The organism is Pseudanabaena sp. FACHB-2040, from assembly GCF_014696715.1.
Lineage (GTDB): Bacteria > Cyanobacteriota > Cyanobacteriia > Phormidesmidales > Phormidesmidaceae > JACVSF01.
In genome coordinates this window covers 56,392-171,734 of record NZ_JACJQO010000008.1, presented here as the reverse complement: position 1 = coordinate 171,734, position 115,343 = coordinate 56,392, and the positions used below count along the sequence as shown (strand labels likewise).

Below are 115,343 nucleotides of genomic sequence, written 5' to 3'. Positions count from 1 at the left end.
GCCATCCCAGAGCACTGGGCCGCCTGCCACTTCCCAGTGGGGCTTTCGGCTTGAGGGGGAACAGCCAGCAAAAGCCCTGCTTTAGAATCACGCCATCCCTTCTTAAACCCCATTTGCTATGCTCGGGACGCTGCTGGTTCTGCTTTCTACCTGCTGTCTGGCGATTCAAAATGTCGCATTGAAGATTATTGTCAGCCCCCAAATCATCTTGGGACAGTTTCCTTGGGGCGGTTGGGTAGAGCCGAGCTTCCAGCATTCGGTGCTGCTGCTCCAGCTGCGGACGCTATTTGTCGTGCCGATGATGTTTGCTATTAGCTGCAACCTTTATCCACCGACTTTCCAAGAACTGCGACAAACCTTCACTTTGAGCCCAACAGATTCCAACCCTCGAAAAATTCGGTATGGGTTGACGGTTATAGGAGCCTCAGTAGCTGTCTTTGCGGCCTTGGTGCTGCTGTTCACCGCAATCAGCTTTTTGTCAACGGGTATTGCCGTCACCCTGTTCTTCATTCACCCAGCGTTAACGACGCTGCTGGCCTGGGCGCTTTTGGGGGAGCGGCCCAAACCTTTTCACCTGAGGCTGATGGGGCTGATTCTACTGGGCCTAGTGCTAACGACCCCTCACCCCGATACTCTCCCTCTGGCGAGTTGGATTAAGGGCAGCCTGTCAGCACTGAGTGCCGGGTTTTGCTTTGCTGGGTACAGTCTACTGACCCAGCTTTCTCTGCGGGCAAAGACTCTGCCGCCGGGGCAGCGTCCACTCCATCCCCTGCCGTTTTCCCTGGTGCTGTTTGCTACCAATCTAGTGCTAGCGACGGTCAGCTTGCTGTGGGTCAACATTCAGGTGCTGCCTGAGTTTTGGCCTGCTATTTGGCTGGTAAGCGGCCTTAGTGGCATTACCGCCATGATTGCCTACATTCTCAATAACTACGGTATCCAGATGATCGGCGCGGCGCGCACCTCTCTCATTAGCTCCACAACCCCTATCCTGACGGCTCTTCTGGCCTGGTTTACCCTGCAAGAGGGAATTACGCTGATGCAGCTTTTAGGTATTCTGCTGGTGACGTTAGGCATTGCCTGCCTCAGCCTAAAATTTCACGGCGAAGCGTCGGCTTAAATGATGCGATCGCAACCCCCTATCTTCAAGCAACACTAGTGCTCCTATGTCGAATACACTGCCCCAGCTGAGTATCAATGGTCATAATGTGGCTAACTAGCCAATCGGCCAACTGAGTGTGGACCTGGCGGGCAATCTCTTCACTAGCTCCACTTTCGCGGTATCGGGTTTTTAGCTCTCCGAAAATTTCCAAGAACTTAGCGTGAGCCTGCTGATTGGTACCAGCAATAGGGCATTTGTGCTTGGCTGCACAGCTTTCTTCCTGCCCAAAATGCCACTCGGTGAAATACTGCAAAAAGACCAGTAGCTTTTTGATAGAAGTTGATCCCGTTCCCTGTTCAATCGCATCCGAGAGATCGTTAAAAGCGGCAATCAGTTCCTTATGCTGCGTATCAATCATAGGAACACCAACGCTTAAACTGTCAGTCCACTCAAATTTCTGCATACTACAGTCCTGTGAAACACTAAACCTTGAACCGTTCCACGTTTTAGAGTTCCCCTCTAGACAAATCGCAGCACTGAGCCAGGCCATAGGACAGAAAAGTTAATGTTCCTCAAAGCCGATTATAGGTACTTAAAATGGGGTTGTTTTAGAAGCAAGCTAGCTTCTTCAGGCTTTAGGGGTTTGGCAAATAGATAACCCTGGCCAAACTGGCAATCTAGCTGTTTTAAGTTAGCTAGCTGGTCACGGCTCTCAATCCCTTCTGCAATCACGTCTAGCTTCAAGTGTTGGCTAAGCGCAATAATGGTTTCGATAATCTTTTGATGGTGGCTATCATCATGCATATTTTCAACAAAAGATTTATCTATTTTCAGCGCATCAACAGGCATTTGATGAAGATAGCGTAGCGACGAATAGCCAGTACCAAAGTCATCAATGCTGATGCGAATGCCTCTTTCCCGCAGCTGTCTGAGTAGCCCAATGGTGTCTAAATTATCTTGAACCATGATGCTTTCAGTCAGCTCTAGACTGAGACGATTGGGCGGCATACCAGTCAACCTGAGCGTATCATCTACCTGCTGTAGAAACGCGGTATTTTGTAGCTGCCGGGCGGAGAGGTTGACACTGAGTTTCAAAGAATGGGCAAGCGGAAGCTGGCTCTGCCAAGCAACGATCTGGCGACAGGCTGTTTCAAGAGTCCACAGACCGATGGGCACAATCAAGCCTGTCTCCTCAGCCACCGGAATAAAATCAGTCGGTAAAATCAGTCCTCGGGAGGCATGTTTCCAGCGGATTAGGGCCTCAAAGCCGACGATTTCTTGGCTGTCTAAAGAAACAATAGGCTGGTACAGTAAAAACAGTTCCTGGTGGTCTAAGGCTTTACGCAGATCAGTCTCTAAATTAAGCCGCTTGAGTACCTGAAGGTGCATTGATGGGCTGAACACTTGATAGCCGTTTCTGCCCTTTGCTTTTGCCTGATACATAGAGATATCGGCATCGCGCAGCAGCACCGAGGCATTTTGATAAATTGGGTCGCCTGTCAAAATTCCAATGCTCACAGTAACAAATAGCTCATGCCCTTCCACTGTGAGAGGCTGCCTAAAAGCCTGACTGATGCGGCTTGCTAGGTTGAGAATTTCACTAGCGTTTCTAATGTTCTCGGTGAGAATAACAAATTCATCTCCTCCTAACCGGGCAACAACATCATTTGTACGGACAAGAGCCTGTAGTTTCTTGGCAATGGCGCAGAGCAGCTGATCACCTAACAAATGACCAAGACTATCGTTAATCACCTTGAAGTGGTCGAGATCTAGAAACAGCACCCCAAACTGTTTTGTAGCATCTACTTTAAGGTCTTTAAGGGCCTGATCTAGTCGGGTCATTAACAAGCTCCGGTTAGGCAGACCAGTTAGACCATCATGAAGCGCATCTGCGATCAATTGCTCCTGAAACTTCATGCGTTCAGTGACATCGCGTGATGTCATTTGAAACCGCGTGACTTGACCGAATTCGTCAAAGATTGGCTTCGCTAAAATTTCTAACCAGATGTAGTCTCCCGTTCTTTTCCGCATCTGACAGGTAATCGAATCTGATTCTTGACCTGCTGCTGCTAGATCAATTGCCTGCTGCACCTCATCTCGATGGCCGGGATAGCAAAATGCGACGGGAAGCTGCCCCAGCAACTCACTACTGCTGTAGCCCAGAAGAGACTTACAGGATGGACTGACATACAGAAAATGACCCTTTGGATCGTGGAGCGAAACCAGATCACGCATATTTTCAGCGACCAGCCTGTATCGAGCTTCGCTCTCTCTGAGGGCGGCTTCTGCCTGCTTGCGCTCGGCCAGTTCTGACTGAGACTGCTGGTAAAGGGCTGCTTGGTGGACTGCGATCGCAACTTGAGTCGAGAGCTGCCGCAGCAGGTCTGTCTCCCACCCTTCCCACTGCCGAGTCCGACTACACTGGTGGACTACCAAAATGCCCCAAAGCGTACTTTCATGAATAATGGGCACTACCAACTTAGATTTCACCCCGATCTGGCGCAGCGTGTCGCGCAAACATTCAGACATGGGGTCTTGCTCAACATTAGTGACCTGTCGAACTCGACCCTGCTGATAGAGCTGATAGCACTGTAGGGGGAAAATGTCTGCAGGCAAAAGATAGTTAAAGATAGACGATACGCCGGGGGCAACTGCTTCTGTTAGCACCTGCCCCGAACCATCGGGGTTGGTGCGATAGGTAATTACCCGATCTGCCTGCAGCGTTTGCTGCACTTCTGCCACCGTGGTATTCAAAATTTCGTGCAGATCCAAAGATTGGCGAATTCGATGGGCGATAGCGGTCACCAGCCCTTCGCGCTCCCGCTGTTGTCTCAAGACAGCTTCGCTATGCTTACGCTCAGTAACATCAACCCCAATGCCCACAATTTCTAAAAGTTCGCCCTGGGCATTCCAGCGGTTAACCGAGTTCCAGGCAATAACTCGTTTGCTGCCGCTTCGAGTTGTTAGCGTCATTTCATAGTTAACAACTTGCCCCTGGTTGAAATCTCGAAAGAGTTTTTCAACCTGCCAATATTCGCCTTGAGGATAGAGGAGATGCCACCAGTTTTGGCCCACCAACTCTTTAGCTGGATATTCCGTAATCTGGCTAACTGCCTGATTGACAAACGAGGTCGTTCCATTGGGAGCAATTCCACAAATGAGGGTTGGGGAAGCCGTCACAATGTGGTTGCTAAATTCCTTAGCACGCAGCACTGCGACTTCTGCCTGCTTACGAGCAGTAATGTCGTTGCGGATAGCGACGTATTGAGAGGGTTTGCCCTGGGAGTCTAGAAACGGCACAATAGTAGTGCCTACCCAGTAAAGTGAGCCGTCTCTGGCTCGATTCCTAACTTCTCCTTGCCATACCTTGCCGCTTGAGATAGTTCTCCACATATTTTGGAAGAAGGCTCTCGAATGGTAGCTAGAGTTGATTAACTGATGATTTTGGCCGATTAACTCTTCTCTGCTGTACTGGGAAATCTCACAAAATTTGTCATTGACGTAGGTAATGATTCCTCGAGAATCTGTAATTGCGACGATCGAGGACTGATCTAGTGCAAACTTAATATCAGCAAGTTCTTTGAGTGAATTCCTAAGAGCGGCCGATGCCTGCCGATGACCAATAGCCAGATGGGCAGCCGCAGAGTATAGGATTTCCTTAATAGAAGCGTCCCAGTTCAAGGTAATGCCAGCCCAACTGGTTGGAATAACGGCCGCTTCTAAAGAGTCTACTTTCGCTGATAGCTGAAGAGCGGCTGTGTCTGACTGCTTGCAGTCCCAAATATCACTTGTACTTGTTAGAGCCCCTTGCTGCTTAGCAGCAAGCTCTATTAGAGTGCTATAGCTTTTGTGCAGCTCCAGTTGGCTAACGACCTGTCGACTCAAAGCCTGTAAAGCGGAAAGCTGCTTGCTAGTCAACTGCCGAGGAACCACATCAATCACGCAGAGGGTTCCGATTCGATAGGAATTAGGGGTGATTAAGGAAGACCCTGCATAGAAGCGGATTTTGGGTTCTCCCAAGACTAAAGGGTTTGCCGCAAAGCGTGGATCGGTATGCGTATCCTCGACCACTAGCGGCACATCAGCCCTAATGGTGTAGTTGCAGAACGCAATGTCTCTGGGAGTTTCTGAAAGGGGTATCCCGATCCTGGACTTGAACCACTGTCGAGATGCATCTATCAGGCTGATCAAAGCAATTGGGGTTTGGCAAATCTCGGCTGCTAGCAAAGTAAGATCGTCGAACTCAGCGGTAGCAGACGTATCGAGAATGTTGTAAGCATGCAAAGCCTGAAGCCGCCCTATCTCACCTTGATCAATGGACGATGTCATCTCGACGCCTCCGCAAATATCTAAAGAAATCCCTTTTTTACCTCCGCAAACACCCGGAGACGCCCTACCGATCATTAAACCCGTACCTACAGAGTCTATTCACACTAGTTTAATTAATCCCTTTTTCACCTTTAGTAGATACTCTGGTCAAAAAACTACAAAACTTCTTTACGCTTTCCATTCGGTGAGTGCTGTTGAGCTTTTTCAGCAGCGGTTAGACAGGAGTAATTCACCCGAAACAAAAGGTAGGTGATATGATCTTTCAGCTCGTTTTTTGGAAGACGGCATTTGAGTTGATTTAAAGCCACAAGCTGTACTTCTACAGGAACACAACTGCTCTAAATGAAGTCGTGAAAATTTGCGCCTTCATGCCGGGTAATAACAACCTGAAAAAGTTTGGCGCTAGGGTTTTGATTTATGTGACAAAGCCCCAGCGCCGGTGAAGTAAAAGCCCAGAGGGTTTAGCTTCACGGCGCTAGGGCACCATAAGACGTTGGCTTATGGGCTGAAATCTCGCCCTTAGTCCTTCTGTTTAAGCGTCTGAGCGCACGCTCTCTGATTCGTCTGCAGCATCGGGGGTAGCTACATCTTGAGGACTTTGGTCAGACGGTTGGCCGGAGTAGGGCCATTTCCAGTCTTGGATCTCGGGCATGTCGTCGCCATAGGTTGAGATGTAGTGGACGTGCTCGACCAGCTTTTCGTGCAGCTTTTGCTGAACATGGGCACCCACGTTCTGGAGTTTGGGCACGCGATCGATGACATCCATCGCTAGATGAAAACGATCCACATCGTTTCGCACCACCATGTCGAAGGGGGTTGTGGTCGTACCTTCCTCTTTGTAGCCCCGGACATGGAGGTTTTTGTGGTTGGTGCGCCGGTAAGTAAGCCGGTGGATCAGCCAGGGATAGCCGTGAAAGGCGAAGATGATGGGCTTGTCGGTCGTAAACAGGGAGTCAAATTTGCGATCGCTCAGTCCATGCGGGTGTTCGCTCTCTGGCTGCAGCTTCATCAGATCAACGACGTTGACAAATCGCACCTTGAGATCGGGAAAGTTCTGCCGCAGGATATCCACTGCCGCCAAGGCTTCCAGGGTAGGAACGTCGCCGCAGGAGGCCATCACCACATCCGGTTCTCCTCCCTGGTCATTACTAGCCCATTCCCAAATGCCAATGCCTAGGGTGCAGTGCTTCACGGCAGCATCCATATCGAGGTACTGGAGAGCCGCTTGTTTACCCGCCACAATGACATTGATATAGTTGTGGCTGCGCAAGCAGTGATCAGTTACCGAGAGCAGGGTGTTGGCGTCGGGCGGTAGGTAGATTCGAGTGACACTGGCCTTCTTGTTGGCTACTACGTCTAGAAAGCCGGGGTCTTGGTGGCTAAAGCCATTGTGGTCCTGCCGCCAAACATGGGAGGTGAGCAGGTAGTTGAGCGAGGCCACGGGCCGCCGCCACTCAATGTGGTTGCAGCTTTCCAGCCACTTAGCGTGCTGGTTAAACATCGAATCGACAATATGGATAAACGCCTCGTAGCAGGAGAAGAGGCCGTGTCGCCCAGTGAGCAGGTAGCCCTCCAGCCAGCCTTGACAGGTATGCTCGCTCAAAATCTCCATGACGCGTCCCTCGGGCGAGAGGTGATCGTCGTAGGGGTAGATGTCTTCTAGCCAAGTGCGATCGCTCACCTCAAATACCGAGCTCAGTCGATTAGAGGCCGTCTCGTCGGGGCCAAAAAGGCGGAAGTTGGCCCTATCTAAGTTGAGCTTCATCACATCGCGCAGGAAGGTACCCATAATGCGGGTGGCTTCGGCGTATTCAGTGCCGGGAGCGCTCATCTCAAAGGCGTAATCTCGAAAGTCCGGCATCCGCAGGTCGTGCAGTATGGCCCCACCGTTGGCATGGGGGTTGTCGCCCATGCGCCGTTGGCCTTGCGGTGCCAATTCGGCCAGTTCTTCGATCAGCCTGCCGTTTTCGTCAAACAGCTCCTCCGGTCGATAGCTCTTCATCCAGTCTTCCAGCAGCTTTAGGTGCTCTGGATTGCTCTTCATCTCAGCAAAAGGCACCTGGTGCGATCGCCAAAAACCCTCCGTTTTTTTACCATCTACTTCCTTGGGGCCAGTCCAGCCTTTGGGCGATCGCAAGATGATCATGGGATATTGGGGCCGCTCTTTCAAACCGCTGGTGCGAGCCTCGTGCTGAATCGCCTTAGTCTCCCCAATGATGGTATCTAGAGTTTCGGCCATGAGCTGGTGCATGGCTTCGGGTTCAGAGCCTTCGACAAAGTAGGGCTTGTAACCATAGCCCACAAATAGGCTCTCTAGCTCCCGCTCGCTCATGCGGGCCAAAATCGTTGGGTTGGCAATTTTGTAGCCATTTAGGTGCAGAATGGGCAGCACGGCTCCATCGCGGGCCGGGTTGAGAAACTTGTTGGAGTGCCAGGCCGTTGCCAGAGGCCCTGTCTCCGCTTCGCCATCGCCTACGACACAGCAGACCAGCAAATCCGGGTTATCAAAAGCGGCTCCATACGCATGGGCAATGGAGTAGCCCAGTTCTCCTCCTTCGTGAATCGAGCCGGGTGTCTCTGGCGCGACATGGCTGGGAATGCCGTAGGGAAACGAAAACTGCTTAAACAGCTTTTTCATGCCCTCGGCATCTTGAGAAATGTTGGAATAGTAGTCGCTGTAACTGCCTTCTAGATAGGTATTGGCAACCAGGCCAGGTCCACCATGCCCCGGCCCCGCAATGTAGATTGCATTCAGGTCGTACTGTTTAATAGCGCGGTTGAGGTGAACATAGATAAAATTTAGCCCCGGTGTGGTGCCCCAATGGCCTAGCAATCGAGGCTTCACGTGATCCAAGGTCAGCGGCTCTTTAAGCAGGGGATTATCGAGCAAATATATTTGGCCCACTGAAAGATAGTTGGCTGCCCGCCAGTAGGCGTCCATTTTACGCAGCAGGTCGGGGGCAAGGGTGCCCGATTGAGCTTCACGTGCGATCGCTTGGGTCATGAGAGTATCTGCCTTTGCGCGAGGTCACAGGTCTTCGAGGAAACCGATCAACTCGATGCTAGGTAGGCCAAGACAGAGGATCATCCTGCTAAAGGAGAATGATTTATAAATTGTTAGCCCCTGCCACAGTAGTGGGTTAGTGATCGCCATCGGTGTCTAGCGATGAGCAAATGATGGCAAACGAATGATGAGCAGCCTATAATTCTGCAGTTGATTTAACACTGCTGGCATCGAGCTAATTGTTGGCTAGGCCAGGCTTTAAAGCTTTGTATGACTCTCAAAACCCTTAAATCTGTATCTGAATTTGCAGTTAACTGAAATATCTAAATGCATCTCAAGATAGAAGCTTTCTCTTTAGAGAGAATGGTTATCTAAGTAGGATTTTGCTTGCAGGAGCCGCTATTAATTAGGTTAGTTGTGCCATTCAAGCAGTTCTGTACCTGTGAATAGGAACCGGAGTAGCAAAAATTTTGTTCCTGAATTTTACTCCTGAGCATTGATCACATTTCGATCACTTTTCTTTGACAAGAATTGCCTTAGCTGAGAATTACAATAAGAGGTTATTTATGAATTGGCAGTATTTTTGGCAGTGGCTCTACATTGCTGGCATGGCAATTGGAGCCCTATATTTTGCCTTGCTTGGCAGAAATCCCAAGGGCCTTCCCAAGCTGGAATATTTCGTTGCGATGTTTATTCCAATCTGGTCAGGGCTGGCTTATTTATCCTTAGTAATGCCGGGTGAAGGCCTAGAGTTTGGCAGAATCAATCCCTTCGATGACCATATTGTCTTTCTAGGTCGTTACTTAGATTGGATTGTCACCACGCCCCTACTGCTATTGGCCTTGGGCTGGTCGGCCATGCACTACATGAAACACAAAGACTGGACCCTGATATTCTCTGCCATGGCCACGCAGGTGATTGTCATTGGGTCGGGCTTGTTAGCCGATATTGCTGCCGTACCCAGTGTGCGGTATTTCTGGTACATCAATGGAACGGTCGCGTTTCTAGTAGTGCTCTGGCTGATCTGGGGCCCCTACCGTGACCGGGCTAAATCGCAGAATGAGCCTGCACTAGTTCGATTTTATGACCGCTTAACCACCTTTTTCACCGTAACCTGGATTTGCTACCCAATTATTTGGATTTTGGGGCCTGCTGCCTTAAATGTTTTTGATCGCACGGTCGAAACCTTTCTCTTCTGTCTAGTTCCATTTTTCTCTAAAGTCGTTTTTAGCTTCATTGACCTCAATGGGCTGCGCAGCTTAAAGGAGAAACCAACAGAAACTACTGAGGAGCACTTTGTCAGCGGTACTTTCCACTTCAGCGACATTAGACTGCCCTGGCAACCGCGGCGGCAGCGGCGGCGGCGCTATTTTCCGGGTGGCAGCCGTTAGGGGCGTAAAGAGGATTGAGGGAGGTTGCGATCGCAGCCTCCCATCCCCCACTCAGCAGCCCAGACAAGCTATAAAAACTACATCTACATAAATTTCTGTGCAGCACCTCTATCTTTAGAGAGATTTTGAGGAGAAGGGGGCATTATATCTGAGCGCTCGCTTAGAAGGAATGCCTGTGCTGCGTTTCAAGTTTTTCGGACTGTTTTTATTGACCCTACTGCTTAGCTTAGCAGGCGGACCTATCCAAGGGCATCTGCTGAAAACGCCTGAACTGCAAAGTTTTGGTTTTGGTAGCGCAAACCTTGCCTTGAAAGCAGAAGCTGCTTCCTTTGAAACAGAGAGCCTAAACGAACCCAAAAAACAGCTTCAGAGCAGGCTGCAAAGTCAGCAGGCTCAGCCATTAGTAGCGCCAACCATCAACGTCAACCATCGTTACTACCCAATTACCGGCACCAGCGCCACCCAGTTGCGAACACAAATGCTCCAGCAAGGCCCCTTTGAGCCTGCGGAAGGGCGGCGCTACGACGCTAGAACCGAATGGTTCGTGCACTGGTCATATCGCTATAACAGAGCCAGCAGCCAATGTAGCGTCAGTTCGCCAGCGACCAAAATCGACGTCACCATTACCTATCCACAGTGGGTACCTCCCGCAGGAGCACCGCGATCGCTGGTTGCGGAATGGCAGCGGTACATTACGGCACTACAAAACCATGAGGACGGACATAAAAACAACGGCATTTCTGCAGGCAGAGAGATTCTGTCGGCCTTAAACCAGCTCCCTGCCTACTCATCCTGCCAGGCGCTCGACAGTGCTGCCAATGTCGCCAGTCAGAGCATTATTAGACGTTATAACCAGAGAGACTTAGACTACGACCACACAACTAATCACGGATCTAGTCAGGGCGCTGTTTTTCCTGGCGGCTCTAGGGCTTCACAATGACCTGTCTGCCTAAGTTCACCTCGTTATACAGTTCCGCAATGTCCTCGTCATACATGCGAATGCAGCCGTGGGAGATTGCCTGGCCCACCGTCTGTCGATCAGAAGGAGGTGTGCCGTGAAATCCAATCCAGTCTTCGCCATTGCGCCAGAAGCCTATCCAGTAAGACCCTAAAGGATTTTCAGGATGCCCCGGCGGGAACGATTCATTGGTAAAGGGGTGAATCCAAACTGGGTTGCGCCGCATCTGCATCACTCTGAACTGCCCTTCCGGCGTTTCCCAACCCTGCCGACCGACACCAATGGGGTAGCTTCTTACCTTGGCGTTGTTTCGGTATAGGGTCACCGTGCGGCGACTCAGTTCAATTTCTAGCCGGTTGGACTCTAACGTTGGGTCAACAGCAGCATTAGAAGAGGCGGCCTTTGCTGCTGCCATTTGGGGAGGCGTGACCGGCTGCGAAGCGACTGGGGTTCGAGGAGTGAGATACAGCCACAGGGACCAGGCTAGAGTGGCAAACGGAAGAAGCTTGAGTATCTGATACGCCATACCTCTAATAAGCCCAATACGCCATAGTGTAATTCTGATTCAAATGCAGTCGGTGCGGACGGGATTCTACGTCCGCACCACTACTATTTACCAGAAAGCTCGAACGCCGTCTGTGCCGCCTGCACCAGCACCTGCGCCTGTGCCAGTCGTGCCATCATCGAAGCCTTCTGCACCACCGGCCCCTACACCAGCGCCCGTACCTGTTGTGCCAGTGCCATCAACTCCTGCATCTACACCAGGAGTTGTCGTACCTGCACCACCAACTCCAGTGCCTACACCGGGGGTCGTCGTACCCGCGCCACCTACGCCCGTACCCACACCGGGAGCCGTGGTGCCAGGAGTTGTGACCGTACCGCCTGCGCCAGCCCCTGTACCAGTGCCAGTCGTGCCGGGAGTTGTGATGCTGGTGCCAGTTCCAGTAGTGCCAGGAGTCGTAATAGTGCCACCTACGCCGGTGCCAGTCGTGCCGGGAGTTGCTACACCAGGAGTTGTCGTACCAGTGCCACCTGCGCCAGTTCCTACACCGGTACCCGTCGTTCTACTAGTACCAGGAGTTGCACCGGTACCCGTTGTTCTACTAGTACCAGGAGTTGCACCAGTGCCAGTTCCAGCGGTACCAGGAGTTGCTGCACCGTCGGTTCCAATAGTGCCAGGAGTTGCTGCACCAGGGGTCGTCGTATCAATGCCAGTGCCAGTGCCAGTCGTGCCAGGAGTTGCTGCACCAGGAGCCGTTGTACCCGTCGCACCTGTCGTTCCTGTCCCCGTGGTACCGCCCGTTTGTCCAAGTAGCTGCCCTGATTCAGTATTGACCGAATCGGTATTGGAGGATTGGGAATTGAGCAGCGCTAGAGCTGGGAGGCTCAGGAATGCACTGACACTTACCAGGCCGACAATGCTCGCTAATTTCTTAGCTGACTTTTCGTTGTTTTTCACACTCATTGTTTTTCCTCAATGATGACTGGTCAATGACGACTGGAAGGGGTCAACCTATCTGCTGGCACTACATCTAGAGAAGAAATCCTAAGCAGTATAGAAAGGAATTTCCAAACATCAGAAAAACAGATCCAGCTGTAGTGGATCTGAACTTCGCACGTTTAAGCCAAGAACTAAGCAGCGCAAAAAGACGCCAATTCGCTTAACTGACAACAGATAGGCAATTAGCCTGCTTCCTGAGCAGAACGTTGAACAGAGATTTAAGCTTTTTAGGAATACTCCAAAAAACTTCTAGAACTACAGTTAAAACTTAGACTGGCAAAAACCTATGCTTATCTACTCAAAGAGGTATTTCTTCCGCTGAGCAGTGGATGGATTCTAGTTTCAGAGGACTGTGAGAGTGATTACTCAACCCTGATACTCAAAGCTACTTTCACGGCAAGTCTAAGCTGAGAATAACGTCTACTACTTGATCTGCCGTTGGTTCTAACTGTGGAGTGATGACTTCAGGTTTCTCGGTAATCAAGGCTTGGGGAACTGAAGAAATCGGACTTGCGACAGAGATCTCCTGCTCAAGGGCAATTGTTTTTGCGATCGCACCCAACCGCCGCTCCTGATCCTGGGAAATACTAGCGACAGCATTCCCTAGCCCAGGAGCATTCCACCGACCAGTGTCGGGGTCTAAAAAGGCGCGGGTGCGGGCATAGAGAATAGCCTCATCGCCAGCCATGCCTAGCTCATGGGCCTGGTGCAGCCAGTCTAGATAGCCCCGGTCTAAGGCGGCCAGCGAAGCCTGATTGGCTAGGTCAATGCCGTTGAGGGTTTCTGCCAGTGTCAGAGTTAAGCCCTTATCCTGGGCCTGTCGATTTAGCTCAGTAGCCTGCCGCTGTAGCCGCTGCAGCTGTCTGGCATCGGCCACTTCAGGAGAGGGCGCTCCGTGCTGGTAAGAGAAGCTGCCTAAGTTCCAGGCTCCATTGCCGGGATCAACATGGCCGTAATAGGCCGAAGTGCGGTGACCTTGAGGGGTGCGGGTGCCCTCAGCACTGCCCACCGCTCGGGCTACCAAGGAATCAGAGCCTCCAGCAAACAAATCGGATTCGCCGGTTGGAGCGACAAGGGCCGCTTGACCTTCTGAGTCGGGCGGTGGCGGCAGCGCTATGGTCGAAGTCTCAATTACTGGAGGAGGCGCTGCTGGCACCGGCAGTCGCTCTAGCCGCAGCGGGCCTTCTAACACCTCAGAAGGTACTGGCACCTCAGAGGCCGCCCCAGAAGATAGCGGTAGATCAGAAGTGAGGGTCACCTCTGGTGACAGATCTGCTTGGACAGGCATGGGAGCCCCAGTAGGCGGCAAGTCAAAGGCCAAGGTAATGTCATTGGCCTGAACTGCAGGGGCAACTCCCAAGAGGGCAGCTGTCGTCAAGCCGGCGGTCCAACCGTCCAGGGGCATCCTGCGGTTTCGATACCTTCCCATGAGGCTTTACTCCTACAAACATAGATAAGCAAACACGGACAGGCAGGCTTGGCACCCTTAGCGGATGCAGACGACCTTGGAATCATTTCTAGAAATGAAAGTTAATCCCGATGAGTTTCAGGCGGCTAGGGAAGAGATGCTTAAGACAGCGTTAAAATCACTTACTGTAGAGTACATATGAACTAATCACAGCTTTGCTGTAGTTTATCGTGGGAAGCCTGCTTTTTGGCAAGAGCATCTTTACTCAGTGATAGAAACGGATCCCAAAGTGCTTGCTTTTGCTGAGTTTTAAGCAAGCATACAGAGCAATAAAGACGGCCACACTTATTTTTTTTAGGGCTTCACAATTTTTTTGGATTTTATTTTTGTTTTCCCCAGCTTTGTTCAAAGTTCTCCCCAAGGGATCGGCCCATTTTCCACAGGGTAAAACAGCACTGCTAGGGGTTGGGCAATTTCTGTGGATTACGCCTCTCCACAAATTAAAAGTTGCAAAATCATCATTTGCCCCCAAACCCAGCGAATCGGGAACTACCAGAACCCTCATTCTTTCGTTCCGGCTTTGGTTCACTAGCGCATCTGCCTGTCTTTGGCAACGTTGACAGGGGTGGGCGGGTTAGTGACAATGATGCGACAGCTATTGCAGCGCCCTGACTCAAGAGTCTTCACCCTCTAGATTTCCTTTAAAGCTGGAAGTTTAGAGCTAAACTCTAAGTCCGTCGAGCGCAGCTTTTGGGTGTCTAGTTTTGTAATTTCCGTCGATTTTTTGGTTCCTATTGTGAAGGAGAGTTGGCTTATGGCGACGACAATGGTGCCCCGGATCAGTCTGAACGTTGAGATCCCTGAGGAACTGCACGAATCGCTGCAGACCTATCTCGAAACCCATCCGACCTGGAGCCAGCACCGAGTTTTCTGTGCTGCGCTGTCACTGTTTCTTATGCAAAATGGGATGTGCGATCGCAGAGTTAACCGGATCTACCTGGATGCTCTGTTTGACTACGCAGCTTAAAACTGAGTCAAGAGAAATGGCTAAACCTGCTCCATCCAGTCAAAAATCTGATTGAGCTGCTCTAGGTCAACAAAACCGTACTGCCAGAGGATCATTGGCAGCAGATTGGGGGCTTGCTCAGCTCGGCGCAGCCCTAAAGCCAGTGCATCGGCAGGCACCGCTAACGTATCTCGCAAGAATTCGATCAGCCGGGTTTGCTTTGAAGGGGTCATCACTAAGAGCTACTGAACTAAGAGGTACTGAGCGACAAGGAAGCGGCCAATAAAGTTTGTTGAATGCCAGTGTACCGACCCCACTTGGGACGGGCCTGAGCCTTTAGCCATAAACAAGCACCCCAACAGCTCTGCCGGGGTGCTTATTTGTCAGCCTCTACAGGCCCGTTTATACAGGCATAAGAAAGTCATCCTATGCCTGCCGATGAACAGTGCTACTGCCCTAGCAGGCTCCTGAGCATCCATGCTGTTTTTTCGTGAACCTGCATCCGCTGGGTTAGGAGGTCAGCGGTCGGCTCATCACTGACCCGCTCAACTACCGGAAACACTGAGCGGGCGGTGCGAACCACTGCTTCCTGGCCTTCTACCAGCTTACGGATCATGTCTTCAGCACTAGGCACGCCCTCTTCTTCCCCAATTGAGGAGAGGCTGGCAAACGACTGATAGGTGCCTGGGGCTGGAAACCCCAAGGCACGAATGCGCTCGGCAATCAGATCGACGGCCAGGGCTAGCTCGTTGTATTGCGTTTCAAACATCAGGTGCAGGGTCTGAAACATCGGCCCCGTAACATTCCAGTGGAAGTTGTGGGTTTTTAGATAAAGGGTGTAAGTATCAGCCAGCAGTTTAGAAAGACCTTGAGCAATTTCTTGGCGGTCCTGTTCCCCAATACCAATATTGATTGGCATGGCATTCATTCCAGCGGTCATCTCTTTTGACATCATTTGCAGCATCCCTCTAAAAGATTTAAGGGGGTCTCCAGCCGACGCCCCACATCAGGATTGTACTGACCTTAAAGAGATTCTTGCGGATGAACGGCAGAATTGTTGTCTGGAAGCCTGTTTACCCAAACACTACTGATGTCGTAAAAGTCTCCACGCTGCTCTATCGGGTAGCCACCTAACAGTAGCGCCAGCCACAGCTGAATCAACGGCATTCCGGTCAGCTGCTGAAGCTGGATCAGGGTAATTTCGGTGCAGGCATTTTGGCTCATCCATCGGGTAATTTCTGCTACCCAGGTAGAGACATCTTCTTCGTGGGCAAGGGACAGGGTGCGATTAAAGATGTCGGCTTCGGTGAGAGCGGGTTCTTGGCTCATCTGCGTCTCTAGCACCTGCAGCAGAGCAGCTCTATCAAGTTCTCCGGCCACTGAAGTTGTTAGAGCCCCGTCATCTCGGCCATGGCTAGAAGCTTTGGGCAAATCTTCTGGAGCGGCAATGAAAGGCTCAAAATCAAGCTCCATCGTCTGCCGCACATATTGATCAAAGGCGTTGGCAGGCATTGGCGGCCCCTCATCGCTGGCAGTAGCTTCTAGGTCTTCAAATGCGATTTGCGATCGCATCTCAAACACCTGCACAATTTGGGCAATTCCTTCCGAAACGACCTGCAGCCGCCCCAAAGCATCTAAGGCAGACAGCGTTTCTTCCAGCAGATCAAGCAGGGCAATCATGTCTGCCTCGGCAGGGGCTTGGGCAGCGGTTTCTAGCACCTGCCACAGGGGTAGCTCCAGCTGGACTAGCCTCATGCGCCCTCTTCGGGGTGCAGTGGGCAGGGGCGCAGGCGGCACAGGTCTGGGTCTAGTCGTACCTGGCTGGCAAACTTCTTGAGGGTGTAGCGGCTTTCTAGAAGCTGCAGCATTTTTCCCACATAGGCATGGACTTGGCTGGGCACCAAGCCAGCACAGTGAATGGGGGGCACCACCGCTACTTTTTCCTGGCCTTGCCAGATCTCAGCACCGATCGCGTGGACAGGTGTATCAGCCCCAGCTTTGCGATATACCACCAGCACCGCAAAGACGACCTGCGCCAGCAGCCCCAAATCCACAGAAATCTGCTCCAGTTCTACCTGCCTGCGTCTGCGGTTACGGGTCTGGTTAATGCGATCGCGGTGTCTGGCATAGGAGCGGCGACTGTAGCACACCGCTGGATTCCAGCAGCCATTGCCTTCAGGCCCATGCAGGACCTGAGCCTGCTCCGCTGAGAGCATGGCGCACTTGCGGCACTTTTCGGGAATGCCCGAGTGTTTTTTGCCCCCTTTAGGAGCAGCATTGGAAACAGCACCTGACTTTGGCCGTTTGGGCATAGTTTTGCTGAGTCGAATGAGCCGTTATCAGTCCCTGTTAGGCCGCTGCGACTGGACTTGAGTGTATTGTGCCATATTGTCTTAGACTTGTCTTATCCCAAATAATTTTATCTAAATCGTATCTTTATCGGGACTGCAAACAATGCCTCGAAAGCCGACACCAGAGCCTGTCATTATTTCGCTTCAGCTTCAACGGGCTGCCTCTAAGCCGAGCCAGAGAGGGTCAGGGTTGCCGACCGACCGACGCCAGGCAAGTGTGGATGAGTTTTTGCAGGTGCGATCGCTCTCTGAAAACAGCCAAAAAGCCTACCGACAAGATCTGAAGCGATTCTTGGAGTGGACCGAGACAGATTGGCCGCAGGTCAGCTATGGGCAGATAGTGCAGTATCAAAAATTTTTAATAGAGCAGTCGCTGGCTCCTGCCACTGTTAAACGAGCAATGGCAACACTTCAGAAATTTTTTCGCTGGATGGTTGATAGCGGATACATACCCAAAGATCCCACATCAGCCGTGGCTACACCCCATGACTCACACAGCGAAAATACCCACACCACAGCACTCAGCCCAACAGAACTAGCCCAGATTTATGAGATGGCTCTCGCAGGTTCTTTTCCTAAACGGGACACTGCACTCATCTCGGTTCTGCTTCATGGGGTTAGAGCGGAGGAAATTTCTGCTCTAGATATAGGCGGTTACCGGAGCGATCGGCTCCAGGTTAGAACAACTCAAGTGATTAGTCAGGTGCCGCTCAACGACCAGGCCCGAAAAGATTTGGAGACCTACCTCGCCTCACGGACTCGGCTGGGGGAAAGCCTAAGCGACAGTTGCCCTTTGTTTCTCTCCTATTCGCGCCGCAGCTACGGGCAGCGCCTCAGCGCGTGGGGCGTGCGCGATGTTTTGAATAAACTGCAGGCAGCCACCGGCTTCAGCCTGCATCCCCATCGGTTCCGCCATACTTTTGTCGCTCGTCTGATGCATCAGGACCTAGACCTGCATCAGGTCATTGCGTTAACCCGGCACAAGTCTGCGCAGAGTCTCAGCCGCTACGCCCAGGAATCGCCTCACCCAGCCTAGGAATTCACGGCTTCTCCGTAAGATTTTAGAATTCTAGTTGGGCTTAGGTATTATGATAGGGCGTTCTGATGAACTCCCCATGCCCCAAAAAAGAATTGCCATCCAATCTAACAGCGGCGGAGTTGGAAAAACTACCCTAGCAGTCAACTTGGCCTACCAGTTGGCTAGAAAGAAGCAGACCGTTGCCCTCTTTGGCTGTGACCCCAACGGCTCTTTAACCCTATTTTGTGGCTTAGATGATCCCGCAGCCGACCAGACGATTGACTACATTTTGCGACCTGAGTTTGCTGGAGACTACCCTTTGTTTTCGGCCTGGGCAGATCGGATCTCAGGAATTGATGCTTGTCTGGGCGGCCTAGTTTTATCTGAAACTGCTCAGCGCCTGACGATGACTAAGCGAGGCGAGTATCTTTTGGCCGATAAGCTAGAAGACTACCCACTGCCTCACGACATCATTATTTTTGACTGTCCTGGCACTATTGAGCAGCTTCATACGGTTACCCTGGCAGCCTCAACCCACATCCTAGTCACGCTCAAGCCCGAGGATAAAGACATTGATGCGGTCGCTAAGCTGATTGACTGGATTTACCGCACCCGCCAAGAGCTGAGGCTAAAGCCAGCGCCTGAGATCCTGGGCCTTGTGCCCAACGGGTTTAAAGACCGCGCCATGCACCGAGACAACCTAGGTCTGAGCCCTATCGCAGACATTGAGACCCTGCCTAGCATCATGCGAACAATGGGCATCCCCATGTTTTCCAAGATTAACGACAGTGCCCATATCGCCAATGCGGCGGCTGCCGGTCTACCTTTAGGGCTGTTTCGGCCCGGTGAAGCAGCCAATCGAATTTATGCAGACATTGCAGATGCAGTTATTGGAGCCTGATCATGGCACGTCTAAGCAAGCGCCCCATGTCTACCATGTTTCAGGGAGCGATGTCTTCCCAACGAGATGATGAAATCGCTCAGCTCAAGGCTGAACTGGAGATGCTGCGATCGCAATCCACTAGCGCCAGCACTCAGCTCCCTACTCAACAGATCGTTCCCCTGCGCCTACCTGAAAACTTAAAGCAGCCTAGGCGCTACTTTGCCCTAGACAAAATGGCAAAGCTCAAAGCCTCCATTGATAAACATGAAGGCGTGTTAGAACCCATTTTGGTGCGAACTGCTGAGGATGGGCTCTACGAGATTATCAGCGGCGAGCGGCGCTGGCGCTGCTGCTGCGAGTTGGGCATCGAGACTATTCCAGCGATGACCGTGGAAATGTCCGATGAAATGGCCCTAGAGGTGGCGCTAATTGCTCACCTCTTAAGCGAAGAAATCTCCCCAATCGAGGAAACCGACTCGATTATGGGCTTACTGATGCTGCGGCTAAAGAAGTCCTTTGAAGAGGTGAAGAGACTTGTAGGCCAAATCAAAAACTATCATTCTGGAATGATAGGCAGCGTTGATGAGGAAGAGATGCAGGTGGCAGAGGCCATCTTAGAAGAATTTGATCTGAAGGTTGGCAGCTTTGTCTCAAATCGACTGCCCCTGCTTAATTTGGCCCCAGTCATTCTAGAAGCAGTCCGAGCAGGAAAACTTTCACCCACCAACGCCACGCTGATCAACCGCCAGCCAGAGAACCTACATGAGCAGCTTGTGCAGCAGAGTGAAGGGCTGACCAAAGAAGAGCTGATGAAGCTACTGTCTCAAATTCACAGATCCTCATCAGCCAGATCAGCCTTAAGTGAAAGTAGCGAAAGGGGGCGTCTGGGAACATCTGGGGACAGCCAACCAGAAAGTCTCAATCAGAACTTGTCAGAAGAACCTGTCTACGAGCGAGTTTATACTCAGATCAAGATGTTGCGCCGTAAGAAGCAGCTATTTAAAAACAAGCAGGTGCAGAGCCGAATCAGTAAAATCGACAAGCTGTTAGATGAGATTGCCTCTATTGCCGAGGATTTAGGAATTGAGGTTTAATTACCCTAGCCAAAGCTATCATTCTAGAATTCTAAGTCTCCTCACTACCCTCAATCCAAGGTTTAGAGACGTTTCAGTCGCGTATAGTACAAGTTAACCAGCCGACAGAGAAAAAGAGGATAGCAGTCCTCTGTACCGACTTAAGCACAGTCCTTTAAAGGAGCATGAATTGCGCCCAGTGTAAGAATCAGCACATCTTCAAGGGGTACGGTCAGGCTTTGTTTCAGCTTCTAATTTGTTTGCCGTGGTAGCGTTTGCGAACCCGGCTGCCCTCCCGCCAATATTCATACCAATAGGGGCCATGGAGCTTACCGCTGGCACAGCGACAGTTTTCCTTGCCGCATTTGACCCCTTCTAAGAGCAGACAGGACTTACCCAATCGCCGGGTTGCCACCACTTGATTAGCCGTTGGAGGCAGCCATTCCTCAGCCTGTCGCTCTAGGGTTGCCAGGTGATCTGCTAGCCAGATCTGTAGGTCTTCTACTTGATCTAAGGTGAGGTCGTGAGTGATGTGGTGGCGGATATCAGCGGCAGAGAGTTTGGAGGAGGACATGGCTTTCTTAGGTAACGAGATTAGAGAGAGGCTACGAGTATGTTACCTAAGAATTTTGTTTACACCAATTCCTAAAATCGGGCTATGAATAGTCTCTGGCAAGGGCGCTGGGTCTACACCCAGTGCAGCTGTTAGTGCTAATAAGAAAGAACTGTATTAGGCGTTGCTGATTCCGGGGATGAGACCACGCTTGGAAGGCTTAAGCCGTTGCTTGAGGATGAGTAAAATTATCTCACCACTCAGCAACGCCCTGTACAAAAATCGAATCAAGGCGAGCTATTCAGTCCTATTCCATGCAGGGGCGGTATTCTTAAGAATCAGGATTTATCCTTTAAGCAAACTGGCTCATGGCTACATCGCGCAAGTCCCCCCGATCTCAAAAGCCCACCTCTAAGGCGAGGAAAAAAGCCTCAGCAACAGACGAGGCCCAGACTCCTCCGACTTTGGCAGGTGATCGGCCAGTGACCAACCCAGACCTGTTTGCCAACAGCTCCACAACACCGGTCGCTTCCCCACTGCCCATTTTTGAGGCCAGCAAGATTTTGACCCAGCGGGATCACCTGCCTTGGAAGCCTGACCCCGACGGTAAACTGTGCTACGCTCCCGACATTGGTAACGGCCAGGGGGCAATCTACTTTTGGGTGACTGAGAACTTAGAAGACGAGCACCCGGCTACACTAGCGGGGGCAGCAGCCCTGGCAGTGATTGAGACTTTCGACATTCGGGCTGCCTGTATGCACCTGATTTTTGCTGCTCATGCTACTCAGGTTGAGCGGCCTTGGGAGCAGGAACTGGTCATCAGCGATCGCCAGATTCAGGCTTACCTGGGCCTGCAACAGCGCACAGATAAAAACCGAAAAGAAAAGCTGGCGCTGATTGAAGAGATCGCCAAGCAGCCCTGCAAAATTACCACCTACATTTCTTGGCCCCGGCAGGGCAAGTCGAAGGGCTTTACCATTGAGGAAGGCCGACTCTGGCACCTGCTAGGAACCCGCTATCACTATCAATACGACCTCTTCGGCAATCAGGAGCTGGTTGGCATGACCTTTGTGGTTAAGGCTGGGCTCTGGGCCAAGTACTTTTTAGATGACGAAGACGGTCAAGCGGTACGACCGCAGCAGGGCATTTTATCGAAATCGCTGCTCAAAAGCGTGATGGGGCTCTGGCAGCACCGCGAAGGAGCCGCCCGGCTCATGGTCTGGCTGCTTTTCAAAACTCAGCTCAGCCGCCAGAACGCGCTCAATGTTAAGACTCTGATGGAGGTAGCCTACGGCCCCCAGCGTATTCAGGCAGCCTACGAAGACTATCAGCTCCGCAAAAAGCTGGCTAGCACCTGGGACGACGATCTGCTCGCCCTCCACGACAAGGGCTGGAAGATCCAGTTTGATGGCGACACTTACCCAGTTGAGATTCGGCCTATCAGCTTTGGCCGAGAGGAAATCTCAAGGCGGCCTAGAGGGTTCTTTGAGACGCTGATGGATGCCTACCTGTGGATTAGCCCGCCCGAAGCTTGGATTAACCACGGACTGCTGCCCGGAGAGGGAGCCGCCACCGATACCTTGCTGGAGCCTACACCCGAAGCCGAAAAAGACGGGCTTACCGGAACAGAGGTCCATCATTTGCGGACAGAAAAGGGGTGGAGTCAGCGCAAGCTGGCGGCCCTAACGGGTCTGAGCCAAGGGTTAATCTCAATGATTGAAAATGGCACCCGCTCAATCAGCCCTGAGAATGAGGAAACGCTGCGGCAGGTATTTGATTACATGTGATCTCAACTACACGCGATCACAAAGCAGTTTGCTCGAAGGATTGATTACAAAGAATCTCTAGAACCCCTCCCCTAACACAGGCTGATCTGTGAATCGGGTCATCTTGTGCTGCAAATACTGCAATTATTCAGAATCCGGTTGGATAAACCCCTTTTGTAACTCAGATATTCGAGCAGAAGGCCAGCCCATACCTTAAAAGATAGAGCTTTGCTAGTGCAGACCTAGCAAAACAGGGGATATTTATAGCCAGCAGAACCCTTACTAGGAGGCAATCTCAGGCTTTAATCATTACATGATTACAAAAAGTCTCTAGAACCCCTATCCCAAATAGGAGTAGTTGCGATCGCATGATTACAGCACTGCTCTAGAACCTACCCCCCAAATGACCAAGAAGGTGCAGAACTCTCTAAAGCAGCCTATACCAACAGGCCTACTCCTTTGGATTACATGATTACTTAGAGATTCTAGAACCCCTCACCCGAACTTCGGGCAGGTTTGATTACAGATACCTCTAGAACCCCACCCCTTAAAAGCCAGATTATTACACCATTACAACTGAGCTCTAGAACCCCCACCCCAAACTTCGGGCGGGTTTGATTACAGATATCTCTAGAACCTCCCCCCTAAGTATGATTACAAGCGACTCTAGAACCACTGACCCAAACTCTCTAGAGCCCCCACCCCAAAGTCTCTAGAACCCCACCCCCAAAGTCGTTGAGCGGGAACGGATCTTCAAGGGTTTTGCATTTCGGTTGAGATTTTATGCTGCTCAAGTGATTACAAACAGTCTGTTTTGAGCAGCCGAGCTGTAATCAGGCATCTGCTATAAGAGATCGATTAGTACACGCTTTTTGAACCCTGAAAGGCGTGTACTAAATAACAACCTCTTTTTCGCGTGAGCAGTCTGCCGATGATTACATAAACAAATAGCTAAAAGGCTTCCACTGAACCACCAGCAGAAGCCTCTTAATTGATCCCTTGCGGGAATGAGTACTCACCAAATCGAGCTGCCACAGCTATTTGAGTACTTGCGGAGTTGTTTTGTCTATTTTAAGACCAATTCTTTCATACAGCAATAACCACAGCTCAATCAAAGGCTGTGCTGTTTGGGTTTGTTTGCAGGCAAAACACTTTCTTCCCCATTGATTACAACTTCGAGAGTTTTGGCTTAGGCTCTCGCCCTTTCATTGGAGATAGTGCTTTGTTAAACCAACCAAACCCTAAAAAGAGCAGACCTAAAAGCGACTTCCTTACCTCAGATCCTTTACCTGGGCATCCTGATGGCAAGGGGCTGTGCGAAATCTTTGGTCATTACCCGTGGCAGGCTATTACAGCTGATTTGCCAGAGAATGCCGCCGCTGCACCCCTCTGGAGAACCCTTACTGGCTACCCGCTGCGGCCGAGAGTCTTATGGAGCCTCTGGCAAGACGCTAACACGCTGATCGGCGTGCGCTTTGGCCAGACTACACGCTACGCCCTGATCGACCTAGATGCCGGTAGCCCCTATCGCTCCAACAACGGGGGCAAAGACCAGTCGGCAGAGTCTATTGCAACCCTACGGGCCGCGCTGGAAACAATAGGCATTGCCCGCACCCTACTGATTCGCTCTAGCTGGAATGGCGGGCTGCACCTCTATGTACCGCTACCAGAAGCTGTTAATACCTTTAATCTAGCGGTGGCTCTAGAGGGCTGCCTCAAGGCCCAAGGCTTTGAGATTAAGCCGGGGCAGCTCGAAATCTTTCCCAACCCCAAAACCTATGGGGTCACTATCTTTGTTGAATACAATGCCCACCGGCTGCCCCTTCAGCCCGGCAGCGGCTCCTGCGTTCTAGATGACGCCCTGCAGCCCGTGACCGACAGCTTGTCGCACTTCCTCTGGATTTGGGAGCAGGCAGCAGAGGCCCAAGATATGGAGATGCTGCACCGAGCACTGAGCGTTGGTCGCAACAATCGACGCAGACGAGCTCGGCGCACCCTAAGCCTGACACAAACCTGGCGAGCTGACCTAGAAATAGAGATTGCCGAAGGTTGGACCGACTACGGCCAGACTAATCGGCTGCTTAAAACCATTGCCTGCTACGGGGTTGTCTTTGAGCGACACCAAGGAACGGCCCTGATTGATTACATTTGCCGCATTGCCCCACACCTGCCCGGCTACCGCCAATATTGCCGCCACCAAGGCGAGATCCGGCGACGAGCAATTGCCTGGGCGAGAGCTGCCGAGAAGTATTACTGGCCCATGGGCAGCCCGACATCGACCGAGTCTACTCCTAACCAGAATGAGGTGCGATCGCAAGACGCCCGCTGTCGCATTCAGCGGGCTGCCCAGCAGCTTCTAACGCTGGGGCAAATGCCAACTACCGTCAGGGCCCGAGTGCAGGTACTGATCACAATGGCCCAGACCTCAGCCCAGACCCTCTACAAGCATCTAGGCCTGTGGCATCCAGACCACCTCTCAGCGTCTATTGCAGAAGACTCAAAGCCCTTTTTGGCGCAGCAGCCTGAGCAATCGCCTGTAACAGCAGACCCAGAGCGCGATCAGAAGGACGCAGCGAGTTTTAAGGCAGGTTTTAACGATCGCTCAAACCTAGAGAAAACAGGGGCGTTACAGACCTTAGAGAGATTAATGAAGGGTGAAAGCTCTGCAGGCCATGACGCAGGTTCGAATTTAAACCTCATTTCTCCGGAGAGGGGGGTGCGGGGGGAGACGCTAAGTTTTCCACAGCCCGACCAGGCCATTGAAATGGAGGGATTGGGCCCAACCTCAGGTAGCCAAATTCCGCTGTCTGAGTTATTTGATAAACTCGCGGACCAAGTCAAGCGTCTGGGTTGGACGGCAGAGCAGATAATGCACTTCATTGCAGCCCGATTTGAGGGCAGACGGCGGAGCCAACTGCAGGATGAGGAGCTGATTACACTGCTTTACTATCTGCGGCAAGCGTATTGGCAAGGTGCATATTCTTAGGTAACATTCTTGACCTAAAACTCGCAATTCTGTTACCTAAGAAAGTCGTAGTGGCTGAGAGTGTCTTGGAGGCCGTTGATTCGAGGTGTCCATATCTCAGCAAGGTATTTTCTAGGCAGGCCGTTTTACGATGCGGGTAGAAGGTGAAGGGTGAAAGTTTCTGCTTAAGAGGGATCAATTGGAATGACTACCGTGAAGGTGGAGCCATGGCCTGGATAGCTGATCAGCTCAACGTGCCCGCCGTGGGCTTCAGCGATTGTCTTGACGATGGCTAGACCTAAGCCGGCTCCTTCAGAGCGACGGTAGCGGTGGAAGATGCGGGCGAAGCGTTCAATAAATGTGTTCTTGGTGCTCTAGGGCAATGCCCTCATCCGTATCGTGTGCCCAGAATCGAGCACATCCCCAAACCAGACTAGAGCCAAGTGTGATCGGGCTGGTCGCATCGCTGTGTTGCTTTGACAATGACGCGGGTGACCTCATCGATCTCTGTTTGCCCCCGCGAAATCAGGTAGGTGACGACAAAGTCACCCCGGTTCTGACCCTGAACAACGGACTCTGCCTGATACACAATAATTTCGCCACTGGAGGAGGTCACCTGACCCCACTGAGGACGAGTCAGTATAGCTAAGACTGCATTCCCTTCGTACCCACCACCTTCGACCTAGACGCCCTCCAACCCCCCCTTCGGCAGCTCCTACCCGAGGTGCGAGCAAGTGACCTCAGTGCAGCTAGTGTGCCACAGACTGGGACGGCGAGCTTTGATGGAGTGGGGTGTGATGCGATCGCAACCTATCTCCCCGCCATGCCCCTAGCACCATCCACCACAACTTCTATTTCTATAATGATCAGGTGCTAGTAGACAGCGATCGCCTCTGGCTGGTGAACATAGACCTGTGCTGCCAAGGGCATCCAGCGTTAGATATTGGCAATTTCATAGCCCACATCACCGAGTACAGTCTGCGACCGGACAAATTCTCAGCCGAGAGCAGCTGCTAGAGCCGGTTTGGGGCTACGACTACGATCCAAAATCCAACATTGTGGATGTCTATATCGGGTATTTACGAAAGAAACTAGGGAACGAGCTGATCGAGACCGTGCGGGGAATGGGCTACCGCATGACCCCCTAAAGTCGAGAAACCCCTACACTAGGGAAGTTGGGCTAGAGAATACCTGGATGGCACCCCCTAAAGTCGCTACCTCTAAAACGGCTGCTAAGCCGGAAGAGACAACCCCCCCTGCACCGGAAGCAGCCTCCCCTGAACTGGAGATTGCTGCTCCGGAATCACCCCCCCAAGAATCACCCTCCCAAGACGCAAATCCCGCCAATATTGAAGACATCTTTGCCGCCCTCAAATCCTTGCTAGGTACCGTCGAGAAGCTGCAAAAAGCCCGCCAGGAAGTTGGAGACATCAAACCCTTGCTAGTGCGAATGCTCGATGGCGAACTCCTCTCAGGTGACGAGCTAGACCAGCTTAAATCAGGCGTGAATGGCCTGTCTCGCTTGGTGCGCTCCTACGACGACTATCAGTCGGCCCTGGCTAAGGCTCAGCCTGCCAGAGAGCTGCTTGATTTGGTGCTCAAGTCTTAGAGAGTAGAAGGGGGAGACGCAGTGACACGTCCCCCTGTCTTCCCCGCCCCCTTAACTCTCCTGCTTCTCCACATCCACACGTCCCCCTGTTACCGCTTCTTCACATCCCTGCGTCCTCTCTGCCTGGGCTGTCGGCACCAGGGTCATAACCGACATCAGCGTTAGCTGCACTAGCTCAATGTAGGCTTTGATATCAACTTGGCCTGCTAACAACATTTCTCGGTACTGGTGCTTGATCTGGCTCAGTTTTTGTAGAGCGACAGTGGGGTTGCTCTGCAGCGTGGCTTGCCATTCGTCTAGCAGCAGTAGGGTGTCGCGCACAAATTGGGTGCGTTGCTCGTCGAGTTGGGATCGGCATTGATCGGTAAAGGTCTGGGTTTTGTGGCGCAGCTGTTCGTAGATTTCGGGGGTGACAGCTCCGTCAATGAACCGCAGCCGGTTTTCCTGGCTCAGGTCTTCAATGCCGCTGAGGGCTTGCTGGGGGTAGTCTGGCAGCAGCTGCCGCAGTTCATTAATGCGATCACTTGTGGCAATTACAGTTTTATGGGATTGCCGTTTGCGCCAGTAGCGCAGCAGTAGACCAATGGCTGTTGTACCTCCGAGCAAAAAGACCCCCGCCTGGAGATCGTCGTTATTGTTCCAATAGCGGGCCAGAACAGCGCGAGGATCGCCGTTTTCGTATACCTCCTCAGCAGCCGGATGGAGGTAGAGCAGCCCCCGCCGCAGCGCTGCCGCTGCCTCACCCTCTAGCAAGGCCGGATAAAACTGGGCATAAGCCCGAGCATCGGCCAAAACTGACCAGGTGACCAGGCCAACGGCTCTGCGGTTGACGTTGGGTCGGGTGACCAAAACGGTAGCGGTGGCAAGGGTTGAGACATCTCGCTCGGGTGTGGCGGGCAACACTGCATAAGCACCGGGCGGCAGAGTTGTAGGCTGATACGAGCCAGGGTAGCGGATCGTCAAATGGTTGGTAACTGAGGGTGAAATAGCAGCCAGCGTGTATTGGGGATGATCGAGAAACTGCTGCTGGAGCTTCTGGCTGGCACCGACGCTGCCAACATAGATCACAGCGTCAACCTGCCTAGCCTGTAGCTGCTCAAAGGCTTCATCAAAGGCTGAGTCATCGTTTTGAAATGTCAGCTGGCTGGCCTGAGCCAGTTGGTCAGTGGTGTGACGAATGCCGCTGCCCGGTGCCCCTACCGCTACCCGTCGCCCCTGCAGATCGCTTAGAGTTTGCACTCCAGAATCACGCCAAACCACGATATGCACGTCTTCCTGGGCCAAAGCCGCCACGGCCAGCACCTGCCTAGTCTGCAGAGCTTCCCTGGCCACGTCTAGCTGCACTAGGGCAAAATCAACCTCACCCTGAATCAGCCGCTCCAAGTTTTCTCGTGATCCTTGGGAAGGCCGATTTTGGACCGAAATACCTGCTGTTTTCTGAGTAGATAGGCTGACTTGTTCACCCAGCCGGCTGTAGAAACCACCTTCTGTGCCGCTGGCAAGGGAAATGGTGTGTGGTTCCCCGCAACTGCTAATAAGAACCACCAACATCGCCCCGGCTGCCCCACAGGGCCTCAAAACTGAAGCGGATGGCAGGGAGATGCGATCGCACTCAATCCACTCTTGACTCTTTAGCTTGATCCACTGATTCAACAGGTTAGGCATCGAAGACGCTTCCAAATATGCCTAGTTTTTTGATGTAATGTAGCCTGAAACGTTATTCTTCGCTGCATTGTCCCAATCAACCTCCCAGAAGTTTACATTCTCCCATCCTCGTCTCTGTTTTCCCCCGTTTCCCCCTCTTTAGGTATTTCTTTTCCATGCCTTCTCTTTTCTTAGGTAACAAAATTGTCTTGGCAATGCCTTAAATGTTACCTAAGAAAATCGTGTCTCCTTTCTCCGCCCACTTTTACCCTCCCGGCACCCCTATTCCCCGCGCAATCAAAGCCAGCAGCGCCAGATGCCCTGGGTAAAAAGCATAAAACCATCGGGCTTTGGGACCGCGCTGGCCATTTGCCCAGAAGAAGAATAGGGGAATGACTGCCGCTGGTAGCTGAAATGGCCCCATGAACCTTGCCCAAACTAGATGAAATCCCACCCAGACCAGGCACCAAGCAAAATTAGGTCGAAAGTAGCGGGTCAGCAGCACCAGAACAATGCCGTAGCTACCATAGTTCATGTTCAAAACTTCGGTGACGGCTGCGCCTGCCAGCCAAACCAGGATTTGCAGATCGGGCCACTGCCGCGCCAAGCGAAGGCAGACTAGCCCCACCGACAGCTGAAATAGGATATTGAGATCGGTTACGCCAAAGGTCAGCTGGTAAATTGGCTGTGAGATCAGCCCCAGCAGCACTAGCCGTAGCCCGTAGCGCCAGATGTCGCGAGTATGGGCTTCGCCTTGAACCAGCAGCCAAACAAACAGGGGGAAGCTGATGCGCCCTATGGCCCGCAGCCAGTCCACTTCTGGATATAAGACCGCGCCAATATGATCGATCAGCATGGTAATGGCGGCTAGAAGCTTGATGTGGAAGCTGGAGAGTCCTCTTTGCTCAAGCATAGTATTGCTCTAGCCCGCGTCAATGCCGAGGAGGTGTGCGATCGCACGCACCAACTCTCCAGGGTCAACCGGCTTGGCCAGGTGCTGCTGAAATCCGGCGGCTAGGGCTTGGTGCCGATTAACCTCGCCTGCATAGGCTGTCAGTGCGATCGCAGGTACAGTGCTGCCGTGTTCGGGCAGGCCTTTTCGGATCTGCTGCATCAGAGCATAGCCATTGATGTCCGGCATGCCAATGTCGCACAGCAGCAAGTCTGGAACCGACTGACTCAAGCGAGTCAGTGCCTCAGCGGCCGAAGTGGCTGTAGCCACCGTTGCCCCTGCCTGCACCAGAATAAAGGTAGCCAGCTCGCGCATATCAGAATCGTCATCTACAATCAGCACGCGTGCGCCCGCCAGATCGATTGCCTCTTCCAACGGGCTATTGTCGGCAGGCCCTTCCTGATGGGCTGCTCTTAGCGGCAGCCGGACGCCAAAAGTGGCCCCTAGATTGAGGCCGGGGCTTTCTGCCCAAACTGTACCGCCATGCAGTTCTGTCAGGTGCCGAACAATTGCTAGCCCTAGGCCCAGTCCGCCAAATCTTCGAGTAGTGGTGCTGTCTTCTTGGCGGAAGTAGTCAAACACGTAAGGCAAAAAATCAGGGCGAATGCCTTGGCCGGTATCGCTAACCGTGATTTGGACGAATGGAGCAGGGGTAATTTGGCCTTTGTCTTGGGAGCTGGAGGGGTGTGGCTCATGGCCACTGGCTATTAACCCTTGACCCCCAACCCAAGTCAACCGCACCTCAACACGCCCCCCGGCAGGGGTAAATTTGACCGCATTAGACAAGAGGTTCCAGACAACCTGCTGGAGCCGATTGGAATCGCCTGTTGTGGTAAGAGGCTGGCCGTTGGAGGTTTCTTGGCGGCTGTCCTGCAAATCGATGATGACAGCGATCTGCTTAGCTTCGGCTGCCAGCCGCACCGTTTCTAGCGCAGCCTCAACCGTGTCCACCAGGTTGACCGGGCCGACATTGAGCGTCATCTTGCCCTGCAAAATGCGCGAAACATCCAACAGGTCTTCAATCAGCTGGGCCTGTAGTTTGGCATTGCGTTCAATGGTTTCTAGCGCGTACTGGATTTTGACGGCATCTAGCTGCTTTTGGCGCAGCATTTTAACCCAGCCCAAGATCGGGTTGAGCGGTGACCTAAGCTCATGAGACAGCACCGCCAAAAACTCATCTTTGATCCGGTTGGCGGCTTCTGCCTGGGAGCGGGCACTGCGTTCGCGCTCTAGCAGCTGTTCTCGTTCTTGTTCGGCCTGCTTGCGCTCTGTCACATCAATTAAAATGCCAATCATGCGGGTTGGCCGTCCGTCAGCACTGTAGGTAAACTGGCCCCGCGCTTCGATCCAGTAAGTAGAGCCATCGGGCCAAAGGACGCGATGCTCGTGGGCATACTCTGTTCTTTCCAGCATGGCCATGCGCAGCGTTGCCTCGGTTGCAGCCAAATCATCGGGATGAACGCTTTGGCTCCAGAGTTCGTAGCTGGGCTCGCATTCGTGGGGCTGTAGGCCTAAAATGGTGTAGTGCCCCTCTGACCAGGTGATCTGGTCTGTCTCTAGGTTCCAGTCCCAGGTGCCCATGCGCCCTACAATCAGGGCCAGCTGTAGGCGGTCTTGGCTCGCGCACAATGCCCTTTCAGCTCGCGCTCGCTCGATAGCCAGCCAGGCTTTTTCAGCAATGCGTTCCACCAAGGCCGCTTCTTCTGCTGTCCAGAGGCGAGGGACCACATGGTGCAGCACCAGCACCGCTACAAAGCGCCCCGCTTTTACCAGCGGCACGCATAGAAGCGATTTGGTTTGGATAGCGTTAAAAGCAGGGGCAGCGTTGGCGGTACGAGGGTCGCGGTCAACATCCTCGATCACCAGGGTTTTGCCCTGCTTCAGTTCAGCGATACTCTCCGGCCCAAAGGCGTTGAGCAGGTGTTTGCCCACCACGCTAATGACGCCGCTGCAAAAGTCGCGTTCGACAATGACGTATTCCTGCTGAGGGTCGATGTCGCCGTAGGTGCAGCGAGTAACGTTGAAGTACTGCCCGGTGGCACAGACGATATGCCAGATGATGTCTTGGGAGTCTTGCAGGGCCCGGATGGCATCGTTTAAGTCGATCAAAAACTGCTGCTGCCGCTCCTTTTGCTGCAGCTCTGTCAGCAGCTGCTCGATTTGCTGTCGGGCCTGCGCTTGAGCCGCTTCAGCCTGCTTGTAGTCGGTGACATCGCGGGCGATATTCAGTACGGTTTTGACTGAGCCATTGACAGCAAACTCGGGAAAAATCCGCGACTGATACCAGCGCTCGCCCTCAGGGGTTGGAAAGTTAAACTCAATGGTCTGCTCCTGGCCGGTCTCAAAAACTTGCTTTAGAGCAGTCACCCAGGCACTGCAGATCGCCTCTGGCATGCCTAAATCGGCATTGGTTTTGCCAATGAACTGCTCCGACGGAATTCCGGTTGCTTGCTCTATTGAAGGGCTGACATAGAGGTGGCGAAAGCCGCAATCCATCCGGCTGATAATATCGGGGGCATTTTCGACGACCAGCTTAAACTGTTGCTCTTGCTGCTGCAACTCAAGTTCTAGGTGTTTGCGATCGCTCAAGTCCACCAAAAAGCCAATGCCCAAATCACTGGGGCCACCGAGATACGCTGTGCCAACCAACACTGGAATGCGGCTGCCGTCTTTGCGGATATATTCCTTCTCGTAGGGCGTGTGGGAACCCGTGGCCTTCATCTCTGCCATGGCCTGCTGATCGAGGTGCAGGTGCTCCGGCGGGGTAATGTCTAAAAAATTGACCTGCCCCGACACCACCTCCTCTCGCGGGTAGCCCAAAATGTTGAGCCAAGCATCGTTGACCTCTAAAATATGGCCTTGAAAATCGCCAATGATAATGCCGATAGGACTGGCGTCAAACAGGCCTCGTAGCCGCGACTCGCTCTTCTGCAGGGCTTGTTCCATCAGCTTGCGCTGAGTGACATCTTGAAGGATTGCGGCGGCGGCCACTACCTGCCCCTGCTGATCACGTATCGGGGCTGAGCTGATGTTGATGAAAACACGGCTGCCATCTGAGCAGTGGATTTCCATCTCTTCGTTGGTAATGACTGTGCCGCTACGCAGCGATCGCACCAGCGGATACTCATCGGCAGTATAGGATTGCCCATCAGCCCGCAGCAATTCAAATGGGATCACTGAGCTATAGTCTTCTAGCTGCAGTGAGGGTCCATATTCATATCCGACTAGGGCTTTGGCCTGTTCATTGATCAGCACTAGCTTGCCAGCGGCATCGGCAATCATCACCCCCGCAGGAATCTGCTGCAGCACTGATTCAAACCAAGCGTGTTCAGTTTCGAGGGCCTGCCGAATGATATCAATGTCGTGGCTAACCCCGGCTTCATTGTGGTTTAACGTTACCGGCTCATCTGTCAGGCTGCGGGCAAACTGCTCAATCACTTCCGAGCGCGAAATGCCTCGCCTGCGAGCCTCCTGGTCAAGCGATTGCCAGGCTGTATGGGTCAGAGAAAGGCTGACTCGCTGCTTCGTTTCTGAACCCCAGTTGGTCACAAACTTGCCAGTGGCATCGCGCTTCATGAGGTACCCGTATGCATACACGGTCTTCCCCATTCAAGCGGAATTGCTCACCCAAGAGAATACTTCCTAAGAAGGATGTTAGCGAATTGCCGTTGCTGAACGGTTGTCAGACAACGGCAATTCGCCTGCCCAGGTAGCTACTTACCTGAGCGCGGTTCAGCGATCTGGCGGTGCAGAGCTGTCTTCACCGTGTCGGGCAAAACTTTAGCAACGTTGCCCTGAAGCTTGGTCATGAAAGACCCAGCAATGATGCTGTCTTTGCCCGACATCAGCGCTTCAAACCCCTGCTTAGCGACCTCAGTCGGATCGTCTTGTATGACGGAGTCAGCCAGGGTGTCGTTCATGTCGGCGCGGTCGAAGAAGTTGGTGTCGGTTGGCCCTGGCATCAGAGAGGTGACCGTCACTCCAGTGTCTTTTAGCTCGTTGCGCAATGCCTCGGCAAAAGAATGGGTGAAGGCTTTTGAAGCTGCATAGACTGCTTCAAAGGGGCCAGGCATGATGGAGGCTATGGAAGAGGTGAAGAGGATGCGGCCCTCACCGCGATTCACCATGTCTTTAACCACCCGCTTCGCCAAGTGGACGGTTGAGACAACGTTGAGATTGAGCAGATTCAGCTCGTCTCTGAGGTCGGTTTCGCGAGCAAACTCGCCGCCTACGCCCACACCCGCGTTGATTGCGATCGCATCGACAGGCCGACTGGCCGACACAATCTCCTGATATAGGATCTCGACCCCCTCATAGGTTGACAGGTCAGACTGTACGGTTTTAACGTTGGCTCCTAGCTCCTGTAAGGTTTGAGCGGCTTCGTTGATGCTGGGGCCAGTGGCCGTAATGAGCAGGTCAAAGCCATTTTCGGCAAATTGTTTGGCCAGTTCGTAGCCGATGCCGCTAGAGGCCCCGGTAACAACAGCTAAGGGGCGGGTGGATGAATTCATTATTTGTCAAATGTAGGCGGTCAACGCTTACATCGTAGGCAGCAGGCTGTCTGTGCGGCTCTTTCTAATGACGGATCACGTTTCTACAGATCACGCTATGCCAATTGTCCAAATAGCCACTACTCATCCACCCATCTACCCATCCACCCCCTATCCGCAGCACTCTTTTCCTAAAATTGGACTACTGAACCGGTAGCCCTACGGCAAAGCAGGTTTTCCCCGGTACAGACTCGACCGAGAGGGTGCCTTGGTGCCGATTCTCGATAATGCGACGGACGGTTTCGAGGCCCAAGCCCGTCCCTTTGCCGACCGGCTTGGTGGTAAAGAACGGCTCATAAATCCGTGTCTTAATTTCGGGGGGAATGCCGCTGCCCGAATCGATAATTTCGACGCGCACACAGTTTTTAAACCAGCAGGTTTTGAGGGTCAGCGTGCCCTTGCCGTCCATGGCGTCAATAGCGTTGTCGATCAGGTTAGTCCAGACCTGATTGAGTTCACTGCCGTGGGCCGAAACTTTGGGCAGGGTTGAGTCGTACTGGCGGCACACGGTCACCCCGTGCTTGAGCTTAAACGACATCAGCCGCAGCGTGTCTTCTAGCCCGTCGTGGATGTCGACGATTTGCTGCGCTCCCTGATCCATGTAGGAGTAAGACTTCATCGACTTGACCAAAACCGAGATCCGCTCGGCCCCATGTAGCCCGCTCTGAATCATAGACATCACTTCAAAGGAGAGGGCCAGCCAGCGAATCCCCTGGTCTCGCAGTTCGGAAGGGTCGTCTCGCCAGCGGGCTATCAAAGATTCCAGGGTGTCTGTGCTGATACCTGCCAGCGCCAGCGGCTCAGTTAGCTTCCAAGCCTGGTCAACTCCATAGTCTTCGAGCCATTCGAGCAGTTCCTCCTCGCGATCGCCCAAGGTGGCCGAGTCTATCCGATGATTCAAAATCGCTTCGTATCCGGCATCACGGGTGGCCTGCCACTGCTTGGTGTGCTCCGGATCGACCTGGCTCTGCCCGTAGAGCAGGTTCATGTGCTCCAATTCGCGGATAGCTGGCACTACATCACGTAAGGCCCGCACTAACGCCGCAGCGGGGTTATTTAGCTCGTGGGCTAGCCCCGCCGCCATCGTGCCCAGCGCCGCCATTTTCTCACGGCTGCGAATGAATGACTCTAGGCCTCGCAGCCGCTGCTGAAACAGGCGAAACACGGTCTGCTCAAAGCTGCGGCACTCGTGTAGCAGGGTGAGAAAATCGTCGCCAGAAATCTTGTGCAGCTGACACTCGGTGGCGGCATACATCGTTACTGGCGCAGGTTCCCCTGTCAGCACCGGGATTTCGCCAAAATAGCCCGGCGCATCGTGCTGCCCCAGCGGCATCTGTGTCCCTTCCGTGAACCGAGTAATGCTGATGCGGCCAGAAATCAGCACATATATTGTGTCGACCTGGTCGCCTTCGTGCACCAGCAAGTCGCCTTTAGCACACTGGAGGGAGGAGGTGCGATCGCACAGCCACTCCAGCCGCTCCCTAGGCAGCTGGTTAAACGGCTCTAGAATGAGCAAATCATCAATGCAGAGCATGTCTTGCCGCCTCATAGCAGGTCGCCTAAGTACCGATGCACAAACTGAACGCAGATTGACCCCTCGCCCACCCCAGAAGCCACCCGCTTAACCGATCCACGCCGCACATCTCCGACGGCAAACACGCCGGGTACATTGGTCTCTAGCAGGTAGGGCGGTCGCTCCAGCGGCCAAACCTGAGCAGGCGGCACCTCTGACTCAAGTTCGCCCCCGGTCAGCAGGTAGCCCCGCTCATCTCTTTGAACCAGCCCATCTAGCCATTCAGTGCGGGGCATTGCGCCGATAAAGATAAACAGAGAGTTGGTGGGCACCGTCTCTGTTGCGCCCGTCTGAGAATTTTGCAGCACCAGCGCCTCTAGGCTAGTCTCTCCCTTGGCCTCAATCACGCTGGTATGAGCCAGCACCTCAATATTAGGAGCCGCCTCAATCTGTTCAATTAGGTACTGAGACATGCTTTTAGTGAGCGAGTCGCCCCGCACAAGCAGGGTAGTTTTGCGCGCGTACTTAGAGAAGTACATGGCGGCTTGTCCGGCCGAGTTAGCGCCACCAATAATGTAGACATCCTCATCGGCGCAAGCTAGGGCCTCGGTCTGGGCGGCTCCGTAATACACCCCGGCTCCGGTTAACCGTTCCATGCCGGGTATGGTGTTCATCCGCTTCCAGGAAACGCCTAGGGCCAAAATCAGCGCGTGACAGCTAATCTCAATGCCGTCAGAGAGGGTGATGAAGCGATAATCGTTTTCTACCCGCAGGCCCTGCACCTCCTGGGGCGACAAAATCTCGACCCCAAAGCGGCGGGCCTGGCTGACGGCTCGTCGAGCCAGATCGCTGCCGCTGAGCCCTACCGGAAAGCCCAGGTAGTTTTCAATCCGAGAGCTGGTGCCCGCCTGTCCGCCAGGGGCCTCGCGCTCGATCAGCACCGTCCGCAGCCCCTCCGATGCACCATAGACTGCCGCTGCCAGTCCGGCAGGCCCGCCGCCGATGATGGCCAGGTCATAAAAGGGCTTGGCCGCGACCGTCTGCAGCCCCACCTTAGCGGCTAGCTGGGTGTTGCTGGGCTGCACCAGCCGATCGCCATTGGGAAAGAGCACCAGCGGCAGCACTGGCTTCTCCAAATCCGTCAACTCAAGCAGGGTGACAGCTTCCTTGTTTTGCTCAACGTCCATCCAGCGGTAGGGAATCTGGTTGCGCGATAGAAAGTCTTTTACCTGGTGGCTGCGCGGGTTCCAGCGATCGCCGATGACGCGAATGCCCTCAAAGGGAGGCTTAAAGTGGGCCTGCCAATCGGTTAGCAGGTCATCAATTACTGGGTACAGCTGCTCTTCGGGCGGGTCCCAAGGCTTCATTAAGTAATAGTCGAGGCTGACCTCGTTGATGGCACGAATGGCCGCATCGGTATCGCTATAGGCAGTCAGCAGCGCCCGCTTTGCCTCTGGAAAAAGCTCTAGTGCCTGTTCTAAAAACTCAACCCCGTTCATCTCGGGCATCCGCTGGTCTACCAGCATCAGCGCCACAGAGTCATTCTGGAGTTTGAGCTTTTTCAGGGTATCGAGGGCGGCGCTGCCAGAATCAGCTCGGAGCACCCGGTAACGATCGCCATACTGCTTGCGCAGGTCACGAGAAATTGCCTGCAGCACATCCGCATCGTCGTCCACGGTCAGAAGGACAGGTTTGCTCATGGTAGGGCGCTGGGTTATTGGAATGAATCGGTTGTCGTTTCTTGCACGTACTTGAGAAATGCGTAGGCTTTGCCTGCTGGCAGCCGAAATGTCTCGCCTTTGTACTCTAGGATGTATTCACCAAACACTTTTTCGCAGGCGGTGCAGGTCAAAAGTCCTACGCTCAGCATATCGACACTGAGCCGCAAAATTTGTTCGCGCAGCCACGGATCGAGGGGCTGTAGAAATAGAGGTTCGAGGTTTTGCTCGGGCATAGGGGTTGTAGGGGCTGCCTAGAAGCTGCTAGGGGGAAACGTATCGGGAGGCTATTGCGAAATAGGAAATGGAGCTGTCTCGGGAATTCCGCTCCACGGAAGTTTAGATGGATGGATGCCAGTCGGCAGCACATCAGCAGCCCAACACTAAATGGGCCAGGCGAATCTTGTCTTGTTGATTCTTGCTGTGTTAAAGCTGCTGGCGGCTTAGTTGGCTGCCGCTTGGCCTAGTCAGAGACGCTGTAATGATTCTCTCCCGCTTGATTTGGCCTGGGTTTGGTGCGATCGCAAATTTCCCCCTTGCCAGAAATCCTCAAAAATGGAAAACTATCGAGATGCGATTGCGCTCAGCACAAAACCGGCCAGTTCTATGCCTAGTGCGAGAGCCAGACCGGCTGAGCTATTGTGATAAGAGCAGCAATACTGCACACAATCGACCTGAAAAAAGACCCGAAAAATGCCTGCGAAAGGACGAGTTGACGTCAGAGTTAAATTTAGCGGTGTTCCTTTGGCGGGGCCTGGCTCAAAAGGCTTCACCAAAATCGAAGTGTTCTGCGATGGCTACGTCGTTATTGCCGAAATCAGAACCAAGACCTTTCAGCGCTTTCTAGAGACTGCCCGCGATCTCGGTGACTGGGAAGGCGCAGTCAGCGGTGAGTTTCACCACTTCCAGGGCCACCAGATCGTTCTTAGCAACGCAGGGCTGCAGTGCTATGAAAAGAAATCTAAGCCCTTCAACGAAAAACAAACCCGAGCTTTTGGCTACTAAGGCTAGCTGCTAGCCTACGAGTACACAAAAAATGGACACGCTTAGGAAGGGTGAGCGTGTCCATTTTTTTGATGTTTAACCGGGCTAACCTAACAAAGAACCCACGGCTTCAGCTCACGGGCACACCAAAAGCTGCAGATAAGGGGTAGGAGAGTGGATGGGTGGACGAGTAGCGGCTAGTTAAAGAATTAGGATAAGTCTAGCCCAGATGCACCCTCCCCTCAGAAAGCACAAAGCCCAGAACTCCAAACCTCTGCCTCCCCATCCATCCCATTTCATCCACCCATCCACCTATTCACTCCTCCACTCTCCCCGTCCTCCCCTCCTATCAGGGGAGGGCATTTCATTTGAATTTCCTATATTTAAGGAATAGTTAAGGGAAAGGAATAGGAAATACTTATTTTTGAGACAGAGTTAGTTCAGCTTTAGGGCCCAACTCTATCGATGGTTAGAGGTAAGACGGGGAAAGAAATGCAGGTTTTGACGTTAAACAACGATTCTTTATGGTTTAAGGACGCTATTATCTACGAGGTTTCTATTCGAGCTTTTGCCGACAGCAACGGTGACGGAGTTGGTGATTTTCCAGGGCTGACAAAAAAGCTGGATTATCTGCAGGATTTAGGAGTTACCGCTATCTGGCTATTACCCTTTTTTCCCTCGCCTCAAAAGGATGATGGCTATGATATTTCTGACTATTACAGCGTCAACCCGATCTATGGCACTCTAGGCGATTTCAAAACGTTTTTAGAGGCTGCTCACCAGCGGGGTATTCGGGTCATTATTGAGCTGGTGGTTAACCATACCTCTGACCAGCACCCCTGGTTTCAGGCGGCCCGCACCGCGCCTGAGGGAAGCCAAGAGCGAGATTTCTACGTTTGGAGCGACAGCCCGGAAAAATATCAGGAAACTCGCATTATTTTCCAAGACTTTGAGCCGTCTAACTGGTCTTGGGATGCGGTTGCTGGGGCTTATTACTGGCACCGTTTCTATCACCATCAGCCAGACTTAAATTTTGAAAGTGCTCAGGTACGACAGGCCATTTTTGATATTGCTGATTTCTGGCTGGAGATGGGCGTTGATGGTCTGCGCCTAGATGCTGTGCCCTATCTATATGAGCAGGAAGGGACGAACTGTGAGAACCTGCCCCAAACCCATGCTTTTTTAAAGCAGCTGCGGCGTCACATAGACGAAAACTATCCTAATCGGATGCTTTTAGCTGAAGCTAATCAACAGCCTGAAGATGCCGCTGCCTACTACGGCCAGGGCGATGAATGCCACATGACCTTTCACTTTCCCCTGATGCCTCGGCTGTTTATGGCGCTGCAGCTGGAAGATAGCTTTCCCATTGTAGATATCCTGCAGCAAACGCCTCAGATTCCTGAGAACTGCCAGTGGGCTTTGTTTTTGCGTAACCATGATGAGCTGACGCTAGAGATGGTCAGCGATCAGGATCGAGAGTATATGTATCGGGTCTATGCCCAAGATACCGAGGCGAGGATTAATCTAGGGATTTGTCGGCGGTTGGCCCCGCTGATGGCCAACAATCAGAACCAGATCAAGCTGATGAATTGTCTGTTGCTCTCAATGCCGGGCACGCCTGTGCTCTACTACGGTGATGAGATTGGCATGGGAGATAATCTCAATGCGTGCGATCGCAATGGCGTGCGCACCCCAATGCAGTGGAATACTGGCCCTAATGCAGGCTTTAGCAGCGCCGACCCGGAGCAGCTGCATTTGCCTGTAATTATTGATCCGGTGTACCACTTCGAGGCGATCAACGTTGAAACTCAGCAGCTCAACCCCAGCTCTCTCTGGTGGTGGACCAAACGCGCTATCGGTGTGCGCAAGCGCTTTCAGTCTTTGGGGCGGGGGAGCTTTGAGCTGTTAAATACGACGAATCGCAAGGTGCTGGCCTTTACCCGCAGCTACGGCAATGAACACATGCTGGTGGTAGCTAACCTATCGCGCTTTGCTCAAACGGTGGAGCTAGATTTGTCTGCTTTTGCAGGGACAGTTCCGATTGAGATCTTTGCGGGCACTCAGTTTCCGCTGATTCGAGAAGATCGCTACTTTCTGAGCCTAGGTAGCAACGGGTTTTACTGGTTTGCCCTACAGCCTCAGGCCACAGCTGCCCTACCAGAGCCACAGTCTAAACATCCTGCTTTAGTGGTTGAGGGAAAGTGGCACAACGTCTTTTCTCAACCCCAGGCAAAGGCGGCGTTGGAAGCCATCTTGTCAGACTATCTGCCGACTCGGCGCTGGTTTAGCGGCAAAGCTCGCACCATTCAATCAACTCAAATTACTGAAGCCATCCCACTGGTGCCCGACCCTGCGCCTGAAACAGCGGGCGCAACCGCCTACATAGTTCTACTGCGCGTGATCTACAGCGAAAGCAGCTCTGAAGTTTATATGCTGCCGCTTGCTTACGCCGAGGAATCTGTAGGCAGTGAGCGCATTGGTGAGCACTACCAGCATGGGCTAGCAAACCTCCAGATGCAGGGGCAAAACATTGGTGGAGTGCTCTACGATGCTCTAGCTGACAAAGACTTTTTGAGCCTATCGCTGGCCGCCATTGCCCATCAGCACCAGTACCAGGGCCTTGCTGGGAAACTGGTGGCAACTGCTACCGATAGGGTTAGCTGGCTCCAACTCAACCGAAATGAGCTTAAGCCTTCGCCAATTAAGGAGGAACAGAGCAATTCTTCTGTGGTGTATGGCAACCGGCTCATTCTCAAGTTTTTCCGCAAGCTTGAAAATGGCATTAACCCCGATCTGGAAATTGGCCGCTTCTTAATGCAGAAGCCGGAGCTAAAGCAGTTTGCTCCGGTAGTGGGGGCCTGGGAATATCACCACCCTAGCGGTGAGACGATGACGCTGGCCATTGCCCAGCAGTTTGTCGCCAACAGCATTGATGCCTGGTCTTTTACGCTAGACTGCCTGCGCAACTACTTTGAGCGGGTAATGGTGCTGCCCGAGGCTGATCTGCATCAGGTTAAGCTGCCCTCACGCTCCCTGGTGGAGCTGCTAAATCGAAAAGCGCCCTCATTTAGCTACAACATCATTGTTTCTTACCTAGATACGGTCAAACTGCTGGGGCAGCGCACCGCTCAGATGCACCTAGCTTTGGCAACTGATTCAGAAAACCCTGACTTTGCGCCAGAAGCCTTTTCACTTCAGCACCAGCGCTCGGTGTATCAAGATATGCGAGATCTGACAGAGCAGGTGCTGCTGCTGCTAGAGAAGCGGCTAGAGACCCTGTTGCCAGATACGCAGCTCTTGGCCCAGACCATCTTGAGCCGCCAGGGGGAGATTCGCGATCGCATCAAAGCCCTACTCACTCAGCCGATCTCGGCAACCCGAATTCGCTGTCACGGCGACTACCGGCTGTCGCAGGTGCTGTTTACCGGTAAAGATTTTGTCATCATTGACTTTGAGGGAGAAGCGGCGCGCCCCCTGGCAGAGCGGCGAACCAAGCGATCGCCCCTGCGGGACGTGGCGGGGATGCTGCAATCCTTTAACCATGCGCTGACCCTAGCTTTTCGCAACGAGGTCGCCAACGGCCTGATTCGGCCTGACAATCTGCCGGTCATGGAACAGTGGGCACAGTATTGGTACTCGTGGGTGAGTGCTACGTTTATCAATGCCTATCTGGCTACCGCTGAGGATGCCTCTTTTATCCCCAAAACTCAGCCGGAACTAAAAGCCCTGCTAGATGCCTACCTGTTTGAGAAGTCAATCTACGAGCTGGGCTACGAACTCAACAGCCGCCCAGACTGGGTAGACATACCGCTGCAGCGGATTCTTCAACTGCTAGAGTCCTCAGTTTTGAGTAACTGGGAGGTGCTGGAGCCCTATTCTCCTGCCTCTGCCACCGGGCCAATCACCCATCAAAGCGCTGGCTAGAAGTGACGAAATCCCTGGGTCTTTAAAGAGCCCAAGGATTTCGAGGGCTATGGGGTTTTTAGCTAGGCAATGCAGAGGGCGTTGAGGTTGCCGCTGTAGCCGGTAATCTCAATTACCGCATCGGTGTTGGCTGAGAACCCAGCGTCGCTGTCGTTCAGCGCCACAAAGGTGCGGGTGCTGCCTTCGCTGCCCAGGGTGAAAACAGCGGCTCCGTTGGCTACGAAGCTGCTGGCGGTGAGCACCGCGCCGATGTCTGCCGCCGACAGGGCCGCAATGGCTCCGGCTTTAGCGACATTGGCAGCGCTCACTGTATTGGGGCCATCGAGGGTGTCGGTGCCAATCTTGAAGTCGGTGATGACATCAAAGCTGCTCAACAGCGACTCATTCAAGCCGTTGAGGATAAAGCGGTCGGGGCCGTTGTTACCGGTCATGAGATCGCTTCCCAGTCCACCGATTAACTGATCGGCTCCGTTTCCGCCGATCAAGGTGTCGTTGCCAGCCTCGCCTCTCAAGATGTCATCGCCGTTGCCGCCATCGAGGTAGTCTGCCCCGGCAGTGCCGATCAGCGTGTCGCGGCCATTGCCGCCAAACTGCTGAGTGCCTGGAATCACAGTGGCTGTCAGGTTCAGGCCCACCACCAGCGGATCGTGGTCAGAGGATGCAAAGGGATCAGCATTGTAGAAGCTGGTCTGCTGGGCTGGAGATTTGAAATTCAGGTTGTAGTCCAGCGCCACAGGTTCATCGGCATTGATGTGCCACTTGGCGGCACCTGTCACTTGACTGGCTAGGCTGCCGCTGGCCAGGGCGTGATCGAGCGAGCCCCACTGTCCCTGGAACTGGTAGGAGTAAGATTCGGGGCCAAATAGGCTGGTGTAACCGGCATTGGTCAGCGTGGTGATGGGGTCTTCAAGGCGGTAGGCATTGAGATCTCCCATGATCAGGTAGTCTGGATCGGCGGTGCCGGTGGGGTTCGTTGCCAGCCAAGCCGCCAGTTCTTGAGAGGCAAGAGTCCGGGTGCCATTCGAGAGGCCCTGCCCATCTTGGAAATTGGCGTCTTCAGGTCTACCGGTGCTCGAACCTTTGGACTTGAAGTGGTTGATGATGGCGGTAAAGGTTTCAGTGGTCGGTGTGCCGCTATCCAGCCGTTCGAAGGTGACAGCTAGAGCCGGACGCTGAACTCGATTGGCATCATCCTGGGCGAAGGCTCCCGTAGTGAGGGCTGCTGGGTCAGTGCCGGGGGCGATGCGAACTGCGTTGGTCTTGTAAATGAAGCCGACGGTGATTTGATCGCCGCCAAACTTGCCGTCAGTTAGGGCATCGGCGGGGGGAATGACGAAGTCGTAAGTGCTGGGGCCTGCGATCGCATTTAGCGCGTCCACTAATTGCTGCACAGCACTGGTCGGCCCAAAGCCGTCATTCTCCATTTCGTTGTAGCCAATGACATCGGCATTCAATCCTAGAATTGCCTCAATCGTTTTGGCCTGCTGCCGCTGGAATTCGGTCGGGTTATCGGCTCCGCGGGGGGTGGGGAAGCCGCCGCCCAAGCCATCGCCATTGAAGTAGTTGAGCAGGTTAAAGCTAGCTGCTTTGAGCGTGCCGCCCACGTCAGGAGCGGTGTCTTGGCGGGGGTTAGAGGCTGTGAAGTCAACCGGATTTCTGGTCTGCACCCGGTAGCCTTCAAACCGCTGATCGAGCACCCCAGTGATGCTGGCAACCGTATCGCCGCCGCGCAGGGTATTGGTGGCGCTCAGGGGCTGTCCATTGCGGGCGTGAATGACGGTGTCAGGATTTTGGGTGTTGCTGCCGTCATCCAAAATGATGTAGTTGTCGAGCAGGTTTGCCAGGTAGTCTTGGTAGCCCTCCACGCTAGGCGCATTCACCTGAGTGTATTGGTAGAGGCGATCGCCTGCAGACAGCCCCACCTGCCCAAAGCGGCCCAGTGTGAAGTTATTGGTGACCGCTAAGTCCCCATTCTCAGCGCCAATGTTGACCAGCATGCCCTCGTAGCGCTCTAGCACAGAGGCATCGGCAACCGGAAGCGTGACGTAGGTAACGCTGGGTAGCTCACTGGCTCCCAGGTTAGCAACAGTGTTCGTGACCACGTTGTTAGCCAGAGAGAGCTGAGTCAGGCTGCTGTTAACGGTGACGCCGGTAATGCCCGTAGCCGAGGTAGTGAACTCACCCACGGTTCCTGTGACCCGCACCTTGTCGCCCACATTGCCCGAAAACAGGCCAGTGGGGTCAAAGACAAAGATGCCTTCTGAGGTGGCGTCGTCGCCATCCCAATCGGCATCTTCCTCCTGCACATAGAAGCCATTAAAGCCAGAGCTGCCCAGGAAGGCACCGACGACTACGCCTTCGATGGTCTTGGTCTGGTTGAGGAAGCCAGTCGTCAAGCCGCTTCCCTGAATCTCGTTAATCTTGCTGATATTGACTGCAATGTCATTATCTAAAATGCTGACATTGAGGTTGGGCACCGCAAGCCCGCTGTAGTTCGCATCGGTACTGGTGACGGTGTGGGTGATGACGCCGGGGTGGGGTGATCCTTCTACCGCCGCATCATTCACTGCCTTAACGGTAATGGTCTGGGGCGTGGTGTCGCTCAGAGTGACCGTAATCGACGAGGCAAAGCCGATGCCATCGAGACTAAGGCGGGTTTGGTTGTCGGGTGCTGCGATCGCAACCTGCACCGGAGCCGTCGGTGTCGTTCGCAGGGCTAGGGTGTAGGTATCGGTAGTCTCGCCTTCTTCATTGACAGCGGTGCTGCCGCCCGACTCTAGTAGCGTGATGCCGGGGGCAACAGCAGTGGTGAGCTGAAAATTATCAATTGCTAGCCCGTGATCAGAGCCCGGATTGTCAATGTCGGACCAGCGGAACCAAATTTCTTCACCGGGGGCCAGGGAAAAGCCGCTGAGTGTGCCCGATAGGCTAACTTGGTTGGCGTTGCCGTCTAGCGCGCCAGCGCTGCTGGTGGCGATGGGGCCAACAAAGTCTAGCGGGTCAAAATCAACCCAGGTGCCGCTCGTTAAGCCAGAAGCGCCAATCTGGTAAGCAAAGTCGAGCTGATGCTGGGCCGTGTTGCCACCGTTGCGCCACTGCTCACCCACATAGCTAATGAACAGAGAGGAGAGGGTGTCGCTCGTATCGTTGAAGAACCGCGCCCCGTAAAAAATGGTGCCGGTGGAGCCAGAGGCAACTGAGCCCAGCGCCCGCTCGCCATTGCCTGCTGCCCCAAAGCTGTAGAGTGCGCCAGCATTAGAAGAGCCTGTGCCGCTGTTGTAGGTCGGCCGGGTGGAGTACCAGCCTGCCAAGGTTTGGCTGTCGGTCCAGGCAATATTGGTGCTCGTGTTGGCTAAACTATCAAAGGTCTGGGAGTAGGGGTTGCTGAGTGCGATCGCGCCCTCAGGCACCAGAGAATTGAGCGTCGTAGGCATAGGGATTAGAACTGGGTGGGTGAAAAGCTGAAGGTTAAAAGCTGAATATGCGCAAGACAAAACCGCCTAATGAACCCACTAGAATTGACCGTAGGCCAAATACGCGCCCCACAAAAGGCTGTGTGCTGTTTGGGACCTACCCCAAAGCTCATAAGGTTTTCTAGGAAGCCTGGACTCTGCTCCCCTCTTGATCGGCATGGGTGAACTTGCCGTCGCCGAGCAATTAACCCTAAACGGGCAAATTGTGCAGTATTAGCCAAGAAGCGAGCTTAACAGGCCATATTTATACGGTTTTGTCTGTATCAGTAATTGCCCCTAGAAATTTAACACCCCTAGCAGGTTTAAGGCATGTCGGCTAGACGACAATGAAGGTGAAAATTGTGTAAAGGGATACGAGTGCGCCCCTAGTTTCCTGTTAGGGGTCGCTATTTTGCGGTCAGGCCTGGCCGCAGCGCTTAGCCTTGATAGAGGTCTAGGGCCTGCAGCACTTCGGCTAAGGAGTGCGCCTCGGCAGGTTTGAGCAGATAAAAGTTGATGCCCAGATCGTAGGCGCGGGGCAGGTCGCGGTTGCCAAAGGCGGTCAAAGCAACGGTAGGCAAATCAGTAAATTGGGGCTGTTGCCGGATCCACTTAAGCAGGTCTAGACCCGACATACCGGGCAGCCGCAGATCTAAGATGATCAGGATCGGCAGGGGATGTTGATTGCGATCGCAATAGGCCCCCTCACCCTGTAGATAACGCACTGCATCCTGCCCGGTCTCTACTACCTTCAGCTCAAATCCGGGGTCTAGCTGTCGGAAAGCGCGTTTTAAGGGGAACAAATCAGGTGCATCATCTTCCACCACTAAAACTGTTTTCTGCTGGGTCATCTTTCTTTCTACACACCAAACTCAACTAATGCCCAATTGCGGAGGACGGTTGAAAATTAGCCAAAACAAACCAACCGCTTTTACCATTTCTAGCAGCCCATCGGTGTCGGGCGGCTTAACCAGGTAGGAATTAGCCCCTAGGGCGTAGGCACGGTCAATATCTATCTGATATTCCGAGGACGTCAGAACCACAACTGGCAAGTGCTTTAGGGTGGATTCATCTCTCAACCAGGTTAAAACTTCAAAGCCGGAGTAACGTGGCAGCTTGAGATCGAGCAGCACCAAGATAGGCACCGGGTAGCGATCGCGGTCTTGATAAACGCCCTGCCCCTGAAGATAGTGAATCGCCTGCTCCCCATCGGTGACCACTTCCAGAGGGCTGACTACATTAGCCTTGCGAAACGCCCTTTGGATTCTAAAGACATCGCCCGGATCATCTTCCACCAGCAAAATGGTGTGATGCAAACTGCTCATTCCGCTCCCCGTAGCTCAATCCAAAAACGACTGCCCTGGCCTGGAGCAGTCTCTACACCAACTCGTCCACCTAAGCGCTCTGCGCCCTTTCGCACAATTGCCAGCCCAATGCCTGTGCCTGGATAAGCGTCTCTGCTGTGCAGCCGTTCAAAAACGCCAAATATCTGCTCTCGATACTCTGGCTCAATACCAATACCGTTGTCTTCGACCCAAAGACGCACTCGTGCTGAAGAAGGTGAATCGGAGGTAACTCCAGCGGCTGAGTCTGTTAGCCCCTCGGCCCAGATTCGCACTTGGGGCTGACTGCCTGCAGGCACAAACTTGACTGCATTGGACAGCAGATTGACCACCATCTGCACTAAAACGGGCCGCTGCCCAATCACGCTGGGCAGGGAATTGGCGACGACGACTTGGGCCTGCTGCTCCTGCAAATCTGCTGCAAGCTGGTCTTGGGCCTCCGCGACGACATGGGCCAAGGAAACTGTTGTCAGGCGCACCTGTTCGCGGCTGAGGCGGCTGTACGCTAGCAGGTCATCGACCAGCTGGTTCATTCGGTGGGTGCCTTCAAAAATGCTCTGAATGTACTCCTGGGCAGTTTCGTCTAGCTGGTCGCCGTAGTCTTCTAGCAGCGCCTGAGCAAATCCTTGAATGCCCCGCAGCGGAGCCCGCAGGTCATGGGCCACCGTGTAGGAAAAAGCTTCTAGATCTCGGTTAGACTCCTGTAGCTGGGCGGTGCGCTTTTCGACCCGCTGCTCTAGGGTGACATTGAGCTGCTGTAAGTTGGCTTCTGCTGCTTTGCGAGCAGTGATATCGGAGCGTACTGCAATGTATTGATACGGCCTGCCCTGGGGATCTAGAAAGGGCACAATGGTTGTGGCAACCCAGTAAAAGGTGCCGTCTTTAGCACGGTTTCTAATCTCTCCCTGCCACACCTGCCCGGCTGAGATCGTGGCCCACATCTGGTGGAAAAAAGCTCTGGAATGGTAGCCGGAATTAATGATGCGATGGTTCTGCCCGATTAGCTCTTCTGCGGAGTACTGCGACAGCTCGCAGAATTTGTCATTGACGTAGATAATGATGCCTTGGGCGTCGGTCATGGCAACAATGGAAGACTGATCGAGGGCAAACTTGAAGTCAGCCAGATCCTTGAGCGATTCCTGCAGATTTGTTTCTGCCTGGTTGCGCTCAGTGATATCAATTGCTGTGCTGATGACCAAACTTCTGCCGTCGGAAAGCTGGCCCAAGGGGGCGGAGTAAAAGTCCCAAACCCGAGTTTCACCTGAGCGGGTTTTGATCGTGTATGCGCCTTCTGAAACTCTGTGGTCAAGATGATGCAGATGCTCAATGTCTGACTGCACAACTTCCTGCCGGTTGCCGTAGGCTTTTTCTGTCCAGTCTGCGATGGTGGGAATTTCCTCATGAGAATATCCAGATAGGTCTGTCCAAGAGCGGTTGACTTCTACGACTTCGCCATCTTCAGCGTGCAGAATAATCGGCAGAGGTGCATGGAGAACGGCTGCGCGAAATCGCTTCTCGCCTTCACGCAGGTCGGCTTCTGCCTGCTTGCGTTCTCGAATATCGCGAATGACGGTGGCAATGCTCAACGGGTGGCCGGTTTTGCGATCGCGCATAACAAAAGCCGTCTGATACACCGGAATCAGCTCTCCTGATTGGAAGTGCCGCAGCAGGGTTTCTCCCTGCCAAACGCCCTGCTCCAGCAGCGTGGCCATCATCTGATTTTCCATAAAGGCGCTGCGCTCTGGCAGGTGAAAGTCCTTGCCATTGAGATGGCGGATCGGCTCGGTGGGATTTAGCCCGACCAGTGCCCGACCGGCCGGGTTGAGGTAGCGCAGCTGTCCGTCGAGATCTGCCGTGGCCACAAAGTCAGGGCTATTTTCAACAATGGTGGCGAGCTGCTGTTGAACCTGCTCAATCTGCTTGCGCTCAGTGATATCGCGATTGACTTCTAAAAATCCGGTGGGGCGGCCCGCTTCATCACGAATCAATACCTGACGGCTCTCAACGATGATTTGGTGACCGTCTTTGCAGGTGTGCTTGAGTTCTCCCTGCCAGCGCTCCTGCTCTAGGACCAAAGCATTGAGGCTGCTGATAGAATCTGGCATCTGGGTTTGCAGCAGAGTTTGAGGGCTGTGCCCCAGCACCTCCTGCTGTGACCAGCCGTACATGGCCTCTGCCCCCCGGTTCCAGTAGGTAATGGTGCCTTGCTGGCTGCGCACGAAAATTGCTTCGTAGGCCAAGTTCAGTAAGTCAGCCTGTCTTTGTAGGGTAGCGGCCTGCTCCGCTAGCTGCTGCTCAGTTTGTTTTTGAGCCGTAACATCCCGCGCGACTGCATAGATTAAACTACTCTCGGCATTTAAGACCGATGACCAAGAGAGCCACCTGTATGAACCGTCTTTGCAGCGGTAACGATTTTCAAAACGGAAAGACGCGCCTCCCTCAGATACGCCTCCTGCTTCTACAGCGGTTTCTCTTTGATCGTCGGGGTGAACTAGGGTGAGATAGGGTTGGGCCAGGAGTTCTGCCTGGCTGTAGCCTAGAGTATTTTCCCAAGCAGGGTTGATCTGCTTGAAATAGCCATCAGTACCGGCAATACAGAGCATGTCAAGCGACAGGGTGAAGAAGCGATCGCGTTCTTCCTGGGTCTGCTTACGTGCGGTATCGTCAAAGAGAACGGCCACAAAGCGGGTGGCTTGCCCAGTGGAGCTGTAGAGAAATCGCCCAAACATCCGCAGCCAGGCTATCTGCCCATTGTCTGCTCGAATAATGCGGTGCTCTGGGCAGCAGAGCTGATGATTCTGTCTGGCCGCTTCAATCCCTTGCGAAACCCAATCTAGATCATCAGCGTGAATGCGACTCTGCCACATCTCCCACGTAGCTTCGCCGCTGGGTGCAGACTCATACCCCATTAGCCGAAAGGCGTGGGCTGACCACAGGGTTGTGCCGCTCTGCAGATCCACATCCCAAGTTGCCATGCCAGCCCCATCAATGGCCAGGTTCAATCGCTCGTTGGCGGCCTGTAGCTGGGCTGTGCGCTCCTCAATCCGGTCTTCTAGCGCTTCATTGGCTTGAGCCAAGGCTCTGAGGGCTGCCTGCCGCTGCAGATCAATGCGGTGGAGCTGTTGGGCATTCCAGGCGACAATACCGGCAAAGATCAAGGTGTGTAGGACAGCCAGCAAAGACGTGCCAAAGTCAGGATCAAACAGGCCCATGCGAGCTGCGACAATGCGAAACCCGCCAAGGATTAGGGGCACTGCGATCGCAGCGGGCAGCAAGCGGCGGGCCACTGCTCCTCCAACGCTGTCTGCTGTCATAATGCCAACGAACCCCTGCTGTGGTTGGGTCAAAACCAGGCCTGCTGCCAGCACCATAAACGAGATCGCCCCGTGTAAAGGCATCTGTGGGTAGGCAGTAAACCGAATGATTGGCTCTACCTGATAGAGGTAGGCCACAAGCACCTGGGCCGAGATCAGGCTACTGGCCAGCGCCAGGATTTCTACCCAGCGCTCCTGATGATCACGCCACTGGTAGCGAGTGCTGCTGATGCCCAAGGCGCTGCCCAGTAAGACAAAGCAGATGCCGGTCAGCGGCGACATATGGCCTATTGGGGCCGAGGGAAAAAACTCTATGTAATGGGTAAAAAATAAGGGATTGATCGTCAGAGGCCAGTTAGAGACGTAGTTAATCAGGGTAGTTAGGCCAACGGCGATCACCCCTAGGCTGCCGAACTGACTCAGCCGATGCTGTTTGGGCGTGGTAGGTTCGCTCAGCAGCAGCAGTGTGGTGCCTGCCAACATCAGCCCTAGCGCCGTGGTGGGGCGCAAGGTCACCGAACCCGGTAGGGCTGTTTTAAGCAGGTCGATGTCTAAAAGCCAGCCGAGCAAAACTAAGCAGCCAACAGTGATGACAAAGACTGCTGCAGCTTTAGCTGCTCTATGAAACGAGAGGGCTGGCCAGAGGCGGTATGGATAATTCACGGTGTCTCCTGACCTTCTGCGCTAGCTAAGCAGGGGAACTGATCACCTCTGAGATTGCATTGATTAAATCAGCCGGATCGATAGGCTTGGTGATATGCCGCTGAAAGCCTGCCGCCAGCACCCGCTGCTGATCCACCTCTCCAGCGTAGGCCGTCAATGCGATCGCTGGCATCTGTCCTCCTGCTGCTGCTGGCAGCTGCCGGATTTGGCGAATCAGCATGTACCCATCGACCTCCGGCATACCAATGTCGCTGACCAAAATGTCGGGGTGAGACTGGGCCAACGCCACTAGGGCCTCTTGGGCTGATGTGGTTACGGTGGTGAGGGCCCCGCTCTGCTCCAAAATGTGCGCCGTTAAATTTCGGGTGTCTTCGTCATCATCTACGATCAGCACCCGCGTTCCGGCTAGAGAGGCCTGGGCTACTGAGAGAGACACCTGCGCCGGACTGGGGCGGCTGTCTCCCTGCAGCGGTAGCTTTACGGTAAAGGTTGTGCCCTTGCCCAGGCCCGGACTCTGTGCCGCCACTGTGCCGCCATGCAGCTCGACAATGTGACGTGCGATCGCAAGCCCCAACCCCAGCCCGCCAGAGTTTCGCGTTGTGGTTGCATCGGCCTGGCGAAAGTGGTCGAAAATGTGCGGTAAAAAATGCGGCTCAATGCCTTGACCGGTGTCGCTCACCTCAATTTGAGCATAGGCGTCGGTGTAGGCCAAACGCACCTCCACCCGGCCCCCAACCGGCGTGAACTTAATTGCGTTGGACAGCAAGTTCCAGATGACCTGCTGTAGCCGATGGGCATCTCCCAGCAGCAGCCCGGTGTGGGGTATCAGGTCTGTTTGCAGATCAATGGAGCGGGCTTCTGCTGCCAGCCTGACTGTTTCTAGGGCCGAGGCAATGATGACTACCAGATTAACAGGAATGCTTTGCAGCACCAGCTTGCCCTGCAAAATGCGCGACACATCCAGCAGATCCTCGATTAGTTGAGAGAGCGATCGAGCATTGCGATCAATCGTTTCTAAGGCATTTTGTCGCTTCACTTCGCTCAGGTTGCTAGTCAGCAGCATCCGGGTCCAGCCAACAATGGGGTTGAGCGGCGTCCTCAGTTCGTGGGAGAGCACCGCCAAAAACTCATCCTTGATGCGGTTAGCCGCTTCTGCCTGCTGGCGGGCGGCCTGCTCTCGCTGCAGCAGGTCGTTGCGCTCGGTCTCTGCCTGTTTCTCCTGGGTTACATCCTGGTAGTAAACCGACAGCCCCTCCGGTGACGGGTAAGCCCGAATCCGAAACCAGGCATCAAAGCCCGGATAAAACGCCTCCATATCAACCTGCACCTGCTCTGCCACCGCTCGGTGATACGCGTCGTAAAAAGCGGTGCCCACCGATTCTGGAAACACCTCCCAAACTACCTGGCCCAGCAGCTCTTCTTGAGTTTTGCAGACCATCTCGGCGGCCCGCTGGTTGATGTAGGTGTAGCGCCAGTCGCGGTCAAAGGCGGCAAAACCGTCTGTAATGCTCTCTAAAATTCGAACAATTCGTTGACTGGAGCGCTGCAGCTCCTGCTCGGCCTGCTTGGCCTGAGTGACATCTCGAAAGTAGATCGACAGCCCTGTGGAAGAGGGATATAGGCGAATGGCAAACCACTTTTCAAATTCTGAATAAAACTCCTCATATTCGATCGGCACCTGCTCGGCCATTGCCCGACAGCTGAGGCTATAGGCTTGAGTGCCAACCAGGCTAGGAAAAGTCTGCCAAACATTTTTGCCTAGCAGAGAGGAACGAGCTCTACTGAGTAGAACCTCGGCATGGCCGTTGACAACGGTATAGCGCCACTGGTTATCAACACAGATGAGCGCATCGGGAATGACCTCAAACAGAATGGATGCCTGCTGCTGGAGCGCCTGCAGCGAATAGTTGACTAAGCGAAGGTGGGTCTGCTCTTCTGCCAACTGCTGGTGAAGGGCTTGCTCCTGCTGGTGCGCTTGCTCTGCGAAGAGTTCTAGAACCTGTACTCGCTGACGTAGCAGAGCAATCTCACTGAGAAGCTGTTCCTTCGTTTTGTCGGCATTTTCCCGCATTAGGTTAGCAGCTGTAGCAAATGCTTTTAATTTTCCTCAACAAAGCATAGGTCATTGCTTTCTTCTAAATCTTTCTACTTTAGAAAGATGTTTAGTTTCGCGGTTCCGCTTTTTAACTGTACCCTGGGCTTCACTGCCGCTTCGGGCGAGATCCAGCCCTAGGCAGCGGCGTGGTGGGCAGATGCGAGCAGCTCCAAAATTTCAGAATCTTTCTAGCCGTTGTCACCAATCAGAATAAAGGGCAGATTGGGGTGCTCGGGGTAGATACCCTCATCTCGGAGCACCCGCCCCATAAAGCGAAGCTGGTCTGCACTGCTATAAACCGGCCTAGTTTTATGACGCTGTTTGCGACACTAAAGCAGGGGTTTGTAGTTTTTCGGCCAGCTGCTTTAGCCGCTCAATCCGGGCTTCGGTCGAGGGATGGGTGCGAAATAGGCTTTGCAGCCCTTCCTTAGACAGCGGGTTGATAATTAGCAGCGGCGATAAGGCGGGGTTGCCGTTCATTGGAATTTGGTGGCCCACCCGCTCTAACTTCTCCAGCGCCGTTGCCAGCGCTAGGGGATGCTCTGTAATCTCGGCAGCTCCCGCATCAGCTGCAAACTCACGGGTGCGAGAAATAGCCAGCTGAATCAGCGTGGCCGACAGCGGAGCCAAAATCACCAAAAACAGAATTGCCAGCGGGTTGCCGCCTCGACGGTCATTGCGAGAAACAGGAAAATACAGAGCGCCAAAGGTAAGAATACGGCCCAAAAAAGTCAAGGCTCCGGCAATCGTTCCAGCCACGGCCTGAGTCAAGGTATCTCGGTTGCGCACGTGCACTAGTTCGTGGGCCAAAACGCCCTCTAGCTCCTCAGGCGAGAGCAGATCGAGAATGCCCTGCGTCACGGCAACGGCAGCGTGGTTGGGGTCGCGCCCGGTGGCAAAGGCGTTGGGCGACTCATTGCGAACAATGTAAATGTTGGGCGTAGGAATACCTGCGCGATCGCTCAGCCGCGCTACCCGCTCATAGAGGTCAGGCGCTTCCTCCTGGGGCAAAGGCTGGGCCTGAAACGCCGCCAGCGCTGCTTTGTCGGAGTAAAACCAGGAGCTAAAGCTAGTAAATGCCGCAATGGCCAGCCCTGCATAGAGTCCTCGCTCATCGCCCACTAGATAGTATCCGGCCAACACCAAAAGACCACTCAACAGGCCCAGCAGCGCCGCCGTTTTCAGACTATTGCCAATCATGACTCAAGCTATCCAATCGTAGATACTCCCGCTAACATCGCAGATTCTGGGCTTATGCCATATCTATCGGGTGAACGAAATGGCGATCGCAGCAGGGCTGAAGTTAAGATTTGTTTAAAGCCTTTTACACATCTAGAAGGGCTCTAGCAGTCGGTTCATCGAGAATCAGTTCATTCATCAGTCCACCGATTAACGCCGATCTCAAACCGTTTACCTTGCCTAATCCTGAGACAACGCACAGCGCATGTCTGCTGTTTTGAAACAGAGACAGATCCGGGCCGGTAGCCCGAGTATTGAGTGGAATGTCTTGATAGCTGCCATTTTTGCGGAAAAAGACGGTCGCAATGTCGCCAACCACACCCTCTCACCGCAGTTCCTCAAAATCTTGTGCCGACAAATAGCCCTCGCTGTAGACGTAGTTGGGCACACGACCGTGGTCAGAGTCAACACCCAAAGGACACCTCCATGACTCAGTACATCCTCGCCTTTGACCAGGGAACCACCAGCTCCCGCGCTATTGTCTTCGACCATCAAGGCAACATTCTTTCCCTGGCCCAGAAGGAGTTTCAGCAGATCTTTCCCCAGTCTGGCTGGGTCGAGCACGACGCCGACGAGATCTGGTCTTCCCAAATTGGCGTTGCCAATGAAGCCCTAGCCAGAATCGGCATTGCCGCCAGCGATATTGCCGCTATCGGCATCACTAACCAACGCGAGACAACTCTAGTGTGGGACCGCAAAACTGGTCGCCCCATTCACAATGCGATCGTCTGGCAAGATCGCCGCACCGCCGAGTTTGCCGACCAGCTCAAAGCCGCTGGCCACGAAGCCCTGTTCCAAAGCAAAACCGGCCTGGTGATTGACGCCTACTTCAGTGGCACCAAGCTGAGGTGGCTGCTAGACAACGTCCCCGGTGCTCGCGACAGGGCTGAACGCGGCGAACTGGCCTTCGGCACTATCGACACCTGGCTAGTCTGGAAGCTGACCCAAGGAGCGCTGCACATTACCGACGCCACCAACGCCTGCCGCACCCTGTTCTACAACATCCATACTGGCGACTGGGATGACGAACTACTCACCCTGCTCGACATTCCCCGCAGCCTGCTGCCCGAAGTTCGCAGCTGCTCTGAAGTCTATGGCTACACGGCAGAGGGCTTGCTCGGTGCCCAAATTCCCATTGCTGGAATCGCCGGAGACCAGCAGGCAGCCACCTTTGGCCAAGCTTCTCTCCAGCCCGGTATGGCCAAAAACACCTACGGTACCGGCTGCTTTATGTTGCTCAACATCGGAGAAAAACCCATCACCTCCTATCACAAGCTGCTCACCACCGTCGCCTGGCGGGTCAATGGCCGCACCGACTATGCCTTAGAAGGCAGCGTCTTTATTGCTGGGGCCGTGGTGCAGTGGCTGCGCGATGGGCTCGGCATCATCAAGCGCAGCGAAGACGTAGAAGCCCTAGCCTGCAGCGTGCCCGACAACGGCGGCGTGTACTTTGTCCCTGCCTTTGTTGGTCTAGGTGCGCCCTACTGGGACAGCTATGCTCGCGGCACCATCACCGGCCTCTCTCGCGGCTCGACCGCAGCCCATATCGCCCGCGCCGCTCTAGAAAGCATCGCCTACCAAACCGCAGACGTGATTGACGCCATGCGCCAAGACTCAGAACTCTACCTCACTGAGCTGCGAGTCGATGGCGGAGCTTCCCGCAACGATCTGCTGATGCAGTTCCAGGCCGATGTGCTCGGTGTGCCCGTGGTGCGGCCCAAAGTCACCGAAACAACGGCTCTGGGCGCAGCTTACCTGGCCGGTCTAGCCGTTGGCTACTGGGAAAGCGAGCAAGAAATCGTTCAGCTCTGGCAAATGGAAAAGCGCTTTGAGCCAGCCATCAGCGCTGAACAGCGAGCCACCTTGCGTGAATCTTGGCGGCAAGCCGTCGCCCAAGCCCGCCACAGGTAGATCCAGTTGTTCCTAGTTACCCCTCTAAGGGTCTTAGTTTGGTGTTGAGTCTTGCGAAAACCCAATCCCTCCCTCTGCGAAACCTAACCTCTCCTTGATGTTATGTTTCGCTTTACTTAGCACCAACTTACAAGTTTTCTTTACAGCCGCTCTCACACAGATACAACACACGCACCAATTCTGTTAGCCCCCTAAAGCCCCCGCTTCCTTCACCCAGGAATCTCCATGAACGCTCCTCTAACACGCGAAACAATTTTGACCAGATTGCGCCACTCCGATGAATGGGATTTCATCATCATCGGTGGCGGCGCGACAGGCCTGGGTACAGCAGTAGATGCGGCCAGTCGGGGCTACAAGACCCTGCTGCTAGAGAAATATGACTTTGCTAAAGGCACCTCTAGCCGATCTACCAAGCTGGTGCATGGTGGGGTGCGATATTTGGCTCAGGGCAACCTGACGCTGGTGCGAGAAGCGCTCTATGAGCGGGGTTTGCTGCGTCGCAATGCGCCTCACTTGGTGCAAGATTTGGCCTTTGTGGTGCCCGGTTATGCCTGGTGGGTGCAGCTCTACTATGGGGCTGGGCTCAAGCTCTATGATCTGCTCTCGGGGCAGCTGAGCCTGGGGCATAGCCGCTTTTTGAGTGAGCAAGCGACTTTGGAGCGGGTGCCAACGCTGCAGCAAAAAGGGCTGCGAGGCGGCATTCTCTACCACGACGGCCAATTTGATGATGCCCGGTTGGCCATCACGCTAATGAGGACGTTGACCGATCAAGGTGGCGTGGCGCTCAACTATGCTCCGGTTGTGGGCCTAATTAAGTCTGGGGAAAGGGTCACTGGCGTTTGCGCTCAAGATACCGAAACGGGAGAAACCCTTGACCTCAGGGGCCAGGTGATTGTCAATGCCACAGGGGTTTTCGTCGATGCAGTGCGGCGTATGGATAATCCCGCTGCCCAGCCGATGCTGTCTCCCAGTCAGGGGGTGCATGTGGTGGTAGACCAGCGATTTTTGCCCGGTCACAGCGCCATGATGATTCCTAAAACAGAAGATGGGCGGGTGCTATTTGCCGTGCCCTGGCATGGGAAGACTCTGCTGGGCACTACCGACACGCCGGTAGATCACCCTGAGTATGAGCCGCGTCCACTGGAGGCGGAGATTGATTTCATTCTGCGAACGGCGGCCCAATATCTCAGCCCTGCCCCTACCCGTGCAGACGTGCTGAGCGTGTTTGTTGGGCAGCGTCCCTTGGTTAAAGTGGATGATACCGAGTCAACTGCTGCTCTATCTCGCGAACACACCATTCGCGTTTCGAGTTCTGGCCTGCTGACGATTACGGGGGGTAAGTGGACCACCTACCGCAAAATGGGCGAAGACCTGGTTGATCAGGCGATACCACTGGCGGATCTGCCGCCTCGACTCTCCGTGACCGAACCGCTCAAGCTGCACGGCTGGACCCAAACTCCAACGTCTGACCCGTTAGGCGTCTACGGCAGTGATGCGGCTAGCCTGCAGCAGCTACCGGGGGCTGAGGTGCGGCTTCACCCTCGCCTCCCTTATCTAGAAGCTGAGGTGCGCTGGGCGGTACGCTACGAAATGGCCCGCACGGTGGAAGATGTGCTGGCCCGCCGCACCCGCGCCCTGCTGCTTGATGCGGCGGCCAGTCAAGAGGCAGCCCCTCGGGTAGCCGCGATTATGGCGGAGGAACTGAAATTGGGTCAGGACTGGCAACAGGGGCAAGTTGACGACTACTGCTTACTGGCTGCCGGGTATTTGCTGGAGCAGCCAGTGAATGCTGCAGCTGCGAGTTCGGCCCCTTCGACAGCTCAGGGAACTGGCAAGCTGCAGAGCCGGGAACTGGTTCGGTAGAGACTTCCTAGTCTAATCAGCCTTTAAAGACCCGGTTTTTTCAAAAAACCGGGTTTCTGTGCTTTCTTAATCCTTATGCCCCAACCCGCTCCACAGCGCAGCTTCCCCATAGAGAGCTGCATTACTAGCAGAAGGACTGGCAATTTCTAGGCCAAAAAGAACTGAGGTGGAACCGACGAAAACGGCTGCTGCCGCAATGCCTAGCATCGTTGCCCAAGTGTCTACTAAGCGGATCGGGGATGAAGGCTGGGGGTTGTAGGATTTCATGGCGCTAACTTTAGAGGCTATGGCTCACTAATCCTATCAATTCTGTAGCTTTTAATACAGAAATTTTTACAGATGTTTGAAAATTGAAGTTAGTCTTGCAGTTAGTGCATTGAATGACGCAGAAATCGAATAATCATTTTTTTCAGCCGCTCCACAACTCTCTTCTCTAAACCGAGCGCAGAGATCTGCACTCAGCTAAAGATTTGGTGCTCATTAAAAGAATCGGTTTTTAAGTTGCAAGAATTGCATTGACTGAATGCACAAATTTTATTAACTGCAGAATTTTGTGATGACTTACACAAAGTGCCCCTGCTGTGATGAGTAGTCTTTCTTAGTAGAACGGACTACTTTTAGGATTTTGCGTCTTTATGGTTTTTATGGAAAATACCCCTCAGCCGGGTTGCTTGAAGGGGTTTTTCCCTGCTGTTTATCCGAGCTTTAAACTGGCTGGCTCGGCTTTAGTAAAAGTTTTTTAGTTTGTAGCTGCACGCTGCAGGCGGTTGTCTTTGTTGAGGTCGCTATTGCTGTAAACCTCACAAATGCCGACTCGTGTACCTAAGTTTAGGAGTTAATTTGCGATGGCTAACTTATTGTCATTTACAGGCAGACATAAAATCCTGCACCTGACTTGGTTTGCTTTCTTTATTTCTTTTGTGGTTTGGTTTAACTTTGCCCCGCTAGCCACAGCAGTAAAAGCTGATCTGGGTCTGACCGATCCACAGATGCGAACTATCGCGATTTGTAATGTTGCCCTGACCGTTCCGGCCCGAATTATCGTGGGCATGGTTTTGGATCGATTTGGTCCTCGAATTACCTATTCCTGTCTGCTGATCTACGCAGCATTTCCCTGTATCGCTTCTGCACTGGCGCAAAACTTTGAGCAGATGGTCTATGCTCGTCTAGCGTTGAGCATTGTGGGCTGCGGATTCGTCATCGGCATTCGGATGGTGGCAGAGTGGTTTGATGAGCGAGAAATTGGTCTAGCTGAAGGGATTTACGGGGGCTGGGGCAACTTTGGCTCAGCCGGGGCAGCCTTCACACTACCGTCGATTGCAACAGGTCTAGGGTTTCTGGCGGCTGGGCAGGCTAACTGGCGACTTGCGATCGCACTCACCGGTATTGTATCTGCTGTCTACGGCGTAATTTATTACCTAAATGTCACCGACACGCCCCCTGGCAAGGTGTACCAGCGGCCCCCCAGCAGTGCGGGTATGGAAGTGACCAGTAAACGCGATTTCTGGTTTTTGCTGCTGATGAATATTCCCTTGGTTGGGGCTTTGGGCGTAATTTCCTGGCGTTTAACCAAAGTCGGGTTCATCGGCGCGGGTACCCTGCCGGTCATCAGTCTTTTGCTGGTGGCTCTATTTCTGTTTCAGTCATACAACATCTGGCAGGCTAACAAACCCCTAATGACTGGGCGAAAGCAATATGCTGCCGCCGAGCGCTACAAGTTTTCCCAGGTTGCCAATTTAGAGCTGGCCTATATTGCTTGCTTCGGTTCAGAGCTGGCTGTCGTCTCCATGTTGCCCACCTATTTTGAGCGTGGGTTTGGGCTAGCTGCTGCTGCCGCTGGGGCTGTTGCTGGCATGTACGCCTTTATGAATATCGTGGCCCGCCCAGGGGGGGGCTGGATTTCTGACAAAATTGGCAGCCGTAAATGGACCCTAGCAGCCACTATCGGCGGCACAGGCGTGTCCTACCTGCTGTTCAGCATGTTTGGTCAGGGCATTCCCATCATTTTTGTAGTGCTGATGACCATGCTGGCCTCCTTTTTTGTAATGGCGGCAGAGGGCGCAACCTATGCCATCGTGCCGCTTATAAAACCCCGTATCACTGGGCAAATTGCCGGTAATGTTGGGGCTTATGGCAACGTGGGTGCAGTCGTTTACCTGACCGTTTACAGCCTGTTGCCCCAGGGCATTAATGGTGACCGGATGTTCTTTCAGATGCTGGGCTGCTGCGCTTTAATCGTGGCGTTCTTAAATGCGTTCACAATGAAGGAAGTCGCAGGATTTCATCATGCTGAAGACCCTGCTGCTGTTGCTGTAAAGCAGACGGAAAGGCTGATTGATAGATAAAAATTCAGTTGGGTCAGTTGGGCCGCTAGCTTTTGGGCGACATGTCTGGGCCTCAGATTGCACTAGGGTGTGGAGTTGCGATTCCGAGGCCCAACCCGCTACGACTGAGCCTTTTGGCGCTAGCATCCACTAAACGACCTGGACATCGGCCTAGCGGAGATAGACATACGCAGCGCAGATGCTTACGATCTGCAGTAGCGACTCTAAAATTCACGCCCAATGCCCCCAACACTGAATGAACCCCTTTCCCTCGAAATTTCTGAACAAATCAAAAGCAAAGCAGGCGCTCCCTTTGACAACACCCATCGAGCTGTGCTGACGCTGACTGGAGCGACCTACGTCCAAGGGTTTGTGGTTTTGAATAACGGGCAGTATGAGCCTATCGAGCACGCCTGGATTGAACTGGGTGAAGACATTATCGACCCGACGCTACCGCATATAAATAAAGCCCGGCAAGAAATCTATTACTTTCCTGCCCAAAGCCTCAGCATCAAGGCATTAAAAGCCTCTATTGAAGAGGCCCGGGAGGATTACCCAGACGATCCTCCGCTGCCGATTTACGGTGCTCCGCCCTACGAGTATTACGGTGACGTAATGCTAGGGGGAAAAGACTATGTGAATGCTTATCAAGCCGCCGAATTAAAGAGCAGAGAACTCAAGGTGGCGAAAGATGCACGCAAACAAAAGACCTGATGTTGTCAAGTATCAGGCCTGTTTGACTAAAGCTAAGAAGTCCTCTAGAACTGGAGAAACCTGCTGTTTGCGCCAAGCTGCTGCAATTTCCAAAAGGGGAGTCGGGGTTGACAAGGCGCGATAAGTAACACCAGCACTGTGGCGGGCCTCCGCACCAGAGGCAACAAGTGAGACACCCATGCCGGATGCAACGAAGCCTAGCACTACTTCCGGTGGGCTCGCTTCTTGCACAATTTGCGGGGAAAAGCCAGCTTCCTGACAAAGCCGCATAAATTGCCCATACAAATCGGGCTTGACTGACTCAGGACAGACAATAAACGGTTCGTTGGCAAGCGATCGCAAATCAATCTGTGCTTGATGGGTCAGGGGGTGGTTGGACGGTAGGGCAACGACCAACGGTTCACTGAGAAGCGTCACGGTCAGCAAAGCCGGATGGGAAATTGGAGCATGAACAAAGCCAATGTCGATTGTGCCGTTTAGAAGCGCTTGAATTTGCGCCTCGGTTGACATTTCTGTGAGCGTGACAACAACATCCGGCAACTGTTGACGATAGGACTGAATGATTTCTGGCAATACTCGATTAAAAGCGCAGATGGAAAACCCAACTGTCAATTTCTTGGGCTGAACTGCCTGTTGAGCAACTTTGGCGGCTCGCTCTGCTTGGGCTAGGGTCAGCCTCGCTTCGTCTAAAAACGCTTGCCCTGCCGGGGTAAGCGTAACACCCCGCCTGCTGCGATAAAACAGCTCGACACTCAGTTCATCCTCTAGCTGACGGATTTGACGGCTCAGGGGGGGCTGCTCCATAAACAGGCGCTCGGCTGCCCGCCGAAAGTTCAGCTCTTCCGCCACAGTGACAAAATATTTGAGCTGCCGCAGTTCCATCGCCGTTCTCCCAAAGCTCTGGGGTGATACCGATAGGGTATCACCTTAACTCAAAATAGGTGTTGGACGGATCTCTTGAAGCGACTGCATGATGAACCTAAGGCGTTTAGGTGGCTTCATGAGAGCGATCGCACTACACGATGATTTCGGTATCAATCAGCTACAGCTAATTGAGCAGCCTGACCATACTCCAGGCAAAAATGAGGTGCGGGTCAAGCTACAAGCAGTTTCCCTCAACTATGTAGATCTGCTGGTGATTAAAGGCTTGCTTAATCCCAAGCTATCTCTGCCCTATATTCCTGTCTGTGATGGGGCGGGGGTGGTGAAACAGGTCGGGGAAAGCGTCACTATGTTTAAACCTGGTGACACCGTTGCAACGACCTTTATTCCAGATTGGATTGATGGCAAACCGACTGCGGCTAAAACAGACTATTCCACCCGGCAGGGATTAGGCGCTGTTGTAGGACAACTTTCAGACTACAAGGTGTTTTCAGTAAATCAACTAATTCACAGCCCAGCAAATCTCTCAGCAATTGAAGCTTCCACCCTACCCATTGCTGGACTCACGGCCTGGAACGCACTGAAACATAGCAATTTGCAGGCAGGACAAACCGTTCTTCTGCACGGTACGGGAGGCGTTTCTATCTTTGCCCTACAGTTTGCCAAAGCCCAGGGTGCAACCGTCATTATCACCTCCAGCAGTGATGATAAACTCAAGCGCGCTCAGCAGTTAGGGGCAGACTTTCTGATCAACTACAAGAGCACCCCTGATTGGGAAGCGGTTGTTCATCAAGTCACGGCAGGAAATGGTGCAGACATCGTGATTGAAACGGTAGGCGGTCAGAATTTGCAGCGATCGCTCAATACCGTGCGAATGGGTGGGTATGTGCCTGTTGTTGGCCTGCTAGACGGATTTGATGCCAACATCAATGCCTTAACGCTACTCCATCAGCAAGCCACTATCAAAGGCCTGGAAGTAGGCAGTACCCAAGATTTTTCTGAGATGAATCAGGCGATTGAATCTCACAATATTCACCCGGTCATCGACAGAGTTTTTTCTTTTGAGCAAGCTCAATCTGCATTTGAGTACTTAGAACAAGGTCTTCACTTTGGCAAAGTCGTTGTCACAGTCTAGTCCCCTTTAACTTCAACCAAAAAAAGCCATGCAATACAAACTTTTAGGCGCGACTGGATTAAGGGTTTCTGAGCTTTGCTTAGGAGCAATGACCTTTGGTGAAGATTGGGACTGGGGCGCAAATCGGGAAACCAGCCAAGCGATATTTGAAGCCTTTGCGGAGGCAGGCGGCAACTTCATCGATACAGCCAATATCTACACCAATGGCACGAGCGAAAAGATGCTGGGCGAATTAGTAGGTTCGGAGCGCGATCGCTTCGTTATCGCCACAAAGTACACCATGATGATGAACCCCGATGACCCCAACTCCAGCGGCAATCAGCGCAAGAACCTGATGCGATCGCTAGAAGCTAGCCTTAAGCGGCTGAACACCGACTACATCGATCTCTACTGGGTGCATATGTGGGATACAGTGACCCCGATTGAGGAAACTATGCGAGCACTCGATGATGTCGTTCGGTCGGGCAAAGTTATGTATATCGGCATCTCAGATGCGCCGGCTTGGATTATCAGTCGGGCTCAAACCCTAGCTGAGCTGAAGAACATGACGACTTTGGCTGCAGTTCAGCTTGAATATAATCTGGTTGAGCGCACTGTTGAAAGAGACTTGCTGCCAATGGCAGAAGACTTAAATTTAAGTATCCTAGATTGGTCGCCACTTGGAGGTGGAGTCCTCACCGGAAAATACCTAAATAACGATTCTGACCAAGATAATCGTCTCAATAAAGCAGAGTATTTCCAGCATTACAAGGTCGATCGGGCTATGCAGATTGCTCAAGTTGTTGTTGATGTTGCTCGTGAAGTTGAATGCAGTGCGGCACAGGTTGCGCTCGCCTGGATTCGCCAGCAATCGCCTCGGCATATTCCCATTATTGGGGCGAGAAGCTTGGCTCATCTCAAGGACAACTTGGGCTGCTTAGATATTACATTGAGCGACGATCAGCTGATGCGTCTTCATGCTGCTAGTGAAGTTGATCCTGGATTTGCTTTGAAATTCCTGCGTAGGCTGCAAAACTTGTTTCTTGGAGCAGCAACCGAAACGCTAGATTTAAGCCTACACCCAACCTCAAAAATGGTACTTGACCGCAAGTAATCTGGCCCAAAGGTTAGGCCCTGTAAACGTTTACAGCGGTTTTTAGATTAGTAAGCTACAGGCTAGGGTAGATGGGTGGTGAATGTAAGCGAAAACGCCTGCATGTCCTAAAAAGAGCAGAATTAGAGAGGTGGGTGCGATCGCACCCACCTCTCTCACCGCCTAAGCTCTTGATCACCCGGCTGAGCTTAATCCACGCCTAGCCTTAGCCGATAACCCGACCGGCTTCAAACCGACCGAAGTTAGCATAGTGGTCAAATCCACTGGCAAAGTAGCCTTGGCCAACCGCATTTTTCACGTCAGCGTTGGCCGCTAAATAAAGACCCTCATTAAAGAGAGCATTGGGGCCGTGTCCACTGCTTTGACCGTAACGGGCGTAGTGCTCTAGGCCCGACATCGCCTTGACTGCATTAGGATGAACCTCACGGTAGTAGCTCTCATCAAAGATTAGGCCAGCAGCCCGTCCCTCTGCGGCACCAAACTCAACATAGTGCTCAAAAGCACTTCTGAAGCTGCCCTGGTTGACGGCATTTTTCACATCAGCATTGGCTGCTAGGTAGTCAGCTGCATCAAACGACTTGCTAGCAGCGCGATTTTCCTGATGTCCGTACAGCATGAAGTGCTGGAGCCCACTCTGGACCACCCTCTGGCTCACAGCAGCAGCCACATCAGAGTTTTCCGCTAAGTAAAACGCTTCGTCGTAGAACGCGCTCGGATTGCGCCCTTCTACCCAGCCGTAGTTGATGAAGTGGTCGTAGCCAGAGGGCAAAGCTCCGCCTCGCACAGCTACTGCCACATCTGCATTTTTACTGAGATAAAAGGCTTCATCGAACAGATGAGGGACAGAAAGGCCGCCAATTTCCACCGCAGCAAAGGCCGGAGCCGATCTGCCTTTTAGCTGGTTATACGCAGTCTGCTGAGCCAGCGTAAATGCTCCAACCTTGGGAAGCTGAATGTGGGCCTGGGGCGAAAAGTTGCTGGGCCTGTTCTCCAAGACGCCAACTGTTCGCCCACCATAGGACAGATTGCCCGTGCTTTGGTCGTAGACAAACTGGTTTAGGTCGAAGTAAGCTTTGAACGCAATGCGATCGCCCTCTTGAGCGTTAAAGTCAGTAATTCTATCAACCCCACCTTGGGCATCGAGCACAAAGGTATCGGCTCCTGCTCCACCCGTGGACACATCACTGCCAGCCCCGCCTTCGAGGTAGTCATTGCCGCCCTCACCATAGAGAGCGTCGTCTCCTTCTTCTCCAAGAAGCTTGTCATCGCCATCATTAGGGCTCCACAACCCTAACTGCATCAGTCGCCCAGAGAGCTCCCCAAAGCCGCCGTAGAGCACATCGTTACCAGCACCGCCTTGAATGATGTCATCCCCTAGCCAGCCACTGAGCTTTTCGTGACCCCGACCTCCCCTAACCACGTCGTGGGCGTTTGTGCCCAAACCAGTCCCGCTGTCTTGCAAAATTGGCGTCTTATTAAAGGTGCCAATCATGCCGTTGTAATGCAGACCCTGAATGGTTTCAAAGAACGAGGGACGATTGCCTACAAACGCCTCATTAAAATAATTATCTGCTCGGATCTCTAGGACTACGTCGTCAGAATCTTTCTGCCCACTGCCTGGCTTTGCATCCCCAACTAAATGGACAAACGCGCTCAGTCCTTGCTTGGTGTCTCCTTCTCGGATGACATACTCATACTTGTACAGCTTAGATTCGCGGTTGAGTTTGTCTAGAGATGGTAGAACAACATGGTCAACGCCAATTTCAAAGTCTTCAATAACGACCTTGTCCCGGTTTTTGATGTTAACCTCTAGTTCACCAAACTCCATTGAGCTTTTTACCAGGGAGCTGCTAAAAGCTGTTGCATTTCTATTGATGCGTTTAATTTCTTTGCTGCGCTCATCGGCATCTAGGTAGGTGTTTACCCCAATAGCTGCAGCGTCTACGCCGATACCGACTAACGATCCAACCACAGGGACAGATCCCGCTAACCCTGAAGCAACAGCGAAAGCCAGATCAACACCAATTTTTGTTCCATTAGGCCCTTCATTTTGGGGCTTCATAGCATCAATAATGCCGCTAGCAAATCGAGCAAACGCCTCCAAGTTAGTGTTAAAGGCATAGGTGGTTGTGGCTTCATCTAGAACGTCAATCACAAAGGTATCGGCTCCTGCGCCCCCAAATAGACTGGTATTGCCACCATCAACGGCTACAGCGCTAAAAATAACGTCGTTACCAGCACCACCGTGGATAGAGTCTCCGGTGTCCTCGGTCCTGATGATGTCGTCGCCATCACCACCGTAGATAATATCCCTACCGGTACCAGTATTTATCGTGTCATTACCACTGCCGGCATCAATGACGTCATCACCACTTGTGGTTTTAGCGATATCATTACCTGCCCCCAAACTAGCAAAGTAGGCTATCTTGCTAGACCCAACGATCTTGTTGTTGTAGAGATCGATGTTGAAGGTTGAATCCTTGCCAGTGGCATCAATAATGTCGTTACCCTGCCCAGTGACGGCATAAATCAGTTCAATGTTTCTAAACGTATCTCCTTGAGATGTTGTGCCAATATCAACAGCTTTTATTTCCGTTTGACGATCTTTAATTTCCTCTACAATCTCCTGCTGAGAAAGAATGATTACGCTTGTAAGGCTAGACTCATAATTAAGCAGCAACGCATCCTTGCCCTGCCCCCCGTCAAGAAAGTCTAAGCCTGAACCCGGAATGATATAGTCATTACCCAGGCCGCCCTTGATGACATCATTGCCTGATCCACCATGGAGCTGATCGTCGCCATTGCCTCCGTAAACTTCATCGTTTCCTGCGCCTGCAAAGAAGCGTGAGTGAAAGTTGTGGCTGGAACCGCCAACGGGAACATAGTCTTCGCCAAACTTATCGTTATACTGGCTGCCGACGCCGTGAAAAGCCTTTAGGTTGTTGAAGTCGTCATTGTCGCCTTCTGCCGTTTCGTTTCCAAGCAGAACCCTAATAGGATTATCAGAAAATGAGCGGCGGTTGATTCTGTTTAGATTAATTTCAACCCCTTGATTCGAAGCTGAGAAGGAGGCTGAAATTACGTCCTGCTTCCGAAATACCCTAGGGCTTCCTAAGGTTTTAGATGGGGAGTCGTTAGTGTCAAAGGCTGTAAAGATGTCCCGAGACTCTTTAGATACAGGATTGTATTCAGGTGTGAAGTCAAAGCTTTTGATGAAGTTCTCAGTGCTTGAGACGGACTGGGAGGAAATGTTATCAGACATTTGGGGGCTCTCTAGAAGTAAGAGTTTGAACTCCTTGATGTCTTGTACTTCAGGCCGCTTCCAGAGGATTTCTAACCAGATTTCCTATAAAATCTCATGCCAAGCTGTGATACACATCACGTTTCTTGAAACACTCTATATGTTAGAGCCATGCTTTCTAGAGCCATTCCTTAACCAGAAATGGACAGAATTTGAAAATCGATAGGAGGCGATGGAAAAAGTTGACCAGGTTAGAAACGACCTGGTACTAAATGAGGGCAAGAGCGCTTAGGTTGAGCGAGTTTAGGTTCAAGTCGGCGATCTGGGCAATGCTGTTCTTCCGCCAACGTTCCTTCTGCCATCATATAGAGACTGCAGTCGTTATTATCGATCAGCAATACGGGAAATAACTGCAACAGGCCCACCGCCAGGAGGCCCTTGGTGTTCACCGCCCCCTGAAACATAGACCATCGGGTCTTGCACTACGGCAGCCACCACCGCCCCAACCACCCGCTCGCGACATGCGGGTATGGCTGATATCTGAGTCGTCTAACATTGTGTGTCGTCTTGCTTAGCGTGTCGAGCTTGCGAAACCCAACAAATTCTTGAAGCTGTTGGGTTTCGCTTTGCTCAACTCAGCCTATGGAAGCTGGCAGATGCAGTAAACGCTAGGCAATGCTGACGAAGTCAGCTGCGGTGAGCGCTGCGGTATTGACGCCGATGAGTGTGGCTAAGTTCTCATTGCCGTAGGCAATGAAGTTGCCGCCTAGGCTCAGATCGGCGAAGGAGAGCCCATTGGCTAGGCCAATTCGGTCAATGCCTCCCTCAAAGTCGGTGATGGTGTCGGTGCCTTCGCCTGCCGCCAGCACGAAGGTGTCGCTGTCGCTCCCGCCGGTCAACCGATCGTTGCCCAGGCCGCCGCGGATCAGGTCGTCGCCGTCGTCGCCCCAGATCTGGTCATTGCCCTCATCGCCAAAGAGCCGATCGTTGCCTGACTTACCGCCAATGCGGTCATTACCGGCACCGCCATAGATGGTGTCGTCGCCGCCGGGTTCGCCGGTTTGAGGGCTGCGGGAGTTGCGATCGCCCCGCAGCACGTCATTGCCTGCTTCACCATAGATCACGTCATTGCCCAGGCCCCCGGCAACGGTGTCATTGCCATCGCTGGCAAAGAGGTAGTCATCTACGGTGTCGCTGCCTACCAGGGTTTCAGCGTTTTGAGTGCCCTGGGTGATGGAGCGGCTCAAGGCGGCTAACCCAACCCGAGGGTCGAGGTTAAGCGGCTGCTTGAGCCCGATTTGAACAATTTCGTTGTTGTCGATCTCAGGAGGACGCCCTACTGAGAAGGGATAGTTGTTGTCGTTGGCTACCAGAATCGTGTTTTCGTCGATTACCAGTAGGTTCTCAATGGTGACAAAGGGCATCTGATAAGTGGTGCTGCCGTCGCCATTGAGGTCGTTGGGGTCGGGGATGTTTAGCAGATCGACCAGTTCTTCTTTAGCGACATAACCGTCGGCATCGATCTGTGAGAAGTCTAGCTTGAAGACTTTCTTGAACTGAGCACTGGCGGCCTGACCGCCGTCTCGCTCGATTACCAGGTACTCGTTCTGGTTGACGACGGCAAGATCGCCAATGGCGTGGCCCGGGTTTTCCATCTTGTAGTAGCCCAGCACCCCTTCGTACTGCTTGCTGGCCACATCAAACTCATAAATCCGCAGGGCTCCAGCCGGGTCTCCGGCTACGGTGCCTTCTAGCAGGGGATAGAGGGTGGACTTGTCGGGGCTGATGGCCATGCCCTCAAAGCCTCTAGAGCCGCCCAGATTGGCGACTGCAGGTTCTTCAATGAAGGTGCTGCGGGCGGTGAACCCAGTGCCAGGGAAGTCGGTGAAGAAGCCGTCGACGCCTAGCTCGATGAACTGCTTGTATTCATTGACGGGGTTGCCTTCGTAGCTGTTGGGCAAAAAGAAGCTCTCGTTGCGCAGGGTGTAGAGGTGGACCAGCAGCCCGGCAGCGTGAGCGTCTTGAATTAGGGTAGTGGGTTCGCCCGTGATGCGATCGCCATCGCTGATGGCACCATCGCCATTGAGGTCGTCGGGTAGGCCGTTGCCGTCGGCATCCACCGTCGTTAGCGGCACAATGCGCTGCTTATTGGGGCCAATGCCAGCGGCATACTCGGCGATTTCGGCGAGTCCGGCTGGGGTAGACAGGTCGGTGTAGGTGCGAGCGTCGCCGTTGACTACGAAGTCGTAGGGTTGGCCTGAACCCCCAAAGAGCTGCACCAGAGGAATGTCGATGTCTGCTGCGGGCATGAAGGTGTCGTTCAGTGCCTTCAGGTTGCTCACCTCAAAGGACTGGATGAAGACGCGACTGGGGTCGGTGAAGCCTTCGGCCACTAGGGTCTCGACCAGGATTTGGCTGGTGTTGTAGCCCTGCTGCTCGAAGAAGGTGGGGTGCTTGGTTTCGGGGTAGATGCCGATCTTGCGGCCTGTCTCTGCCTCAACTTCCTGCACCAAGTCGATCACCTCGGCCAGGGTCGGCACCTTCAGCCCATCGTTGTTAAAGCTGGTGCCGCGCAGGGCTGGAATCCGCTCAATGGCGTTGAGCTGCTTAATTTCGGCCAGGGTAAAGTCTTCGGCATACCAGCCGCCCACTTGGCGACCGTCTAGGTTCTTCACCGTCAGGCGGTCGGCAAACTCGGCCCGCAGGTAAACATCGGTGCTGGTGTCGCTGTTGTTGATTACGGGGTTGCCGTTGGCATCGCGCTGAATGCTGCCGTCGGGGTTGAGCGCGACCACTGCTAGCAGAGGCTCGTGGCGGGCGATCAGCACACCATCTTTAGTCACTACCAGATCAGGTTCGATGAAGTCAGCACCTTGTGCGATCGCAAGCTTATAGGCCTCTAGCGTGTGCTCTGGCCGCAAGCCCGATGCGCCCCGGTGACCGATCACGATAGGGGCATCGCCATCGAGGGTATTGAAATCAGTTTGAGCCAGCACGTCTGGGTGTTGGGGAGAGCGCACTACGTCGCTAGTGAGCTGGTCGCGCACCAAATCGCCGGTGCCAGGGAAGTCGGTGAAGTAGCCATCCACTCCCAGGTTGATGAACTGCTCGTACTCCTTGTTGGGGTTGCCCTGGTAGTCAGCGGCTAAAAAACGACCTTCGTTGCGGAAGGTGTAGGCATGGACAAACAGACCCGCGTCGTGGGCATCGGGAATCAGGGTGGAGGGGGCAGTCGTCGTTTTATCCGCATCATTGACGACACCATCGCCGTTCACGTCGTCAGCCACGCCATCTCCATCAGCATCGACGCCTGCGACGGAAACGATCATTCGCTTCCAAGGGCCGATGCCGTCAGCATACTGAGCAATTTCTTCCAGCCCTGCTGGAGTTTGCAGATCACCGTAGGTGCGGGTGTCGCCATTGACCGCAAAGTCGTAGGGACGCGCGTTGGCATCTTGATAGATGAGTGAGCCATCTAGAGCCACATCATAAGCATCTAGCAGCTGCACTAGGGGAATGTCGGTCTTGGTGTTCAGTTCCTTCAGGTTGGAAACTTCAAAAGACTGGATGAAGACGCGGCTGGGATCGGTGAAGCCAGCCGCCTCTAGGGTTGCCAGCAGGGGTTCTTCCAGAGACAGACCTAGCTCGTCGTGGTAGGTGGGGTGCTTGGTTTCGGGATAGACGCCAATCTTCTTACCCGTGTCTGCCTCGACCTGTTTAACCAGGCTGATCACTTCTTCGAAAGTCGGGATCTGAAAGACGCCATTGAACGCTTGAGTGCGGAAGCCTTGAGGCATCACTGCCCGCAGGGTCTTGATTTCTGCCAGGGTGAAGTCAGAGGCGAAGAATTCGTCTTCGTACAGGACGCCATCAATGACGCCACTGCGTTTGCGATCGGCAAATTCAGGGCGGCTGGCAACATCGGTGGTGCCACCCAGGATCGGTTCGTGACGGGCGATCAACACGCCGTCTTTAGTTGCTACCAGATCGGGCTCGATGAAATCGGCTCCGCGTGCGATCGCAAGGCTATAGGCCTCCAGAGTATGCTCAGGCAGTTCACCACTTGCGCCCCGGTGGCCCAACACCAGAGGAGCCTCGCCAGTCAGCGTCTTCAGGTTAACCGGGTTGGGCGTCTCGATGGGGGCTTCTAGGAGTTTGCCGGTGCTGTCAAAGTGCAGCAGGTAAGGGCCAAACTCATCGCCAATCCAGATTGTGCCGTCTTGGGCGATTACAAAGGACTCAATATCAAAATCAGCCCCGGTCAAAAGCCGCTCTGCTGTATCTCCCTGGGTGATTGCGAAGGGAACTTTGTTGTCAGGATCTCGCAGCTGAATGAAGTTTTGCAGATCAACGTTAACGCTGCCGTCTCCGTTCGGTTCAGTACCTTGAAAGCTAGGATCCACCCGATAGATTCTCAGCAGAAAATCAGCGCTATTGTCTTTTGCGCCGTAGCCGTTATCTGCCATGAACCAGTAGGTCGTAGCATCTGCAAACTGCACTGCGCTAAAACCCTGCACGGGTTGCCCTGGAAAAGGCCCCGTACGGCCGTTACCAGAAATTCCGTTGCCAGAGGGAATACCTGGGGCGAAAGTATCTGCAGGTAGAGATGCAAACCCTTTAAGCTCGAAATTTTCCATAATCTTCGAAGCAGCTTTCTAGCTAATTACGAGTGAATATTTCATAGGTTGTCATGAGATCTTTAAGAAGCAGCTTTTTTAGATTAAACGTTAGTTAAAAGAAGGTATTTCAGCTCTCCTATCTTCGATAAGAGATATCTCAATAGCTTTGGCTTCTATCGAAAATAAGCGGGTATTAGGCGAAAAAAATCAACACTACTATTCTCAAATTTTGATAAAGAAAAGGTTAAAAAGCTCATCCTGCAAAGATAATCAGCAAGATAAAGCAGAGGCTGTTAACGGCCTCTGCTGTTGGAAAATTGTTTTCCTATGTTTAGAAAGAGGAGCGGTGCCATGCCTATGCGATCGCACAGGCAGCAACCAAGCAGGTTGAGCAATACCCGCCCTAGGATCTAACTATTTTTAGTGCTAGCTTGTGGGTTTCCCTAGCCTGCGGCTCATGACGCTGATGTATTCACCGTTTCTGCCGGTGGCAACGGGGTCGATCCAGGCAGTGCGATCGCAGTAGCCCAGCACCTCCATGCGGTTGATCGCCCTGACAACACCAGAGTAATCCCCCAGCAAAATATGGCAGAGCCGATCAGGCTGATACGCGGGTAGGCGAAATCTTGAGGATCTGTTTTCCCCTTCAGGTGATTGAACCAAATCACCTTACCTTTTGAGGGAATCGAACTGAAGCTACCTCACAGTCCCATTGTCAAATTAGATGGCGGCCACCACAACCCCAATCATCGTTGGGAGCTTCGTCAGTACGATGTACACATCGATGCTGACCTACTCACTCAATTTAATCTTGAGGGACAGCGTAAGGTAGAAAATTACCGCATGAAAAATGGCATCGAATCACTCGACAGTACCTTTTCTATTTCCTTACCAAGCGTCTCAGCGATTGATCCTCTAGTAGAGATACCTACCGAATGGATACCTGTACAGCCTATTCTTGAAGTGCTCGGCTACCGAGTTGAAGTGCAGTCAGTAAATGCCCTCTCCTCGTTTCAACCAGATCTAGATACAGCTATCCGCTGCTGTGAACAGGCGATTCGCTTGAATACCCCGTTTTACTGGTTGATACAATAAGTCTCTGTAGTCACACATAACAACTGCATGCACCGGACTGACCGATGATCTTTCTACTTCGTTCTAGATCCCTACAGCCAGTGACGCTAGCCGTTAGGCAGATTAACTTTGCCTGATTTTATGCCAGCCACCTGTTAATCCTAACTTCTAACTTAACCGCCGAGCAATGAAAGAAGAAGAAATACCCGACAAAAATATCTTTATGATGTGCGAGGCATTGAATCACAATGCTCTCACCGACTTGCCAGCTAATTATTCTATAAGAAATTGCAGGCCTGATGAGCTAGGTATATGGAAAACGATGCCCTTTGATGATGCTGATCTGGCAAAAGAATATGAGGGATTTATGTCCGATTATTTCACCACGACTTATGGCGGAAAAGAAGAACTCTTTTTTGCCAAATCTCTGTTTGTCTGTGATCGGCAAGATAAACCCATCGCTACTTGCTTAAGTTGGAAGGCGTACAACGAATTTAATACGATCCAATGGTTTAAAGTCTTAAAAGAGTACGAAGGGCAAGGTATTGGCAGAGCCTTACTTTCAATTATTATGCAGAAATTGGAAATGCGTGATTATCCTGTTTATCTCCATACACAACCCTCTAGTTTTCGGGCCATCAAGCTTTACTCGGACTTTGGATTTTCGTTACTTTCAGGCGATAATTTCGGCATCAGAAAAAACGATTTGAATGAATGTCTGCCGATTCTAGAAAAATTTATGCTGAAAGAATACTTTCAGAAGCTTAGAATTACTACTGCTCCCAAAGAATTTGAGAATACACTGAACCAATACGACACAAATCAATTCTGATGTTGAAGATTCGGATAAGGGCGATTACCAAAGCGATCGTCAAAGGCTATCTGCCCTAACAATCTAGAGGTCGCCGCATAACTATCGCAATGCACTGAAAAATTTCGGTCGGTTCGGTTAGTTGCAGAAGTTGTTAGTATCCGGTGATAGGGAACGTTATATGACTTGATGTATTAGGTGTGGCAGTAGTTGAAAAGCTGTCTGTGGGTGTTCGAGATTAAGTTTAGTTTGAGCTGTTGAATGAGTGCTCGATGCTAAAGTAGTATTCGCTATAGTGTATTACAAGCCCAGTATGCAGTTGATTGGAACGTTATACTGCTCAGAGATTAAGATAACTTGGCGTACAGGATGAGGAAAGCTGACCGTCTTTTTCAAGTAGTGAATCTCATTAGATCTCACCAACCTATTACAGCAGAGCGATTAGCTGAACGGATTGGTGTTTCTGTACGTACAATTTACCGATATATCGATGATCTTTCCTTGAGTGGCGTTCCAGTTTATGGTGAACCTGGAGTCGGTTACGCCTTAAATGAAGATTTCGAGCTACCGCCTCTAACTTTAACTCAAGATGAGATTGCCGCTTTAATGTTAGGTGTCGAGATGCTGTCGCAATCGACTGGGACCGACCTAGCAGCAGCGGCAAAAACACTGTTGAGTAAAATTGAAGCAGTGTTGCCGCCACGCAGCTTTGATCCGACTCGCGCACCTATTCGGGCGCTAGGTGAGATCCTGAACAACCAGAGCTTAAAACATTGGAACGACCTTTACCGGGGCATTCAACAACAACAAGCCGTCAAAATTGTGTATCTAAGCCTGAATGAGCAACTGTCTCAAAGGGCTGTTTTCCCACTGGGACTATTTTATTGGGGCGAGAAATGGACGGTTGGAACATGGTGCATCCTCAGAAAAGCATACAGAGATTTCCGGGTTGATCGCATTCAACATCTCGATTTTGCTTTGGATGTTGAACTTCCAGACCAGGAGATTAGTCTTGACCTTTACACAAAGTCTCAGCTTGAGCGAATAAAATTATCTGGCTACTCCTGACAGAACGCTGTCAGGAGTAGGGCTTTATGCTGGGTAGCGCCCGAGAATTTGTTAAGGAGCTACTTTGGTCGTGTTTGAGATGTTTCCTAACTTCTGGACTCCAGTATTGCCTGTTGCTGAAATTGGGCTGGCTCCCCTTGCGGTTGAATTAGCTGGCGAATCGCTAGTTCTATTTCGCAATTCAGCCGAGCAGTTCGTAGCATTCCTTGACCGTTGTCCTCATCGTGGTGCGCCTCTCTCACGCGGGCAAGTCACGAAAGACGGTTGCCTTGAATGTCCCTATCATGGTTGGCGTTTTGCCGCAGATGGTGCTTGTGTTCATGTCCCTTTCAATTCACTTACCTTAGATCAACGCTCAAAACTGTCAGTCGTGAGGCTGCCGATAAGGGTGATTGCAGGAATGGTGTGGGTCTTTACAGGAACCGGAAACGTGCCAGAACCACAGTTGCCGTTGAGTTTATTAGAACCAAACGAGCGCTACGTGATTCACCATGAGATTTGGAATGCACATTGGACAAGAGCGATCGACATTTCTCTGGACTATCTCCACATCCCTTTTGTCCATAGGGATTCATTTGGTAGCGAATTTTACGACCCAGCACATCAAGATGCGATCGCACAAATCAGTGTTACTGCAACAGCAGATGGAATGACAGTCACGAACAAACTCAGTACCTTACCCTATGGCATTGAGATTGATTGGCATCAACCCAACAACGTTGTTCTCAAGTTAGATCTAGGTGGAATGCCCCTGCGGCCCCATCTGTTTGCAATTCCAATCAATACCCAACAAATGCGATTTATGCAAGTTGCTCTGCCCAACCCTGGAGTCGATCAGAGTAACTTTAACTTTGATGAGTTTTTTGCAGCATCTCTCGACGATCGCATGATGGTTGAGTCACAAATCAGTGAAGTTCCTAATACAAATGAAGGATGTAACGTGCCTACTGATGAACCCTCACTGAGGTTTCGTCGTTGGTACTACCAAACAGTGAAAAATAGGAGAACGGAGGCTATTCAAGGCACGAGCGTTAATTGATGACATTCAACAGCGGCAGCCGCATAACAATCCGGTTAGAACGGACATTCAAAGTCCTTTCAATTTCCTGCAAGAGTAGGATAACGACAATTCTCCATCACAGTTCTATGGCATGAGGTTCTCGGCCCCAGTTCTCTGCTTCCTTGACTGCAGCATAGGTAAGACAAAAAAACACCCCAACCTGCTGGCCGAGGTGCTGTTCATTCTTTGCACTGTTTAGAGAAGGGGAGAGCCTTCGCTGAACTTTTACTCGTTCGGCAGCAGGGAACTGCTGTAGGCGTCGCCGCTGTAGGCCGAAACACGAGTGCTGTAGTCGGTAGCTTGACCCGTAATGGAGGTCGCTAGCGATTCAAAGGAAGTAGAGCGCCAGTTGCGGGGATGGATAGGCTTGCTCTGCTCACCGAGAAAATAGGCTTGAGTGCCGATCAGCGCGACAGCTACCCAACCGACGATAAATAGAGAAATCAGAATTGCCATTTGAAAACCTCTAGCTTGGCTCTGGGTCTACAAGAAAGTCTGTCTGCAAAGCTTGTTAGCTTACGGCTAGGGAAACCAGCACCAGGGCACCTACCAGCAGGGTTGCGATCGCAGCTTGAAGCTTGTAGCGTTCCTGCTGTTCAGGAGCGGGATAGTCAGCCAGGTACATCTGAGGTTCTGCTGCGTAGTTGTTGAGGACGCCGCGTTCATCAGTGGTGGTGTACATGGGGTAACTCCTATGCGTTTGTTTCCTTATGTTAAGTATCGTAACAGTATTGTTACAAAATGGCAACTTCTCTTGACAAACTCTGTCAAGCTCTATTTAGTTCCGCCGATTGAGATACAGGTTGGCTGTTGAGAGAAGCCGTTTCAGGCCGCACCTCAATCGTTCCCCGGAACATGTTCATGCCGCAGGTGAACTCATACCGGCCTGGCTGGCTAGGGGTGAATTCAATTGGCGTGGTCTGGTTAATGGGCAAATCTTGGGCAATGCGGAAGTCGGGGAAGCGCACTTCTTCCAAGCAACTGCTGGGGTCTTTGCGGTAGAAGTTGAGCCGCACAGGTTGGCCCGCCTGCACCACAATCTGACTGGGCTCATAGCCGCCATCGACAGTCACCATAATTTCCTGAATGCCGCCGCTAGCCGTGGCCTTGCGAGACTTGGGTTTGCTTAGGAGAAACCACCAGAGTTCTAAACCGATCAGGCTCAACCCTGCCCCGGTAACTGCTGCCTTAGACCAAAGCGGTTGCTCAATGCGCTGAAATTGATCGTGCTCGGCATTGGTAGACGGCATTTCTTCATGAGCCATTTGAGCCGGGGTTCCGGTTGCTAGGGCCAGGAGAACACCTAGACTGGCGAGGCTGGTGAGCGTGAATTTTCTGTATTTCATAGAGTGCTCCTATGGGATTGTCAGTAATTAGCCCAAGTGGGCCATTGTGTTAAAGACAAGTCCTGAAAGCGCGCCCAGCAAGAAGCCAAATCCAACTAGCAGGACAAAAAATGAGGAGGAAGCCATGGAAAATGTCCTCTGAAAACAATTGACTAACCTTGTAGCGGATTAGTATTAGAGGCCATCAATGATGGGACAAATCGTTTCTTCAGAATGATCTGGAATGGTTTTCCAGCCAGACAACAATCCGGTCAGTTCTTGCTTGAGAACCTGGAGCTGTTGAATCTGCTTTTCGATTTCAGCTAGCTTATCTTTTAGCTTTACCTGGATTTGGGAGCAGGGCAGTTCTCCCCGATCATGCACGTCTAAAAAATCTTTGATTTCTGTCAGGGTGAGCCCTAGGCTCTGCGCCCGCCGAATAAAACCCAGGCGGGTTAAAACATCTTCTGCAAATACTCGATATCCGCCCTCCGTCCGGCCAGCGGTTTTGAGCAGACCGATTTCGTCGTAGTAGCGAATAGTTTTAACGGGTAAACCGCTTTCCTTGGCAACAGCGCCAATGAGTTTAGGGGGAGCTTGTGTCAACATGGCTGGCCTCACCAGTGCAATGTAGCCATACTAAACTTTCCAGCCAGATGGAGAGTCAAGGGGGCTTAAGCAAGACCTAGAACCTGCTGTCAACCGTCGCTGCTCAAGAGTGCGACTGCCACAAAGCCTTGTGGCAGTCGCAATAAACCCTTATGCAATGCTGACGAAGTCAGCTGCGGTGAGCGTTGCGGTGTTGATGCCGACAAGAGTAGCTAAGGTCTCATTACCCACTGCAATGAAGTTGCTGCTTAAGCTCAAATTGGCAAAGGAGAGCCCATTCGCTAGACCAATTCGGTCAATACCTCCCTCAAAGTCGGTGACGGTGTCGCTGCCTTCGCCTGCCGCCAGTACGAAGGTGTCGCTGCCGCTGCCGCCAGTTAGATTATCACTGCCCAAGCCGCCGCGAATCAGGTCGTCGCCTTCGTCGCCCCAGATTTGGTCGTCGCCTGCATCCCCAAAAAGTCGGTCGTTGCCTGACTTACCGCCTATGCGATCGCGACCCGCACCACCATAGATGACGTCATCGCCGCCGAGTTCGCCGGTCTGGGCACTGCGCGAGCTGCGATCGCCCCGCAGCACATCGTCCCCATCGGTGCCAAAGATGACATCGTTGCCGAGCCCTCCGGCGACAGGGGAGCCGCCAGCAGGAGCCAAGATGCGATCGCTACCCTCCCCACCGTTCTCCCCGCTCACCACGTTAAAGCCGCTGGGGTTGACCACAAACTGACTGACAATGCTGGGCTGCAGGCTAAGAACTGCCTGCGGGTCTGCCTCGGCTTCAGCAGAGCTGTAGGCTGGAATGCCGTAGGTCGTTACGGTCAAAGCCTGAGTCAGCGGGTCGATGTCTAGCTCTGTCCAACCATAGGTGTGGGCAGCGACGTAGTCTCCCTGCAGCAAGGTGGCATCAATGCGGCCCTCGGCTGCCGTCAGGTTGTCGTTTAGACCTATCGGGTCATAGCCAAAGGCTCCAATCTGCTGATTGAGGACTTGCTTGAGGAAATCGTCTTTGTCGTTGACCACGCTGTCGGTGTCGGAAGCAACGGGCAGGCTGCTGTAGAAGGCTACTGCCTCTGACGGAATCAGCCCGGCCCCTGCTGCCAGACCTACCACCGATGGACCAAACAGCCCATCAAAAAAGGCGACAGGCCCCGTCACGATTTCAAAGGCGTTGGTGGCAATCTGCGCCTGACCAGGGCCGAGTTGGTAGGTGAGATTATTCACCAGAGTGCCGTGAAAGTCCCCAGCCATAAAGACAACGTTGCTGATACCGTTGTCGTCAATGAACTTAAGCAGTTCGGTGCGCTCAGCAGCGTAGCCCTCAAAGCGATCCTCAGCATTGAAGACTCCGAAGTTCTGAATCGGTTCGGGAATGACCACGAATTTCCAGGCGGTGCCGTTTTGATCTGCTGCTAGCAGATCCTGCTTCACCAAATCAATCTGTGCCCGCCCCAGCAGTGTGCGGCTGGGGTCAAAGGTGTTGACCAAAAATTCCGTAGGGTTGCTCAGGTCAGCAGGCTCTAGCTGAGCGTCTCGGAAGGAGCGGCTGTCGAGCACAAACACGGCAGCATCGCTGCCAAACTGGTTGGCTCGGTACAGCTGTCGCTCACCATCGGTGCGGGGGTCGTCGGGGGTGTTGTAAAACTTGTCCCGCAGCGGCTGGTACTCCTGATAGGCTTGCAGAGCATCTTCATAAACCTGAGTGTCGTTGACGAAATTTACGTCATCGGTAAACAGTGGGTCGGGAGAAGAGCCAATATCAGGCGCATCGGGAGATTCGCCGGGGGCAGCACCCCCCGCAAAGTTGTCCACCACTTCGTGGTCATCAATGGTGGCCAGAATTGACGTGGAGGCGTGGAGATCGGCAGTGGCGTTGGAGCCAAAACGAGCGGTGACAATTTCAGCGTGCTTAATGCGGAACTCTTCTAGGGTACGAGCCTGGGTGACGCCGGGTAGAGCGGGGGTTTCGGAGTCGGCGTAGATCGTATCGCCGAGCTTAACGAAGAAATCTAGGTCGGCTGCGGCGGCGCTGTTGAGAGAGGGGTAGGGCGGAGCCTGCTGCCAGTCGCCGGAAATGCCAAACCGCAGCCCAGCTACGGTGCCAACTTCGTTAGCGGTGCGGAAGCGCCCTACCTCCAAAGCACCTGCCGCATCGACTGCCCGGAAGTAGTACTGGGTGCCTGGCTGTAGGTCATCCACTAGGACTTTGATGGGCACGGCTGAGTCGGTAACGGTTGCGGTGACTGTGCCTGCGATCGCACCAAACTCTGCATCTGTCGAATACTCAAAGGTGACCTCACCCAAGGCCGTGCTGCGGGTCCACAGCACCGCCGAAGTTTGGGTCACGTCGCCACTAGCCACACCGTTGGGCAGGGTATCGGTTGAGAAACTGCGGGGGTCGGCGCTAGTGGGGTCGATCAGCAGCGGTGTATCAAAGGCGTTAGCGACGTTTTCCCAGGGCACGAACTTGAAGTTGGTGCTGTTGTTCTCCAGCTCTTCGCCGTCGGCTACTACGTTTTGCGGATCGTTAGCCCCGTCTTGCACCACCAGCAGGCCAAAGGGGAATTTGTCGCCCAGAGGAACGTTGATGACATCGGCCCCATCGGACTCTTCGGTGCTGTCAATGCCGCCGTTGGCCCCCACCGTAAAGCTGCCCAGGTAGGCGTTGTCGCCCTCGCGCGAGTAGGCCGCAAAGGTGCTGTCGCCCTGACTGGAGGCCAGCAGGTAGCCGCTGCCATTGGGGCCGTAGTAAATTGTTAGCCCCTCGACGTCGGGTTTCAGGTTGTCGCCCTCGGTGGAGTCGATCAGCACGCCCTCATCGCCCGCACTGGGTTCTGCCTGGAACTTCCAGATGCCGGTGGCTTCCTGCCCGGCGTAGAGAATACCCGTTTCTCGGTCTACTACCATGCCCTCAACCTGGGCATCTTCCAGTTCACCCCCTGCCGGGATGGGCACGCTCAGCAGCCGCACTACTTGAGCCTCTACTGTGAAGCTGCCCCCCTCTCCTGGTACCGAGGCTAGCTCTAGCTGGGCGATCTGGTTGCCCTCTCGCTGACTGACAAAGACATAGGACTTGCCCGTGAGCGGACTGGTGTAGGTGGCTAAGCCGTAGACCGTCTGTTCGCCATCGTCGATGCCAAACACGCTGGCGGCCGCCTTGCTGAGGCTGGCAGCCGTGATGTCAGTGAGGTTGCCGGTTTCGGAATCAATTGCCCAGATCGCCAGGGTGTCGTTTTCACGGTCGGATGCGATCGCAAGATCTACCCCCGTCAACTGTCCCTCGGGCCGGAACCCGTAGAGCACGTCCACATTGTTGTAGCGCACGCCCGCATATTCCTCGGGGACAAACCGCTGAACCACCTCACCGTTCAAATTAAAGACCACTAGGCCGCCATCCTTGAGACTGGCAATCACCTTGCTCTGGCTGGAATCGGTAGGATGCACCCAGATTGCCGGATCGTCGGAATCGCCCAAAATTGGCGCATCGCCCTCCTCGTCATCCACCGTGTAGGGCGTCTCTAGCACCGGAGCCGCCGCCGGAATTGTCTCTAGATCCAGAGCAAAAGCCAGGATTTGGGTTTTTTGGGTGGCGCTGAAGTTGTTGTCGCTGACAATGATCAGAGACTGGCGACCATCGGGCAGCACTGGCCCCAGGGCAATGCCCTCTAAGTTGTCAGGCGCAATGCCTAGATCGGCCTCAATATCGAGCAGTTCTCGCTTCTGCACCGCTGGGTCAATCTCAAAGGGGCCTGGTTCAATCACCTCACCATCATCTTCCAGGGCTTCCTCCCGAAATAGGTTCGCTAGCCCCGATACATCCAGCGCTCCCTGGGCATTGACCTGATAGAGCTTGACTGTATTGCCCACGCCGGTCGAAAAACCCCGCTCCAGCGACAAAAAGGTGCCGGTGTTGTCCAGCGCCAGCAGTTCCACCAGGCCATTAGTGCTGAAGGCACCCTCTGGCACAGGGGCATTGGGCACCTCGTCCACCTCGTAGACAAATTCCTGAATCGGTTGACCCGTACTCAGGTCGTACTTGAGAATGCGACTAAGACTGCCGACCTCTGGAGTTGCTGCCGGGCCGTCTTGAGCCAGCGCATTTTCTGTGGCGGTAAATAGGAAGCGCTGATCGGGCGTAATTGTCAGGCTCTCAAAGGCCAGGTTATTGCGGATGCCGCTCGATCCGTCTGCCGTGGGTAGGTACTTGCTGGGAACCGGCAACTCGCTGATCTGCCGCCCAGTTAGGGAAAACTCGCGGACAAAGGGGTTAACCAGCGCATTGGCATCGCCTTCAGAGGAAACAAAGAGAGTACCCCGGCTGGTCAAGGCCAAGCCCTCCGGGTCCAAGCTGTTGGCGACAAAGGAATTGCCCTCGGCATCTTTCAAAGTCGTGACGGCTTCAAAGCTCACGTCTCCAGTGTCCAGGCTGCCATCACTGAGGTCGATGTCGAGGGTATAAAACCGGGCGTTTTCACTGCGATCGTCTGACAGGCTGTAGTAGCGGTTTCGCACTGCGTCATAAGCAATGCCGGAAAGTCCACCCACCTCGGTATCGCCGAAGCTAAAGCCGGTAGGAAAGTTTACCTCTCCCAAAAAATCGAGGCCGGTAACGGTTTGACGATTTTGGTCGGCACCGGGGCGGGCAATAGCCACATCTGCATAGACCAGCCGATGGTCGGAGCTGGGAAAGGGAAAATCGCCCACCAGTTCGTAGTTTGGCGCATCTTTTTCGGGCCAGAAGACGGCAGCCTCTTTAATCTCCAGGTTGCGTGAAGGCAGCACATAGTCAGCTCGCAGATTGCCGGGGGCGGTATCGGCAAAGTCTGCCGTATCGTAGGCCGGGTCGCTTAGGTGAGTCTCGTTGGCTCCGCCCTGCCGCTCTGCCGCATCAGGGCCACCTGCACTAGCAGGCGTTAGCGAGGTATTGACTAGGGGATTGTCTAAAAGCTGCTGAATTGCGCCAGGAATGCTGTCGCCGTCGTAGGGGTCGGAGTTTTGGTCGCCCATGATGACAAAGCGGGAGCTGGGTTCTAGGCCCCCTGTCTCACCTGCATCGTCGTAGATGTAGCTGCCTTCGCCGGGAGTGATGTAGTCGGCCCAAAAGCGAATTTCGTCATAGTTGCGGGTGCCGTTGCGATCTTCTGGCCCGTCGAAGACTGGCGGCGTGGGGTGGCTAGCCAGTACATGGATCGTTTCGCCATCAACGACTACTGGAATGTCCCAGTGGCTCTTGGAAGATAGGGGCAAAATCTCCAGCTCCGCCTCGGAATACCAGGATTCTCCTGTAGTTGGGTCCACAGGCAGAAGTGCCCCCGGCATATCTTTCCAAAGGAAATTTTGAAAGGTGCGGACGTTTTCGGCGTCGATAGGGTACTTGGAATACACCACCATGCCATACTGACCGGGGAAAAAGCCAAAGCCTAAGGCATCGTTGGGGCCGCCTACTGTGCCGTTGTTGTCTAGGTCTACGCCAGAGGGCACCCCAGTGTTGGAGGGAGCGACGTAGTAGTAGGGATACTCAACTGGGTCAACTCCGTTTTGGCTGACGCTCAAATAGTTCTGGCGGAACAGTTCCGCCGCTTCGCCATTGGGATAATAGTCGAACTCGTTCACCAGCAGTACGTCTGGGTTGGCTCGCTGAATGATCTCAGCTACGGTTTTGGCCTGGACGTTATCGGGCGTAGAAAGGTCAGTGATCAGCTCACCAGCACTGTTCCGATTTAGAGATGCGTTGAAGGTGGCAAAGCGAACGGCAGGTACACCAGACATAGGGGACTCTCACTGGGGTTAGTAAGGAAGGCCACTTGCAGCCTGCACCAAGCTCGAAGCCAGGGGTGAAGAAGAGTTCCTGCTATCTGGCTCAACCCAAGCAAGGTCTGGCCCTCTTCAGAAAACATCGCTTCACAGTGCAGTTGCAAAAAGCCACAAGGCTCTGTGCTGCCTGCGTTACACAGGCAACTTGGTGCTTTCACCCAAGGAGGCAAGGTATCAGCCCCAGTTAAAGATTTGGTTATCCAAATCTTATGGAAGCTTTTTCGTTGCAATTCGCACTATAAAGTTGGTCAGCAGCCCCAACAGCAAGCGTTGCTTTACCTGAGACTTGCCAGGGGGCTCCGGGTTCTCTAGTTGGGCAGCTATGTGGGTATAGCGAAAGCACCAGTCAATGCTGAAGATGAGGATTATTGGACGTGCGATCGCAAAGCCTAAACCCCGAGAAACATGCAGATTTCGTTTGCTTGATCAGTTCGCTCCCAGGTATCCCTATGCTAGGTGGCCTCTTCGAGCCCTTCACAAGCTCTGAACTCGCATCTTGGGCACTGCGCAGTATGTCTCAATCGCCCTTGTTACTGCCCCGGTAAACCTCTCTAGTGGTGTGACCTAGAACAGTTTGGTGGACCATCTGTGTCGCTTGAGCAATTGCCATCTCCCTATTACCACACCGACAAAATCTCTCATTACCTTCAGGGCTCTACCGAAGTGCGCTATGTCAGTAGGGCGATTCCAGCGGCAATGGATTCGGTCAAGATAAGGAACTAGAGCAAAATTGGTAGTCTCAGGTTTAGCCAAGCTTTTGTAGATGAAGGAATTTGATTACTCACTCGATTTCAAGGCGATCGACTTTCGACAGCATCCAGAACTGTATCGAATTGGTCGGGGCGAACAAGGCGTTTTGCTGGTTGAACCCTACAAGAGTGAGATTTTGCCCTACTGGAGATTCAAGACCCCAGAAATTGCCCGTCACTCTGCTAACAAAATCTATAGCCTGTTCCTTCAATACAAGACGGAAGGCGATTTTGTAGGGATGGACATGGCCCGAAAGTTTTTGCAGATGGGTTACACGCGCGCTCGTCGTTACGCCAATCACAAGTCAGGACGCAAATATGCAGCAGGCTCCAAAATGGTTCTGCCCCGCGAAGAAGATCCGATCAAAGCCCAATCTGCCCAGATTTTCTATGAGCAGTGGCAATTGGCTAAGACTGACCCAGAGTATATGCGGCTGAGCGAGCGTCACCGAGATCAGTACGAATATGCTGAAACCGCTGTCGCTAAAGATTCAGGCTCGTAATAAGGAGCACATGCGTGAAGTTCTCAAGCCTGAAAGGTGTTTTGGTAGAGAGACAGACGATCTGAAGGCTAGACGATGGAACCCCTCCCCTCAAGAGATGCGGCTGGTATGAAAGCCTTACCTGGCATTGAAAAAGTAAGGTGGTTGCATGCTTTAATGCAACCACCAAGATTTTGAGATCGCAGCTACTGATTGCTATGCCATTGAGACGAACGTACTCTCTGCCGCAACAATCAAATCATCGCTGTTGATACCGCGAACCATTGCTAACATGCGGTCATTGGCGCTGATGACGGTGCTGCCGCCGCTTTGGGAGAAGGCAAGTTGCTCAAATCCCACTCCCTCCATCATGACAATAAAGTCTTCACCAATTCGGAAGTCGCTAAACATATCGACATCGCCATCCTCACCAGATGCGAGGGCAAAGCGATCGCGACCCTCTCCACCAAATAGGAGATCCTGACCCGGCCCACCAAAGAGCAAGTCATCACCTGCGTCACCAAAGAGCAAGTCATCGCCTTCGCCGCCATAAATCTGATCATCACCGCCCTGGCCATAGAGACTATCATTGCCAAGGCCGCCGCTGATGAAATCATCGCCACCGGCATTACCGCCTGCCTGAACTGTGTTTAAGTCACCTCGAATCAAGTCATCGCCTTCCTCACCATAGAGAAAGTCATCGTTAACCGAGCCTGCAATCGTGTCATCACCCTCATTGCCTCGAATCAAGTCGCGATCGGGACCCCCCAGCAGCGTTTCTGCCTGTGGGGTGCCTTCAATGAGCGTGGGCAGCGCGTTTTGACCAAACAACGTCCGGTACATCAGCTCATAGATGTAGGTATTTTCGTGGGAGCTGGGCAAATCTCCCGCGTTTAGACCGTAGGTTTTGGTCAATACGCCGTCGGGTACATCGTTCAGCGTGGCATAGGCAATCCCAAAGGGATACTCATTGCCGTTGGCAGCAGCTGCCGCAACAAAGGGTTCGGTGTTGCGTCCCTCCTGTCCATCAAGGGGCACGTCAATGGCATCAGAGCGATTGGGTAGGGTGGGGTTTGTTTCAACGAAGCCAACAGGTTCATCCGCCTCGTCAACGTCATACACCTGAGGTCCGCCCGCATTGCTGTCGGCAGACGTGACCAGCAGCGTATTGGGGTCTTCATTATTGATGAAGCCCATTGCTACCCCAATCGCATCATCTGCCCGCTGGGTGGCCTCGATCAGTCCCCGACCATTGTTGTTGTTGCCGAAGTTATCGGTGCCTTCCTCTTCCAGCACCACCATAAAGCCATCTGGGTCTTGATTGAGAATAGGCAGGGCAGCTGCCAGCATTTCAGCCACAGTGGGCGGGTTTTCGTTGCCCGGCTGTCCGTAGTTGTCCAGCCCTGCTTCGGCGTTGGCTTCTTCTGTGGTGTCGTTGTAGGTGTCTTCCGCTGCAAAGATACCTAAGACCTTGGTGGCACCCTCAGGCAGGTCTTGCAACTGCTCACGGGTGTAGACAACTGTGTAGCCCATCTCCTGGGCTTCTTCGATCAGGTTGCGTCCATCGGTGCGGGTACCCTCTTCGCCAAAGAAGCCTGTGGTGCCTTCAGGCAAGTAGTCGGTTTCGCCACCGCCTAAAATAATGTCAACCCCAGATTCCAGAATTTCAGCCGTAATCGCTTCTGTCTGGCCGCGATTTTCAACGTCAGCAAGAAACACGCCCGTACCGGGTTCTGCAATAAAGCCAGAGTTGATCACAGCGGTCGCCTTACCAGCGGCGATTGCCTCTTCCATAATGGTGAGGCCCTGCTTCCCAGAGCGTGAAATTACAGGTTCACCATTTTCATCCAAGCCATAGGAATCAGCTTGGGGTTTGGTGCCCATCGCGTGAACTACTGCCCCGGCATTGGAGGTGGCAGTGATCTGGTCTTCGAGGCTGTTGATATAAACGCCCGCATCAGACATCATGTCCCAATTGAGACGACCATCCGGACCTACTTTCTCTAAGCGGGCAAGGGTAAAGTAAGCGGGGGTAGTGCCATCCGGGTGAATGAAGATGACGTTGCCTGTGTCCTTGGTGGCAGGAGTCGCAGGAGTGATTTCTGGAACCGGAATCGGAGACGGGAGCACCTCATCAAACAGCGTTTGATACATCAGCCGATAAATCTCGGTGTTGTCGTGGGTGCTAGGCAACAAGTCCGCGTTCAAACCGTAGGTTTTGCTGACCACGTCAGAGCCAAAGTCAGGCAGCCCCGCGTAGCCGATGCCGTAAGGAAAGCGATAGCCGTTCTCGTCAGGACCTGTAATAAAAGGTTCGGTCGTGCGGCCATCCTCACCGTCGAGGGGCACTTGAACCGCATCAGAGCGATTGGGCAGAGTGGGGTTAACAGGAGTGGTGCCCACAGTGCCGCCCGCTCTCACATCCACCTCGATGGCTTGCAATCCACCAGCATTACTGTCTGCAGTGGTAATTAAAAGAGTGTTTGGCCGTTCATTGTCAATGAAATCTTGAGCAACACCGATCGCTTTATCTGCCCGGATAGCGGCTTCCAAGACACCCCGACCATTGTTGTTGTTGCCGAAGTTATCTGTGCCCTCTTCTTCCAGCACAACAAAGAATCCGTCTGGGTCTTGATTGAGAATAGGCAGGGCGGCTGCCAGCATTTCAGCGACAGTGGGCGGGTTGAGATTCCCCGGTTGCCCGTAGTTCTCTAACCGCTCAGCAGCGTTAGCTTCCTCGGTGGTGTCGTTGTAGGTGTCTTCCGCCGCAAAGATACCCAATACCTTGCTGGTGCCCTCGGGCAGACTCTGCAATTGCTCACGAGTATAGACCACGGTGTAGCCCATCTCTTGAGCTTCCTCGATCAAGTTGCGCCCGTCGCTGCGGGTACCCTCTTCGCCAAAAAAGCCGATGGTGCCTTCGGGCAAATAATCAGTTTCGCCACCGCCCAGGATAATGTCGACACCAGATTCAACAATTTCTGCGGTAATTTCTTCCGTTTCACCGCGATTTGCTACATCAGCGAGAAACACGCCCGTACCAGGTTCAGCAATAAAACCCGAGTTAATCACAGCGGTCGCTTTGCCTGCGGCGATCGCCTCTTCCATGATGGTCTTTCCCTCATCGGTCAAGCCCTGTTGTGCCGAAAGGGAGACAATTGGGTTGCCTTCTTCATCTAGTCCATAGGAATCTGCCTGCGGTTTTGTCCCATAAGCATGAACCACTGCTCCTGCGTTTGAGGTTGCTGTGAGCTGGTCTTTAATATGCGACAAGTAGGAGCCAGCACTCTTCATTCTGTCCCAATTGATGCGGCCGTCCGGCCCTGCCGTCTCGTAACGAGCCAGAGCGTAATGAGACGGCGTTGTGCCATCAGGGTGAATAAAAATGACGCTGTTGTTTTGTGTGGCGCTGTTGTCTGACGTATTACCTGGCGTGGCGTGGTTTGACATAACAGTTACCGATGAATTAAGCGGTGATAGTTGTCGGATGAGCAGTCATCAAAGCCATTGGTCGTTTCTGCCTGTCAGCACGCCTCCTAAATCTGAAGCACAGCAAAGCCGCTGTGAACTCGCTAAGGAATTTACAGTTGGAATGACTAAGCGTAGGTGTTCAGTCATTCAATTAGGAGTGCGCAAATTTTTAGAAGAGACGTGCTGGAAGTGAATGATTCGTTAGGTGAGCGACGAACACGTAATCAGGATTAATCTCTTAAGTTAAGAAATACCCCCACTACATCGTTAAGAATACGTAAAGGTCACCAATATCTATCCAAAGAGATGAAAATCAGAATAAGCTAACCGCAGTTTTCCTGCCGCTAGACAGTCCATCTTTACCACCGAAACAATTAGGACGTATTTTCGCAGTACCTTCAAGCGCTCTCATGCTCTGAATTAAAAGCTCTGCATCTCGACAACTCTTGTCCTTTAATTTGGAACTGCCAAAAAGAAAAAACGTAGTAGGCCTATCATCAAGCCTTAGTACCAGACACAGCAGCTTTGATGTGGGGAGTAACTTAAATGCAAATGCCCAAGCCTTTCTTGCTTTGTTTCAGCTGTTCTCACAGTTGTTCAATCAATTGATAGCCTCCAATGGAGCTTATCTTGCTCTCTTTATGCAGAACATAGATGTGTTCGCCTGCTGAGCGAACTCTTGCAGATTCGCATTCAAGACAAAGCTTTGAGGGTTTTGCTCGAATGGAAGCTTGCATTTTTCTGAGAACTTACAGAAAAACTCACCTTTTCAGCCCTAGACAATCTGCACTGAATACCCGAACCACTTCTGCAAACTGCTGATTGCGCTCCATCAGCCCCATGTGTCCAGCAGGGGACAATACGGCGAGTTCTGCTTGCGGCACTTCCTGACTGATGTGCTGGTTGGCAAAAGGTCGGGTAGCAATATCAGATTTTCCGACCACAACCAATGTGGGAACGGGGATTTGAGGTAATGTCTCCGCTTCATGGAATCTCAGCATTGCCAGCGTCCCTCGTGCCAAGATGCCAGGAGATGCTTTTAGCCCAATCAACGTAGAGAAATTAAGCTGTCCTCGGGTTTCTCTGCCTGTAAATCCAGAAATCTCAGTGGTGAGTAACGGGAACCCGCTCAAGTAACTCAACCAAGTTGTGAGCCAGAGCAAGGGTGAAAGGGCGATCGACAGATAGAGCAACGGTTCCAGTACAGGTTTCTGCAATGCCAGCAACAAGTTGCTGAGGATGGTTGTTCTTAGGGGATTGGTATAGGTTGAATCGACGACAATTAACCCCGCCACTCGTCGTCGTAAATGCTCTGGAAAAAGGCGGCAGAACGTTAGGAGGATCATGCCTCCCATACTATGTCCCAGCAACACGACTGGCTGATCGCCTGCCAAATCAAGAACGGCTTCCAGGTCACGGGCATATTTTTCTAGGGAATAGTCGCGGTTTTTGGGCTTTTTGGATTTGCCCAGACCCGGTAAATCCCATACGATCAGGCGAAACTGATCGCTCAGTTGCTTTTTGGCGTAATACCAAACCAGACTATCGGGTCCCCAGCCATGCGTCAGGATGATTGTGGGAGCCTGATCAGGACCGTAAAACTCAACCCAGATTTCGCTGCCATCAGGTCGGGCAATCTGCTGCACTCGATCGCTGCGGATGGGTTTGGGTTCATCTCGACCGGGACGGCGAAACAGCAGAATGGGAAGAAATCCCAAAAAGGACCAGAGCAACATGACTACACTCAGAATCAACCAACGATCGCTGACTAATTCGCCTTCATACCACTGATAAAGAATGTATCCTCCGCCTCCTAGAAGGGCGATTGTCAGCAGGCTCGTTAGCCAACGCAAGAGGAAATCAAGAGGCATGAGCATAGCGCGGTCTGTCCTCTAAAACAGATGATACAGGCCGAGGTTAAGCGGAAAGGCAGCGCTGGCATACCCCCCTGAAGTTAGAACCTGTAACCGTTTCTATCCTTGTAGGCGGTGGATAAATTGTTGTAATTACTCAACTCAGTAACCAATCAGACTGATGTGAGGTAAGGGTATGGAAACTGCCTTAAACGCAGAAATACCCTCTAGCCTGCGGTATCTACCGACCGTGCCTGTGCGAGCAACTTTATGGGCAGGGGCGAACTGGGTGCGTAATGCGATCGCATCTCTTTCAGCTAGCAAAAAAATAGGGAGCCCAAGGATCTGTCAATATCCTACGGGAGATAAATTAGAGTCAACCAAAGTCATCTATGTCTATAAAAGGGGCCTGAATATGCCCTGAAAATTGGCTATTTTTGCCTAAAAAACCTGAGTATAAGGTCAAGTCTGGGCATTAGAAACCGAGGGTAAATTTTGTAGTTTGGAACACTTGTAACGGAGATAAAATTTTGTGTTTCGATTGCAACAAATGCCGTAATTCCCGAGGCATAGCGTTATTAGTAGAACACAGAACTTAAGTGGTTCTACTCATTTTTGGGAAGGGGACTTTAATGATGAGTCAGTTAACAGGAAATCAAGCGGGAACTCCTCGTGCAGATTCGTTCTCAGGCACAGTTGAGCTCTCTGGCGCAACAGACCTGGCTGGGGCAGCAATTGTCAATGCCTCGGTTGCTACCTTTGGCGGTAATGACACCATCAAAGGCACGACCACTGTAGTTTCTAGCGAGGGTAGCGCTGAGGCCGATGGCATAAAGTCCAGTTCGCTAGACGCGGGTTCTGGCAACGACGTGTTTACGGTTAAAGCTAGCGCTACTGGAACAAAGCCAGTCCTTGCCTATGGGGCACGCTGGGCCTCCCTTCGGGGCGGATCAGGAGACGATAAGTTTTCCATTCTTGGTGCTGCATATTCTACTGTATCAAGCAGCGCCATCCCGCCTAAAAGCTATGGGCTTTACCAAGCCTCGGTTTTTGGCGGTAACGGCAAAGACACTATAGAAATTACCAGCGTGACGAGCGGGTGGCAGCCCGAAAGTTACGGAACCTACGAGGCTGCAATCTTTGGAGAAGATGGCAACGATACTATCACCGTTAAAAGCACTGGTAATGGCAGCGTAATAGGCCAAGTCTATGGGGTTTATGGAGGCCTGGTCAGTGGCGGCAATGGTAATGATACCTTTGCTATTGAGAGCATCAACACTGGCCTCTACTCTGCCTCCAGCGTAGGGGTCTCTGAAGCCTTTATTGAGGGAGGCCGGGGTAACGACACTATTTCCATAGTAGCAAAAGCTGGTGCTTATGGCGGCAGCAGCGTTGGCCTGCGTGGGGGGACTATCAGCGGTGGCAGCGGTAACGATGTTATTGACATTGCTGCCTCCGGCGGTGGCAAGGGAGCCAGTGGTACTGGAGTTGATGGCGGCTCTATATATGGCGGTAGTGGCAACGACCAGGTCACTATTTCTGCCGTTGGCAGTGGTGGTTACGGAGGATCAAGCACCGGCCTCTCCCAAGGAACGATCGATACGGGTGAAGGCAACGATAGCATTACCATCTCTAGCTCTGCGTATGGGACCAAGGGAGCCGGTAGTACCGGAGTTTATGGCGGCTCTATATATGGCGGTAGCGGTAACGACCAGGTCACTATTTCTGCAATTGGTAGTGGTGGTGACGGAGGAGGAGGCACCGGCCTCTTCCAAGGAACGATCGATACGGGTGAAGGCAACGATAGCATTACCATCTCTAGCTCTGCGTATGGGGCCATTGGGGTTGGCAGTACTGGCGTGTATCAGTCAGCAGTGCGGGGCGGTGATGGTAAAGATGTTATTAACATTACTGCGATTGCAGGTTCAGACGGCTCCAGTCCCGGCTCGGCCTTTGGGCTGAGACAGTCTCAAGTGGACGGCGGCCAAGGGAATGACCTAATTACGATTTCGGGTCAGGCTAAGAGTGGCCGTGTGACAGGTTATGGAGCGTCCCAATCAACGGTCCACGGCGGCGATGGTAATGATGTGATTAGTATCAGCGGCACCACTGCGGCCCTTGATGATGCGCTGATCTATGGAGGCAACGGCAACGATGTCTTCAAAACTGGCAGGGGCAGCGGCACTGTAGACGGTGGCGCGGGCAAAGACTTGATCTTCCTAGATTTCTTTGATGCCGCCACCATGACCATTGCAGCTCAAAGCGGTAACGGTTTGCAGATTACTGGCACTGCACAAGTGATGGATAAGACAGTGGGCTGGAGCCAAACCATTCTAAATATGGAGCAATTTCAGGTGGGCAGCACTATTTTTACTACTGCTGTGGAGGCAGCTACTTTTTTACAGTCCGCTTGACCCTACCTTGTCGCTCCCCCTGGAGCTATAGGCGAGATACAGGGCATGAGATCGCATGGCAAAACCTGTGAGCCAGTGTCCAGAGTCAGGGGAAGACGTTGGACATTGCCTATTAGCGGTAACAGCTAATTTGCTGCCTGAGCTGCTGTTGCAGCGCTGGGCTCTCCAACGACTGAGCAATCTGCTGGGCCTGTGAGACTTGACCTAGCTGGGCGTATTTGAGTGCGATCGCACTCAAAAAGCTGCCCCGATCCTGCTCATCATCAACGATTGGCGGATTCTCCTCTCCAGGCAGCGTAATCGTTTGCGCCTCCTCCCCTGGAATGGTGCGGGCGGTTTGCAGTGCCTGACTGAGCACCTCTGCTGCTGCGCTGGGTTGGTCTAGCTGAATAAAGGTGTCGGCAGCCGCAATCTGCCAGCGCGTTTTGAGGATTGGCTCCTCCAGCCGTTCTAGCACTGTCAGTACCGTTGCCACATCTCTCACCGCAATAGCCTTTTCCATCGCCTCATTGAGCTTAGCCAGCCGCTCAGATTCCTCTGGAATCGACTCAGCTACCTGGATTGCCGCCAGGTAATGATTGGCAAAAATTAGATGCTCGGCTATCGCTCTCAGGGAAGAGGAGCGGCCAGAAGCATCTGAAACCTCCTGGGAAGCTGCAATGGCCTGGTTTAGCAGCTGGGTCGATGGCACCGATTGTCCGGCATCTAGGTGGGCTTTTGCGATCGCACCCAACACCTCAATCCTGACATAGACACTGTCAATGGTGTCGGCTAGCTGAGCTGCCTGAGCAAATAGTAATGCCGCTTGCTCGGGCGGCCTCACCTGAGATGCAATCACCGCCAAAGTGCGGGGCCGAAAGCCTGAATCGGGGTTTTCCTGGTTGGCGATCTCTAGAGCTCGGTCGAGCTGCCCCGAATTCACGAACCCTGCCGCAATCTGAGAAAGCAGATGGTTGCGCGAGCTGACAAAAGTGGGTGGGATCTGCTCAGTAATTTGCAAAGCGGCATCATAGCGGCCTGCGGCCATGGCACGCTCGGCCATGGGCGTTAAGACATCAACGCGATCATAGGGAATTTCTTCGCCCGGCTGGATCGTCTGCACAATCTGCAGTGCATAGTCGTAGCGCCCCAGCTGAACGGCCTGATCGATCAGCTGCTGGCGAGTACTGTTACGGCTCCAGTCTTCTGGAATGGCCTCTAAAGCTTCAACGGCCTGAGTGAGACGGGCTTCAGCGAGATTTTCTTGTCCAGCTTTGGCATATTGCAATGCGATCGCACCCAGGGCCGGAGCCTTTACCAGGGGATCGGTAATGGTGAGGAGGGTTTCATCTGCGATCGCAACTAAGCCCCCCGTTGTTGCATAACGCACAGCCACACTAGCTATGACCTGGGTAGCATTCTGCGCCGATTTTGCGGCTGCAACGGCCTCGGCATAGAGTTGGGCAGACTGCTCTGGCTGTTGAGCGGTGAGCCGCCCAGCAATCGTTGCCAGAGCCAACGCCTTTTGCTCTGGCTGCTTAAAGGCGGGTAGTACCGCCAGCGCTCGGTCGGTCTGTCCCGCTTCGCTGTACTTGTCTACAACCATCAGCAGCGCATTTGACGGGTAGCCCGACAACTCAACTAGGCGGACAGTTTGCAGGGCTTGGTCAAGCTGATTGGCTTGAGCGTAGAGGGCAGCGATTTGCTCTAGTTCTGCGGCCCGCTGGTAAGGATTTGAAGCGGACATGGCTTGGGCGGCGGTTTGCGATCGCGCCAAGAGGGGCAGCGCTAAATCCACCTGTCCGGCATTGATGTAGGCCGCAGCAATGTCCCTCAGTGCAGGCGCTTGAAACGTTGCTCCTTGAATCGCATTGCTGGCCGCCAGCGCCTCTGTCAAAATTTGGCTGCCCTGGTCGGGCCTACCCAGCTGCGTGTAATAATGCGCTAGCGCCACAAAAGTTCGAGTTTTAGCAGCGCTGTAGCCGCTGCCCAAGGTTCGAGTTGCCTCAAGCGCCAGAGGCAGCACTTCCAGCGTCGCATCAGCGTTTTCTTGAGGAGCGATCTGCACCAGTCGCTCCAGCGGGCCGGCATAAGCAAAATCTTCGGGTAAGCTGCCGACCAGCCGCTGCAGCAAATCGGCCTTGCCGGGGGAATCTTCCATCACCTGAATCCCTTGCAGGACATACTCCATTAGCTGAACTGCCGGGTATGTCTGTCTATTGTTGACAGCTTGCTGAGCCTGCTCTAGAGCGACGTTCAATGCGCTGTCCACGGGCTGCTGACGCTCTGCTGGACAGTTGAGGGCGGCAGGTGTGGCCTGCGCCAGCAGTTGGGTAGCTGTAGCCCTAGGCTGTACTGCCAAATTGCTGGTGCTAACGACACTCAGGCTCAGGAGCATGCCCATGCTTCGAAAAAGTCTGGAAGATTTAGGTTGAAACACGTTTGCTATCATCACTGGCTCAACTTGCAGTATAGGCAGCGTCCTTAGCAGGGTTAGAACCGTTACAAGAATGGAAACGGGGTCAAGTCCTATTCAGGCTAAGGTGTTTACAGACCTGCCACCCGTACTTGGCTCATCTACTGAACGAGAAGAGAGTTTGGGCTGTTCAATCTGATGTGGCTTCGCTCTTTCTCAGAGGCGGTGTTGGCAGATGGCAAGGCTGCTTATTTGGGCCTGCTCTTTTCCCAACGGATTTGGCGAACAACGAGATTAGGAGAAATCGGGTGAAAGCAGTTAGTGGAGAAAGATAGAGTCATTGCCTGACAAAGCGTGAGCCTCGTTCGATCGCTAGCTCTAGAGCCCTACTCAGTAGGAAACCCATAGGGATTGTTCAAAGTTGGCAGGTGACCTCACGAACAATCGTCAAAAAAGCAGGTAATACGGGATGTGCGATTTCTGGATTCCAGGCAACGGCAAGCTCCAACTCAGGTGTGGGTTCTACAAGAGGCCGAAGTACGACGCCAGTAGGGGCAACCGCTTCTGCTGAGGCGTGCAGTAGGGAAACTCCAATCTCTGCAGCCACCAAACCTAGAATCGTTTGCTGAGGAACAACTTCCTGGACAATCCTTGGACTAAATCCTGCTTGTTGGCACAATCCCAGAATGCGATCGTACAGCATAGGCCCCACATGCCGGGGATAGAGAATGAATGGTTCATGGGCAAGTGCCCCTAGAGAGATGCGTTTAGACTGAGCTAATCGATGGGAGTCTGGCAAAATAGCCACTAAACCCTCTCGATGAATCACCTCTGTTATGAGGGAGCGGCCTGCAATCGGTGGATGCAATAAGCCTGCCTGAATCTGTTGCGATCGCAGTGCCTCGACTTGTTCATTGGTGTGTAGTCGTTCCAACCCCAATTGAATTTGAGGATGCTTGTCCTTGAATCGCCGGACGATTTTGGGCAAAACCGTGTTGAGGGCTGGACCTGTAAAGCCCACTACCAATCTTCCAATTTCGCCCCGTCCGGTTTGCTGCGCGAGTAGAATCGCATGTTCTGCTTGCTGGAGGGTTTTGCGAGCTTCTGTTAAAAAGACATGCCCTGCTTCTGTTAAGCGAATGGTGCGCTTAGTCCGGTGAAATAACTCCACCCCAATCTCAGCTTCTAAATCGCGGATTTGACGGCTTAAAGGCTGCTGAGCGATGAGGAGTCTTTGAGCGGCTCGCCCAAAATGGAGTTCTTCTGCTACCGCCACAAAGTAGCGCAGGTGCCGCAATTCCATTTGAACCTTTAAGGTGTGATTGACGGATCAAACGAGTGTTGGACATTAGTAATGACTCTTTTTAGCATGAATTTATAGAGCGCAACGGCTCAAATCAACCTTGTCTAACAATCCATTTTCTTCTGCAAGGCAGAATACTGACGCGACTTTAAGGGTCGCTTTCGCCTGCCTTGTCATTTGTATTTGATCAACGCAGGAGGTGTTGTAATGAAATTACTCCACTCTTTTCAAATGCTCTGGAGACGAAATCGAAGCTTGAGCACAACGCTGTTGCTAGGAGGATTGTCGTGTACTTTGCTTGGAGTCACTCAACTACCAGAATCTACTTCCGTGAATGCTTCTGCGATCGCCCAGGGACATCATCGAATATCACAGTTAATGTCTACCCCATCTCAAATTGAACGTAATGATTTCTTTGTCACCAGCGATCCAGGAATTGAAATTGCCGTTCGAGAAGTGCGTTCGGGGAATGCTTCACAAGTTCCTATTTTGCTCATTCATGGAGGTGGCCCTGGCGGCACGGCTTCCTTTGATTTGAATGTTTCAGGCTATTCTCTGGCAGCCAATTTTGCTCAAGCAGGGCATCCCGTTTATGTAATGAATCTTCGAGGTTGGGAAGGTTCAACTCGCCCTGATGCCCTCAATCAGCCGTCAGAAAACAATTCCCCTGCAGTCACATCTGATGAAGCGGTGCGCGATATTGGGGCAGTAGTCGATGCGATGCGGCAACGCCATCAGGGAGAACCTGTGGCACTGGTGGGTTGGGCAACTGGGGGACATTGGGCGGGGATGTACACCAGTCGGAATAACGACAAGGTGAGCCATCTCGTCATGCTCAATAGTCTTTATGGAGTAGAGGCTCCCTGGGAACTGCAATCGTCCTTTGAAGATCCCAACCGTCCCGGTACATTCGATTCTAGTGGTGGAGCTTATCGCCTCAATGATGCGGAAGGGCTAATCGCTGCGTGGAGCAGAACAATTCCCGTGGACGATAAAAGTCAGTGGCGTGATCCGCAAGTCGTAGCAGCCTATCAGCAAGCCGCCCTTGCTAGTGATCCCACTAGCGAAACGCGCAATCCTCCCAGTATGCGAATTCCGGCAGCCTATCGGTTGGAAAGTTATAACCTCTCAAGGGGGCAAAAATATTGGGATGCTGCAGATATTACGGTTCCAACCCTGGTTCTGCGAGGAGAGCTAGATTTCTGGTCAAGACCCGAAGATGTGCAGGCTCTTAAAGCAGAGCTAATCAATGCTCCTAGAGTAGAAACGGTTACCATTCCAGATGGGACTCACTACCTCTTTAATGACCGCCCAGAACGAGGACGCGATCGCTTTATCCAGGAAGTTCTGGCATTTATTGGGAGATAGAAGCCTCAATAGCTGTAGTGCTTTGGTAGTCTTTGACGATGGCATAGCAACAGGTAGGCAGCTGGCGTGAAGTAGAGGGCCAGAATGGGTGAGCCACCAATGCCGCCTGCGATCGCAATTGCCAACGGCTGCCAGAAGGGGTTGCCATCGGCTAGCAGGGGCACAAATCCCACCATCGTTGTGATGGTGGTGGTTAAAACGTGGCGGGTGGCTTTTACCACAACTGCCTGCACCGCTTTGGGGTTACCCTGGCTGGCCTGGGCATCTTCATTGAAAGCTGAGAGCACAATGATGGCTCCGTTAATAGCAATGCCCACTAGGCCCATCGTGCCAACAATCGCCATAAAGCCCAGCAGCGATCCAAATGCTTTTAGGGAGAATAGGGCCATGCCCACCGAGCCAACCGCCACCACGGCGACGATGCCTGCCTGCCTAAACGAGCCGAGGGACAGGACTAGCGCCATCACCATAAGCAGCACCAGCAGCGGCACGTAAAGCAGCAAGTTGCCCACCGCTGAATTGCGTTCGGCAAACTCACCGCCAAACTCATAGCGGTAGCCGGGCGGTAGCTCAAAGTTGCTGTCCGCTAGCTGTGCTTGCAGGGCGGTGAGTACAGTATCGGGCAGCACCCCAGCAGTGATATACGCTTGGACGGTGTTGACCCGCTGTTCATTGCGGCGCGCAATGCTGGCAAATTGCGACAGCAGCTCAAACTCACCCAGGGCAGAGGTCGGACGAAAGGCGCGATCTGGGCTCTGGTCAGGCCGCAGATCTAGAGAAGCTAGCTGGGCCAGGCTGGCCCGGTCGGAATTGGTCAACCGCACTCGCACGGGCAGATTTTCTGTGGATTCTAGAATGGCTCCGCCCGTCACGCCCTCGGAGTAGGCTTCAAGCTGCTGTGCGATCGCAGTATTGGTTAACCCGGCCTGCTGCACCTGCTCGTTATCGACCGTTAGCCCCAGCTTGGGCACACCTTCGGCCAGGTCGTCCCGCACTTGCACCACATCAGGCAAGGTGGTCAACATTTCCCGCACTTCGACCCCTAGGCGGCGCAGCGTTTCGATATCGCTGCCGTAGAGACGCATCTCCACTGGGGCATTGTAGGGCGGCCCCTGCTGCAATTGCTGCACAATCACGCGGGCCGAGGGAAACAGCTCGTTTAGCTCTGTCTGCAAATCCTGCACAATGCCTTCCACGTTTTGCTCAGACTTGAGCTGCACCATAGCCTGGGTGTAGTGGGCCTGGTTTTGGCGGTTGCCCGTCAGGTTGTAGTAAAACTTGGGGGCACTTTCGCCTACAAACCAGTGGACATCCTGGATTTCTTCATGCTGCATCAGCACGTCGCGGGCTTGAAGGGCGGCCTGACGAGTGTGTGCGATCGCAGTTTGGGGGGCAAACTCGATCTCGATCTGCACCTGATCACGGTTCACTAGGGGGAAAAACTGCTCATCTAACGTCCCTGCTGCAATTAAGCCGATCAGCGGAATTGCCATGGTTAGGCCGACTGTGAGCCAGGGATGAGCCGTTACCCAGGCCAGAGAACTGCGGTAAAGACGCCCCAGTCGAGGCGATGAAAACCCGTCATACCACCAGGCACCGGGCCGCACCAAGACCCGCATCGCCCGCTCTCGCAGGCTGAGCTGAGATAGCGGGCGAATCGTCCGCTCACCCTGACGGCTGTCAACCAGCACCCGGCCGGTCAGCGCCGCAATGACTGTCAGGGAAATGGCTAGGGATGACACCAACGCCAAAATCACGCTCAGAGCAATCGAGCCGACAAACTCTCCAGCGGCTCCAGGCAGCAGGTAAATCGGCAAAAAGGTCAGAACGGTGGTCAGAGTAGAAGCTAGCAGCGGCACCTGCAGATACTTCACTGTTTTGGTTACGGCCTGCAGAGGGGCTTCGCCCTGCTGCATTTCCACCTGAATTTCATCGACAACCACAACGGCATTGTCGATCAGCAGCCCCAGGGCAATGATCAGCCCAGTCACCGACATCTGGTGAACAGCTACCCCAAATACGCTCATCCAGCCCAATACCGCAGCAACCGTCAACGGCAGCGCCAGCCCAACCACCAGCGCCGATCTCCAACCCATGCCGACCAGCGCCACCAGTACCACCAGCACTGCCCCAAATAGCAGGTTAAGCATCAAAGTGCTCATGCGGCTTTCAACATAGCGGCTCTGATCAAAAATCAGCTCCAGGCTCACCCCCTGGGGCAGACGTTCTCGAAAGGCTTCTAGCTCACGCCTGACAACGACAGCCCACTGGTCAATTCGCAGTCCAGACTGCATCATCACCCCCAAGACAACCGCTGGCTTGCCGCTGACAATCGCTAGATGGTTGAGGGGGTAGCGAACCCCACGACTGACCTGGGCAATATCGCTGAGCCGTGTGAACTGTCCGCCGCTGGCTTGAACGGGCAATTGCCGAATCTGCTCGGTCGTTTCCAACTCGGTATTGACCTCAATGGCAATATCTTGCTCTGGGCTGCGAAGCTGACCAGCCGTCACCTTGGCATCACTCAGGCTGATCTGCTGGGCTAGCTGCTGCGGCGACAGCCCCACCCCCGTCAGGGTGGAAGCATCGATCTCAACCAAAATTTCTTCGTTAGGGCTGCCGAAAAACTTCACATCTTCGGTGCCGTTTAGCCCTCGCAGAATGACGCCAAGCTCTTCGCTGTAGCGCCCCAGTACAGCATAGTTAGGATCACTTGGCAGGTTCCAGGTCAAAGCTGCGATCGCAGTGTATGCCTTAACGTAGGATTCCTCTAACTCAGGCGTTGTGGCCCCAGGGGGAAACACAGCGGCAGCATCATTGAGCTTGTCTCGCACCAACGACCAGACAGGCTGAGCATCTTTGACGGCATCGACCAGTTCCACGACAACTGTTGAGAAGCCCACCCGCGAGTCGGAGGACAAAACTTTGATGGCTTCAATCTCTGAAAGTTCTTTCTCAATAGGCGTCGTAACTAGGGCCTCAACCCGCTCAGCATTAGCGCCGGGGAACGCCGTATTGACCGCCGCGATCCGAGAGATCAGCTCTGGGTCTTCCTGGCGGGGCAGTGCCTGAAAAGAGGATAACCCCCAGGCCAAAATCATGATGACCGTGAGAATGAGCAGGCGCAGGTTTGTGTAAAAAGGGCGAACCATGAGTCCAGTCCAAAATTTCAGTCCGAAGTTTGAGTCCGAAGTCAACGAAAATCAGTTCATAGGCCGGACACGCTGACCTGGCACTAAGCGATGGGTGCCACTGGCCACAATGCGATCGCCCGGCTGCAGCGTTCCTCGCGCGAGCACCCGACTACCTTCCTGGTGCAAAATTTCCACTGCCTGAGGCTGAACCTGATAAGTGTCTTCACCTGCCTCGGTAGGCATGAGCACATAGCAGTCCCACAACCCCCGAATGCCTTGAGTCAATGACTCTATTGGCAGCCACACACCGTCTGCAGGAATAGTTTGGGCTAACTCCACTCGAACAGTTTGACCTGGGCTGAGGCGGGAAATGGCTGACGGCTCTAGGGCAAAGAGAACCCCCTGAGTGCGCGTATCCGGATCAATCTCGGGCAGCAGAGCCGTTACGGTCGCTGAGTAGGTCTCACTGCCTAGTCTGAGCGTTTGGGCGCTGCCGATCTGAAGCTGGCTAGCCGCCTCTGTGGGCAGGCCAATGCGAGCCTCTGGAGCCGCATTTTCTACCAGACGCACCACCGACTGACCAGCATTAACGACGGTACCTTCATCCACCTGGCGAGCTGCCACAATACCGTCAAAGGCGGCTGTCAGCGTGCTCTTGCCGATGGTGACATCGAGGTCAGCAAGGCTAGCATCAAGCTGCTGCACCAGCGCTAGCTGGGCCGCAATCTGCTCTTGGCGAGTGCCATTACGTAGCTCCTGGAGGCGGCTTTGGGCCTGGTCTAGCCGCGCCTGCAGTGCCCCTTGGCCAAAGGTAAATTCATCCAGTTCTTCCTTTGAAATTGCCCCAGCAGCATAGAGGCTTTCTCGCCGCGATCGCTGAGTTTGCTGTAGGGCTAGCTGCTGCTCCAGCTCTTGCACCGCTGCTTCAGCCGCAGCAATACCTTCTAATCTCGGGCCTGCCTGCAGCTCGGCTAGCTGAGCCTGCACCCGCGATCTTTCGGCGACGAGCTGCTGCCGCTGGGTTTGCAGATTGCTGATATCGAGTCGGGCAAGGGGTTGCCCGGCTACCACCCGGTCGCCCTCTTTGGCCAAAACGTCTACCAGACGACCACTGCGCTCAAACCCCAGTTCGCTGGTGCGCAGGGCGGCAATCTCACCCGTGTAGGCTCGAGAGACTGAGTAGCTAGTGACGGGTTCGACGGTTAAAACCTCTACCGGTAAGGGTTGGCTGGAGACGGTGTCGGCCTCTTCGGGGGGGGTTGCTGTCAGCGGCATTCGAGCGACAGACAAACCGAGCAGCAATCCTAGGATTCCAAGGCCGATAAAGAGTCGGGGGTGACGCTTGAGCTGTTGAGGTGGATTTAGTGGAGTGGGATTGGAGGTCATGGGAAAGATGAGGAAATCGGTGGCGCGATCGCAAACAAACAAATGGCCGAATAGAGCCTGAACTGGTGGGTTTCGCCAAATCTCAAGCCGACCTACAGAACTACAAACCTGTGCTATCTCAGTTCTCAGAGTCGCAAGCGCGACCAAATTTCAGCAGAGAAGCGCAGCCCTTGGCGTACTCAACGATGCGATCAACGATGTCTGCTTCTAGCCAGGCGCTCTTAGGGAGCGGGGTCTGCGAGATAAAGCTTTTTAGCCTCAAATATTGAGCGTATTCGTGCTGGTCGTGGGCCTCATAGCCGCGGGGCATGCTGGTGAGCTTGTCTTCGTCGCTGAGCGACAAACCCGCATCGTTCAGGCCTTGCAGCACCTGGGAAAATGCCTCCGGTTCCTCGATGATCTTGTCTCGCAGGGTGGCTAGTTCGGCCGCCTTTAGCTTGTAAAATCCGCAGGCGATCAAGCCGCCTGAGCCATCGAGTTGAACGTAGAGCATGCCGTCTTTTTCCGCTTTAGTGCCCGAAGGCGTCAGCACACCGCTGACATGGGTGCTGTAAGGGGACTTGTCTTTAGAGAAACGAATATCGCGGTTTTGGCGAAACATGGTTTTGGAGCCGCCTGCTAGGGGCAGAGTTGTCTCCGCGAGACGATCAGTTGCCCGCTCTAAAACTACGCTAAAGGGCTCTCTGAGATAAGCCTCAAAATCCTTCCGATGTGCGTCGTACCAAGACTTGTCATTATTTGCGGCAAGGCCCTCTAGTAGGTCAAACGATTTACGGGTGAAGTTAAGCTCCGTCATGGATACCTCTTCGAGAGTATTGATAAAGATCCAGCAGCAGGAATGTCGTTCGCCTGTGTGACCCATCGACTGAAATTCAATAGGGTTGATCCACAGCAGAGATATCTGCATCAAAATCGTGCTTATTAATAGTTAACACGGTATAGATTACAAAACAAATATAAAATAGTAATAGTTTGATACCTGGCTTGATATCCATGAATCTGAAAACTTTGAGCGCCTTCATCGTGCTGGCTGAAGAGCTGCACTTCGGGCGGGCTGCCCAGCAATGCGGTATGTCTCAACCGGCCATGAGCCGTTTGCTGAGCGAGCTAGAAACGGATCTAGGCGTGAAGCTGCTGCACCGCACCTCCCGCGAAGTCTCCCTTACCAATGCAGGCAGAGGATTCCTCGACTCTGCGAGAAAGGCTGTAGCCTATGCTGATATGGCGGTTCGAGCAGCCAAGGCAGGAGCCGTTGACGGCATCGATTCGCTGACGGTGGGAATGATGATCGGGACAGAGCAGCCGTTGGTTGGAGAGTTGATCGCTAAATTCAAGCGGCTCCACCCCGAAACTCGGATATCCCTGCGCCAGCTGGAGGAACGCTCGATTGGGGCGGCACTGGCTAATGGTGAGATTGATGTTGCGATCGCATGGGATGTCTCTATTCCCACTGGAATCAACCGCCACCGGCTTGGAATGGTGCCGATGGCGGTGCTGGTTCAGTCCGGCCATGAACTCGAAGGGAAAGAGCCGCTGAGCTTAGCAGATCTAGCAAGCTATCCCATCATCCTGCCCGATCGAGATCGCCAGCCCATTATTTACGATACCTACCGTCGCTACACCGCCGAGGCGGGCTTTGAACCTCATATTGCAATCGATGTTTCCACCATGTCTGACACCCTGGCGATGGTCGCTGGCGGCGTCGGCGTTGGTCATGCTCCCGTTGTGCCCGGTTTAACCTTTCCAGGCATCTCTATCTTGGAACTCAAGCCGCAATTTGAGTTCCACTATGAGCTTGCCTGGGCCCACTCAATTCCCTCAGTAGAGAGTCTGCTCAAACTTTGTTAACGGATGGGTGACTATGCAGTTTTTTCGCAGTCATTTGTAAATATTGAGCGGTTCAACAACACCTTGAGTCAACAGATTTCCGCTTTGTTCGGCGCAGCTTGTCCTTCTCCAAGTGCCTACGCAACCACACTGGTTTGCTGTAGAGTTTTATCCACCACACACATCATTATCTATTTAACACTACTCCTCTCCACATCTGTAAAGAAGAGTTGGAAGTTTGTTGGTTTTTTTCCAAGGGACGCTACACGCTTCATGTTCTAAAAAAGCGATATCGAACGGTTTTATTTCCTAATTCAATGATTGCGTCGGAAGGTATTGGGCGTAACCCCAGTTAATTTACGAAACTGATAAGTTAAGTGGCTCTGACTACTAAAACCACACCGAACAGCGATGTCTGCAATTGAATAATCCTGTCGCTTCAACAACTGCTTTGCCCGCTCAACCCGCTGCTGCATAATATATTGCCAGGGGGACATTCCCATTGACTGCTTAAACAGGCTTGCAAAGTAGCCCAGATTAAAGCTTGTCACTTGGGCTAAATCGGTCAGCTGAATCTCCTGCTCAAGATGAGCATTAATATAGTCCAGCACTTGGTTCAACTTCAGCACACTCAACCCTGGCTCAGATCGCGACAGCTTGAGTGGGTGTGACGCGTAGCTTCGTAGCAGGTGAACCGCTAACAATTGTGTTAACGAATCTAGATACAGCCTGCTTCCCCAGGCGGCTGTCTGCATTTCGTTCTGGATAGATTGGACGATCCAATCAATCTGTCGGTCACGCTGTTTGAACGTGCTGACTAACTCAACTTCCGCAGGAGAGGAGCAGATCTCTGTCAAAGAAAGCTGTTCCAAAAAAAGTGGGTCAATGTTAAACGACACAACCTCATCTGTAGAGTCACAAACACATCGAAAAGGCACTCCAGCAGGAATCAGTATGAGATCACCAGGGCGCAGTGAATCATCATATTCTTGACCATCCATGTGAATTATCTGGCGCGAAACGTTACCCAACTCAAAGATCAAAAGGTGATGCGTTGAGCCGCCCGACACTTCACATTCCCCGGAGGGCTGTACCTGGTGCTCAAGGGTAATGCCGCCCGAGTGGAGACTCTGGCTAAAGCGCACCCACCCTGGTTGAACTATCTCCGTTGGGTGAAGAGCTGTTTCAGAAGGCATCCATTTCACCTCACTAGCTCGTTAGCAGGAAATATCCGAGAATTTTGATAAATTTCAGAAGAATTTGAAAGACAAGCCCCCAGCAACACCTCGATAATAAACGCCTTTGGTTGAGTCTGCAAAAATACAGGTGATTGCTGGCGGAACTATGCAAAAAATTGAATTTACTAAAAGACTGCTGCTATTAATTGCGCTTCTAAATCTAGTCGGTTGTCAATCTCTTAATTTTCCTTCAGACGGCGGACAACCTTTTCAGGCTAACAATGTGTCTCAACCTGAGGAAGAAAATGTTTCCCTCGATTGGTTTACCTCCTCTCAGCTAGAGCCTACTGATACAGTTTCTGTGCTAGAAGCAAAGACCTTCATCAGCAGTGTCTATCAAACCCTCGATGAGGAGATCTTTGATCCTGCTTTCAAGGAGGAGGAGCGTGACCAGCAATTGCAGGAACTGTTAAATACAGCAGATACTCAGGCCAACTGGTCAAGAGCAGAAATTACCCAACAGGTTAGCAACGAGTTGCAAAAGCTCTCTGTGTCGCACCTGAGACTTTTAGATCCGGTAGAAGGGGAAAGGTTGTTCCGCATATTCGAGCAGGAACCTCTACCAGAAGAAACCCCTGAGCCAGCCATTGCAGCCGAAATGAGAGGCGACATTGGTATCCTTCGAGTTGAAAGTTTTATCGTTCCTCTCATTACTAAGGCAGAGCTTGATCGAGCTAAAGCTCAACTTACTCAGGCCAAGGTCATCCTCATTGATGTTCGTAGGAATGGAGGTGGCTACGGGTCAAGCGTTAGCTATCTCGTCGAGGATATTATTGGTCCTAATAAGGTGCTCTGGCGCGATAGAACCCGCGAAGGACTACAGATGCAGGAGCCCTACGTCTTCCAAGGCTATTTTGACGATGCTGTTAATCTAAAAGCAAAAGCAGAAATTGAGCTGGGAGAGCAGCACCCCTACATTGAGTGGCAAACGCGATCAGAAGCCCAAATAGATCCAAGACCGCATTTCGTTCTGATTGATGATCAGTGCGGCTCAGCTTGTGACCTGTTTGCGGCAGTCATTAAAGACCACGGAACTGCCCAACTTTTGGGCATTCGCACCATGGGCGCACTCTTGGGAGGCGACGCGTTTAGATTAAACTGGCCGGGCTACGCTCTTATTGCCCCAACCATGCAGGTTGTTTCGCCCAAAGGCCACACGATTGAGGGAGTAGGTGTGCCACCCGATATTGAAATTCCTGAATGTGCAAACGGCGGTAGTCAATGTCTTGAGAAAGCACTCGAAATTGTCAATGCAGCAGGGCAATAGTCAGACAGGTTATTTTGCACCGCTAGGAACAGCAATGCACACTCCGTTGTCTTAGTGCTCAGGCTGGCGTAGAAAAATGCATTATTTCAGGATTAGGACATGAAACAACTCTACAAAATTGCCTTAGTCACTGGGTTAGCAGCTGCGCTACAAGTATTGCCCCAGTCGGTTTACTCCCAAACCCCCGTCCAAGAAACACCAGAAACCCCAGCAGATACAACCCTTTCCCTTCAGTTTCCACCCCTAACGGGTCCTTACCAAGTGGGTAAAACGTCTTACTACTGGGTTGACTCAGATCGCGCAGAAACATATACCTACGAAGCCTATGACCTGCAAACGCAACAGTTATTAACAACCCCGCCGCCCACCGATAGGCGGGAACTGCTGGTTCAAGTTTGGTATCCGGCTGTTGCAGAAGCTGCTGACGAACTAGTTCCTTACATGGATGAGGGCTTTGCGATCGCAGCCGCTGAACCCTTCAGCGAAGCCTTTGGAGTTACCCCCGAAGCCTTTACTGAACTCATCACCCAGCACGTTTACCCCTACGCCCGTGCCAATGCGGCTATTGCCGATGCCCCAGAGCCCTACCCCGTCATTCTGCTTTTTCCCGGCTTTGGCTCTCCGCCTAATAAGTACACAGCTTTGATCGAACAGTTTGTCAGTCATGGCTATGCAGTTGTTGGGGTCACGTCTACCCATGAAACTCCAACGACATTTCCCGATGGGCGAGTGACAACTCAATCCACCGTTTTTGACTTTTCCTCGGCTGACGAAGAGACCGAGCAGCGCGTTTTTGACCAGGCTGTTAAAATTCGCGCAGCCGATGCGAGCTTTGTTTTAGACCAGCTGGAGCAGATTAATCAGAAGGATCCGCAGGGGCTATTGACCTATCGCTTAGACTTGAACAACATTGGTATTATGGGTCACTCTTTAGGTGGCGATACTGTAATTGAGGCGATGCGGGTAGATGCTCGCTTTGATGCTGGGCTCGACCTTGATGGAGGCGACTATGGCCCTATGTTTAGTGGTGAAACTACCGAAAGGCTAGAGCGCCCCTTTATGGTCATGTTTGGTGAAGGAGATTCGTTTGCGCTGCAATCAATTTATCCCTCGTTTCTGGGAGATACCTATCGCCTCACCATTCAGGGAAGTATGCACAACTCCTTTTCAGATATGGCTTTATTACCGCCTCTTTTCCTGGCCCATTCTGGTCAGCCGACGCTGCCTGTCCAAAATTGGCTGGGTTCGATTGAGCCTGAGCGGGCAACAGAAATTATCAATGCTTATGGCCTAGCGTTTTTCAATCAGTACCTTAAGCATCAAGATGAGAGGTTGTTAGAAAACGCATCCCCTAACTACCCTGAAGTTGTATTTGAGTTTTACCCCAAGCAGGCTACTTACTAGCTGGAAAGGCTATCCTGCTGAACCTGCCGAGGGTAGGCTGGTCTGCTGCACCAACCAGTAATGCAAACCCGCCATCAAGACTGCCAATAGCAGCGTCAACACCAGTGACAGGCTGATGGTGCGTACTGACCCAAGCGATCGCAAAAAACACCTCAGCATAAACCGCCCCACGGTGAGCCCCAACCAGTAGGCGCTCATGCTGTATCCGGCAATCAGCTCCGGTGTTGAGCGGCGATGAACTATACAGGGTAGGCCCAGTTGCCAATAAACGCTTCGGCCCCCACATATGCTGCCAGAAGCAGCCCCGTGAGCAAGACAATGGGCGTTTGCTCCAAACAAAAATGTTTTCCGAATGTTCTTCAGATTACTTGAAATCTAGAAGGAGTGTGGCAAGGTGTAAGGATTCGATCACCGATAAGTCGATAGATCTACCGGTGATTCTCCTTTTTATTCAAGGTTAGCTATGACAACTCTTCAATGGGTCGCTTCGGGTGAACCGGTTGACCGCTCGACGCTTCGACCAACTTTTCACCAGCAACCGCTCAGGAATTCCTGGGGTTACGGGCGGGCTTATGTTGTGGTGGCAATGATTGCCCCACTCGTGCTGCTGGGACTGCTGCTGGTACACCTGAATACTCTGAGTCAGCAGTGGGGTAGTTGGCTGTGGCAAATGGCTAGACCCCGTTGACTTCAAGCTTGACGTGAACCTGATGAACTTAGTCGATTACCGGAAGAAACAGATGTTGAAGGATGCTCAAGGTTTGCCTGTCACGACGAACTCGCCCCAGGCGATCGCTGCGATCAATGGCTTTGTGGAGCAGTCCCTGCGCTATGGTCGTCATACAGAGACGCTGGTGCTCAAAGGCATTACGGCTGATCCAAATTGCGCCCTGCTGAGAGCCTATGCGGCTGCCTACTACCTGAGCCAGGAGAATGAGGTAGACCGGGCTCGGGCAGAGCAGCACCTAGCGCAGATGCAGTCGGGGCTGGATCGGGTTTCTCGGCGGGAGCAGCTGTACATTCGTGCGATCGCAGCCTGGGCCAGCGGCAACTTTGATCAGGCCATTGCCGATCACGAAGCCTTGGCCCTAGCATTTCCTCAAGATTTGCTCTCGGTGCAGCAGGGGCAGTACCACTTTTTCTACCGAGGCGAGAGTGCTCGGCTTCTAGAGCTGGCCCAGAGCGTGGTTCTTGCCCATCGGGAAAGCCCTCGACTGCCCCTACTTCAAGGTATGGTGGCCTTTGGCTTAGAGCAGTGCTATCAGCTGGATGAAGCAGAGCGGTTGGGCAGGCTTGCGACCAAGAACTACCGCCACAACCCCTGGGCGCACCATGCCGTCGCTCACGTTCTCGATACCCAAGGCCGCTGCAATGAGGGCATTGCCTGGATGGAAGGGCTGGCCGATACCTGGGAGTATTGCAATTCCATGCTCTACACTCACAACTGGTGGCATATCGCTCTGTTTTACCTGGCCCAAGGCAATGCGGCGGCGGCGCTCAGGCTCTATGACCAGCACATCTGGGGCAAAGCCCGCCGGGAGTCACCTAAAGATCAGGTGGGAGCCATTGCCCTACTGCTGCGGCTGGAGCTAAAAGGCGTTAGCGTAGGCCGTCGCTGGCATTCGATGGTTCGCTATCTCAAGGCCCGCACCCAAGAACATGCCCTGCCCTTTCAAGATCTGCATTTTGTCTATGCCCTGGCGCGCGCAGGGCAGCAGTCCCTGGCCGAAGCCATGATCGAAGACATGGATCACTATGCTCAAACCCTAGATTCCATACAGTGCCAGCGCTGGTGCAACCTGGCTATCCCGGCTGCCGAAGGGCTGGTCGCTTATGCGAGAGGCTGCTGGAGCAGCGCCGCAACTTACTTAAAGCCGGTTCTGCCCCACCTAGATCAGCTTGGCGGCAGCCACACCCAGCGCAGGCTATTTCAACAGATCTATCAGCAGGCAGTTTTAAAGTCGCAAATGAACTCCCGATTTGCCGCCAGCGCTGCCCTGTGCAGCTCAAGCACAGGCTGGTAGTCAGCTAACTCCACTGGGGCAAACCGGCGCACACCAGCCCGAGCCAGGCTCCGCTGCAAACAGGCGTCAGGCCGACACAAAGCCTGTCGAATCGTTTCCTGTAATGATGGCTCTAGCCGCTGCGACACCGCAAACGGCGGCATGGGAGAAGGCCCCAAAGAGGTGATCACCCGCAGCTGATCCCTTAACTCGGGCTTGTCTGTTAGCGCCCGCTCAAACACGGTGCTGTCTATGGCGGTACAGTCCGCTTTGCCTGCGAGAATCCACTGGAGCGATCGCAAGTGAGCCTCCGACTGCACCACCTGCCGAAAAAATCCCTGCACCTGCCCCCGCTGCAACAAGTGGTACCGCATCAGGTTATAACCGCTGTGAGAGCCCGTATCGTTGTAGCAAAAAACAGTTTGAGATAAGTCCTCCCAGGCTCGCAGCGAACTGTCGGCCCGCACAATCACATCTGAAAAATAGATCGGCCGATCGCCATAGCGATCGGCCTGCATAACAGGAGCCACTAGCGGCCTGAGTTGCCCAGGAAAAGCCTGATCCAGCCGCATCAGTGGCAGCCCACAGATAAAACACCCCTCCCAACCCTCCTCAGCCAACTGCGAATCGGTTAAGGGATCAGCCTCTGCTGCAAAGGTTTGCACCTCCTTCTCCAGGACGCGCCCCAGGTAATCTCCCACCGCCTCATAGAGCCAGAACAGGTTAGGTGCGAGGTAAGAAACTATCCGCATAGGTGGATTAGATATTAGACTACCCTCGAACTTAAAAGTCTAATCTTACTAAACTACGAGCACAATTGATTTGGAATCGCTTTCTTCTGATTGAGCTGACTCTAAATTCCTAAAACGCGAATGTTTGTTAAGCAATATTTCGCTACTGCATCAAAAGTTGGGAGGAACTCAAATAAAAGTGCACTGTACAGCCAGCAAGAATTTAGCTTTGCCTCGTATTGTCAATCACATTTCAAATGAAATATCTTCCTAACGGTACAGAGATATTGGAGAATTGCATTTCTATTGATAGTTAAACAATTTGAATAAGGGTAATCGAGTTTCGGAAAAGTTATTTAATGGGTCAATTTATAGTCGCGTCTGATTTAAAGAACCTGCTTTTATAGAAATCCGATCGGTAGCCCACGTCGTATTAGAAATAGACAGCTTGTAAACCCGATCTTTTTCGAAGGCTGCGTCTTTTCAGCTAGCAATGCCAGCTCATTATAGTGGTATAGCTAGCTTCGCTCGGCTATACCTTCTTAATCAACAAAGAACTTGCTAATGAGATATTCTTTGAACTACATAACTGCGGTTGTGGCACTGTCAGGGTTAGTTGCAGTACTGCATTCAGCTCCAGCATCGGCTGTAGCGTTTGAGGAAAATGAGGATGCTGGCGAGGCCTTAGGCAGTGCCCAGATCATCCCCTCAGGACCTATGATGCTGGAGACAATTTCTGGCACACTGTCTGGATTTGATGACCCCGCTGATCTGTTTCAAATTTTTCTTGCGGGAGGTCAAACTTTCTCTGCAACTACAGTTGATAGCGCTGACTTTGACACCCGGCTGTTTCTCTTTGGTGAACAGGGGTTTGGGATCTACTTCAATGAGGATGCTTCTAGCGAAACTTTGCAGTCTGCGCTGCCAGCAAGTAATGCTTTTACCCCTACCAATTCTGGAATTTACTACTTAGGGATTGCTTCTTTTGACTACAGCCCAGTTAACGCAGAGGGAAACAGAATTTTTCCCAGCTTTTCTGATTTTCCAATAGATACTCCTCTAGAAACCATCTTTACGAGCGTATCTGGACCGACGGGGCCTGGGGACGATGCCCCCCTCAGCGGATTTGACGGCGCAATTTTAAGCAGCGGCGGCAGCTACACCATTGCTTTAACCGGAGTGCAGGCAGGTGAAGCAGCTGAATCCGTTCCCGAACCAGCATCAACGCTGGCTTTGCTTGCCCTAGGTGCTGCAGGAGCGGCTCTACATCTGAAAAAGCGACAGGAGCAAGCTGACCTCAGCTAGTACCCACTTTTACAGAGTGGCCGAAGTGCGATCGCACTTCGGCAGATCCAGCGGCGCAGCAGGCCAACAACTGAGTGCCTATCTTGCAAGACCCTCTCAGGCAGGGGCTGGTTTTGGCTTGGCTGCTCACACCTTCCAAAGTATTTGATACCTTCATTAGGAATAAGTCATGACCTTGCAAAGTAAGCGAATCGGTCAAACAGCTTTTGCTTCTCGCCGCAAGCTGTTGAAATGGGGCCTTTGTGGTTTGGGTGCAGCCGCCTTAACTACCGTACCCAAGACCGTGATGGCGCAAATGGGTCGGAGCGTAAAAACTCTGACGTTCAACGCTGATGATATTGGCATCCTCAACTTTGCGCTGCTGCTGGAGGAGCTAGAGGCAGCATTTTACGCTGCGGTTGTTCGCTCTGGCAAAATTACCAACCCCCGCGAACTTGAGTACGTCAGGGTATTAGGCGTCCATGAAGCAACCCACGTGACATTTTTGCGAGATGTGCTGGCTGAAAACGCCCTCTTTCAAACTAGAGACGTAAGCTTTAACTCAACTGGACTAGCGGCGCTGCTGACCAACCGCGACACCATTTTAAATACTGCGGTCGCCCTAGAAGATACCGGAGTGCATGCCTACAACGGGGCAGGACCCAGTCTGACCAATCCGACCTACATTTTGGCGGCTGGTTCCATTGTCTCGGTCGAAGGCCGCCATGCTGCCGGAGTTCGAGCTTTGTTAGGACGGCCTGTGACCGAACCAGATGAGGATCGGGCAATCAGTGACGCCAGCTTGGTCGATAGCCTCAATCCCTTTAAAGGGCGTGCTTACGACGAACTCTACACACCAAAGCAAATTGTGGGCATTGTCAGTTCCCTCAACATTATCAACAACCCAATCAACGGGACGCTGGTTGCCTAAGGAACAATTCACCCTGACAGTCCTGACAAAACTTCCCGACAAAACTTGTAGTAACGCAGGCAGCGAACCACTATGCAATCTCGTTTATACCCTTTTGAAACTGCAGCCAGAGGTCTGAGGCACATCAGCACCCGAGCGCTTTCTCTACTTGCAGGGGCTGCATTTCTGATGCTCTTCCTGGTGCTCTTTTTGCTGTCATCTCTCACGATGGCTCCAGCTGCCTCGGCTCAAAATCTAGGCCCCGTTCTATCGCCCCAACAGGTAGTTGAATTTGCGCTGACCTTAGAAAAGCTGGAGGCTGACCTCTACCGCCGCAGCCTGCAGGCCACCCAGAGCGGTTCCTTGACAAACACACCTAGGCTAGTCAGAAGCGTCTTTGCTTCCTATGGCGAAGACGAAGCCCAACACGTCATGGATTTATCCACAGTGTTGACCAGCTTAGGGGGCGATCCAGACGCCATTACCATTCCAGATAGTCCTAACTACAACGCCATTTTAGGGCGTGACCCGTTTGCTAATTTGGCCGATCTGCTTCTGGCCCTGCAGCGGGTTGAAGACTTGGGAGTAGCTGCCTACAAGGGGCAAGTTCCCAACCTACAGGCGGCCGGAAGTACTGTAATTCTGGCTGGAGCCCTTGAAATTCATACGGTAGAAGCTCGCCATGCGGCCGGTATTCGCTATCTGAGACAGGTTCTGCAGAATGCGAATATTCGTCCTTGGATTCGGGATGCAGGTGAGGTGATCTATCCCGAAGTCCGAGCAGATTTTGTGATTCCTTTTGAAGATGAAGCCTTTGATGGGTTTGCCACCAGTGATGAGGTTTTGGCCTTGGTGGGTCCAGTTTTGATGCCAGCCGCTGCTCAGCAGGTCAGCCGTGAACGGCCTTCTCCAGCTGTTTTAGAAGGCAGCATCACTCAGTCCGATTGCCCGGCTCAAACTAACCTTGTATTCCTCTCAGGAGGCTACATCTGTAATCCCTAAGCCAGGCATCTATCATCTCTTTTAGGGTGTGAGGAGAGCGGAGAGCAGTTGCTTTCCGCTTCTTCTTTACTCCTCTTTTGTCACTCTGGAGCAAGGATAATCGTGCCTCACCTGCCAACAACCATAGCCGTTCCACCGCCGCGCCGTGTCGGTTCTGCCGCTGCAATGATGGAGCCCTCTGGGCTGGTAATTAGACCTACGGCTGCACCCATTTCGGGCACAGGCGCTAAACCATGTCCCATTGCAGTCAACGCCTGACCGATCGCCGTCTGCTCAAAGTTGCTATCTACTTGAGTGGTGCCAGTGTTGCGTTGAGAAATGCGAGGGGCTGCGATCGCATCTGGTAAAGACAGCCCGAAGTCGATCAGGTTTACAGCAATACCCGCAACGGTTGTGATGATGGTGGAGCCGCCAGGGGAGCCAAAGGCCAACATGTCACCCTTAGGGCTACGGGCAATCGTGGGGGACATGCTGCTGCGGGGCCGTTTACCCGGTTCAGGAGCATTGGGATGAGGGCTGACGGGATCAAAATCAGTCATTTCGTTGTTGAGGATAAAACCGTAGCCTGGGACAACCATGCCAGAACCGCCAATCGATTCGAGGGTAAGGGTATAGGACACCACATTGCCCATGCGATCGTTAGTCACTAAATGGGTCGTTGAGGTGCCAGAGTGTTCATCTAAAAGGGCCACGGGTGGGAGGCCGGTCATACTGGGGCTAGGATCAACCTGATAGGGGAGAGGATTGCCGGGGGCGGCACGAAAGTCCTGAGCGGCATCGGGAACGCGATCGCTAATCAAGGCCCGTCGGGTTTCGATAAAGTCAGCACTTCGCAATCCGGGGAGGGGCACATCCACATATTCTGGATCGCCTAGGTAGGCGTTGCGGTCGGCAAAGGCTAGGCGCTCTGCTTCAATAACGGTGTGCCAGGCTTTGGCGCGATCAGCCTGACCCAGGTCAAACCCCTCTAGAATGCTCAAAATTTCCCCGGTAGTGATGCCGCCACTGCTGGGTAAGCCCATGCTGTAAAGGGTGTAGCCCCGATAGCTAGTGACCGTGGGCGGACGAACCCGCACAGCGTAGTGATCGAGATCCGTCAGCGTCATGCCGCCGGGAATGATGGGAAAAGGAGGGTTGGCCACCGCTGGCGGGCGTTGTACCGTTTGAACGATCGCCGCTGCAATATCACCCCGATAAAAGGCATTCACACCCTGCTCAGCCAGCAGGCGATAGGTTTTGGCTAGGTCAGGACTTTTAAAGCGCGAACCCACAGCAGG

Annotated in this window: 82 protein-coding genes and 3 pseudogenes (2 of these 85 only partly in view); 36 read left to right on the top strand and 49 right to left on the bottom strand. The window is 53.0% G+C overall.

The genetic code is table 11. The annotated features are described in order from the left end of the window. On the top strand, window positions 1–54 hold the 3' portion of the coding sequence (locus tag H6G13_RS12280) for an ABC transporter ATP-binding protein (RefSeq protein ID WP_190483498.1). Its footprint begins 909 nt before the window's first position; 54 of the gene's 963 nt are visible here — the last part of the coding sequence; its start codon lies off the left edge, out of view; the stop codon is at window positions 52–54. A 64-nt stretch (window positions 55–118) separates the two neighbouring features. Beyond that, entirely contained in the window at window positions 119–1,117 is a 999-nt protein-coding gene (locus H6G13_RS12275) for a DMT family transporter (RefSeq protein ID WP_190483497.1), read from the top strand. Window positions 1,118–1,142: 25 nt separating this feature from the next. Here the strand turns inward: H6G13_RS12275 and H6G13_RS12270 are convergent, their stop codons facing one another. The 3 genes from H6G13_RS12270 to H6G13_RS12260 form a co-directional block, all read right to left on the bottom strand. Then, window positions 1,143–1,562: a hemerythrin family protein gene (locus H6G13_RS12270; protein WP_190483496.1), complete on the bottom strand. Its 420-nt coding sequence runs from the start codon at window positions 1,560–1,562 to the stop codon at window positions 1,143–1,145. 119 nt (window positions 1,563–1,681) lie between these two features. Further along, window positions 1,682–5,428: an EAL domain-containing protein gene (locus tag H6G13_RS12265; protein ID WP_190483495.1), complete on the bottom strand. Its 3,747-nt coding sequence runs from the start codon at window positions 5,426–5,428 to the stop codon at window positions 1,682–1,684. 532 nt (window positions 5,429–5,960) lie between these two features. Then, entirely contained in the window at window positions 5,961–8,432 is a 2,472-nt protein-coding gene (locus tag H6G13_RS12260; protein ID WP_190483494.1) for a phosphoketolase family protein, read from the bottom strand. Between the two features lie 566 nt (window positions 8,433–8,998). On the opposite strand from H6G13_RS12260, the gene H6G13_RS12255 reads away from it, so the two are divergent. Then, a complete protein-coding gene (locus tag H6G13_RS12255; RefSeq protein ID WP_190483493.1) occupies window positions 8,999–9,823 on the top strand; it encodes a bacteriorhodopsin in 825 nt (274 codons plus the stop codon). A gap of 175 nt (window positions 9,824–9,998) precedes the next feature. Next, the gene (locus H6G13_RS12250; protein ID WP_190483492.1) at window positions 9,999–10,763 is read left to right on the top strand and encodes a DUF922 domain-containing Zn-dependent protease; all 765 of its coding nucleotides are present in this window, start codon (window positions 9,999–10,001) and stop codon (window positions 10,761–10,763) included. Here the strand turns inward: H6G13_RS12250 and H6G13_RS12245 are convergent. From H6G13_RS12245 to H6G13_RS12235, 3 genes are all read right to left on the bottom strand, one after another. Further along, window positions 10,747–11,307, bottom strand: coding sequence for a L,D-transpeptidase (locus H6G13_RS12245; RefSeq protein ID WP_199305869.1), 561 nt, complete (start codon window positions 11,305–11,307; stop codon window positions 10,747–10,749). The genes H6G13_RS12250 and H6G13_RS12245 overlap by 17 nt on opposite strands. Before the next feature lie 87 nt (window positions 11,308–11,394). Beyond that, complete coding sequence (locus H6G13_RS12240) at window positions 11,395–12,246, bottom strand: hypothetical protein (RefSeq protein ID WP_190483491.1); 852 nt, start codon at window positions 12,244–12,246, stop codon at window positions 11,395–11,397. A 427-nt stretch (window positions 12,247–12,673) separates the two neighbouring features. Next, window positions 12,674–13,711 carry a hypothetical protein gene (locus H6G13_RS12235; protein WP_190483490.1) on the bottom strand — a complete coding sequence of 346 codons (1,038 nt, stop codon included), beginning with the start codon at window positions 13,709–13,711 and terminating at the stop codon, window positions 12,674–12,676. Between the two features lie 805 nt (window positions 13,712–14,516). Here H6G13_RS12235 and H6G13_RS12230 point away from each other — a divergent pair. Then, window positions 14,517–14,717 (top strand): DUF2811 domain-containing protein, encoded by a 201-nt coding sequence (locus tag H6G13_RS12230; RefSeq protein ID WP_190483554.1) that lies wholly within the window; start codon window positions 14,517–14,519, stop codon window positions 14,715–14,717. Window positions 14,718–14,737: 20 nt separating this feature from the next. Here H6G13_RS12230 and H6G13_RS12225 read toward each other — a convergent pair whose 3' ends face one another. The 4 genes from H6G13_RS12225 to H6G13_RS12210 form a co-directional block, all read right to left on the bottom strand. After that, window positions 14,738–14,929, bottom strand: coding sequence for a DUF2949 domain-containing protein (locus H6G13_RS12225; RefSeq protein ID WP_190483489.1), 192 nt, complete (start codon window positions 14,927–14,929; stop codon window positions 14,738–14,740). A 215-nt stretch (window positions 14,930–15,144) separates the two neighbouring features. Beyond that, window positions 15,145–15,615, bottom strand: a complete 471-nt coding sequence (locus H6G13_RS12220) for a DNA starvation/stationary phase protection protein (RefSeq protein ID WP_190483553.1) — start codon at window positions 15,613–15,615, stop codon at window positions 15,145–15,147. A 104-nt stretch (window positions 15,616–15,719) separates the two neighbouring features. Continuing rightward, window positions 15,720–16,451: a hypothetical protein gene (locus H6G13_RS12215; RefSeq protein ID WP_190483488.1), complete on the bottom strand. Its 732-nt coding sequence runs from the start codon at window positions 16,449–16,451 to the stop codon at window positions 15,720–15,722. After that, window positions 16,448–17,008, bottom strand: coding sequence for a hypothetical protein (locus tag H6G13_RS12210; RefSeq protein ID WP_242028283.1), 561 nt, complete (start codon window positions 17,006–17,008; stop codon window positions 16,448–16,450). Before H6G13_RS12210 ends, H6G13_RS12215 begins: the two co-directional genes overlap by 4 nt. A gap of 142 nt (window positions 17,009–17,150) precedes the next feature. Between H6G13_RS12210 and H6G13_RS12205 the strand changes: the two genes are divergently transcribed. The 3 genes from H6G13_RS12205 (at window position 17,151) to H6G13_RS12195 (ending at window position 20,042) form a co-directional block, all read left to right on the top strand. Then, window positions 17,151–18,083: a tyrosine-type recombinase/integrase gene (locus H6G13_RS12205; protein WP_190483487.1), complete on the top strand. Its 933-nt coding sequence runs from the start codon at window positions 17,151–17,153 to the stop codon at window positions 18,081–18,083. Between the two features lie 79 nt (window positions 18,084–18,162). Next, entirely contained in the window at window positions 18,163–18,966 is an 804-nt protein-coding gene (locus H6G13_RS12200; RefSeq protein WP_190483486.1) for a ParA family protein, read from the top strand. Between the two features lie 2 nt (window positions 18,967–18,968). After that, a complete protein-coding gene (locus H6G13_RS12195; RefSeq protein WP_190483485.1) occupies window positions 18,969–20,042 on the top strand; it encodes a ParB/RepB/Spo0J family partition protein in 1,074 nt (357 codons plus the stop codon). A 223-nt stretch (window positions 20,043–20,265) separates the two neighbouring features. On the opposite strand, the gene H6G13_RS12190 is transcribed toward H6G13_RS12195, so the two are convergent. Further along, window positions 20,266–20,595 (bottom strand): hypothetical protein, encoded by a 330-nt coding sequence (locus tag H6G13_RS12190; protein WP_190483484.1) that lies wholly within the window; start codon window positions 20,593–20,595, stop codon window positions 20,266–20,268. A 347-nt stretch (window positions 20,596–20,942) separates the two neighbouring features. On the opposite strand from H6G13_RS12190, the gene H6G13_RS12185 reads away from it, so the two are divergent. Both H6G13_RS12185 and H6G13_RS12180 read left to right on the top strand, forming a co-directional pair. Then, complete coding sequence (locus tag H6G13_RS12185) at window positions 20,943–22,361, top strand: helix-turn-helix transcriptional regulator (RefSeq protein ID WP_190483483.1); 1,419 nt, start codon at window positions 20,943–20,945, stop codon at window positions 22,359–22,361. Window positions 22,362–23,562: 1,201 nt separating this feature from the next. Continuing rightward, entirely contained in the window at window positions 23,563–25,326 is a 1,764-nt protein-coding gene (locus H6G13_RS12180; RefSeq protein ID WP_190483482.1) for a hypothetical protein, read from the top strand. 164 nt (window positions 25,327–25,490) lie between these two features. Here the strand turns inward: H6G13_RS12180 and H6G13_RS29445 are convergent, their stop codons facing one another. Both H6G13_RS29445 and H6G13_RS12170 read right to left on the bottom strand, forming a co-directional pair. Beyond that, on the bottom strand, window positions 25,491–25,595 hold the full coding sequence (locus H6G13_RS29445) for a hypothetical protein (RefSeq protein WP_347277471.1): 105 nt from the start codon (window positions 25,593–25,595) through the stop codon (window positions 25,491–25,493). A gap of 143 nt (window positions 25,596–25,738) precedes the next feature. Continuing rightward, window positions 25,739–25,921 (bottom strand): hypothetical protein, encoded by a 183-nt coding sequence (locus H6G13_RS12170; RefSeq protein ID WP_190483481.1) that lies wholly within the window; start codon window positions 25,919–25,921, stop codon window positions 25,739–25,741. Between the two features lie 215 nt (window positions 25,922–26,136). On the opposite strand from H6G13_RS12170, the pseudogene H6G13_RS29440 reads away from it, so the two are divergent. The 3 genes and pseudogenes from H6G13_RS29440 to H6G13_RS12160 all read left to right on the top strand — a co-directional run. Then, window positions 26,137–26,289: pseudogene (locus H6G13_RS29440) on the top strand (phosphotransferase); the annotation flags it as partial. Window positions 26,290–26,291: 2 nt separating this feature from the next. Beyond that, window positions 26,292–26,453: pseudogene (locus tag H6G13_RS12165) on the top strand (winged helix-turn-helix domain-containing protein); the annotation flags it as partial. Between the two features lie 47 nt (window positions 26,454–26,500). After that, entirely contained in the window at window positions 26,501–26,914 is a 414-nt protein-coding gene (locus H6G13_RS12160) for a hypothetical protein (RefSeq protein WP_190483480.1), read from the top strand. 51 nt (window positions 26,915–26,965) lie between these two features. Here H6G13_RS12160 and H6G13_RS12155 read toward each other — a convergent pair whose 3' ends face one another. From H6G13_RS12155 to H6G13_RS12125, 7 genes are all read right to left on the bottom strand, one after another. Continuing rightward, window positions 26,966–28,579, bottom strand: coding sequence for a TAXI family TRAP transporter solute-binding subunit (locus H6G13_RS12155; protein ID WP_190483479.1), 1,614 nt, complete (start codon window positions 28,577–28,579; stop codon window positions 26,966–26,968). Between the two features lie 244 nt (window positions 28,580–28,823). Then, entirely contained in the window at window positions 28,824–29,471 is a 648-nt protein-coding gene (locus H6G13_RS12150) for a TraX family protein (protein ID WP_190483478.1), read from the bottom strand. 9 nt (window positions 29,472–29,480) lie between these two features. After that, entirely contained in the window at window positions 29,481–33,086 is a 3,606-nt protein-coding gene (locus H6G13_RS12145; RefSeq protein ID WP_190483477.1) for a PAS domain S-box protein, read from the bottom strand. Window positions 33,087–33,223: 137 nt separating this feature from the next. Then, window positions 33,224–34,021 (bottom strand): SDR family NAD(P)-dependent oxidoreductase, encoded by a 798-nt coding sequence (locus H6G13_RS12140; RefSeq protein WP_190483476.1) that lies wholly within the window; start codon window positions 34,019–34,021, stop codon window positions 33,224–33,226. 181 nt (window positions 34,022–34,202) lie between these two features. Continuing rightward, the gene (locus H6G13_RS12135) at window positions 34,203–35,594 is read right to left on the bottom strand and encodes an ATP-binding protein (RefSeq protein ID WP_190483550.1); all 1,392 of its coding nucleotides are present in this window, start codon (window positions 35,592–35,594) and stop codon (window positions 34,203–34,205) included. Between the two features lie 11 nt (window positions 35,595–35,605). Further along, window positions 35,606–37,273: a response regulator gene (locus H6G13_RS12130; protein ID WP_190483475.1), complete on the bottom strand. Its 1,668-nt coding sequence runs from the start codon at window positions 37,271–37,273 to the stop codon at window positions 35,606–35,608. Between the two features lie 14 nt (window positions 37,274–37,287). Continuing rightward, window positions 37,288–37,527 carry a hypothetical protein gene (locus H6G13_RS12125; RefSeq protein ID WP_190483474.1) on the bottom strand — a complete coding sequence of 80 codons (240 nt, stop codon included), beginning with the start codon at window positions 37,525–37,527 and terminating at the stop codon, window positions 37,288–37,290. 457 nt (window positions 37,528–37,984) lie between these two features. On the opposite strand from H6G13_RS12125, the gene H6G13_RS12120 reads away from it, so the two are divergent. Together H6G13_RS12120 and treS are read left to right on the top strand one after the other, a co-directional pair. Further along, entirely contained in the window at window positions 37,985–38,296 is a 312-nt protein-coding gene (locus H6G13_RS12120; protein ID WP_190483473.1) for a hypothetical protein, read from the top strand. A 471-nt stretch (window positions 38,297–38,767) separates the two neighbouring features. Next, the gene (treS, locus tag H6G13_RS12115; protein WP_190483472.1) at window positions 38,768–42,199 is read left to right on the top strand and encodes a maltose alpha-D-glucosyltransferase; all 3,432 of its coding nucleotides are present in this window, start codon (window positions 38,768–38,770) and stop codon (window positions 42,197–42,199) included. A 62-nt stretch (window positions 42,200–42,261) separates the two neighbouring features. Here treS and H6G13_RS28690 read toward each other — a convergent pair whose 3' ends face one another. The 7 genes from H6G13_RS28690 to H6G13_RS12080 form a co-directional block, all read right to left on the bottom strand. Next, on the bottom strand, window positions 42,262–45,633 hold the full coding sequence (locus H6G13_RS28690; protein WP_190483471.1) for an ExeM/NucH family extracellular endonuclease: 3,372 nt from the start codon (window positions 45,631–45,633) through the stop codon (window positions 42,262–42,264). A 455-nt stretch (window positions 45,634–46,088) separates the two neighbouring features. After that, window positions 46,089–46,502 carry a response regulator gene (locus tag H6G13_RS12105; RefSeq protein WP_190483470.1) on the bottom strand — a complete coding sequence of 138 codons (414 nt, stop codon included), beginning with the start codon at window positions 46,500–46,502 and terminating at the stop codon, window positions 46,089–46,091. A 21-nt stretch (window positions 46,503–46,523) separates the two neighbouring features. Continuing rightward, entirely contained in the window at window positions 46,524–46,976 is a 453-nt protein-coding gene (locus H6G13_RS12100; RefSeq protein WP_190483469.1) for a response regulator, read from the bottom strand. Further along, entirely contained in the window at window positions 46,973–50,971 is a 3,999-nt protein-coding gene (locus H6G13_RS12095; protein ID WP_190483468.1) for a PAS domain S-box protein, read from the bottom strand. Before H6G13_RS12095 ends, H6G13_RS12100 begins: the two co-directional genes overlap by 4 nt. Window positions 50,972–50,996: 25 nt before the next feature. After that, entirely contained in the window at window positions 50,997–53,042 is a 2,046-nt protein-coding gene (locus tag H6G13_RS12090; RefSeq protein ID WP_190483467.1) for an ATP-binding protein, read from the bottom strand. A gap of 333 nt (window positions 53,043–53,375) precedes the next feature. Then, window positions 53,376–54,266, bottom strand: a complete 891-nt coding sequence (locus tag H6G13_RS12085) for a M48 family metalloprotease (RefSeq protein ID WP_190483466.1) — start codon at window positions 54,264–54,266, stop codon at window positions 53,376–53,378. 124 nt (window positions 54,267–54,390) lie between these two features. Further along, window positions 54,391–54,624: a sugar-binding domain-containing protein gene (locus H6G13_RS12080; protein ID WP_347277468.1), complete on the bottom strand. Its 234-nt coding sequence runs from the start codon at window positions 54,622–54,624 to the stop codon at window positions 54,391–54,393. 107 nt (window positions 54,625–54,731) lie between these two features. On the opposite strand from H6G13_RS12080, the gene glpK reads away from it, so the two are divergent. Next, complete coding sequence (glpK, locus tag H6G13_RS12075) at window positions 54,732–56,216, top strand: glycerol kinase GlpK (protein WP_190483465.1); 1,485 nt, start codon at window positions 54,732–54,734, stop codon at window positions 56,214–56,216. A gap of 225 nt (window positions 56,217–56,441) precedes the next feature. After that, window positions 56,442–58,079 carry a glycerol-3-phosphate dehydrogenase/oxidase gene (locus H6G13_RS12070; RefSeq protein ID WP_190483464.1) on the top strand — a complete coding sequence of 546 codons (1,638 nt, stop codon included), beginning with the start codon at window positions 56,442–56,444 and terminating at the stop codon, window positions 58,077–58,079. A gap of 66 nt (window positions 58,080–58,145) precedes the next feature. On the opposite strand, the gene H6G13_RS12065 is transcribed toward H6G13_RS12070, so the two are convergent. Next, complete coding sequence (locus tag H6G13_RS12065; RefSeq protein ID WP_190483463.1) at window positions 58,146–58,346, bottom strand: hypothetical protein; 201 nt, start codon at window positions 58,344–58,346, stop codon at window positions 58,146–58,148. Between the two features lie 578 nt (window positions 58,347–58,924). Here H6G13_RS12065 and H6G13_RS12060 point away from each other — a divergent pair. Next, a complete protein-coding gene (locus H6G13_RS12060) occupies window positions 58,925–60,424 on the top strand; it encodes a NarK family nitrate/nitrite MFS transporter (protein WP_190483462.1) in 1,500 nt (499 codons plus the stop codon). A gap of 219 nt (window positions 60,425–60,643) precedes the next feature. Next, window positions 60,644–61,117 (top strand): hypothetical protein, encoded by a 474-nt coding sequence (locus H6G13_RS12055; RefSeq protein WP_190483461.1) that lies wholly within the window; start codon window positions 60,644–60,646, stop codon window positions 61,115–61,117. 12 nt (window positions 61,118–61,129) lie between these two features. On the opposite strand, the gene H6G13_RS12050 is transcribed toward H6G13_RS12055, so the two are convergent. Continuing rightward, the gene (locus tag H6G13_RS12050) at window positions 61,130–61,999 is read right to left on the bottom strand and encodes a LysR family transcriptional regulator (RefSeq protein ID WP_190483460.1); all 870 of its coding nucleotides are present in this window, start codon (window positions 61,997–61,999) and stop codon (window positions 61,130–61,132) included. Between the two features lie 88 nt (window positions 62,000–62,087). On the opposite strand from H6G13_RS12050, the gene H6G13_RS12045 reads away from it, so the two are divergent. Both H6G13_RS12045 and H6G13_RS12040 read left to right on the top strand, forming a co-directional pair. Beyond that, complete coding sequence (locus H6G13_RS12045) at window positions 62,088–63,134, top strand: NAD(P)-dependent alcohol dehydrogenase (protein ID WP_199305868.1); 1,047 nt, start codon at window positions 62,088–62,090, stop codon at window positions 63,132–63,134. 28 nt (window positions 63,135–63,162) lie between these two features. Next, on the top strand, window positions 63,163–64,227 hold the full coding sequence (locus tag H6G13_RS12040; protein ID WP_190483459.1) for an aldo/keto reductase: 1,065 nt from the start codon (window positions 63,163–63,165) through the stop codon (window positions 64,225–64,227). A 205-nt stretch (window positions 64,228–64,432) separates the two neighbouring features. On the opposite strand, the gene H6G13_RS12035 is transcribed toward H6G13_RS12040, so the two are convergent. From H6G13_RS12035 to H6G13_RS12020, 4 genes and pseudogenes are all read right to left on the bottom strand, one after another. Beyond that, complete coding sequence (locus H6G13_RS12035) at window positions 64,433–67,489, bottom strand: calcium-binding protein (RefSeq protein WP_190483458.1); 3,057 nt, start codon at window positions 67,487–67,489, stop codon at window positions 64,433–64,435. Window positions 67,490–67,852: 363 nt separating this feature from the next. Then, window positions 67,853–68,036 (bottom strand): annotated as a pseudogene (locus H6G13_RS29435) (ring-opening amidohydrolase); the annotation flags it as partial. A 100-nt stretch (window positions 68,037–68,136) separates the two neighbouring features. Further along, window positions 68,137–72,105: a glycerophosphodiester phosphodiesterase family protein gene (locus tag H6G13_RS12025; protein WP_190483457.1), complete on the bottom strand. Its 3,969-nt coding sequence runs from the start codon at window positions 72,103–72,105 to the stop codon at window positions 68,137–68,139. Window positions 72,106–72,513: 408 nt separating this feature from the next. Then, complete coding sequence (locus H6G13_RS12020; protein WP_190483456.1) at window positions 72,514–72,750, bottom strand: hypothetical protein; 237 nt, start codon at window positions 72,748–72,750, stop codon at window positions 72,514–72,516. On the opposite strand from H6G13_RS12020, the gene H6G13_RS12015 reads away from it, so the two are divergent. The 4 genes from H6G13_RS12015 to H6G13_RS12000 all read left to right on the top strand — a co-directional run bounded on the left by H6G13_RS12015 (window position 72,742) and on the right by H6G13_RS12000 (window position 76,079). After that, window positions 72,742–73,182 carry a hypothetical protein gene (locus H6G13_RS12015; RefSeq protein WP_190483455.1) on the top strand — a complete coding sequence of 147 codons (441 nt, stop codon included), beginning with the start codon at window positions 72,742–72,744 and terminating at the stop codon, window positions 73,180–73,182. The two genes, H6G13_RS12020 and H6G13_RS12015, sit on opposite strands and share 9 nt — an antisense overlap. 166 nt (window positions 73,183–73,348) lie before the next feature. After that, window positions 73,349–73,993, top strand: coding sequence for a GNAT family N-acetyltransferase (locus tag H6G13_RS12010; protein ID WP_190483454.1), 645 nt, complete (start codon window positions 73,349–73,351; stop codon window positions 73,991–73,993). Window positions 73,994–74,341: 348 nt separating this feature from the next. Continuing rightward, window positions 74,342–75,040: a YafY family protein gene (locus H6G13_RS12005; RefSeq protein ID WP_190483453.1), complete on the top strand. Its 699-nt coding sequence runs from the start codon at window positions 74,342–74,344 to the stop codon at window positions 75,038–75,040. Between the two features lie 70 nt (window positions 75,041–75,110). Next, window positions 75,111–76,079, top strand: a complete 969-nt coding sequence (locus H6G13_RS12000; RefSeq protein WP_347277470.1) for an aromatic ring-hydroxylating dioxygenase subunit alpha — start codon at window positions 75,111–75,113, stop codon at window positions 76,077–76,079. A 246-nt stretch (window positions 76,080–76,325) separates the two neighbouring features. On the opposite strand, the gene H6G13_RS11995 is transcribed toward H6G13_RS12000, so the two are convergent. The 5 genes from H6G13_RS11995 to H6G13_RS11975 form a co-directional block, all read right to left on the bottom strand. Beyond that, entirely contained in the window at window positions 76,326–76,556 is a 231-nt protein-coding gene (locus tag H6G13_RS11995) for a hypothetical protein (protein WP_190483451.1), read from the bottom strand. A gap of 55 nt (window positions 76,557–76,611) precedes the next feature. Next, the gene (locus H6G13_RS11990) at window positions 76,612–76,782 is read right to left on the bottom strand and encodes a ssl1498 family light-harvesting-like protein (protein ID WP_190483450.1); all 171 of its coding nucleotides are present in this window, start codon (window positions 76,780–76,782) and stop codon (window positions 76,612–76,614) included. A gap of 85 nt (window positions 76,783–76,867) precedes the next feature. Next, window positions 76,868–77,446 (bottom strand): cupredoxin domain-containing protein, encoded by a 579-nt coding sequence (locus H6G13_RS11985; RefSeq protein ID WP_190483449.1) that lies wholly within the window; start codon window positions 77,444–77,446, stop codon window positions 76,868–76,870. Window positions 77,447–77,620: 174 nt separating this feature from the next. Next, on the bottom strand, window positions 77,621–78,034 hold the full coding sequence (locus H6G13_RS11980; RefSeq protein WP_190483448.1) for a heavy metal-responsive transcriptional regulator: 414 nt from the start codon (window positions 78,032–78,034) through the stop codon (window positions 77,621–77,623). Window positions 78,035–78,184: 150 nt separating this feature from the next. Further along, the gene (locus tag H6G13_RS11975; protein WP_190483447.1) at window positions 78,185–83,800 is read right to left on the bottom strand and encodes a phytase; all 5,616 of its coding nucleotides are present in this window, start codon (window positions 83,798–83,800) and stop codon (window positions 78,185–78,187) included. Between the two features lie 808 nt (window positions 83,801–84,608). Between H6G13_RS11975 and H6G13_RS11965 the strand changes: the two genes are divergently transcribed. Continuing rightward, window positions 84,609–85,097, top strand: a complete 489-nt coding sequence (locus H6G13_RS11965; protein WP_190483446.1) for a DUF4385 domain-containing protein — start codon at window positions 84,609–84,611, stop codon at window positions 85,095–85,097. A 195-nt stretch (window positions 85,098–85,292) separates the two neighbouring features. Here the strand turns inward: H6G13_RS11965 and H6G13_RS11960 are convergent, their stop codons facing one another. Both H6G13_RS11960 and H6G13_RS11955 read right to left on the bottom strand, forming a co-directional pair. Further along, on the bottom strand, window positions 85,293–88,526 hold the full coding sequence (locus tag H6G13_RS11960) for an alkaline phosphatase (RefSeq protein ID WP_190483445.1): 3,234 nt from the start codon (window positions 88,524–88,526) through the stop codon (window positions 85,293–85,295). Window positions 88,527–89,308: 782 nt separating this feature from the next. Further along, window positions 89,309–90,418 (bottom strand): alpha/beta hydrolase, encoded by a 1,110-nt coding sequence (locus H6G13_RS11955; RefSeq protein ID WP_190483547.1) that lies wholly within the window; start codon window positions 90,416–90,418, stop codon window positions 89,309–89,311. Window positions 90,419–91,032: 614 nt separating this feature from the next. On the opposite strand from H6G13_RS11955, the gene H6G13_RS11950 reads away from it, so the two are divergent. Further along, window positions 91,033–92,814 (top strand): hypothetical protein, encoded by a 1,782-nt coding sequence (locus H6G13_RS11950; RefSeq protein ID WP_190483444.1) that lies wholly within the window; start codon window positions 91,033–91,035, stop codon window positions 92,812–92,814. A gap of 112 nt (window positions 92,815–92,926) precedes the next feature. On the opposite strand, the gene H6G13_RS11945 is transcribed toward H6G13_RS11950, so the two are convergent. After that, complete coding sequence (locus tag H6G13_RS11945; RefSeq protein ID WP_190483443.1) at window positions 92,927–95,197, bottom strand: hypothetical protein; 2,271 nt, start codon at window positions 95,195–95,197, stop codon at window positions 92,927–92,929. A 427-nt stretch (window positions 95,198–95,624) separates the two neighbouring features. After that, on the bottom strand, window positions 95,625–96,512 hold the full coding sequence (locus H6G13_RS11940) for a LysR substrate-binding domain-containing protein (protein WP_190483442.1): 888 nt from the start codon (window positions 96,510–96,512) through the stop codon (window positions 95,625–95,627). A 378-nt stretch (window positions 96,513–96,890) separates the two neighbouring features. Between H6G13_RS11940 and H6G13_RS11935 the strand changes: the two genes are divergently transcribed. Further along, a complete protein-coding gene (locus H6G13_RS11935; RefSeq protein WP_190483441.1) occupies window positions 96,891–97,880 on the top strand; it encodes an alpha/beta hydrolase in 990 nt (329 codons plus the stop codon). A 5-nt stretch (window positions 97,881–97,885) separates the two neighbouring features. On the opposite strand, the gene H6G13_RS11930 is transcribed toward H6G13_RS11935, so the two are convergent. The 3 genes from H6G13_RS11930 to H6G13_RS11920 all read right to left on the bottom strand — a co-directional run bounded on the left by H6G13_RS11930 (window position 97,886) and on the right by H6G13_RS11920 (window position 103,307). Next, complete coding sequence (locus tag H6G13_RS11930; protein ID WP_190483440.1) at window positions 97,886–101,032, bottom strand: efflux RND transporter permease subunit; 3,147 nt, start codon at window positions 101,030–101,032, stop codon at window positions 97,886–97,888. A gap of 51 nt (window positions 101,033–101,083) precedes the next feature. Beyond that, window positions 101,084–102,400 carry an efflux RND transporter periplasmic adaptor subunit gene (locus H6G13_RS11925; RefSeq protein WP_190483439.1) on the bottom strand — a complete coding sequence of 439 codons (1,317 nt, stop codon included), beginning with the start codon at window positions 102,398–102,400 and terminating at the stop codon, window positions 101,084–101,086. Between the two features lie 118 nt (window positions 102,401–102,518). Beyond that, the gene (locus tag H6G13_RS11920) at window positions 102,519–103,307 is read right to left on the bottom strand and encodes a DUF2461 domain-containing protein (protein WP_190483438.1); all 789 of its coding nucleotides are present in this window, start codon (window positions 103,305–103,307) and stop codon (window positions 102,519–102,521) included. Window positions 103,308–103,393: 86 nt separating this feature from the next. On the opposite strand from H6G13_RS11920, the gene H6G13_RS11915 reads away from it, so the two are divergent. Continuing rightward, complete coding sequence (locus tag H6G13_RS11915) at window positions 103,394–104,248, top strand: LysR family transcriptional regulator (RefSeq protein ID WP_190483437.1); 855 nt, start codon at window positions 103,394–103,396, stop codon at window positions 104,246–104,248. Between the two features lie 293 nt (window positions 104,249–104,541). On the opposite strand, the gene H6G13_RS11910 is transcribed toward H6G13_RS11915, so the two are convergent. Next, window positions 104,542–105,423 carry an AraC family transcriptional regulator gene (locus H6G13_RS11910; RefSeq protein WP_190483436.1) on the bottom strand — a complete coding sequence of 294 codons (882 nt, stop codon included), beginning with the start codon at window positions 105,421–105,423 and terminating at the stop codon, window positions 104,542–104,544. 265 nt (window positions 105,424–105,688) lie between these two features. Here H6G13_RS11910 and H6G13_RS29430 point away from each other — a divergent pair, with 265 nt between their 5' ends. Both H6G13_RS29430 and H6G13_RS11900 read left to right on the top strand, forming a co-directional pair. Continuing rightward, window positions 105,689–106,732: a S41 family peptidase gene (locus H6G13_RS29430; protein WP_199305867.1), complete on the top strand. Its 1,044-nt coding sequence runs from the start codon at window positions 105,689–105,691 to the stop codon at window positions 106,730–106,732. Between the two features lie 99 nt (window positions 106,733–106,831). Further along, complete coding sequence (locus tag H6G13_RS11900; protein WP_190483434.1) at window positions 106,832–108,136, top strand: hypothetical protein; 1,305 nt, start codon at window positions 106,832–106,834, stop codon at window positions 108,134–108,136. Window positions 108,137–108,145: 9 nt separating this feature from the next. Here H6G13_RS11900 and H6G13_RS11895 read toward each other — a convergent pair whose 3' ends face one another. Beyond that, window positions 108,146–108,334 carry a hypothetical protein gene (locus tag H6G13_RS11895; protein WP_190483433.1) on the bottom strand — a complete coding sequence of 63 codons (189 nt, stop codon included), beginning with the start codon at window positions 108,332–108,334 and terminating at the stop codon, window positions 108,146–108,148. 265 nt (window positions 108,335–108,599) lie between these two features. Here H6G13_RS11895 and H6G13_RS11890 point away from each other — a divergent pair, with 265 nt between their 5' ends. Together H6G13_RS11890 and H6G13_RS11885 are read left to right on the top strand one after the other, a co-directional pair. After that, window positions 108,600–108,824 carry a hypothetical protein gene (locus H6G13_RS11890; RefSeq protein ID WP_190483432.1) on the top strand — a complete coding sequence of 75 codons (225 nt, stop codon included), beginning with the start codon at window positions 108,600–108,602 and terminating at the stop codon, window positions 108,822–108,824. A gap of 22 nt (window positions 108,825–108,846) precedes the next feature. Continuing rightward, on the top strand, window positions 108,847–110,160 hold the full coding sequence (locus H6G13_RS11885) for a tetratricopeptide repeat protein (RefSeq protein ID WP_242028280.1): 1,314 nt from the start codon (window positions 108,847–108,849) through the stop codon (window positions 110,158–110,160). Here H6G13_RS11885 and H6G13_RS11880 read toward each other — a convergent pair. Beyond that, complete coding sequence (locus H6G13_RS11880; protein ID WP_190483431.1) at window positions 110,079–110,891, bottom strand: PhnD/SsuA/transferrin family substrate-binding protein; 813 nt, start codon at window positions 110,889–110,891, stop codon at window positions 110,079–110,081. The two genes, H6G13_RS11885 and H6G13_RS11880, sit on opposite strands and share 82 nt — an antisense overlap. Before the next feature lie 543 nt (window positions 110,892–111,434). Here H6G13_RS11880 and H6G13_RS11875 point away from each other — a divergent pair. The 3 genes from H6G13_RS11875 to H6G13_RS11865 all read left to right on the top strand — a co-directional run bounded on the left by H6G13_RS11875 (window position 111,435) and on the right by H6G13_RS11865 (window position 114,066). Continuing rightward, window positions 111,435–112,175 (top strand): PEP-CTERM sorting domain-containing protein, encoded by a 741-nt coding sequence (locus H6G13_RS11875; RefSeq protein WP_206756520.1) that lies wholly within the window; start codon window positions 111,435–111,437, stop codon window positions 112,173–112,175. A gap of 169 nt (window positions 112,176–112,344) precedes the next feature. Further along, a complete protein-coding gene (locus H6G13_RS11870; protein ID WP_190483429.1) occupies window positions 112,345–113,085 on the top strand; it encodes a ferritin-like domain-containing protein in 741 nt (246 codons plus the stop codon). A 72-nt stretch (window positions 113,086–113,157) separates the two neighbouring features. Then, window positions 113,158–114,066, top strand: a complete 909-nt coding sequence (locus H6G13_RS11865; RefSeq protein WP_199305866.1) for a ferritin-like domain-containing protein — start codon at window positions 113,158–113,160, stop codon at window positions 114,064–114,066. A gap of 107 nt (window positions 114,067–114,173) precedes the next feature. On the opposite strand, the gene ggt is transcribed toward H6G13_RS11865, so the two are convergent. Then, window positions 114,174–115,343, bottom strand: the 3' portion of a protein-coding gene (ggt, locus tag H6G13_RS11860) for a gamma-glutamyltransferase (RefSeq protein ID WP_190483428.1). Its footprint extends 627 nt past the window's final position; only the last 1,170 of its 1,797 coding nucleotides appear in the window; its start codon lies beyond the right edge, outside the window; it ends in the stop codon at window positions 114,174–114,176.

Excerpts from the sequence above, each read along its gene's own strand:
- H6G13_RS11900 (WP_190483434.1), top strand. The coding sequence starts at position 106,832 with ATGAAACAACTCTACAAAATTGCCTTAGTCACTGGGTTAGCAGCTGCG.
- H6G13_RS12060 (WP_190483462.1), top strand. The coding sequence starts at position 58,925 with ATGGCTAACTTATTGTCATTTACAGGCAGACATAAAATCCTGCACCTG.
- H6G13_RS12130 (WP_190483475.1), bottom strand. The coding sequence starts at position 37,273 with ATGAGCAAACCTGTCCTTCTGACCGTGGACGACGATGCGGATGTGCTG.
- H6G13_RS11995 (WP_190483451.1), bottom strand. The coding sequence starts at position 76,556 with ATGGCAATTCTGATTTCTCTATTTATCGTCGGTTGGGTAGCTGTCGCG.
- H6G13_RS12025 (WP_190483457.1), bottom strand. The coding sequence starts at position 72,105 with ATGGAAAATTTCGAGCTTAAAGGGTTTGCATCTCTACCTGCAGATACT.
- H6G13_RS12205 (WP_190483487.1), top strand. The coding sequence starts at position 17,151 with ATGCCTCGAAAGCCGACACCAGAGCCTGTCATTATTTCGCTTCAGCTT.
- H6G13_RS12200 (WP_190483486.1), top strand. The coding sequence starts at position 18,163 with ATGCCCCAAAAAAGAATTGCCATCCAATCTAACAGCGGCGGAGTTGGA.
- H6G13_RS11895 (WP_190483433.1), bottom strand. The coding sequence starts at position 108,334 with ATGAGCGCCTACTGGTTGGGGCTCACCGTGGGGCGGTTTATGCTGAGG.
- H6G13_RS11915 (WP_190483437.1), top strand. The coding sequence starts at position 103,394 with ATGAATCTGAAAACTTTGAGCGCCTTCATCGTGCTGGCTGAAGAGCTG.
- H6G13_RS12260 (WP_190483494.1), bottom strand. The coding sequence starts at position 8,432 with ATGACCCAAGCGATCGCACGTGAAGCTCAATCGGGCACCCTTGCCCCC.
- H6G13_RS12005 (WP_190483453.1), top strand. The coding sequence starts at position 74,342 with ATGAGGAAAGCTGACCGTCTTTTTCAAGTAGTGAATCTCATTAGATCT.
- H6G13_RS11890 (WP_190483432.1), top strand. The coding sequence starts at position 108,600 with ATGACAACTCTTCAATGGGTCGCTTCGGGTGAACCGGTTGACCGCTCG.
- H6G13_RS12040 (WP_190483459.1), top strand. The coding sequence starts at position 63,163 with ATGCAATACAAACTTTTAGGCGCGACTGGATTAAGGGTTTCTGAGCTT.
- H6G13_RS12120 (WP_190483473.1), top strand. The coding sequence starts at position 37,985 with ATGCCTGCGAAAGGACGAGTTGACGTCAGAGTTAAATTTAGCGGTGTT.
- H6G13_RS11930 (WP_190483440.1), bottom strand. The coding sequence starts at position 101,032 with ATGGTTCGCCCTTTTTACACAAACCTGCGCCTGCTCATTCTCACGGTC.
- H6G13_RS12010 (WP_190483454.1), top strand. The coding sequence starts at position 73,349 with ATGAAAGAAGAAGAAATACCCGACAAAAATATCTTTATGATGTGCGAG.
- H6G13_RS12050 (WP_190483460.1), bottom strand. The coding sequence starts at position 61,999 with ATGGAACTGCGGCAGCTCAAATATTTTGTCACTGTGGCGGAAGAGCTG.
- H6G13_RS11925 (WP_190483439.1), bottom strand. The coding sequence starts at position 102,400 with ATGACCTCCAATCCCACTCCACTAAATCCACCTCAACAGCTCAAGCGT.
- H6G13_RS11975 (WP_190483447.1), bottom strand. The coding sequence starts at position 83,800 with ATGTCTGGTGTACCTGCCGTTCGCTTTGCCACCTTCAACGCATCTCTA.
- H6G13_RS12225 (WP_190483489.1), bottom strand. The coding sequence starts at position 14,929 with ATGACCCCTTCAAAGCAAACCCGGCTGATCGAATTCTTGCGAGATACG.
- H6G13_RS11880 (WP_190483431.1), bottom strand. The coding sequence starts at position 110,891 with ATGCGGATAGTTTCTTACCTCGCACCTAACCTGTTCTGGCTCTATGAG.
- H6G13_RS11955 (WP_190483547.1), bottom strand. The coding sequence starts at position 90,418 with ATGCCTCTTGATTTCCTCTTGCGTTGGCTAACGAGCCTGCTGACAATC.
- H6G13_RS12035 (WP_190483458.1), bottom strand. The coding sequence starts at position 67,489 with ATGTCTGATAACATTTCCTCCCAGTCCGTCTCAAGCACTGAGAACTTC.
- H6G13_RS12245 (WP_199305869.1), bottom strand. The coding sequence starts at position 11,307 with ATGGCGTATCAGATACTCAAGCTTCTTCCGTTTGCCACTCTAGCCTGG.
- H6G13_RS12045 (WP_199305868.1), top strand. The coding sequence starts at position 62,088 with ATGATGAACCTAAGGCGTTTAGGTGGCTTCATGAGAGCGATCGCACTA.
- H6G13_RS12220 (WP_190483553.1), bottom strand. The coding sequence starts at position 15,615 with ATGCCAATCAATATTGGTATTGGGGAACAGGACCGCCAAGAAATTGCT.
- H6G13_RS12160 (WP_190483480.1), top strand. The coding sequence starts at position 26,501 with ATGGCACCCCCTAAAGTCGCTACCTCTAAAACGGCTGCTAAGCCGGAA.
- H6G13_RS12065 (WP_190483463.1), bottom strand. The coding sequence starts at position 58,346 with ATGAAATCCTACAACCCCCAGCCTTCATCCCCGATCCGCTTAGTAGAC.
- H6G13_RS12155 (WP_190483479.1), bottom strand. The coding sequence starts at position 28,579 with ATGCCTAACCTGTTGAATCAGTGGATCAAGCTAAAGAGTCAAGAGTGG.
- H6G13_RS12240 (WP_190483491.1), bottom strand. The coding sequence starts at position 12,246 with ATGAGTGTGAAAAACAACGAAAAGTCAGCTAAGAAATTAGCGAGCATT.
- H6G13_RS11940 (WP_190483442.1), bottom strand. The coding sequence starts at position 96,512 with ATGGAATTGCGGCACCTGCGCTACTTTGTGGCGGTAGCAGAAGAACTC.
- H6G13_RS11865 (WP_199305866.1), top strand. The coding sequence starts at position 113,158 with ATGCAATCTCGTTTATACCCTTTTGAAACTGCAGCCAGAGGTCTGAGG.
- H6G13_RS12145 (WP_190483477.1), bottom strand. The coding sequence starts at position 33,086 with ATGAAGCGCGATGCCACTGGCAAGTTTGTGACCAACTGGGGTTCAGAA.
- H6G13_RS11920 (WP_190483438.1), bottom strand. The coding sequence starts at position 103,307 with ATGCAGATATCTCTGCTGTGGATCAACCCTATTGAATTTCAGTCGATG.
- H6G13_RS11910 (WP_190483436.1), bottom strand. The coding sequence starts at position 105,423 with ATGCCTTCTGAAACAGCTCTTCACCCAACGGAGATAGTTCAACCAGGG.
- H6G13_RS12090 (WP_190483467.1), bottom strand. The coding sequence starts at position 53,042 with ATGCGGGAAAATGCCGACAAAACGAAGGAACAGCTTCTCAGTGAGATT.
- H6G13_RS12125 (WP_190483474.1), bottom strand. The coding sequence starts at position 37,527 with ATGCCCGAGCAAAACCTCGAACCTCTATTTCTACAGCCCCTCGATCCG.
- H6G13_RS12185 (WP_190483483.1), top strand. The coding sequence starts at position 20,943 with ATGGCTACATCGCGCAAGTCCCCCCGATCTCAAAAGCCCACCTCTAAG.
- H6G13_RS12275 (WP_190483497.1), top strand. The coding sequence starts at position 119 with ATGCTCGGGACGCTGCTGGTTCTGCTTTCTACCTGCTGTCTGGCGATT.
- H6G13_RS12190 (WP_190483484.1), bottom strand. The coding sequence starts at position 20,595 with ATGTCCTCCTCCAAACTCTCTGCCGCTGATATCCGCCACCACATCACT.
- H6G13_RS11965 (WP_190483446.1), top strand. The coding sequence starts at position 84,609 with ATGAAGGAATTTGATTACTCACTCGATTTCAAGGCGATCGACTTTCGA.
- H6G13_RS12140 (WP_190483476.1), bottom strand. The coding sequence starts at position 34,021 with ATGAATTCATCCACCCGCCCCTTAGCTGTTGTTACCGGGGCCTCTAGC.
- H6G13_RS11875 (WP_206756520.1), top strand. The coding sequence starts at position 111,435 with ATGAGATATTCTTTGAACTACATAACTGCGGTTGTGGCACTGTCAGGG.
- H6G13_RS11980 (WP_190483448.1), bottom strand. The coding sequence starts at position 78,034 with ATGTTGACACAAGCTCCCCCTAAACTCATTGGCGCTGTTGCCAAGGAA.
- H6G13_RS12230 (WP_190483554.1), top strand. The coding sequence starts at position 14,517 with ATGGTGCCCCGGATCAGTCTGAACGTTGAGATCCCTGAGGAACTGCAC.
- H6G13_RS12270 (WP_190483496.1), bottom strand. The coding sequence starts at position 1,562 with ATGCAGAAATTTGAGTGGACTGACAGTTTAAGCGTTGGTGTTCCTATG.
- H6G13_RS11945 (WP_190483443.1), bottom strand. The coding sequence starts at position 95,197 with ATGGGCATGCTCCTGAGCCTGAGTGTCGTTAGCACCAGCAATTTGGCA.
- H6G13_RS12055 (WP_190483461.1), top strand. The coding sequence starts at position 60,644 with ATGCCCCCAACACTGAATGAACCCCTTTCCCTCGAAATTTCTGAACAA.
- H6G13_RS12135 (WP_190483550.1), bottom strand. The coding sequence starts at position 35,594 with ATGCTCTGCATTGATGATTTGCTCATTCTAGAGCCGTTTAACCAGCTG.
- H6G13_RS12195 (WP_190483485.1), top strand. The coding sequence starts at position 18,969 with ATGGCACGTCTAAGCAAGCGCCCCATGTCTACCATGTTTCAGGGAGCG.
- H6G13_RS12100 (WP_190483469.1), bottom strand. The coding sequence starts at position 46,976 with ATGAGCAGTTTGCATCACACCATTTTGCTGGTGGAAGATGATCCGGGC.
- H6G13_RS12255 (WP_190483493.1), top strand. The coding sequence starts at position 8,999 with ATGAATTGGCAGTATTTTTGGCAGTGGCTCTACATTGCTGGCATGGCA.
- H6G13_RS11870 (WP_190483429.1), top strand. The coding sequence starts at position 112,345 with ATGACCTTGCAAAGTAAGCGAATCGGTCAAACAGCTTTTGCTTCTCGC.
- H6G13_RS12070 (WP_190483464.1), top strand. The coding sequence starts at position 56,442 with ATGAACGCTCCTCTAACACGCGAAACAATTTTGACCAGATTGCGCCAC.
- H6G13_RS12210 (WP_242028283.1), bottom strand. The coding sequence starts at position 17,008 with ATGCCCAAACGGCCAAAGTCAGGTGCTGTTTCCAATGCTGCTCCTAAA.
- H6G13_RS12235 (WP_190483490.1), bottom strand. The coding sequence starts at position 13,711 with ATGGGAAGGTATCGAAACCGCAGGATGCCCCTGGACGGTTGGACCGCC.
- H6G13_RS11935 (WP_190483441.1), top strand. The coding sequence starts at position 96,891 with ATGTCTACCCCATCTCAAATTGAACGTAATGATTTCTTTGTCACCAGC.
- H6G13_RS12265 (WP_190483495.1), bottom strand. The coding sequence starts at position 5,428 with ATGACATCGTCCATTGATCAAGGTGAGATAGGGCGGCTTCAGGCTTTG.
- H6G13_RS12105 (WP_190483470.1), bottom strand. The coding sequence starts at position 46,502 with ATGACCCAGCAGAAAACAGTTTTAGTGGTGGAAGATGATGCACCTGAT.
- H6G13_RS11985 (WP_190483449.1), bottom strand. The coding sequence starts at position 77,446 with ATGAAATACAGAAAATTCACGCTCACCAGCCTCGCCAGTCTAGGTGTT.
- H6G13_RS11960 (WP_190483445.1), bottom strand. The coding sequence starts at position 88,526 with ATGTCAAACCACGCCACGCCAGGTAATACGTCAGACAACAGCGCCACA.
- treS (WP_190483472.1), top strand. The coding sequence starts at position 38,768 with ATGCAGGTTTTGACGTTAAACAACGATTCTTTATGGTTTAAGGACGCT.
- H6G13_RS12215 (WP_190483488.1), bottom strand. The coding sequence starts at position 16,451 with ATGAGGCTAGTCCAGCTGGAGCTACCCCTGTGGCAGGTGCTAGAAACC.
- glpK (WP_190483465.1), top strand. The coding sequence starts at position 54,732 with ATGACTCAGTACATCCTCGCCTTTGACCAGGGAACCACCAGCTCCCGC.
- H6G13_RS11885 (WP_242028280.1), top strand. The coding sequence starts at position 108,847 with ATGAACTTAGTCGATTACCGGAAGAAACAGATGTTGAAGGATGCTCAA.
- H6G13_RS12150 (WP_190483478.1), bottom strand. The coding sequence starts at position 29,471 with ATGCTTGAGCAAAGAGGACTCTCCAGCTTCCACATCAAGCTTCTAGCC.
- H6G13_RS11950 (WP_190483444.1), top strand. The coding sequence starts at position 91,033 with ATGATGAGTCAGTTAACAGGAAATCAAGCGGGAACTCCTCGTGCAGAT.
- H6G13_RS12085 (WP_190483466.1), bottom strand. The coding sequence starts at position 54,266 with ATGATTGGCAATAGTCTGAAAACGGCGGCGCTGCTGGGCCTGTTGAGT.
- H6G13_RS28690 (WP_190483471.1), bottom strand. The coding sequence starts at position 45,633 with ATGCCTACGACGCTCAATTCTCTGGTGCCTGAGGGCGCGATCGCACTC.
- H6G13_RS11990 (WP_190483450.1), bottom strand. The coding sequence starts at position 76,782 with ATGTACACCACCACTGATGAACGCGGCGTCCTCAACAACTACGCAGCA.